This window comes from Paraburkholderia pallida, from assembly GCF_004524855.1.
Classification (GTDB): Bacteria; Pseudomonadota; Gammaproteobacteria; order Burkholderiales; family Burkholderiaceae; genus Paraburkholderia; species Paraburkholderia oxyphila.
The window spans coordinates 456,728-571,416 of record NZ_CP038148.1; the positions used below are offsets into that span (position 1 = coordinate 456,728).

A 114,689-nucleotide genomic window follows, 5' to 3' on the forward strand; every position below is an offset into this window, starting at 1 on the left:
TAGGCACAGTGACGCTCGCCAGCCTCCTGCCCGTGCACGGCCAGGCCGCGACGCCCTTCAACTGGCTCACCAACGTCGCCGTCGGGCTGCTGTTCTTCCTGCACGGCGCCAAGCTCTCGCGCGAGGCGATCGTGGCGGGCGCCACGCACTGGCGCCTGCATATCGTCGTGTTGGCAAGCACCTTCGTCCTTTTCCCGGTGCTCGGGCTCGTGCTCAAGCCGGTGCTCTCGCCGCTCGTCACGCCCGCGCTCTATATGGGCGTGCTGTTCCTGTGCACGCTGCCCTCGACCGTGCAGTCGTCCATCGCGTTCACTTCGATCGCGCGCGGCAACGTGCCCGCCGCCGTGTGCAGCGCATCGGCGTCGAGCCTGATCGGCATCTTCGTCACGCCCGCGCTCGTGAGCCTCATCGTGACGAATCAGGCCGCGGGCGGCACGTCGGCCTGGCATACGGTCTGGAATATCGTGCTGCAGTTGCTCGTGCCGTTCGTTGCGGGGCAATTGCTGCGGCCCGTGATCGGGCGCTGGATCGAGCGCAACCGCGGCGTGCTCAAGTTCGTCGATCAGGGCTCGATCCTGCTCGTGGTCTACGGGGCGTTCTCCGAGGCGATCAACGAAGGCCTCTGGCACCACACCCCGCTTGCGGCGCTTGGCGGCCTGGTCGTGGTCAGCGCGGTGCTGCTCGCGCTGGCGCTCGCCGCCACCATGTTCGCGAGCAAGAAGTTGGGTTTCTCGCGCGCCGACCAGATCACGATCATCTTCTGCGGCTCGAAGAAGAGTCTCGCGGCCGGCGTGCCGATGGCCAAGGTGATCTTCGCGTCGAGCGCCGTGGGCGCGGTGGTGCTGCCGCTCATGCTGTTCCATCAGATCCAGCTGATGGTGTGCGCGTCGCTCGCGCAGCGCTGGGGCGCCCGGGATATGAGCGCCGAGCGCGCGGAAGCCGGCGACGAGTCGCGCGCGGGCCGCAGCGAGCAGGCTGCAGCGGCTGGGCGGCAGTAAGTACGGCCAAACTTCAGACGAGAATGGCGCGGCAACGCCGCGCTAGACGAAGGCGCGCAGCTTTCGCTCGAATGCTTCGTCTGCGTCGAGGGAGGAAATCATGTCGTTGGCCGCGTTCATCAGCCGGCTGATATCTCGCGCCGGCATCTCCGCCGAGTTCTGAAATACCACCATCGACCGGAAATCCAGCTTCGCGGCATTGAGGTGCTGAAGGATGATGGTCGTCAGCATGGCCTTTTCTCTCGTCGCGACGCCGAAAAGGTACAAAGGCCTCGAGAAACCTGCCACGTAGAAGTCCACGGGATAGTTGGCCGCGTCTGCGAGATCCGGCACGAGATAGTGCTCGTGGATCGAGTCCGCATGGACGCAGGCGGCAAGCTTGCGCTTCAGGTCCTCGTAGAACGCGCTCTTCACTCGCACCTGATTCAGGAACGTCAGGTCGTGAACGCGCGTAATGGCCTGACCAAACCGGAAGATGCCCGCACCCAATTGGTCCGCCGGACTGTCCAGGTAGAACTCGCCGTCCTCCTCCTGAAGACCGATTTCCGCAACGATCTGACGAAAGACCCTGCCGCGCGTGCCTTCCTTCAATTTTGCGAGATCGTTGTCGTAGCTGAGGCGCATCAGCGTGCCACCCAGGTCGGTAATTCGGAATCCACCTGTCGGCAACGCATCAAGATAGATCGCATAGGCATCGCCATCGCCGAACGTGAAAGGCGTGCCGACGTAGAGCAAACCTCCCTCCTGCTGCACGACCCTGACGTCGGCGCATAGCGAAGCGCAGATGGCTTTTTGAATCGCTGCGACGTTCACGGTCATGGCTAGAGTGGCTCGCTATGAGGATCGTTGCCGGCACCGAATCCACGGATATTGCACATCTCGACCAAATGCGACAGCGCGCCAGCGAGATTGGCATAGGCACGCGTAGGCTCCGCAAAGCCCTCTTCACTTCGGTTAGCGCAGAGATAATGCGCTGTCGCGATATGAATGTGGCAACCGAAGCTGATTTTATCGCCCTCAAGTGCGTTGGTGTGCTCGTGGCTCGGGCCGTTGCAGCGCACGAGCATGACACTTTCGCGGCCTTGCCGCAGCCAGCGCAAACCCGCCGAATAACTCGCGCGAAGACGCGTACTTTGCCGAGTGAAGAGGGAGAATTCGTGGCTCCCCTCCACGCTGACGACGCGGTAATCAATGCGCAGATGACGCCCCTCGACGCGTTCACGTGCGCCCGGATTCGCAACGCGCTTCGCCATACCGATCAATTCGCTCAATCGCGCGTCGGTCAAATCTTCCTTTGCCATATTCAAGCCGATTCGAAGGGTTCGTAACTCGGCTGAACAGCCCTGCAAAACGTAGCCCGACCGCACTGCGAAGGACATCAGCCTTCGCCCGATTGTCAGCGAACAAACGCGCGTATGACGTGACGTATATCAGCGGCAGCCTCTTTGGCTTGCAAATACCGCATATGCCCCCTTCTGCCGGCCTCTCAGCTCAGCAAACATGACCTAAACCCGCCCGGTCAGCACGAGCCACAACATGACGATCAAGCCGGCGCACACGGTGCCGGACGGTCCGTAGCCCCATGTGCGGCTGTACGGCCACGCGGGCACGGAGGCGACCAAAAGCAAGTCCATAAAGAGCAGCAGAGAAATGCCGTGCAAGAGAACTCCGGGTCGAACAATGACCCGCGATGCCCCGCAATTGCCGTTCCCGGCCAGCTTGTTTAGTGATTTTTACTAAACATGTAAATTTATGTTTATTCGCGTCATTACGGGTATTTACGGGGGTTTTTAGACCCTGGTCAACGTTGTGTGGCGATATTTTTACTATACAATCGCCGCAAACCTGACCATATCGCGGCGCGCACCCTCTGCGCACGACCCGGGCATGCCCGCCGCGCGGCGTCAGCTAGCGCAGACAGGAACCATGGCGACCACCATTCGTGACGTCGCGCAGGCGGCCAACGTGTCGATCGGCACGGTCTCCCGCGCGCTGAAGAACCAGCCGGGCTTATCCGAGCTCACGCGCGCGCGCATCGTCGAAGTCGCGCGCTCGCTCGGCTACGACTGCGGTCAGCTGCGCCCGCGCATCCGCCGTCTCACCTTCCTGCTGCACCGCCAGCACAACAATTTCGCCGCGAGTCCGTTCTTTTCGCACGTCCTGCACGGCGTGGAAGACGCTTGCCGCGAGCACGGCATCGTGCCCGCGCTGCTTACCGTCGGCCCCGCCGACGACACCCTCCAGCAACTGCGCCTGCACGCGCCCGACGCCATCGCCGTGGCGGGCTTCGTCGAGCCGGAGACGCTCGCCGCGATGGTCGCGCTGCAGCGCCCGCTCGTGCTGATCGACCTGTGGGCGCAGGGCCTGCGCTCGGTGAACATCGACAACGCCGCGGGCGCCGCGCTCGCGATGCATCATCTGTTCAGCCTGGGGCGGCGGCGCGTGGCATTCATCGGTGGCTCGCTCGCGCACTACAGCATCGCGCAGCGCGCGCTCGGCTACCGGCGCGCGTTCTTCGAAGCGGGGCTGCTGTTCGATCCGTCGCTCGAGACCAGCATCGACGGCGGGCTCGATCCCGATACCGGCGCGGCGCTCGCCATGCAACGCCTGCTCGACGCCGCGCGCCGCTCTTCCGGCCCGTTGCCCGACGCCGTGTTCGCCTACAACGACGCCGCCGCGCTCGCCGCGATGCGCGTGTGCCAGGCCAGTGGCTTGCGCGTGCCGCAGGACATCGCGATCGTCGGCTTCGACGACATCCCCGGCGCCTCGCACGCCGCGCCCGCGCTCTCGACGATCGCTGTCGACAAAGAAGCGCTCGGCCGCCGCGGCGTCGAGTTGCTGCTCGAAGAAGCGCCCGAGACGAGTGAAATCGTGCTGCCCGTGCGGCTCGTCGAGCGTGCGAGCACGGTTGCAAGCGAGCGCATGCCGGCTGCTACATCGGTTAGCACACCGGTTGCGACATCGGTTGCCATGAGCGCGCCGTTGCGCACCGCGCCGACCGCCCGCGAAGCCCACGAAGCGCTGCTGAAGCCCCATCAAGCCTAGTCAGTCACGCCAACACGAGAACGCCATGACGAAGCCTTCAAACGCCGTCCCATCCCACAAGGCCCAACCGGCCAGCCAGGACCAGGCGGCCCACGCAAGCGTGCAAGCGGGTGCCGCGGCGCCCGCGGTCGCGAGCTTTCGCGACCGCGCGTTCCTGCTCGGCCATGTCGAGGACACGCTGCGCTTCTACGCGCCCAACGTGCTCGACCGCTCGGGCGGCTTCTTCCATTACTTCCGCGACGACGGCTCGATCTACAACGCCCACTCGCGCCACCTCGTGAGCAGTTGCCGCTTCGTCTTCAACTACGCGATGGCGTACCGCGAGTTCGGCGACCCGCTCCACCTCGAATACGCGCGCCACGGCCTGCAGTTCCTGCGCGAGGCGCACTGGGACCCGCATCACGAAGGCTACGACTGGGAGCTCGAGTGGCGCGACGGCAAGAAGCACACGCTCGACGCCACGCGCCACTGCTACGGCCTCGCGTTCGTGCTGCTCGCGTACTCGCACGCGGCGATGGCGGGCATCGAAGAGGCCCGGCCGATGATCGCCGCCGCCTTCGAGCTGATGGAGCATCGCTTCTGGGACGGCGCGGCGGGCCTCTACGCCGACGAAGCCAACGCGGACTGGCTCGTGTCGAGCTATCGCGGCCAGAACGCGAACATGCATACCACTGAGGCGTTGCTCGCCGCCTACGAGGCAACCGGGCACCTCGTCTATCTCGACCGGGCGGAGCGCGTCGCGTCGAACATCACGCTGCGCCAGGCAAAACTTTCGCAAGGCCTCGTGTGGGAGCACTTTCACGCCGACTGGTCGGTGGACTGGCACTACAACGAAGAGGACAGCTCGAACATCTTCCGTCCGTGGGGCTTCCAGCCGGGGCACCAGACCGAATGGGCGAAGCTGCTCCTGATCCTCGAGCGCCATCGCCCATTGCCGTGGCTGCTGCCGCGCGCGATCGAACTGTTCGACGCGGCCATGACGCACGCCTGGGACGACGATCACGGCGGCCTCTACTACGGCTTCGGCCCGGACGGCACGGTGTGCGACCACGACAAGTACTTCTGGGTGCAGGCCGAGACGTTCGCAACTGCCGCGCTGCTCGGCAAGCGCACCGGCAACGAGCGCTTCTGGGACTGGTACGACGAGCTCTGGCGCTATAGCTGGGCGCACTTCGTCGATCATCGCTACGGTGCGTGGTATCGCATCCTCACCTGCGACAACCGCAAGTACAGCGACGAGAAAAGCCCTGCGGGCAAGACCGATTACCACACCATGGGCGCTTGTTACGAAGTCCTGAACGCCTTGCCGGGCCGCGGCATGGCGCCCGCTATCGGACACGAGGCGGGACACGAGGCCGGACGCGAGACAGCCTTCGCGCAGGCGAACGGCACCGACGGCCGCGCATCGTAAGCGACTGAAAGCATCACGGCGCAAGATCGAAGCAACCTCGACGCAACGTCGAAACAAACTCGAAGCAACAGCGACGCAACAGGCGAAGGAACAAGCGATGAGCACCTGCAGCACTGGCCCCGACTTTTCTTCCGGCTTCCCGGCGTTCATTTCGGCGGGCGATATCCTCACCGATCTCGTGCGCGGCCCCGCGCCCGAAGGCACGGCGCACGCGTCGGCCGTGCCGGGCATGGACTCGCACTGGCGCGCGCATCCTGGCGGCGCGGGCTGGAACGTGGCGCGCGCGGTGGCGCGCCTCGGTCTGCCCACGGCGTGCGCGGGCGCGCTCGGCACCGACAACTTCTCCGACGAGCTCTGGAACGCGAGCGTCGCCGCCGGCCTCGACATGCGCTTCATGCAGCGCGTCGAGCGCGCGCCGCTGCTCGCGATCGTGCACCAGACGCATCCGCCCGCGTACTACTTCATCGGCGATAACAGCGCCGACCTCGCCTTCGATCCCGCGAAGCTGCCCGAAGGCTGGCGCGCGCATGCGAAGTGGGCGCACTTCGGCTGCATCAGCCTCGTGCGCCAGCCGCTCGGCGAAACGCTCGCGACGCTCGCGGCCGAGCTGCGCGCGTCGGGCGTGAAGATCAGCTTCGACCCGAACTACCGCAATCTGATGGCGCACGGCTACGAGCCGATCCTGCACCGCATGGCCGCGCTCGCCGATCTCATCAAGGTGTCCGACGAAGACCTGCGCATGCTGTTCGCCGATAAAAGCGAAGCGGAGGCTATTGCCGCCCTGCGCGAACTGAACCCGGCCGCCACGCTGCTCGTCACGCGCGGCGCGCAAGCGGCGACGCTCTACGCCGGCGATGCGGTGATCGAGGCGGCCCCGCCGCGCGTCGAAGTCGCCGACACGGTGGGGGCGGGCGACGCCTCCATCGGCGGGTTGCTCTTCAGCCTGATGAGCGCGCCCCAGCGCGACTGGCGTCAGCATCTGGCGTTCGCACTCGCGGCGGGCGCCGCCGCATGCCGGCGGCCCGGCGCGCATTCGCCCACGCTCGACGAAGTCGTCGCACTGCTCGCCGACTAACTAGCGGGCCCGCCCGCGCGGGCGGGCGCCTTGCAACAACGGCAACGCCTGGCCCGGCGCCGCGTCCGATGCGCGGTGCACGGCTGACATGAAAGCGCCGCGTCAGCGTCACATGCGTGCCCCGCAGCGGTCTGGTCAACGTGCTAGCATGGAATTTCCTTCCATGAGGAGCCCGCTATGGACGACGTCACCTACACCAAGGGGATCTACACGGCAGTCGCCACCGTGCGACCCATGAACGCCGGCCAGTACCAGGGCCTGGTCTCCCTGGCGCGCGACGACGGCGAGGATCTCGAGAACGCGGTCTACGAAGTGGACGGCGCCTCGGGAACGCCCGAAGAAGCTCTGGAAGAAGCCAAGGCGCTCGCGCACCGCCTCCTTGGCGAGCTCGAACTGTAAGGTGCAAGCGAGGGAAGCGCGAACCGCGCGGGGCGGCGATCCCGTCCTCGAAGGCCCGCTTCACGCGCGCCCCCGCAATGGGTCGGCGCTCGCGCGCGGACGGGTTTGACCCGGGGCCTGTTCATACCCGTAGCGGGCCCTGACCGGCTGCTGTGCATGGGACCAGAGAACGTGCTTTGCACCCGCTCTGGTCGACAGGAGATGAACATGGCCGAACAGCTCTTTCTCTATGGCGTCTACGCCATCCACGTGCATCCGCTCGAACTGCAGGGCGCGCGCTGGGACGCCGAATATCAGATCACGCATCGCGACAAGCCCGTGCAGCAGTGGGTCACGATAGGCGGCAACGAAGGTTTCGATGCGCCCGCCGTGGCCGTCGACGCCGCGCACCGCCAGGCCATCGCCGACATCGAACACGGCGCGGGCATTCCGAAGCCGCACGCGTTTCCGTGACCGGCGCGGGCGCAGCGCCCGCCTCCGAATGCTCGCTTGATCCCGCGCAGAGCCGCTGCGCGCGTGCACGCTTGTCCGGTTTCTCGGGGATTGCTACGCTTGGCTCCTCATTTCGCCCCCGGAAGAAGCGACCACCATGACACCCGAAATGCCGGAGCGCAACGCGTACGAGAATGCCAACGAGCCGGCGGCGCAGGACGCCGCCGCGGTGCACGCGCCGCCCGCCGGGGGCGCGGACAAGCAACCCGAAGAGACCTCGACAGACGCACTCTGCGCGTCGAGGCCTGCAGCGGCCACCCCCACTGCGGCGACATCCGCCGCGCCGGCGCCAGAGCCGGAACCCCATCACGGCATACCACGCAAGCTGCATTTCGGCTCGCGGAAGGTTCTCGTCTACGGCATGCCCGTGCAGACCTGGCGCGACTTCTATCACTTCGCGCTCACGATGCGCTGGCTCACGTTCTTCGCCTCGCTCGCCGGCCTCTTCATCCTGCTCAACGGCGTCTTCGCGTGCCTCTATCTGTTGGGCACGGCGCCCATTGCCAACCAGTACCCGCACGGCTTCCTCGGCGCGTTCTTCTTCAGCGTCGAGACGCTGGCCACGGTCGGCTACGGCGACATGCATCCGCAAACGATCTACGCCCACCTCGTCGCGACGCTCGAGATCTTCGTGGGCATGTCGAGCATCGCCTTGGCCACCGGGCTCATCTTCGCGCGCTTCTCGCGCCCGCGCGCGAAGATCCTGTTTGCGAACCAGGTGGTCGTGCATCCGATCGAAGGCCGCATGACGCTGATGGTGCGCGCCGCCAACGCGCGCCAGAACGTGATTGCCGAAGCGCAGGCGAAGCTGCGCCTGATCCGCGTCGAGACCTCCTCGGACGGCTACACCGCGCGGCGAATCTACGACCTCAAGCTCGTGCGCTCGGCGCATCCGCTCTTCACGCTCGGCTGGAACCTCATGCACATCATCGACGAATCGAGCCCGCTGTTCGGCGCCACGGCCGAATCGCTCGCGGGGCAGACCGCGGCGCTGCACGTCGTGATCGAAGGCTCGGACGAGTCCACCGCGCAGATCATGCAGGCGCGCCACATCTGGTCGGACTCGCAGATCCGCTGGCAGCACCGCTACGTCGATCTGATCACCGAGGTGGACGGGGTGAGCATCATGGACTACTCGCACTTTCACGAAGTCACGCCGTTCGACAGCGCCAAGCCGTACGGCCCGCACGTGATCTGACTCGCGGCCGCTCTCGCGGGCGCCCCAAGCCGGCTAGGGAGATCTTTCTCAAAATTAGCCCGCCACGGGCAGCCTGTCGCGCGAATCGCACCCGCGCCCGGTCAGTTAGCAAAATATTTCCGTCATTGGCGAGAAAAAATAGAGTCTTCTTCGCCGCCCTCCGTGGAGGGTGCACGACAGCAATAAATGGAGACTCCCCATGACCGCGCGCCCCGCGTTTGGCGACACGCCCGCCACCCCGCCCCTCGCTGATTACAAGCTCACCGACAACCTCACCGCCACGCGCGGCCGCATCTTCCTCACCGGCACTCAGGCGCTGATCCGCCTGCCGCTGATGCAGCGCGCGCTCGACCGCGTGCATGGGCTGAACACGGCGGGCTTCATCAGCGGCTATCGCGGCTCGCCGCTCGGCATGGTCGACCAGCAGGCATGGAAGGCCAAGAAGCTGCTCGAAGCCGCCGACGTGCGCTTTTTGCCCGCCATCAACGAGGAGCTGGGCGGCACGGCCGTGCTCGGCACGCAGCGTGTGGAAGCGGACCCGGAGCGCACCGTCGAAGGCGTGTTCGCGATGTGGTACGGCAAGGGCCCCGGCGTCGATCGCGCCGGCGACGCGCTCAAGCACGGCAACGCCTACGGCTCGTCGCCGCACGGCGGCGTGCTCGTGGTGGCGGGCGACGATCACGGCTGCGTGTCGTCGTCGATGCCGCATCAGAGCGACTTCGCCATGATGGCGTGGCACATGCCCATCGTGAATCCGTCGAACATCGCCGACATGCTCGAGTTCGGCCTGTACGGCTGGGCGCTCTCGCGCTACTCGGGTGCATGGGTGGGCTACAAGGCGATTTCGGAGACGGTGGAGTCGGGCTCGACCGTCGACCTCGATGCCATCAAGACCGACTGGCAAGCACCTGAAGGTTTTACCCCGCCGCCGGGCGGCCTGCACAACCGCTGGCCCGACTTGCCGAGCCTCGCGATCGAGCAGCGCCTCGCGGCCAAGCTCGACGCCGTGCGCGTCTTCGCGCGCGCGAACAGCATCGACAAGTGGATCGCGCCGAGCCCGCACGCGAACGTGGGCATCGTCACCTGCGGCAAGGCGCATCTGGACCTGATGGAAACGCTGCGCCGCCTCGATCTCACGGTCGAGGACCTCGACCGCGCGGGCGTGCGCATCTACAAAGTGGGACTCTCGTTCCCGCTGGAGATGTCGCGTATCGACGCCTTCGTCTCGGGCTTGACCGACGTGCTCGTGATCGAAGAGAAAGGCCCCGTGATCGAGCAGCAGATCAAGGACTACCTCTACAACCGCAAGGAAGGTGCGCGCCCGGCCATCGTCGGCAAGCACGCCGAGGACGGCACGCTGCTGCTCTCCGAGCTGGGCGAGCTGCGTCCTTCGCGCATCCTGCCCGTGTTCGCCGCGTGGCTCGCGAAGCACAAGCCGGCACTCGACCGCCGCGAGCGCGTGGTCGACCTCGTAGCGCCGCAGATTCTTTCGAACGTCGCGGATGCGGTCAAGCGCACGCCCTACTTCTGCTCGGGCTGCCCGCACAACACCTCGACGAAAGTACCCGAAGGCTCGATTGCGCAAGCCGGCATCGGCTGTCACTTCATGGCCTCGTGGATGGAGCGCGACACCACGGGCCTGATCCAGATGGGCGGCGAAGGCGTGGATTGGGCCGCGCACTCGATGTTCACGAAGATGCCGCACGTGTTTCAGAATCTCGGCGACGGCACCTACTTTCATTCAGGCATCCTTGCGATCCGCCAGGCCGTGGCCGCGAAGGCCAACATCACCTACAAGATCCTCTACAACGACGCCGTGGCGATGACGGGCGGCCAGCCCGTGGACGGCAGCATCTCCGTGCCGCAGATCGCGCGCCAGGTAGAGGCCGAAGGCGTCTCGCGCTTCGTGGTGGTGAGCGACGAGCCCGAGAAATACGACGGCCATCACGGCCTGTTCCCGAAGGGCACGACCTTCCATCATCGCAGCGAGCTCGACACCGTGCAGCGCGAGCTGCGCGAAACGCCGGGCGTGACCGTGCTGATCTACGACCAGACCTGCGCCGCCGAGAAGCGCCGCCGCCGCAAGAAAGGCGAATTCCCCGACCCGGACAAGCGCCTGTTCATCAACGAGGAAGTCTGCGAAGGCTGCGGCGATTGCGGCGTGCAGTCGAACTGCCTCTCGGTCGAGCCGGTGGAAACGGAGCTGGGCCGCAAGCGCCGCATCGACCAGTCGTCGTGCAACAAGGACTATTCGTGCGTGAACGGCTTCTGCCCGAGCTTCGTGACCATCGAAGGCGGCAAGCTCAAGAAGGCCGCGGGGGCCGCGTTCGATCCGCAGGCGCTCGCCGCGCGCGTGAATGCGCTGCCGCTCCCGGCCACGCATCTGGATAACGCGCCCTACGACATCCTCGTGACCGGCGTGGGCGGCACGGGCGTGGTGACGGTAGGCGCTCTCATCAGCATGGCCGCGCATCTGGAAGGCAAGAGCGCTTCCGTGCTCGATTTCATGGGCTTCGCGCAGAAGGGCGGCTCGGTGCTGTCGTTCGTGCGTTTTGCCGCGACCGATGCGCTGCTCAACCAGGTCCGCATCGACACGCAACAGGCCGATTTGCTGCTCGCCTGCGACATGGTGGTGGGCGCGAGCGCCGACGCACTGCAGACCGTGCGCCACGACCGCACGCGCATTGTCGTGAACACGCATGAGATTCCGAACGCGTCGTTCGTGCAGAACCCCGAAGCGAACCTGCACGCCGATGCGCTGCTTGCGAAGATGCGCCATGCGGCGACGGGCGGCGCCACGCTTGCGCAAGATCCGCTTGCGGCCTGCGATGCGCAAGCGCTCGCGCAACGTTTCCTCGGCGACACCATCGGCGCGAATATCGTGATGCTCGGCTTCGCGTGGCAGCTCGGCCTCGTGCCGGTTTCGCTCGCGGCGCTCACTCGGGCGATCGAGCTGAACAACGTCGCCGTGCAGGCGAATCTGCTCGCGTTCTCGATCGGACGCCTCGCCGCCGCCGATGCGGCTGCGCTCGAAGCGCTGGACACGCAACGCGCGGCGGCTGCAAAGGCGACGGTGCGCAAGCTCACGCAGACGCTCGACGAGCTGGTCGCGGATCGCGAGCAGCGTTTGCTCGCCTACGGCGGCGAGGGCTACGTGAAGCGTTATCGCGCGCTGGTCGACGCGGCACGCAGCGCCGATAAGTCCACTGATCAAGCGCTCGCGCGCGCCGTAGCGAACACGTTCTATCGGCTGCTCGCTGTGAAGGACGAATACGAAGTGGCGCGCCTGCACGCCGATCCGGCTTTCCGCGCCGCGCTCGAAGCGCAGTTCGAGGGCAAGGCCGGCAACGACTTCACGGTGAAGTTCAACCTCGCGCCGCCGCTCATCGCGCGTGAGAAGAACGGCCAGCATCCGCGCAAGATGCAGTTCGGGCAGTGGCTGTGGAGTGCGTTCGGGCTGCTTCAGAAAGGACGCGCGGTGCGCGGCACGTGGCTCGATCCGTTCGGCAAGACGCTCGAGCGCCGCATGGAACGCGCCCTCGCCGATGACTATGAAGCGACGCTGCGCGGTGCGCTCTCAGGTGTCACCGCAGAGCAAGCCGCCGATCTCGCGAAGTTCGCGAGCCTGTACCAGCGCGTGCGCGGCTATGGTCACGTGAAGCTCGCGAATCTCGCCTCGGTCAAGCGCAGCGAGCGCGAACTCGCCACACGCCTGAATATCGACGTGAAGACGAGCGCGGCGGTGAATGAGGCGCTCGCCTCGTTCAAGGGCGCGGGCGCATTGCGCGGCATTCCGGTGGTGGTTGCGAAATAAGCTGAGCTTTCAGTATCAGGCAAGCAAACGGCGCGAGTGCTTTACACTCGCGCCGTTTTTCGGCTTTGCGTTGCCGATGCTATATCCCATTGCTCGGAGCGTCATTCACGCCGAGAGTATCTCTGTTCATTCCTTCCACCACGCCGACCAGATCACTACCGACGAGTCATCGTGCTCAAAAGCGTCGAACGTTGCAGTCCATTCGAACACGCGTAATGCCGAATGGGTCCGCCAGACTGGTGACTTTTGAATCTTGCGTCGGAGATTCAATCTTGGGGAATATCAACAGTGAATGCGATTTTTATGCACATCGAATTCACGCCCTGAAAAATCGGACTTTACTGATTCTCCTGCCGCCAGGCCTCCACTGACGATATCCCGTTGCGCAGCTCGCGGGCGCCACTGCATCGCCGGTCACACAACCGGGCCGGTCGTTTTCGTCTACTTCGTGGAGGTATGAAAATGTCGGACAGGCAGGAATGTAAACACACCACCTACGCATTCGCTTCCGTTGGCTCACGCACCGAGCGCGGCGGATGGATCGACAAGGCAACGACAACACTGGCTTATCGCGGACTGACACTTGCGTGCATAGGTGACATCGTTCGATACGACGACAGTAGCGAAGCGACCATCATCGACGGCGCAGGTTTTGCGGCCGTTTGGAATGACAAGCCATTCGCACTTGTCGGTTCCCGCGTGAGCAATGGCGATCGCATTATCGAATCGCTACAGGACGCTCTCGGCATCAACGTTCATCCTGACATCCCAATCGCTGGCCTTTTTGATTCCGCCTACGTCTATCGAGAGGATGATCGAGACGGTGCGGAGCATGGGCATGCGTAAAGCGCTGGTGGTGCAAGGCAGTCCCACGACAACGGGGGGCGTTGTCATTGGCGGCTCGGCGACGCATATGACTGACCGCGGAAAACCGTTTGCGCTGTAAGGCGACGAAGCAACGTGCGGCAAATGCAAAGGGAAGTTCAGGATTATCGGCACAGCGGCGCAACGATGTTATGGCGGAAGAGCGGGAGTCGTCGAGGGCGATCTCGTTTTGTGCCCGTGCGGACAAAACCGCGTGATGGCGAGTCCCAATCCGGGATGCTTCTACGAAGACGGCGACGATGCGGGCGATGTTGCCGAACGGACAGCAGACGCTACAACAGCAGCGCCTGCCGTGTATGACGAACAGTATGTCCTGCGCAACGGTGCGACGGGGCAGCCGCTTGCGGGTGTGCCCTACGAAATTCGGACTGCGCTGGGACAGGTGATACGCGGTGTCACTGATGGCCGGGGGCGTACGCAGCGCATTTCGAGCAATTCATCGGAAACGCTACAACTGTCGGTAATCGCGGGAGACGGTAATGTCTGACAACGACTATGTGGTTGTTCATAGCTCGGCGGCAACAAACTCGACCGTGGGATCGCAGGTCCATGTTGACCTCAACGTGACCCCCATCTGTCCGAACATGACAAACACGCAGTTTGCGGCAATAGTCAAACGCGAGCGTGATGCGGGTGTCGAATTAATTAAAGACCGTATTGCGGAGGTTGCCCGATGGGATGCAAACGAACAGCTACGCGCTAAAACGTACTTTGGGCGTGCGGATGAAGAGATTCGAAGTACGCTAGCCGCCGGTCTTCCACGCTTGCTCACAGCTATGCAAGAGCTAGTGCCAGAGAAAATCGTGCGATGGGACAACGCTCTGAATAGAAATCTGACGTGTGCAATTGTACCTGACAACGGCAACAACCGCGCCGGCGTATGTAAGCCGGACTCGCAAAAGCGAATTATCGCAATTTACTCAAAATTCTGCAGCGATTCAAACGGAGAGTTATTTCACGCCGCAAAGGTAAAGATTTTGATCCACGAATGCACCCACTACATCGACACCTTTAATTCTGAGGATATAATTTACGGAGACACTGAGATCGGCATGAAAATATTTGCCCTGCAAAATCCAGATTGCGCCATCAGGAATGCAGACAGCATAACCGGTTATATCGCGACATTCGACAAGGTAGTTATCAAGTGATAGCGATAAAAAATTTCAGATTCCGTATCGTGGCAACTGCCCTTTTCATATCGGCGTGCATTTGTGCATCGGCCAGTGCCTGCACCATCGGCGAGGAGGCACGTGTTCAGTTGCCACTCAACACGATCACACTCTCCAACGCTGGCAGGCTCAGGATTGCTGACAGTGTGATTGAAGCAAAGAAATGGCCCGAGGTCCAAATTCAAGCGATTGTCATTGCCGGAGCATATGTAGGCGAGCGCAATATTGATCGTTTGAAGGCAGCCCGCGCCGAGAATGTAAAAGCATATTTGCAACAGCTTGGCATCAAGACCGAAAATATCTTGATCGACAGGAAAACATTTACGGATGAAATGGTGATGAGACGTTCCGATGGAACCCTCGATGTTCATCAGATCATCGTTGAGCTAACGCCTATTTGTAAGGGCAGTTGCGCATGGCTATGTGACGATCCACGAGTTACACCGCATAGTAGGGCTATCAAGTAATGCGGATTGCCTCGAAGAGAGTATCGTGAGGCCGTGAGAAATATTTTGCTTGCTGCCGCGCTACTTCTTTGTCTCACCATTCTTCAACAGGCGAATGCCTGCAACATATCCGAGGACATGCTCGAGAGTGTTCCGCTGAACTACACGGGCATACCTAATGCCTACCGTATCAAGATGGCAGATAGGGTAGCGAACGCACGACAATGGCCCGATGTTGAAATTCAAGCGCAAATTGTTGCAAGTTCGTATGTTGGAGAAAAGCACCCCGCGGAACTGGCGGAATCAAGGGGCAAGAAAATCAAGGAATATCTGATTCAACTCGGCATCAAGCCACAATATATTTATATCGATACACACATCACCCGTTCGCCCTACCCGACTGATAGCACAGGGCGAGGTGGATATATGCAAATCGGCGTCAGCCTTTTGCCGCTTTGCAAGGGAGGTTGCGAGCGCCTTTGCGACAGCCCGCGCGTCACGCCGAACACCAAGGCGATCAAGTAGGTGGCACACACGCCGATGCCGTGTGACATGATCTGCCTCGGCAGGGCACGTTCACCGGCAAGCGGAATGCGCCAGTCTGTGCGCTTGCTATCGATGGGCTATTACATGCGATCCCGAACGCTGGCGCGGAAACACAAACGCTCAAGCCACCTCCTCCGCCAGCCAGTCCACATCCCCACACAACACGCACAAACGATCACCCACCTGCACCGCCATCGAAAGCGTCACGCATGGCAGCGCCTCGTTAATCGACAAATACGGCGCGCTCACGTGCACGCGCCCCGGCGCCACCAGCGCCGCGCGAAAATACGGCCGACGCAGCCAGTTCGCGCCCTGAGCGTCATCCAGCGGCAAGAAACGCGCATCATGCTCGGCGCGGTCCACACGCAACACCACGTTGCGCCCCGCCTGCCTCCCGTTCGCGTCAAGCAAGAAGCAGCGCGCCGCATGATCGAGCGCGAGAAAATTCCAGCACACCTCTTCCAGCGACTCGCCCGCGCCAAGCCGCTCCGCCGCGCGCTCGAACGCGCGCACGTAGGGTGCGAGGCGGCTCGCCGTGCCGCGCTCGCGTGCTTCGGTCTGCTGACGAAATCGCTCCGTAGCCTCGCCAATCACAGCCTGCGCGTGCGCCGCATCCGTGAGCCCGGGCGCGGGCCGCGCGAAGAAAAAGCCCTGCACGAAGTCGGCGTTGCACGAGAGCGCGAGCTGCGCCTCCTGCTCCGTCTCCACGCCCTCGATCAGCACCAGCTTGCCGGCCTCATGCAGCAACGCGACGAGCGCGGGCAGCGTCGCGGCCATATCGGCGCGATGCGCGGCGTGCAACAGCATGATGCGGTCGAGCTTCACGATATCGGGATTCAACTGCCATACGCGGCCGATATCGACATGCCCCGCGCCGAAGTCGTCGAGCGCGATGAGAAATCCGCGCTCGCGGAACTCGGCCACCGCGTGCGCGAGCGCGTCGAGATCGGTCGCATCGGCTTCGAGCACCTCGAGCACGACACGCCGCGGCGGCAAATCGAGCCGCAGCAAGTTCGCCAGCAGCGCCGCCGCGTGATACGGCTCGATCAGCGTGCCCGGATGCACGTTCAGAAAAAGCCACTCGCGCTCCGCACCGAGCAAGGCGAAGTTTTCCAGGTGCAGCGCCTGCGCGAGCCGGTCCACCTGGAGCAGCTCGCCGACGCGCGCGGCTTCGCCGAACACGTCGATGGGCGAAATGGGCCTGTCGAGCGAGTCGTGCGCGCGCAAGAAACCCTCGTAGCCGATCGCGCGCATGTGCGAAAGACTGAAAACCGGCTGAAACACACTTGTGAGCGTGAGCTCGCCATGCTGCACGCTATAGCGCTCCAGCCCCGACGCGACGCTCAGATCGAAGCCGTGCGGCGCCGTCTTGTCCTGCTGTTCTGTGATCATGCTTTCCTCTTCGCGCAAGTTGATCGCCGCGGCTGGCGTGCCGGCGGTCCCTGCGTTGCGCCTCCGATGGCCATCAAGCAAGGTCCGTGCACACGCACGTCGCGACCCGGCCCGCATCGAAACTCGCGCCGCCGCCCACGCGCATGCGCGCTCAACGGGCATGCGACACTTCGGGGCGCACCAAAACCGTGCATTACGCTCGCTCGTTCCTGCATGACAAGGCGCGCATCGCCCGGGTACGCACCGCCCCTGCCCGCTTCGCGGCGTCCAGAGCCGTCCTCAAGCTACACTGTCCGCCAGCCGCCGCCTGCCTCGTGAGGCACCTCAGCATCCGTTCGCAACGCTTCCGCATTAAAGGGACGCACCACGTCCCCGTCTTACCGCATCGATGGAAACCCTTTTCACCGTTCTCATTCTGCTCCTTGCCGTGGCGCTTTCGGGCGTCATCGTGCGTCTTCTGCCCGTCAAGCTGCCGCTGCCGCTTTTGCAGATCGCCATCGGCGCGTTGCTGACGTTTCCGCGCATCAATCCGCACGTGACGTTCGACCCCGACATCTTCATGGCGCTGTTCATTCCGCCGCTGCTATTCGCCGACGGCTGGCGCATGCCCAAGCGCGAATTCTTCATGCAGCGCCGCTCGATCCTGATGCTCGCGCTCGGACTCGTGCTGTTCACCGTGGTGGCGGTGGGCTATTTCGTGCACTGGCTCGTGCCGCAGATCTCGCTGCCGGTGGCCTTCGCGCTCGCCGCCGTGCTCTCGCCGACCGACGCCGTGGCGCTCTCGGCCATCGCCGGCAAGGACAAGATTCCCGCGCAGCTCATGCACATCCTCGAAGGCGAAGCGCTGATGAACGATGCGTCGGGCCTCGTCGCGCTGAAGTTCGCCGTGGCCGCCGCGCTCACGGGCTACTTCTCGCTGCGCGAAGCCACGCTCAGCTTCTTCCTGATCGCGGCGGGCGGGCTTGCCGTGGGCGCGGCGATCGGCTGGCTCTTCAGCTTCGCGTCCGCGCGCTTTCTCAACGTGACGGCGGAAGGCGACCCCGCACCCGGCGTCGTGATGACCATGCTGATCCCGTTCGCGGCCTACCTCATCGCCGAGCATCTCGAAGTGTCGGGCGTGCTGGCCGCCGTGGCTGCGGGGATGATGATGAACTACACGAGCGTCGCGCTCACGGGCCCGGTTTCCTCCCGGGTGCGCGCGACCAGCACGTGGTCGATGATCGAATTCATCTTCAACGGCATGGTGTTCACGCTGCTCGGCCTGCAGTTCCCCGGGATCCTCGGCAAGGCGCTGCTCGACGCGCACCACACGAGCAACGTGCAGATGCTGCGCCTCATTGGCTATATCGCGGCTGTGCTGGTGGCGCTCTACGCGATGCGCTTCGGCTGGGTGTGGCTGCTGCGCTGGTTCGCGAGCCGCAGTGCCGCGCGTCACGGCGTGGCCAACGCGGTGCCGGGCCTGCGCACCGTGGCGATCACAACGGTGGCGGGCGTGCGCGGCGCGGTCACGCTCGCGGGCGTGCTCTCGCTGCCCGTGGCGCTCAACAACGGCGCGCCGCTGCCGGGACGCGACAGCGCCATTTTCATCGCCTCGGGGGTGATCCTCGCCTCGCTGCTGGTGGCGATCGTCGGGTTGCCGCTGCTGCTGCGCGGCGTGAAGCGCGGCGCGCATCCGGCACACGCCGCAGAGGAACGCGCGGCGCGCGCGCAAGCGGCGCAGGCCGCGATCCGCGCCGTGGATGCGCTGCACGAAAAGGCCACCGAGGACATGGACGAACAGCAGGCCGCCTACGCCGCCGACGTCACGGCACGCGTGATGGACACCTACCGGAGGCGCCTCGCGACTGTCGACGCCGACCGCGATCGCGCGCGGCACGCGCGCGAGGCGGAGGCGCTCGAAATGCAGATGCGCCTGGCGGCCATGCGCGCCGAACGCGCGACGCTGGTCGATCTGCGCAACCGGCAGACGATCAATGACGAGACGCTCGTGAAGCTGATGCGTGAGGTGGATCTTTCGGAAACCGCGATGACGACGCGCGGGCGGAATCGGGGGTAGGCGCGAGAGCACGCCGCGAGCGCGCTGCGCGGTCGGCGCGGTCGGCGCGGTCGGCGCGGTCAGCGCGGTCAGCGCGGTCAGCGCGGTCAGCGCGGTCAGCGCGGTCAGCGCGGTCAGCGCGGTCAGCGCGGTCAGCGCGGTCAGCGCGGTCAGCGCGGCGAGATCATAAAGCAGCGCACAAAAAACAAACGCGACGCCCTTTCGAAAAAGGCGTCGCGTTTTTCATTCACGCGATTCACGCGCGTTTGCGCATGGCACTCAACGCGCCTTTGGCGCCCGAAAGCGCCACCTTCAACCGCCCTTAAACCACCGCTCCCTGCGCCGGCTTCTTGCGCAGCAGCGCGTAGAGAATGATCGCGCCGAAGGTCGCAGTACCGATACCGCCGAGCCCGAAATTACCGAGCTTGAGCGAGAAGTCCCCCGCGCCGAGCACGAGCGTGACGGCGGCCACGATCAGGTTACGGTTATCCGAGAAGTCGACCTTGTTGACGACCCAGATACGCGCACCCGTCACGGCAATGAGGCCGAACACGACGATGGACACGCCGCCGAGCACCGGCCCCGGAATAGTCTGAATCACGGCGCCGAACTTCGGCGAGAAGCCGAGCACGAGCGCGATGAGCGCGGCGATCGCGAACACGAGCGTCGAGTAGATCCGCGTGACGGCCATCACGCCGATGTTCTCGCCGTAGGTCGTCACGCCCGTGCCGCCGAGGAAGCCCGAGACGATGGTGGCCAGACCGTCGCCGATGAACGCGCGGCCGATGTAGCGGTCGAGGTTCTGGCCCGTCATGGCGGAGACGGCCTTGATGTGGCCGAGGTTTTCCGCCACGAGGATCACGGCGATGGGCACGAGCATCGTCATCGCGTGCGGATCGAACACGGGCGAGGTGAACTTGGGCAGACCGAACCAGGCGGCGTTCGCGACGATCGCAAAGTCGATCGGCTTGCCGAGGCCCATGCCGTTGGTCACGATCGCATAGATCACATAGGCGATCACGAGGCCCACGAGAATCAGCAGGCGCTGCAGCATGCCGCGCGTGAAGACGGCCACGCCGCCCACGCAGAGGATGGTGACGAGCGCCATCGACGCATCGAACTCCGAGCCGTTCACGCCCTTCACAGCGGTGGGCGCGAGATTCAGGCCGATCACGGCGACGATCGCGCCGGTCACGACAGGCGGCATGAGCGTCTCGATCCACTTCGTGCCGATGACCGAAACGAGCAGGCCGATCAGCGCGTAGGCCACGCCGCACGCGATGATGCCGCCGAGCGCGACCGGGATATTGGTGTTCGGCCCGTGGCCGCCGTAGCCCGTGACCGCGATCACGAGGCCGATGAACGCGAAACTCGAGCCGAGGTAGCTCGGCACACGCCCGCCCACGAGAACGAAGAACAGCAGCGTGCCGATCCCCGACATGAATATGCACAGGTTCGGATCGAAGCCCATGAGCAGCGGCGCGAGCACCGTCGAGCCGAACATGGCGACGACGTGCTGCACGCCCATCGCGAACATCTGCGGCCAGGGCAGGCGCTCGTCGGGCGCGACGACGTTCTGCGCGGCGCTCGCTTGCACGCGCCAGCGGGGAAACCAGGAATCGGACATAGGGGGCTCCTCTTGTGCCATTGTTGACCGTGGTGCACCGGTGACTGCATCGGCTGCCGGCGTGGTCTGGTTTTGTCTTTTGTGGGGGAGAAATCACGCGCGAGTGTACGGAGCCGCAAACGACGTGGCAAGGCGGACGTGCGCCTGTGGGCCGGACGAAACAATGCGCCGCGCAGGGAAGGCAGGGCGCGCAAGGCCCCGCCGTACGGGAGTTTCGGACTTCTCCTATATCGACGGAGACACCCTGCACTTAGACTGAACTTACTGCGTGACCCCATGACAGTTCATGCAGAGGTTGTAAATGTAAACTCTCCGACTTCCCGCTCATGCCCGTGTGGCCTGAGCGGCTTTTTTTTGCCCGGGTATTTTTCGACGTCGTCTTTGCTGGAACCGGCGCGGCTCATCGTGACGCCGCGCCGCCTGGTTGCGGCCTCAAGCGAATGCGTCCCGGGCGAGCTCCCGCACGTAGTTGCGCACGTCCTCGGGCCAGTCCACGCTCCACGCCTCGAAGCGCGTGCGCTCGCCTGCATACAGCGCGCGCAGCGCTTCTTCATAGCCCGGCAGGTTGCCGGCCATCGCGGTCATGAAGCGATGCACCGCTTCACGCGATGCCCGCACGCGGTCCTTCGACTCGCTCGCATGACGCGCGCTCTCCACGAGCCGGCGCAGCACCACCGATGCGCCGCCCGGCTGCTCCGCCAGCCAGTCCCAATGCCGCGGCAGCAGCGTGACCTCGCGCGCAACCACACCTAGTTTGGGCCGTCCGCGGCCGCGCGGAGTCTCTGCGTCGGGCTCATCCGGCTGTGCCTGTGCGCTCTCTTCGGTCTGGGATTGCCACGCCGCGTCGGCGGCAAGGCGCGCGGCCACGTCTGCGGGCCTGCCGCGCAGATCGAATTCCACCGGCCTCGCGTCGCGGTCGTCGAACACCAGTACCGATGCGCTCTCGCCGCCCTCCAGTGCCGCCTTCACCGCCAGCGCCACGTCGAGCGGCGCGCCGCGCGCGATCAGCCGCGTGCCGGCAAACGCTGTAACGCCCGCGCCTTGTGGCATGGGCTCATTCGTCGATGTCATGTCTTGCTCCTGTGTCGAATCACGGAGCGAATATTACCCGGGTAAATTACATGACGCAATATCATCCGGGTAATATTTGATTGTGCTCAAGTTGCAGCCTCGACGGGCGTGAGCGCTTCATTCCTCACGCAAGCCGACGATCGCGCCCGTCTCGATCCACATGCGCCATTGGCTCGCGAAGTCGAACGCTTCGTCGATGGCGAACGCGCATTCGAGCGCTTCGTCGAGCGTCGCGCCACGCTGGAGCGCCAAGAACGCCTCGTGCGCGGCCTGTGTCTGAGCTAGCGCAGCGGGCCGCCAGCGCGGACGCACGACGAGCGTCCAACCCGGCGTATCGATGCGTTCGGGCCATGCGTTGCGGCTTTTGTCGTCGAGGCTTTGATCGTCAAGGCTTCCGTCCGCAGGCTGATGCGCGCGCCAGATCGCGAGCGCCGCGTACCGCGACGCAAGCGCGGCACACGCCGGATGCACGGCGAGCCGCGCCGACATGAGACGCTCCGCGCCGATCGCCTGCCACTGCGCCGGGCCAAGCGGCTCGGCATCGGCCGCAAAGGCTGCGACATGCAACGCCCATTCGAGACGCGCGACATCGCCGAAATACGCGTAGCGCGCGTCGGTCTCGTAGCGTTCGATGAAGGCCGGCAAGGCCGCGCCGAAGCGATTCAGATCGGCGTCGCGCGAAGGATGGGCTCTCGCATAGTCGCGCGAGAGCCCATCGAAGTAAGCATCGCCGACGAGCGCGAGGAGCACCGGATACGCACTCGCCAACGCGGCGCGCCGTGCCGCGCGCACGTTGCCGCGATAGAGGCCAAGACGCTCGTGCAAGTCAGCGTCTGGGGCGGCGGGCTGAAGATGGGCGGCGAGCGCGGCATCGGCGGCGGGATCGTCGAGCGCTGCGGCAAAGGCCATCTGCAGCGACGTCAGCGTTTCACTCGCGCTCATGTTTGCACCTGCACACTCGCTTGCGGATCGTGCGCGATCCGTGTCATGCGCTCGCGCGCGAGCTTCGCTTCGTCGATGAGCACATCGAGCGGCGGCACGGCGGTGTCCCATTCGATCAGCGTGGGCACCGGGCCGAAACGGCGCAGCGCGGCCTCATAGAGCATCCAGACTTCAGGCGCGACGCGCGAGCCGTGATCGTCGATCACCGCCGCCGCCGTCACTCGATGCCCCGCGAGATGCAGTTCGCCCACCGCCTCGCGCGGCAGCGCGGCCATTGCCTCAAGCGCGTCCTCGCCGTGATTGCATTGATTCACGTACAGATTGTTCACGTCGAGCAGCACGCCACAGCCCGTGCGGCACGCGAGTTCTTCGAGGAAGGCCGTCTCGCCGCAGGTATCGTCGCGAAACCGCACGTACGTGGAGACGTTTTCGATCAGCACGCGCCGGCGCAGCGTGTCCTGCATCTGCGCGACGCGCGTACAGAGATGATCGAGCGACGCCTGCGTGAGCGGCATCGGCAAGAGATCGTGAAGTGCGGCGTGAGGCGTCGCACCCCAGCACAGATGCTCGGAGACGAGTGCGGGTTCGATGCGCTCGACGAGTCGCTCGAGGCGCGCGAGATGCCCTTCGTCGAGCGGCGCGGCAGAGCCAAGCCCGAGGCCCACGCCGTGCAGACTCACCGGCAAATCGCGGCGCACCGTTTCGAGCACGTGCAGGTCGTAGCCGCCATCGCCGAAATAGTTTTCGCTATGGACCTCGACCCAGTCGACCGACGGTGGCCCCTGCATGAATGCGTCATAGTGCGCGTGACGCAAACCGATGCCAACGCCCTGTGCCGGAAGTGTGCGCGAAGGGGTTGGCATCATCGTGTGCATGTCTCGAGCAGGCTAGCGGCAGCGATCATGTTGGGGCTCGGATTGAGCCGTTCTGCGCCATGCATTTCGCTGCTCATTTCGCCGCTCTTGCCACGGCTTACTTTTCCGGCGTGCCGCCGAGCTTTTCGCAGGTGCCCTTCGGCATGGCCTTGAAGTCGCCCTTGTCGTGGTCGACCTTGGCCTCGCCCGCGCAGTCGTGCACGCCGGTCTTGCTCGCGCAATCGTTCTGGCCGGCCTTGGCGACGCCATAGCAGTTCACAGTTTCGTCGGCGTGCGCGATGCCTGCCGTCGCCAGACCCGCCAGCGCGGCGGCAATCACAGCCTGACGGCCGAGTGCGTTTTTCATGGAAATCTCCTCGAAGGTTGCCGGCATTGCATCAGCCGTGAGAACCGTGCCGCGCGCGGCCTCATGCGCACTATTTTGCCTCACCGCCAGGCAGACGACGCACGCGCGTGGCTGCGAGCTTCCGCCATTCGCTTTCAGCATCCGGTTCAGCGGCAATTATCTTCATTTTGGTAATGATGTTTGCCGTATCTCGATATTTATCTGCGAAGTGCGCTGCAATAAAGTTCCATCAACGAATCGAACAACTCGATTGTTACGGTTCAAATGATAAATTTTGGAGGTTAGTAACCATGAAGACCCTGATTGCTGCAGCGCTTGCCGCTACCGTTCTTGCCGCCCCGGCCCTGTCGTTCGCTCAAGAAAGCCAGCCGGTGACCCGTGCCCAGGTGAAGGCAGAACTCGTGCAACTCGAACAAGCCGGCTATCGCCCGGGCGTCTCGAGCCCGTACTACCCGGAAGACCTGCAAGCCGCACAAGCGAAGGTCGCGCAACAAAACGCAACGGCTGAAGCCACGGCCTACGGCGCCTCGACGAACGGCTCGACGCAAGCCGGCAGCCGCGTGACGACGAACGCCAAGTCGGTTTACTTCGGCCAGTAATCGCGGTCGAAGGCAGCGCCCCGTACGGCGGCGCGCTGAGTGAAGTACACCAGACGGGCCTGCTCTCGATGGAACTCGAGAGCAGGCCCGTCAGTCTTTGTGCTAACACGTTAGTTAACGTCGCCTCGCGCGCTGCGCGGAGCGCACCCACAGAAAACCTCCGCCGCCGGTGATCCGGCGGCTTGGACACCGGTGTCCGGGCCTTTTCCACTTTGCGTGGCTCTGGGGTGGCATTGATCGCCGTATCGGTTCGCGCCGTCTAGCACCGGCGCGCGAACCCGCCCTTCCCCGCTTCTCCCGCCCGCCCCGCCGATTATTCCGTGGAAACGGTATCGGCGCGCACGCCGCTTTGCGCAGGATCCGCGCGTTTGAGCCGTGCGAGGCGCGCGCTCGTCGCCTGAACCAGCATGGCGACGGCCGCCGCTTCGACGAACGCGAGCGTCGAAGCCTGATGTGCGAGCGTCAGCGACAGCACCAGACAAAACGCCGCGAACCCGAACCGCCCGAGCACCATCCCACGCAGCAACGCGATGACGAACGCCGCGCCGTGCGCGCGATGCGACGACACCGCCAGCACGCTGCTGAGCAGCGGAAACACCGCGAACAAGCCGCTCCACACGGGGCCGAGGCGCGTGGACATCGCCGTGACGGCCAGCGTGAGCGCGGCGCCCGCAAACATGCGCCCGGCGAGATCGGTGCGCATGAGCGGCGCGCCGGCGGCGACCACGGTGCTGCGCGGCAGGAAGGTCTGGCCGAAGAGCGTCGCGGCCAGCGCCACGCCGAGCGCCCACGGCCACGACACCGGCAGGCGCGACAGCACGCACGCGGCGGCGAACCATGCGGCCAGCCCCACCGCGAGCGCGAGCCACCAGGGCCGCGCGCGGCACGTCCAGGCGTAGGCGAAATTGAACGACTCAGAAGCGAGGATCGCGTAAAGCGAGAGCGTGGCGGCGCGCGCGCCGAACGCATCGCCGTGCTGCATCACGAGCAGCCAGAGAATGGGGCCCGCGATTACTGGCAACCCGGCGAGCCAGCCCGCGACCTTCGGCCCCCAGTGCTTGCCGGCCATCGACACGAACAGCAGGAAGAGCGGGACGAGCGTGAGCTTGAGGGCGAGCATCGGGGCTGAAGACGAAGATGAAAGACGAACGGGCGATGGTAGCAGCGCATTCGCCGATGCGCTGGCTGTCTTTCTGATTGTCCGGATCTGCGTTGGCCGCCGCCGGTGGGAGACGCGCGCCCGAACACCGATGCCTAGAAGCGGTGGCGGATACCCGTGGCGACCACGAGCTGGTTGCGTCCGCTCGCGGGATCGAACGCATTGATGACCGCGGGCGCGCCCGCGCTCGCGCGCTGGTAGACCGTTTCGGCGTAGACGTCGGTGCGCTTCGAAACCTGATAGACCGCCTGCACCGCGCCCTCGTGCCAATGCGCCGCCGATGCCTTCGTGTAGACGTACATGCCCGCGAGCGACACGGCCTGCGTGACCTGCCAGACGGCATTGAGCTCGTAGTTGCTGAAGCCGACGGAAGGCAGGCCCGCGCCGCTATCCGCATCGACGACGCCGGTCTGGATCGCGCGCGACCACGCGGCGCCGAGCGTCACGTCGCCGATGATGTAGTTCGCGCCCACGCCGATGGTGTCCTGCTTGCCGACGAATGTATCGATGACCGAGCCCGCCGCGTCTCCCGAGCCCGGCAGCGCGAACGGTTCATACGCGCCCGTGCCGTTCGCGCCGCGGCCATTGTTGTGCAGCCACGCGACGCCCGCGCTGAAGGCGCCGCCCGCGTAGTTCGCACCGAGGCTGTAGGCGCGGTTGTCGGCGAAGCGGCCCGCGCCGTTCGAGAACGCGTACATGCCGCCGAACGTGAAGCCGCCGAACTTCGGGCTCTCGTACTTGACGGCGTTCGCGGCGAGATACGTGTTGTTGGCGTTGTCGTTGTCGAAGGGATGCGCGAACGCGGTGCCGCCCGTGCCGCCCGTGAGCGTGAAGGGCGCGAAATAGTCGTGGACCGAGTCGTACTGGCGGCCGAGCGTGAGCGTGCCGAACGACTCCGATTCGAGGCCGACGTAGTACGGGTGATCGTTGCGCTCCTCGCCGTTGGCGGGCGCGAAGCCGCGCTCGAGACGGAACAGCGCCTTCATGCCGCCGCCGAGATCCTCGCTGCCTTGCAGGCCCCAGAAGCTGCCGTCGATGAGGCCCGAGGTGAGCTGGTATTGCGCGTGGCCGCCGACGTTGTTTGCGTAGGCGAGGCCGGCATCGATCTCGCCGTAGAGGGTGACGGCGGATTGGGCCTGTGTGGGAGCGCTCAGGCAGGCGAAAGTGGCGGCGCAGGCGGCGGCAAGCGCGGCCTTCTGGGGCGAAGGGCGGGTCATGAGTGGGTTGGACGGTGAGTAGTTGTGGCGGCGGCGGGATGGTGCTGCGGCGCTTTTTGGGCGCGTGCGCGGCCCGGGTGCCTTGCAGAAGGGTGAAATATTAGTAAGAAATGTAGGCTGTATGCAATGTTTGCTTTGCGGATCGGCGGGATTTCTGGGAAAGCGATGGGGATGCGCAACGGCGGGGTTGATGCAGCGCAGAGCTTGTGTTGCGGGGTTTGCGGCGGTGCGTTGGGGGCGGGCGTTCGAAGCGCGCGAGTTGACTCACGGCGCAGCGGGGATGCTGCGCCGCTTTTTTGTGGGCGTTGTGCTGGGGGTGCTGTTAGTTGCGGTTTGGGTGACTAGTAGCCGTGGGTCACGAGCGAGAGCACCGACAGGTCGGGATGCGTGCCCTCGATGATGCTCCGCCCCACATGCGCCGCCTCTTCTACCGCCTCCTGCTCGCTGCGGAAGGTTTCGTCGCCGTCCGCATGGTACGCGACCGAATGGCCCGGAAGCGCCGCGTTCGCGCCTGGGTGGCAGATGTAGGCGGTGTAGGTGTAGCGCTTGCCGCCTTCCTCTGCCGGCATGGCGCTGATGTGGATTTCGAAGCCTTCGTAATCAACCTTTTGAGTCTCGATCTGGGCGGCGGGCATGGCGGCCTCCGAGGGGCGATGGTCGGGCGGGTGGCCCGGGGGATAGGGGAAGTTTAGGCTACCCGGCCGCGTTGGTTTGCTGCGGTGCGAGGGGCGGGTGTGGGGTGGTTTGTTTGGCTGTTGACTAGAATCTTGGATGCCTGGTTGCTCTGCTGCCCTGCCCTTTTGCGCCTGGAGGATTGATAAGAGGTGGCTTCGAGAATTCAGACAGTTCGTTGAGTGGAAAAGCTGGGGCGTGAGTCGGCCATAATGGTCGGCAACAAGGAACCAGAAGATGACGAAACGAAACCGACGGACTCACTCACCGGCGTTCAAGGCAAAGGTGGCCCTGGCGGCGCTCAAGGGCGACAAGACGCTGGCAGAGTTGGCCCAGCAATTTGATGTCCATCCGAACCAGATCACGGACTGGAAGAAGCAACTGCAGGAGCGGGTTGCCGATGTGTTCGAAGTGGGCAGCGCGGCGCCGTCGGCGCCGCCAGTCGACGTGAAGGTGCTGCACGCGAAGATCGGGCAATTGACGTTGGAGAATGATTTTTAGAAAGCGCGCTCAGCAAGGCGGGACTGCTGGGCGTAAGGCGATGATCGATCGTGATCACGCTCTGCCGGTGACACAGCAGGCCAAGCTGGTAGGCATCAGCCGGTCGAGTGCCTATTACCAATCGCGCGGGGTCAGCGAAGCGGATCTGAAATTGATGCGCCGGATTGACGAGCTTCACCTCGAGCATCCATTTGCAGGGGCACGAATGCTGGTACGGCTGCTGCGTCGCGAAGGCATCAAGGTCGGGCGCAGACACGTCAGCACCTTGATGAAGCGCATGGGCGTCGAGGCGTTGTATCGCAAGCCAAACACGAGCCGCAAGCATGCAGCCCACAGGATCTGGCCGTACCTGCTGCGCCACCGGAAGATCGACCGGGCCAATCAGGTCTGGGCGCTCGATACGAGCTATATCCCGATGGCGCGCGGCTTCGTATATCTGACGGCCGTGGTGGACTGGGCGAGCCGTCGGGTGCTGGCACACCGGGTGGCGATCACGCTGGAGAGCTGCCATGCCGTCGAGGCGCTGGAGGAAGCGTTTGCGAAATACGGCCTGCCTGAGATCGTCAACACGGATCAAGGCAGCCAGTTCACCGCAACCGAATTCACCGACGCGGTGCTCAGCCGGAACGTTCTTCTGTCCATGGATGGCAAGGGCGCATGGCGTGACAACGTGTTTGTTGAACGGGTGTGGCGCAGCGTCAAATATGAAGAGGTCTATCTGAAAGCCTACGACTCGGTCAGCCACGCCCGCCGCTCAATCGGCAACTACCTGAACTGGTATAACCAGAATCGGCCTCATTCCAGGCTGGCCGATCAGACACCGGATGAAGCATACTTCGCCACGCTGCCAGCGATAAAATCGGCAGCTTGATTGCCTCAGCAATTCCACTTAAAAACTTGCTGATCCTGTCCGAACGAACGAGGCCACCTCTATATGCCTACGAGTACCGTTCGAATTCATCGGGTTTTCACCGCGCCACCTGAGCGGGTTTATCGCGCGTTTCTTGATGCTGGTGCGCTGGCGAAATGGCTGCCGCCGAATGGGTTTACTGGGACCGTGCATCAACTCGATGCGGTTGTTGGTGGGAAGTATCGGATGTCGTTTACGAATTTCACCAACGGGGCTAGTCACTCGTTTGGTGGGGAGTATCTGGAACTCGTGGCTAATGAACGGATTCGGTATACGGGGGTGTTTGAGGATCCGAATCTGCCCGGGGTGATGGAGACTACGGTTTCGCTGCGCGCTGTCTTCTGCGGGACTGAGGTGACTGTCGTGCAGGAAGGGATTCCGGAAGTTATTCCGGTTGAGGCTTGTTATCTTGGATGGCAGGAATCGGTGGCGTTGCTTAAGACGCTGGTGGAGGCGGAGATTCGGGAGCCCTAGAACGGCAAGCCCCGGCGGTTGGCCGGGGTGTTGTTTGTCGTTCTAATCAGTCTTGCGTGATCACAAGTCTGCCGTGCTGAACTTCGACTTTTACTCGCTGCCCGGCTTCGAAGCCTGCGAGTTCTAGCCAGCGGCCCGCGAGTTTGATCCAGGGGTACAGCGGTGGCGCCGTGCGGGTTCGCGCGTTGATGCGGCGATACTCGAAACGGAGATGCTGATGAAAGTGAGCGAACTGCTCGAACGTCTTAGAGACGCGCCGCAGGATAGCGTCGTAGTGTTTATCGACGGGTACGCAGACGCCGATGAAACTGACGAAATTCAGCAGGTCGATATCCGGACCGAGTCTTGGACGCACGAGACCGGTTGTTACAACGGCGAGAAGTATGAGTTCAGATATCCCGGACCGCCAGACCCGCGCTCGCAACCGGGCTACAGCGATATCGTTCATGGCATGGATTCAGTCGTCGTCCTGTCCAGCGGGCCCACGAACCTTCACTACCGTTGAGTGACCCGCAGCGGCGGTCCCCTCTGCTGATTGCGGGCTCCGGCAGCCACGGGGCTCGTTGGACCGCGCGTAGCTGGTTAGGTGTCCAATGACGTCAGCCATCCCATGCCGAAAACAGCTTCAAGCTTCGGCTCCTTGTGGTCGCGACAAGTCCCGAAACGACACGATGCGGCTGCCCAGGTGCGACGCGCCAGGGCGCGTCACGACTCGAGATGGAGCACCACCTTCCGCCGCGCCGGCCGTGGCGGGGATGCGGCCCCACCGGACTACGTCGCCCCGGGTTAATGTCGCGCTCCGCCCGCCCCGTCGCCACGGCGTAGCGAAATGCCTGACTGCAGTTTTGCTTTGCCCTATGCGCGGTCTCAACGACGCGGCTCTCAATTCTCTGCAGCACCGCCAGGAGTTCGGCGGGTTTGATATCTGCTATCGGCCGCTTGCCGAGCCAAGGAAAAACATCCCGCTCAAAGCGACGGATAATTTTCTCGGCGTGACTGCCGGCCCACACATTCTTTTGTTTTTCAAGCCATTCGCGTGTCACGACCTCAAAGCTATTCGCATTAGCGTCCGCCTTCGCGCTCTTCTGAGCTTTGCGATTGGCACTGGGGTCGCCCCCATCGGCAACTAGCTTTCGCGCCTCGTCTCGTCGCTCACGCGCCAATGCAAGACCAACGTCCGGATAGACACCCAGCGACAGACGCTTCTCCTTCCCGTCGATTCGATACTTGAACCGCCACCACTTGCCGCCAGTGGGATTTACCTCGAGATAAAGCCCGCGCTCGTCGGAAATCTTGTAAATTTTCTCTCGCGGCTTTGCCTGCTTAATTTTGACGTCTGTCAGCGGCATTTTGGGGGCAACTCCTTTGCGCATCTGCGTGTTGCCCTCAATGTTGCCCCCAGTTGCCCCAAGATGACAAGTAGCGATATGAGACATTCGGAGACAAAGAAAAAGCCGCGAACCCAATGAATTCGCGGCTTTTGAGATGCTCTGTGATGCTATGAGACTTTACGGTGGTGGAGCGGAGGAGGATCGAACTCCCGACCTTCGCATTGCGAACGCGACGCTCTCCCAGCTGAGCTACCGCCCCACTATCCAAACGATTCTAGCATAGCTATTTTCGTTTGTGCCAAGCGCCAAAATTGCGCGATCTCAAGCTTTCGAGCGCCACGAAAACGCTACTTGGAAGCCGGCGCCCCAGCCAACACCCAGGCCACGACATCGCGAACATCCGCAGCGCTCATAGCAGGATGCGAGGGCATCGGAATAGCCCCCCAAACCCCGGCCCCACCGTCCCTTACCTTCTTCTCGAGCTTGGCCTGCGCCCCGGCATCGCCCTTGTATTTAGCGGCAATATCCTTAAACGAAGGCCCAACAAGCTTGCGATCCACCGCATGACACCCCATGCAGGCATTGGACCGCGCGATAGCCACCCCATCGCTAGTAGCAGCCAAAGCCGAAGCAGACACCCCAAACCCACCAAGCATCGCCACGAGGAACCCACCCACCACACGACCACGCAAACTAGCCGAACACATCCCCATCACATCGTCGCCCCATTGCTACCCGGATGCGCGGGCGACGAATCCATCACCGGCGCAGGCGCTTGCTGATCGAGTGGCCGCGAGCTCACCCCCGAATCCGGCACAGCCCCCACCTGCGGCGCTTCAGCAGCACTAACCGGCGCCGGCGTCGGCGCATTCCCATTCGCCTGGCTATTCGCCGCCATCGCCTGCTGCGGCTGGATGTACTGATAGCACTTCACCACCTGCATCACCCCCGGCACCGTGCTCGCAGCATTAGCAGCAATATTGCCTTCGTCCACGGTCACGAGGCCCATCAAATAGACCACACCGCGCTCGCTCACCACCTTGAAGTTATTCGCCGAGATGTCCTTGTACATGACAAGCTCGCTCTTCACCCGCCCTTCAAGATACGAGTCATTAGCGCGAGTCGAAAACGAGCTAGCCGGCTGCACCGCCAGCTCATTCACAATCGACCCCACGTTCGCGATATTGCGCACGATGATCTCGGCCTTCTGCTTCGAAGCCTCGTCGGGCACCTCACCTGTCAGCAGCACGCGCTGGTTGAACACGGCCACATTCAAGTGCGAGCTATCGGGCAACCCGTTGGTCAGATCCTTGAGCGCCTTCACCTGGATCTCGCGGTCTTCGGTCTGCGCGCCCACCGTGCGCCGGTCGGTTGCCACCAGCGCGGTCCCGCCCGCCGCGGCGCCCGCAACGGCGAGGAAGCAGCCCTGCAGGCTCGCGCACAGCGAGGCAGCAAAGCCGATCGTCAGCGTGGTCCGGGCCAGCGCGCGCGTCATGCTGTTTCTGCTCATCAACTCCCTCTCCTTCGTCCTTCGGTGTCAGTCTTCGCCCAGCAGCATCGCGTCGATGCCGTCGCACAGGCAGTGGATCGTCAGCAGATGTACTTCCTGGATGCGCGCGGTCCGATCGGACGGCACGCACAGGTGGATGTCGGTGTCGGCGAGCGCTTCGGTCACCGTGCCGCCGCCCTTGCCGGTCAGCGCGATCACGATCATTTCGCGCTCGTGCGCTTCTTCGATGGCGGCCAGCACGTTCGCCGAGTTGCCCGAGGTCGTGATAGCGAGCAACACGTCGCCGGGCTGGCCGAGCGCGCGCACCTGTCTCGCGAACACCTGGTCGTAGGCGTAGTCGTTCGCCAGTGCCGTGAGCACGGAGGCGTCGGTCGTGAGCGCCAGCGCCGGCAGGCCCGGGCGGTCGCGCTCGAAGCGGCCGATCAGCTCGGCGGCAAAGTGCTGGGCGTCGGCGGCCGAGCCGCCGTTGCCGCATGCGAGAATTTTGTTGCTGTTCGCCAGCGCGGCGAACATCGTGTCGACCGCGGCGGCAATCGGCACGGCCAGGGCTTCCATCGCGGCGAGCTTGACGGCTGCGCTGTCGCGAAAGTGCTGTTGAATTCGTTCGACGGACATCGACTCTCTAATCTGTACTGCGTGTATCTTGAATATTCCGCGTGAATGCGGTGTGGCGCAAGTTTATCGCACTCAAGCGCGTTCTCTTCCGGCGTTCTTTTCCGTACGCGCTTTCGAGGCCGCTTTTTTCGCGCGCGTGTGTCTCATGCGAAGGCGCCTCTCGGCGCGCGGTCACATCTGCTTACACTCCGACCGCTCAGCGTCCGTCTTCGCGAAACGCGTCGCGCAGCCACGCGAGGCGTCCGCCCTCGAACGTCACCACGTCGAAGCGGCACGGCACCGCTCGCGCGTCCCGCGCATGCGAGCACGTCGCCAGGTAGTAGCGCGCCGCACGCAAGATCCGCTGCTGCTTGTGCCAGCCCACGCTCGCCGCCGCGCCGCCGTAGCCACGCCACGTACGTGCGCGCACTTCCACGAAGACGAGCGTGCCGTCGCGATCGCGCATCACAAGGTCGATCTCGCCAGCGCGGCAGTACACGTTGCGCGCGACCAGCACGAGGCGTTGCCGCTGCAAAAATACCAGTGCGTGCGATTCAAAGCGTGCACCCGCCTCGCGGCGTTCGGCATTGGACCGGCCTTGCGCGGAAAAGTTGTCGCGACGCGTACCTGCGCGCGCATCGTCGCCCACGCCTGCGCGCGAAACCCGTGCGCCTTCTTCGCGGCGTGTCGCGCCGTCCGCCGCCGCGGCCTCCCCCACATGGCACAATGTCGGCCTCTTTTCTTGCGTTCGCGCGTTCCGTGTCATGACGTCCCTCCTCGAACTCGCCCAGGCCCAGCAATACCCGGCCGCCACGCTGTACGTCGTGGCGACGCCCATCGGCAACACGGCCGACATCACCTTGCGCGCGCTGCACGTGCTCGGCCTCGTCGATCGCATCGCCGCCGAGGACACGCGCAACACGGGCCAATTGCTCGCGCGCTACGGCATTTCGAAGCCGCTCGTCGCCGTGCACGAGCACAACGAGCGCGAAGCGGCGCTGCGCGTGATCGAGCATCTGCGCGCGGGCGAGCGCGTGGCCTGCGTCTCGGACGCGGGCACGCCCGGCATCTCCGACCCGGGCGCGAAGCTCGTCGATGCCGTGCGCGCCGCCGGTTTCCAGGTCGTGCCGCTGCCGGGCGCGAGCGCGCTCGCCACCGCGCTTTCCGCGGCCGGCGACTGGGTCGCGACGTTCACGTTCCTCGGCTTTCTGCCGCCCAAGCCCAAGCAACGCGCGGCCGCGCTGCAGCCGCTCGCCGATCATGGGCACGCGATGGTGTTCTACGAGGCGCCGCATCGGATCGTCGAGACCGTGCAGGCGCTCGCCGATGCATTCGGTCCGGCGCGGCGTCTGTTGATCGCCCGCGAGTTGACGAAGCTACACGAGGCGCTCTGGTGCGGCACCCTGGCCGAAGGGCCAGCGTGGCTCGCGGCCGATGCGAACCGGCAGCGCGGCGAGTTCGTGCTGGTGGTGGAAGGCGCGAGCGCGCAGGCCTCGGGCGAGGCCGATCACGACGCGCTGCTGCGCGTGCTGCTGGAGGAAGTGCCGGTGAAGGGCGCGGCGAAAATCGCCGCGGCGCTCACGGGTGCGTCGCGCAACGCGCTCTATGCGCGCGCGCTCGAACTGAAGAATGAAGGCGGCGAGGAAGACGCGGACTGAGCCGCCAGAACGACAAAAGGCGATAAAAGTCGACAACAGGCACGCATCGGGCGATGCGGCCGCCGAAAGCGGCAGAAAGACTGAGGGGCCGCGTCGATGGGTTCGACGCGGCCCCTCGCGTATCCAACTCTTGAGTCATCCGGTGTGCGCCATCCGGCGCGCGTCACGCGCCAACACGGACGAAACACAGGGAATCCATCACGCGCTTCAAGCGCGCGGCGAATCTCAGTTGCTTGTCGAGTTCGCGGCCAGCATTTCTGCTTGCGCGGCCTTCGCTTCCTGGCGCGAGAGGCCTTCGATTTCCACCTTCGCGGTGCCCGCGTGCTGCAGGCCCAGCACCTTCGCCGCCGCGTACGACAGGTCGAGGACGCGGCCACGCACGTACGGTCCGCGGTCGTTGATCTTCACCACAACCGACTTCGAGCTGTTAGCCACGGTCACGCGCACGTACGAGCCCAGCGGCAGTGTGCGGTGTGCGGCGGTCAGCGCCTTCATGTTGAAGCGCTCGCCGCTCGCGGTCTTGCGGCCGTGGAACGGCCAGCCGTACCACGAAGCGCGGCCGGTCTGGTGGAACGAGCCCACGTCGGGCGCGTTGCCGTCGATCGGTTGCGCGTCGGCAAGCGAGTTGTCGTTGCCGGCGCCCGAGGCGGGCAGCGCCGCAAGCGCGGAGCCGTAGCTCTGCGGCGCGGCGAAGGCCGTGTGCGCGTCCTTGGTGCTGAGCGCGTCGCCCTGCGCCTGGTTCTGTTGAGCAGGCGGCATGGCACAACCGGCCAGCACGGACACGGCTGCAAGACTCCCGAGTCGTCGTCGAGATAGTCCGAGTTTCATAATTTAGCCATCACGTTTCGGAGCCGTCCCGCGCCTTTGGTTGCGCGTTCGTGGATAGCTCCGGCGGTCGCGGGCAAAAGAACACCCCACCCGCCGATCGATGAAAAAAGGCGAGCGAATGCCGATACCCGGATGCGGCCCCATATGCCGCTAACCGCTGGTTCGATTTCACGTCTGGCGCAACCTGTCCCCGGCAGCCTGACCAGACCCCACATGCCGCCATCGAACGTGATGTACACGTTCAGGCACGCCGGAGACACACGGCGTACAGGAACGGCGGCGTAGGCCCCACCCAGCGTCACGGCAGCAAGTCCGTGGCAGGCGCGTGGCGCCTGGCTGGGCAAGACGTGCGGTGCCGAACGGATCGGCACCTGATTTGCCGTCTTGTAAGGCAGCCTGTTTAGCCAGCCTTTCTTGACGGCACTGCTTGACGGCGATGTATTACGACCCCGTTTTAACTGCGGGTCACATCGCCCAGTGAATGCACGCGTAACGTGCTTGATGCATCGCATTATACCTAAAAGTAATTCTTGCCATCCGTACCTGGTAGAAAACTCCATGATTTTTCACTATTGATGTAACAAAGCCGTTTGTCTGGCCCGTCCGCGAGGCCCGCGCGCCTTGTCTGACAAGGCCGGCGGATGTGCGTCGGCGAGCGCGGGCGGCGTCTTGCGCGCCCCGGTACAATCGGGGCTTTGGCCTGCGAAGGCCCACGTCATCCACGAGCCGCGCGCATGAAAGTCACGTTGATTCCCGTCACGCCGTTCCAGCAAAACTGTTCGCTCCTCGTCTGCGAGGCAACGGGGCGCGCCGCCGTCGTCGACCCTGGCGGCGATCTCGATCACATCGAAGCCGAGATCGCGCGCCAGGGCGTGCAGCTCGAAAAAGTGCTGCTCACGCACGGTCACCTCGACCACTGCGCGGGCGCGAAGGAGCTCGCCGAAAAGTTCGGCGTGCCGATCATCGGGCCGCAAGAGGACGAGCGTTTCTGGATCGATCAGTTGCCGCAACAGAGCGTGCGCTTCGGCTTTGGTCATGCGCAGGCGTTCGAGCCGGACCGCTGGCTCGCGGACGGCGACACCGTGCAGGTTGGAGAAGAGGAGCTGGAGGTCTATCACTGTCCCGGACACACGCCTGGGCACGTCGTGTTCTTCAGCCGCAAGCATCAGCTCGCGCTGGTGGGCGACGTGCTGTTCGCGGGCTCGATCGGCCGCACCGACTTTCCGCGTGGCAATCACGCGGACTTGATCCGCTCGATCCGGGAAAAGCTCTGGCCGCTTGGCAACGATGTCACGTTCGTGCCGGGCCACGGCCCGGTTTCGACTTTCGGCGAGGAGCGCCGCACGAATCCTTACGTAGCAGACAGCGTGCCCGGCGTCTCCGGTGGCGCGAGCCAGGCGCCCTGGGGCTGAGCGCCGGGCCAGCCGAGCACCCGCTCACGCTCACCGGCACGCGTCAAACCGTCAACGAATCCCGCCCATGAATCCAGCGAATCAAGCCGCCATTGAAGAGATCTACGTCAGCACCGACGTCGAGGCCGATGGTCCTATCCCCGGCCCGCACTCGATGCTGAGCTTCGCGTCGGCGGCCTACACCGCCGACAAGCGTCTGATCGGCACGTTCTCGGCCAATCTCATGACGCTCGAAGGCGCGACGCCGCATCCCGTGCAGGCCGCCTGGTGGGAGACGCAGCCCGAGGCGTGGGCCGCCTGCCGCAAGGATCAGCAGGATCCCGCCGCGGCGCTCAATAAGTATGTAGAGTGGGTGGAGGCGCTGCCCGGCAAGCCCGTGTTCGTGGCCATGCCGGCGGGCTTCGATTTCACCTTCATGTTCTGGTACATGATGCGTTTTACGGGGCGCTGCCCGTTCTCGTGGTCGGCGCTCGACATCAAGACGCTCGCGTTCGCCATGACGGGCCTGCCGTACCGCAAGTGCATCAAACCGCGCTTTCCGAAGCACTGGTTCGACGATCACCCGCATACCCACGTCGCGCTCGACGACGCCATCGAGCAAGGCGCGCTGTTCTGCAACATGCTCGCCGACCTGCGCGCGCAGCAGGCGGGGCTCGCGGCGGCCGCCGCCTCCGATGATGGGGACGCCTCAGGGCAAAACGCCGTCACCTGATTGCCAAATTAGAAAATCTGCCTCGTCAGGTGCGGTTTGCATTGCGTTTCGTTTTTCCGGCCTCTAACATTCGGGAATACGGCGACGCACATGGAGGCGCATTTGACACTCGATACGTTCTCTCAGAAGATCCTGCGCCTGTTGCAGCTCGACGCGCGCCGCTCGGTGCAGGAAATCTCCGATCAAGTGGGGCTCTCCAGCACGCCATGCTGGCGCCGCATCAAGGACATGGAACAATCGGGCGTGATCCAGCGCTACACGGCGCTGCTCGATCGCGAGAAATTGGGCCTGCACGTCTGCGCGCTCGCGCATATCCATCTCACGCGGCACACCGAGGGCGGCGTCGAGGAATTCGAGCGCGAGATCGCCACCTGCCCCGAAGTCACCGAGTGCTACAGCACGACCGGCGAATCGGATTACATCCTCAAGATCGTCGCGCCGGACATCAAGGCCTACGACACCTTCCTGCACGAGCGCATCTTCCGCATTCCGGCCGTTGCGCAGGTGCGCACGAGCGTCGTGCTACGCGAAATCAAGTTCGATACGCAATTGCCGCTGTGAGGCGCGGCGCGACAGGCTAGCACCCCGCGCTCGCGCCGCCCGGCGCGGCGGCGCAACGCATCATTCGTGCACGCCGCCCGACGCGCTTGTCGATCCCGCATCCGCCGCCGACGTTGTTATCGATGTCGCGGCCTGCACCGCTTCCACCTTGCTCGCACCGAGCTTGCGCGCGAGCGCCTGCATGTCGACACCATCGAGGCGCCGCGCATCGCCCTGCGCCGAGAGAACGGCTTGAATTTCGAGGCCCGTGCTCAGGTAATGCAGCGTCACCGCCTCCACACGCACGCCATGCGCCGCCAGCGCCTCGCGCAGCGCATGCTCGACTTCGCCGCGCGGCGGCTGGTTCGCGACCGAGCGCACGTGCATGTCGTCCTCGGGATCGACGTGGATCAGCGCGTCGAGCACGCGCGGGTCGGTGAGCAGGCGCGCACGCGCCGTCTCCGCAATGTAGTGCCCTTCCGAAACCGAGATGAGCGGATCGACGAGGATATGCGCGTCCACGAGCGCGAGGTCGCCGGTCTTGCGCGTGCGCATTTCGTGCACGTCGAGCACGCCGGGCGTGCCGGTCAAGAGCGTGCGCAGGTCGCCAGTCGTGGCTTCATCGAGCGCGCGGTCCGAGAGGTCCTGCAGCGCGTCCCAGCCGAACACCCAGCCCATGCGCGCGACCATGAAGCCGACGATGGCCGCTGCGATCGGATCGAGCAACCGCACGCCCATGAGGCTGCCCACGATGCCGATGGCGACCACGAGCGACGAAGCCGCGTCCGAGCGCGCATGCCAGGCGTTGGCGATCAGCATGGCCGAGCGCACGCGCTGCGCCTCGCGCAGCATGTAGCGGAACAGCGACTCCTTGGAGACGAGCACGAGCACGGCCACGGCGAGCGCGCTCGCATGAACCGGCGGAATGTCGCCGAGATGGGCAATACGTGTGCCGGCGCGCGCGAGCATACCCACCCCCACGGCAATCAGAATGGCGCCAAGAAATAATGAAGCAACCGTTTCATAACGGCTGTGGCCGTAATTGTGATCGGCGTCTGGCTTTGCGCCGCTATGGCGGTTCGCAAGCAGCACGACGAAATCGGAAACGAGATCGGAGAGCGAATGAACGCCGTCGGCAATCAAGGCCTGCGAATGCGCAAACACGCCGACTGTGATTTGCAGCACGACCAGCACGGCATTGACGGCGACGCTGACAAGCGTGGTCTTGCGCGCGACGCGCTGTTTATCCGATGGGGATACGGAGGCGGTAGTGGACATACGATTCAATGCGCAAACGTGGAATAGCCGCGATTGTAATGGCCCTACCATGACGAATTCGAGATAACCCTGGAATCCTCTTTTAAATCAGGCGACTACGAGAACACTTCGTATTCGCGTTCACTCTTTGCGAGATTACTGAAAGGCAGCGGTAAGCAGATAACAAAAAAGCCGCGCAAGTCCCCGTGACGGCGCGGCTTTTTCGCTTGGCGGGCCGCAAGGCCCAATTCCAGCTGTAGCAGAGGCGATTTACTTCTGAATCAGGAATTTCTCGCGATCCTTGCCGGCGATCCAGCGCGGAGGCTTGCCACGGCCCGACCACGTGCTGCCGCTATCCGGGTCACGGTATTTCGGCGCAACGCTGGCGCGCGAGCGGCTGGCTGCCTTGGCGCCCTTGCCCGCTGCACGGCCGCCGCCGAGTTCGGCTAGCGTAATGCCGTAGTCGGCCATTTTCTGCTTGATCTCGTCGAGGACTTCGGCATATTCACGCGCCTTAGCCTCTTCAATCTGCTTCTCGAGCTTCTCTCGCTGTGCGAGGAGTTCCTTGTAGGAAGACATAGGTATCCTGGTGGTTTGTTAATTAATGGCTACTGATCTTGTGCCGGTATGCCGATTGACAGATGATTTGCCTCGGAAATTGCAGGCGAGATTAACACAGATTTGAATGTCGCGAAAAGCGCGGGCAATAAAAATAATTAAAGCGCTTTAGGCCCCGTTCAGCATCGCACCAAGGCCGCCAGAGCTTTCGTTTCGTGCAAATCGGTATTTTTACCCAATCGCCCTTTTTCCAGATAAATCCGGTTCTCATAATTCGCAGGGCGTGAAAATTAATTGAGAAAAAAACCGCAAACATTTCATCTCATGCGAACTTTCACCAGGCCCCGCTTATTATCTTGAAATCTCGCAATGCGTTATGAGTGGCGGCATACAGCGCTTGCCGCCTTGTCGTGCAAATAGTCAGGTCGCATGCCGCGCGAGGCAATCGGCTAGCACGGCATGCAAGGATTGCGTCTCACCCTGCGGCGCCTCGAAAACATAGCGTGTGCGCACGCCGTCGATTGAGAGATCGGCGCCGTAACGGTCCACGCCCAGCAGCGCGAGACCGTCGCGCCGCGCCGGGTGCGCCTCGAAGAAGCGGATTAGCGCTTCTTCCTCGTCGGCCGTGAGCGGCTCGAGCGGGTCGAGATCCGTGCCGTCGAGCCAGCCCATCGCGCCAAAGCCGCCGATATAGCGCAACCGCTCCACGCGCATCGTCCAGAACGTGAAGTCGCCGAGCGCGAGATAGCGCGCCGCGTCCGGGTGGTAGCGCAGGTAGCGGCGCGCGAGCGGCGCCTGTGGGTCGGTGCCGGCGCCGCCCTCGCTCGGCTCGAACCGGCCGAGCAGGGTCATGCGCGGCGCGTTCAGCACGTCCTCGCCGGTGAACTGCGCGACGAGAAAGCCGGCGCGCGGATCGTCTTGCAGATTGCGCGTGTGCTCGGCTAGCCGGCTCACGAGGATGACGGGACGATGCCGCGCATCGGGCGCGAAAGGCAGCAGCGTGGGATACGGGAAGCCCTGCGGCTCGCGCGTATGGGTCGCGAGCGTGCCGGTGGCGGCCTGATGCAGCAGATGCAGCGGAGCGTGAGCGGGGATCTTCAAGGTCATGTCCTCGATCGATGTGGGGTCGTTGGGCCTATTGGGTCTGACAGCGAGACGGAGCCCGTCGGCCCGCATTGAGCCGATTGCGCCATCCCACTATTAGAGCAGGCTGGGCCGCCGCAAGCAGCCCGCGCGCGCCTTCGCTAGAATTTCCGCTTGCCTTTCAAAAAGCTGATACGCCGGACTTTTCTGAGCCGATCGGCTTCGCCGTTGCCCAACACCAGGATTTCCCGTGTCCGACCGCTCCTCCGATGCCGCGCTCGCCGAGCCGCCCCATGCCGTCCACCGTGCGCTGCCCGCCGCCACGCGAGCGCGTGCGCGCGTCGCAACCATGGCGCTCTTTTTCATCGCCGGGATGATGTACGCGTCCTGGGGCGTGCATGTGCCCACGGTGCGCGACAAATTCCACCTGAGCGCGGCGTTGCTCTCGTACGCCCTCTTCGCGGTGGCGGGCGGCTCGATCGCGGCCATGACGACCATCGGCGGATGGATCGCGCGTGCGGGGACGCGCCGCGCCTGCCTCACGGGCGGCCTCACCATGTCGGCGTGCGGCGCGCTGATTCTGGTCGTGCCGTACTACTGGATGCTGCTCGTCGTGCTCGCGCTGTTCGGCGTCGGCATGGCCACGCTCGACGTCGCCATGAACGCGGAAGCGAGCGCCGTCGAGGAGGCGGTCGGCCGGCCGATCATGTCGGCGCTGCACGGCATGTTCAGCCTGGGCGGCATGGCCGGCGCGGCCGTCGGCGGCGCGCTGCTCGCGCACGGCATGGCGCCCGCGCTGCATCTCTTTCTCGCGTCGGCAGTGGCCGCTCTCGTCCTGTTCGTTTCGTGCCCTGCCGTGCTACCGCACGTGCCGCATGCGACCCACGGCGAGCACGCCAAAACCGGCAACCGCTGGCGCACACCGGCGCTGTGGGCGCTGGGCGGCATCGCGCTCATCGCGTTGATTGCCGAAGGCGCGATGTACGACTGGGCCACGGTCTATATGCGCGACGTCGTGCTCTCCACGCCCGCGCTGGCGAGCGCCGCCTACGCCGCGTTCTCGGGCGGCATGGCCGCCGCGCGCTTCGCGGGCGACGCCGTGCGCGCCCGCTTTGGAGCACCGCAGCTCGTGTTCGCGAGCGCCTCGCTCGCCTGCGCGGGCATGATCGGCGCGCTGCTGCTGCCGTTTTCGTTCACCGCGCTCACGGGCTTCACGTTGATGGGCCTCGGCCTCGCCAACATGATGCCGGTGCTGTTCGCCGCCGCCGCGCGCGTCAAGGGCATCCACGCCGCCGAAGGCCTCGCGCACGTGGCGGGCATCGCTTATTTCGGACTGCTGTTCGGGCCGGTGGTGATCGGCGGCATCACGCAGGTGACCAACCTCACCGTCGGGCTCGCGGTTGTTGCGCTGTGCGCGGCGCTGGTGGCGTTCGCGGGGCCGAAGGTGCTCAGGCGGCTGGGGATTTGAGGCCAACGGCAGCCGCCGAACGATTGAGCCATCCAAAACAAAAGCCCGTGAGTCCGAAGACCCACGGGCTTTTTCACATCGCATCACGCCGCGCACCGCACTAAGCGGTGCAAAGCGCAATTACATCTTCACCACGTCGAGCAGCGACTTCTTGCCCGCCTTGTAGTTGTACAGCGAGATCACGCCGTGCTTGAGGTCGCCCTTCGAATCGAAGGTCGTCTCGCCAATCACGCCCTTGTAGTCCGTAGCCGGCATGGCGGCCAGGATCTTCGCCGGATCGGTCGAGTTGGCGCGCTTCATCGCGTCGACGATGATGTACACCGCGTCATACGTGAACGGCGCGTAGATCTGGATCGGCTGGCCGAAGCGCTTCTCGAACTTCGCCTCGAACGCCTTGCCGCCCGGCATCTTTTCGAGCGCCATGCCCGCTTCCGAGCACACGATGTTGTCGGTCGCGTCGCCGGCGAGGTCGGCCAGCTTGTCGGTACAGACGCCGTCACCCGCGAGCACCTTCGCGCGCAGGCCAAGCTGCTTGGCTTGCTTGGCGAACGGGCCGCCGGTGGCGTCCATGCCGCCGTACATGATCGCGTCGGGGTTTTCGCCCTTGATCTTCGTGAGAATCGCGCGGAAGTCCACGGCCTTGTCGTTGGTCGCGTCATGCGAGAGCACGTTCATGCCGAGCGACTTGGCGGTCTTCTCGAATTCGTTCGCGAGACCCTGGCCGTAAGCGGTCGAATCGTCGACGATCGCCACGCTCTTGAGCTTCATGGTCTTCGCCGCGTAGTTCGCGAGCGCCGGGCCTTGCTGGGCGTCCGTCGCCACCACGCGATAGGTGGTCTTGAAGCCCTGCTGCGTGTAGGCCGGGTTGGTGGCCGACGGCGAGATCTGCACGATGCCCGCATCGCTGTAGATCTTCGAAGCCGGGATCGAGGTGCCCGAGTTCAGGTGGCCCACGACCGCGACGACCTTGTCGTCGACGAGCTTCTGCGCAACCTGGGTGGCCGTACGCGGGTCGGCTGCGTCGTCCTGTGCGTCGAGCACCAGCGTGATCTTCTGGCCGCCGATCGTCAGGCCCTTCGCGTTGATTTCCTCGACAGCAAGGCGTGCGCCATTTTCGTTGTCTTTGCCGAGGTGTGCGATTCCGCCCGTCAGCGGCGCAACGTGGCCAATCTTGACCACTTCATCGGCGCTCGATGCCGTTGCAAACGTCGCGAACAGAACGACTGCCGCGCTAATCGGCAACAGCTTGTGAAGCTTGATATTCATGTAAGTCTCCAGTTTCGAACCCAAAAGCAACGTAATCGCCCTGTGCTCCCGCGCCCCGAACGTGTCGCTCCCCGTGCGGACGACCACGCAGGATGCATCCTTGATGCACCTGGCCAGTATGGTGAAAAGCCCGTTCATGGCGAACCGCCCATCCATACTTGCGCGCAAGTGTAGGTGATCAAATTAATTTGGGGGATTTTTTTCAGATATCGGGGCGAGTACCAATAGGCTTTCACCCGAGTGCTTCGAAAGCCTGATCAATCGGCCTGCCAGCCTTGCGTTGCAAGGGCCTGAGAAGAAGTTTGCAATCATTTCGAAAGCATTTTCCAGGCTGCGCCCAAAGCTTTTTCGGGATTTTTGCGGGGTATGCGGGAGAGGCAAAACGCACTACGCGGGATACGGCAACGTTTGCTTTTCGAATTCTGCCGTTTGCCTCGAGATTAGCCGAAATTAAAGTCAGCCTTCGATTAATTCGCAGCGCACGAAATTCGTTGCGCGCGCCAGGGGTTTTCTCGCATCGGGCATGCGAGCGGCGCACGAAAATACGTCAGGCGATGGCCGTTGCAAAGCCGGCACGCGTGCGTTTGCCAACGCAAGCGTGCACGGCGCGCAACAGCGTGCAAGATTCAGGCGGGATGGAGCGCGTCGGTCGCGAATCGGCGCAGCGTCGCGCGCAATTCGGCGTCGAGCGCGTCGACGAGCTCGGCAGCGCCCAGGTTGGCTTCGCGCAGGCGCGCAAGCGGCGCGCCCTGCCCCGACCACAGCGAAAGATAATCGCCGTCGTTCGCGCGCGCCGCGCGCTGGCGCAATTCCTGAGTGAGCGCGTTCTGCACGGGATACGGCGCGACGTTCTCCGGCTGCGCCTCGAGTTGCTGCATCAGCGGATTGCGGATCCCGCGCGCGTGGCGGCCCGTGATCGCGCGCGTGACCGAGGTCGCCGTGTCGGACGCGTTGCGCAAGCGCGTCTTCCAGTCGGCGGAAATCGCGCTCTCCGCGCAGCCGAGAAACGCCGTGCCCATCTGCACGCCCTGCGCGCCCAGCGCGAGCGCGGCGGCAATGCCGCGCCCGTCCATGATGCCGCCCGCGGCGAGCACGGGCAGGCCAGTCGCGTCGGCGAGCTGCGGCACGAGCGCCAGCGTGCCGACCAGCGCATGCGGCGCCTCGCCGATGAAGGTGCCGCGATGCCCGCCCGCCTCCGCCCCTTGCGCGACGATTGCGTCGGCACCCACGTCGCGCCAGGCGAGGCCTTCGGCGACGTGCGTCGCCGTGCCGATCACGTAGCTGCCCGCCGCGTGCAGACGCGCGACATCCGCTGCCGCGAGCAGGCCGAAGGTGAAGCTCACGACCGGCAGGCGCAGTTCCACGAGCGTGTCGAGCTGCGCGCGAAAGTCGGGCGCGTAGCGGGCCAGCGGCTCGCCGGGCGGCAAGCCGTAGTGGGCGCGCAGCGGGTCGATCGATGCGAGCGCGCGGTGCACCGTGGCATCGTCGGGATGGGCGGCGTCGAGCACGAAGAGATTCACGCCGAAGGGCCGCTCGGTGAGCGCGCGGATGGCCGCCACTTCGCTCGCTATCTTCTCGGGCGCGAGCGCGGCCCCCGCGAGAAAGCCGAGCGCGCCGGCGTTGGAGACCGCCGCGACGAGCGCGGGCGTGGTCGGGCCGCCGGCCATTGGCCCCTGCACGAGCGGCAGGCGCAAGCCGAAGCGCCGGCTGAACGGCGTGGAAATGGCCGCGGCGGCGGCGCTCTGAGACGCGGAAACGAAAGTCATGTCGATACCCTGGCTGATGGAAACGCACCCCTACGCGCGCCGTGCTTGCCGTACTGGCGAGCTGCCCGGAAAGCGCAACGCGCACACGCGCGCTGGCTGGGCGCCAGCCTGACATTGCACGGGGCGCGACACCGTGCCGACTCTAGCGGAGCCCGCCACGCCCGAAAAATGAATAATCGAGATCGTTACGATCCGCTTGCGAGAACGAGGCGCGCTGCAGGCTCGGCGCTGCCGTGGCAAACTGGCTCCCCGTTTTGCTTCACCCCCCATTCGCGTAGAAGGAGAGCAACGTGAGCGTATCGACCAAGTGGATCGACATCCCCGCCGGCAAGGACAGCTTCGGCGCGTATCTCGCCCTGCCCAAGGGCGGCAAGGGCCCGGGCATCGTCATCATTCAGGAAATCTTCGGCGTGAACAGCCACATTCGCGATGTGGTCGAGCAATACGCGCTCGACGGCTACGTGGCCATCGCCCCCGACATCTTCTGGCGCACCGCGCCGCGCGTCGAGCTCGAGTACACGGGCGCGGACCGCGACCGCGGCATCGAGCTGATGAATAAAACCGGCCTGAACCTCGCCGTCGAAGACATCGCGGCAACGGCCGCGGCGCTGCGCAAGCTGCCCGAGTGCACCGGCAAGGTCGCCGCCGTCGGCTACTGCCTCGGCGGCCGCCTCGCGTATCTGGCCGCGGCGAGCGGCTCGGTCGACGCGGCGGTCTCGTACTACGGCGGCGGCATCCAGACGCAGCTCGATCTCGCCGACAAGATCAAGCAGCCGATCCTGTTCCACTACGGCGAGCTCGACCACGGCATTCCGCCCGACGCGGTGGGCCAGGTGAAGGAGCGCTTCGCCGGCCGCGACAACGCCGAATTCCATATCTACCCGGGCGCCGATCACGGCTTCAACTGCTCGGTGCGCGCGTCGTACAACCAGAATGCGTCGGCGCTCGCGCACGGCCGCACGCTGGCGTTCCTCGCCGAAAACCTCTAAGCCCTACGCGCCCGGCGCGCGCGGCATAAGCGCTAGCCAGGCATGGCAAGCGGCCATTGCGGCAGAATTGCTGCAATGGCCGCTTGCGTTTCACGGCGCCTGAAGCCTTCATCGGCCGATTGACTGATTGACCGATCAACTGATCGACTCATCGGCCCGCCGATTCCCACGACGCCCCAAGGAGTGCGCGCCTTGCAGTCCGACTATCTGGAATACGACGCCATCGGCCTTGCCGAACTCGTGCAGCGCGGCGAGGTGAGCGCGCGCGAACTGCTCGACACCGCGATCGCGCGCGCCGAGGCCGCCAATCCCGCGATCAATTCGATCGTGCTGAAGGACTACGAGGCCGCGCGCAAGCGGGCGCTGCGTATCGAGGCGGGCGGCAACGGCTTCGACACCCTCGCGCAGGGGCCGCTCGCGGGCGTGCCGTTTCTCGTCAAGGATCTGGGCGCGGCGGTCGCGGGCCTGCGCATGACGTTCGGCAGCCGCCATTATCGCCATTACGTGCCGACGGCGGACGCGCCCGTAATCGAGCGCTTTCGCGCCGCGGGCCTGAATCTGTTCGGCAAGACCAGCGCTTCGGAACTCGGGCAGATGCCGTACACGGAGCCCGAGCTATTTGGCCCGTGCCGCAACCCGTGGAATCTCGACCACACGCCGGGCGGCTCGAGCGGCGGCGCGGCCGCCTCGGTCGCGGCCGGCATCGTGCCGCTCGCGCACGCCTCGGACGGCGGCGGCTCGATCCGCATCCCCGCGTCGTGCTGCGGGCTCTTCGGCTTCAAGCCTTCGCGCGGCAACCAGCCGCCTTCGGACGAGCCGCCGTCGCCGGGTGGATTGGGCGTCGATCTCGCCGTGTCGCGCAGCGTGCGCGACAGCGCGCTGGTGCTCGACCTGCTCGCCGGCGACCCGGCTCTCGCGCCGGGCGCGCCGGGCACTTTTCTCGCGGCGGCGCGCGAGCCGCTCGACGGCGGCAAGCCGCTCGCGGTCGCCTTCATCACCGAGCCGCTGTTCGCCGACACGCTCGCGCCCGACGTACGCGAGGCGCTCGATGGCGCGGCCGCGCTGCTGTCCTCGCTCGGGCACAACGTGGAGCCGGTGAAGCTCGGCGTGGATTTCGCGGCGGCGCGCGAGGCGTTCCTGATGCTGTGGTCGGTCGTCGTCGAAAAATACGTGCTCGAGGCCGACTCGATCACCGGCAAGAAGCCGCGCCGCGAGGACTTCGAGATCTCCACGTGGGCGATGGCGCACGTCGGCCGCAAGCTCGGCGAGCGCGCCCTGCCCGCCGCGCTCGAGACGCAGCAGCGCATCACGGCGCAGATCGCCGACCTGATGACGCGTTTCGACGTGATCCTGTGCGCGACGATGGCCGCGGCGCCGGTGAAAATCGGCGAGCTCAAGCCCACGGCTTCGGAGCGCATCCAGATGCGCGCCGTCACCGCGATGCCGGTGGATGCGCTAATGAGAAAACTGCTGGCGGAAGCCGCGAACAAGGCCTTCGCGTGGGCGGGCTGCACCGAACTGTTCAATATGACGGGGCAGCCTTCGATGACGGTGCCGCTCGCGTGGAATGCGCGGGGACTGCCGATTGGCGTGCAATTTGCGGCGCGTGAAGGCAACGATGCCTTGCTGCTGCGCCTCGCGGCCCAGCTCGAAGCGGCGCGCCCGTGGTTCGGACGGCGACCGCCTCTGCTGATGGCGCGGGTCTAGGCGAGGCTGCGCGAAGCCGGTGCGCGCGCATCGATACGGCGCGCGCCCTGCTTCAAGCCTGCCTGACGATCAGGCGATCAAGCCTTCTTGTTGTAGGCGCTGCACCAGCCCTTGCCCGCGACCTGCTTGCCGGGGAACATCGGGCAGGCGGCGTAGGCGTCGGTGGCCTTGCCTTGATAGAACGTGCAGTTGCTGCAATCCTGGCCAGCGGCGTACTTGGCGAACTTGGCCTTGTCGACCTTGGTGGCGTCGGCCTTGTAGCCGAGTGCCTGCGCGGTGGGTTCGGATTCGCCAACCTTCGGTGCATCGGCGAAAGCCTGGCGCGACAGCGCAACGGTTGCGGCAACGCCAACGCTCGTGATCAGAAAGCTGCGGCGGGACGATTTCATGAGCAGTACTCCAATATTGTGGGCACACCGTTCTGCCGACGGCGTGGCGAGAAGAATAACAACGAAGCCGCCATGCGTGCGCCAGGAATTCCGGAGATAAGCGATTCGCATCGTGGAAACGATGCGCCCCCCGAGCGGGGATGCCGCCCGCGAGGCGGCGAAACACGCACGTGGTGCCGAGGGTACGGGGCCGGCGAAGAAACGACTGCCGATCCCTGGAAACGATGCGCCCCCGCGCAGGGATGCCGCCAACGAGGCGGCGGCGCACGTACGAGATGCCGAGGGTACGGGACCGGCAAGGAAACGACCGCCGATCCCTGGAAACGATGCGCCCCCCGAGCAGGGATGCCGCCCGCGAGGCGGCGGGGTACGTACGAGATGCCGAGGGTACGGGACCGGCAAGGAAACGACCGCCCATCGGGCCGATCAGACCAACAATCAGCCCAATCAGCCCCCTCAGGCGTGTCCGGAGACCTCGCAAACGCGCTGCGCGATGGCGAGCGACGCCGTGAGCCCCGGCGACTCGATGCCGAACAGGTTCACGAGCCCGCGCACGCCGTGCGCCGCGCCGCCCTGGATCACGAAGTCGGCGGCGGGCTCGCCCGGGCCCGAGAGCTTGGGCCGGATGCCCGCGTAGGCGGGCTGCAGCGCGCCGTCGGGCAAGCCTGGCCAGTAGCTGCGGATCTGCGCGTAGAAGGTTTCCGCGCGGCGCGGATCGACGTCGTAGTCGATCGCATCGATCCACTCCACGTCGGGACCGAAGCGCGCCTGCCCGCCGAGATCCAGCGTGAGATGCACGCCGAGCCCGGCTTCATTGGGCATCGGGTAGATGAGGCGCGAGAACGGCACCCGCCCCGAGACGCTGAAGTAATTGCCGCGCGCGAGATAGAGCGGCGGGATATGGCGCGGGTCGAGCCCGCGGATGCGCTTGGCGATCCGCGTGGCGTGCAGGCCCGCGCTGTTGATGAGGCAGGCCGCGCGAATCTCGGTGGGCGCATCCCCGCCCGTCTTGATCACGAAGCCGTTCGCGCACGCGTCGACCGACTCGACCGGCGACTTGAGCGCGACCACGGCGCCGTCGCGCTCGGCGTCGCCTTGAAGGGCCAGCATCAGCTGATGACTGTCGACGATGCCCGTCTGCGGCGAGAACACCGCCGCCACGCAATCGAGCGCAGGCTCGAGCGCGAGGGCCTCCGTCTTGTTGATGCGCGTGAGGTCGAACACGCCGTTTTCCTTGCCGCGCACGCGAATCGCCTCGAGCTGCGCGACCTGGGCGGGCGTGGTGGCCACGAGCAGCTTGCCGCAGCGCGTATGCGAAACATTGCGCGCCGCGCAGTACTCATAGAGCATCTCGCGCCCGCGCACGCATAGCGTCGCCTTGAGCGAGCCGCGCGGGTAGTAGAGCCCCGCATGGATCACCTCACTGTTGCGCGAGCTGGTGCTCGTACCAATGGCGTCGGCCGCCTCCAGCACGATCACTTCGCGCCTTCGCGCGGCCAACGCGCGCGCCACGGCCAGGCCGACCACACCCGCGCCGATCACCACACATTCGATCTGATCCATGTCCCTGCGTCCGCATCCGGCGAATGGGGCGGCGGCGCCTCGCCGGCGCCGCCATGAGAAAAATTGTACGCCTCGCGCACGGCGGGTTCGACTCGAATAGTCGCCGGATATGCGGTCAAATCCACGCATCGCGCATAGTCGCGGGTGTGAGCCCTGCCGGCGTCTGCCTTGGCTATCGATCGGCGGTTTCGATTACGTATCGCTTATCGTTGCGGTAAAAATAACAATCTCTTCTTTCACAGACCTCGAAATGCGCCGTTGTTGCCTCTATATTACAAATAGTCACGCGCGGCCCCGTTGAAGCGGCGCCGCGCTGTCCCCATTTGAAATGGATGTCTGCGGTCCGGCGTTTGCGAACCCGGTATAGGATCGAAGGTCATAAGGAACCCGCCCCGCCGTTGCGAGCCCGCAGCATCGACTCGCACGGCACGCGTGCATGGAGCCTGCCGATATGACGTTGTTAAAGAATTGCCTCGCCGCTGTGCTGTTCGCCTCCGCTGCCGCCGCAAGCGTGACCGCGAGCGCGCAGACGGAGACGCAGGGCGTGGTGCAGCCCGCGGTTCCCGCCCCACAACCCAAAGTGCACGCTGTTCCGGCCCCCTCCGCTGGGACCGCCGAGCAACCGGCAGCGCAGCCCGCTCAACAGCCAGCAGCCAAGCCGGCGCCACAGGCGGCACCGAAGCCGGCTCCCCACCCCGTGCACAAGCGCCCCCATAAGCCCGCGCACAAGCCTGCTTACGAACCCGCTTATGAGCCCGCTCCCCAGCAGAACGCGCAGCCCGCCGCACAGCCAGGCCCCACGGCGGAACCGCCTTTGCTGCCTGCTCCGGCACCACAAACGGGCGCGCAGACCGCACCGATGCCGCAGCCAGCCGTACCGTCCGCGCCCGCGCCACAACCCGCCGCGCAGTCCGCGCCCTCGCCGCAGCCAGCCGCGCAGCTCGCACCTGCGCCGCAGCCGGGCGTGCAGCCCGCGCCAGCGCCGCGGCCCGCCATGCAGAACGCGCCCCAGCCGTACACGCAGCCGGCAGCCGCACCGCAGCCGTATGCACAACCAGCCACGGCCCCCGCACCGGTAGGCGCACCACAGCGCACCGCACAGCCAGTGCCAGTCACTGCGCCGCAACCCGCCGCACAGCCAGCGCCCGCACCGCAGCCCGCTGTGCAATCCACTGAGCAACCCGTCGTCAACTGGACACTGCAGATACTGAGGGACGGCCAGCTGATCGATACATTCGACGGCACGACCACGGTCGGCCAGGCGCGCACCGATACCCATCACAAGGTCGTTTCACACGATGTCGGCTGCAAGGACCAGCCCGCGGGCAGCATCGACCTCCAGCGCACCATCACGGTCTCGCCGTTGCGGGCGAACCCGAGCGAGTCGATCCTGGCGATCGAAGCCCAGGAGACGCTCGAAGGCGACATCGCGCCGCAAACCCCGGAAGGCTGCAAGCTGCCGCCCACGCCGCGCCAGGTGCACGCGAGCCACCCGGGGCTCGTCGTGCCTGCCGGCCAGTGGGTCAACTGGCCCATCATCGACAAGAATCCCACGCTGCTCTACCGGGTGCGCGCAAGCCTCGCGCCGCCCTCCCAGCAGCCCTGACATACTGACCGGATGTGCCGCGTCGAAGCGCGATCCGCCATCCGCACGAAACTGTTCCAAGAACTCGTCGTAACAAGCGCATGCGAAATTTCGAACAACCCCTCATCGATGCGGTGCCGGCCAACACCCGGGACTTCGTTGCGGTGAGCTGGAACCTGCACAAGGGCCGCTCACCGCTTGGCTTTCAGGCCTGGCAGGCGATGCGGCGCTGGGTGCAGTCCACCCACGCCGACGCCTGGTTCCTGCAAGAAGCGATGGCGCGGCGTCTGCCGCAGCCGGTGCTCTCCTCGACCTTCGGCGCCGAGCTCGGCGACCCGCTCGAGGACGTCTGGCACTGCCAGGCCACCGAAATCGCCGACGCGCTCGAGTTGCAGATCGCACTCGGGCCGAACGTGTTCAAGCCTTCGTGGCGGCATGGCAATGCCATCCTCTCGCCGCATCCGCTCGATCTGGGCGGACGCTGGGACATCTCGGCGCACCGCTTCGAGCGGCGCGGCCTGCTCGTCGCGCGCGCCAGCGTGGCGGGCCAGTCGGTCACGCTGCTGTGCGCGCACCTCGCGCTCACGCGCAGCGCGCGCCTGCGTCAGATGAGCTGGATCGCGCACTGGATCGCCAAGGAGGCGCCGCAAGGGCCGCTCGTGCTCGCGGGCGACTTCAACGACTGGCGCAACGACTCGGTGCCGCTGTTCGCGGAGCACGGGTTGCAGGAAGTGGCGACGCTGCTCGGCGAGCCGGCGCGCACGTTTCCGGCGTTCTCGCCCGCGCTCGCGCTCGACAAGATGTTCGTGCGCGGGCTGCAGCCCGTCGAGCTGATCCAGCCCGCGCAAGAAACGGCCTGGCTCTCCGACCACCTGCCTTACATGGCGCGGCTGCGGATCGAATGACGTGCCGGGGCGCGCCGTGCAGCGCCCGCCAAACACCCACGAGACGCCAACGCAATCACGCTAATATGTCGCGTTGCGCGCCCTCGGGGTGCGTCCTTCCTGCCCGGCTCCCCCATGCATCTCTTCGCCACGCTGCTTCAGATCGCCATCGTCTATTTGCTCGCACTCGTGAGCCCCGGCCCGAACTTCTTCATGGTGACGCAGCTCTCGCTGGCCGGCAGGCGCGGTCTTGGCATCGCCTCGGCGTTCGGCGTGGGCACGGGCTCCACGCTCTGGGCCGCGCTCGCGATGCTCGGCTTCGCCGCGGTGCTCCAGCATATCGAGTGGCTCTATCACGGCGTGCGCGTCGCCGGCGCGCTTTATCTGCTCTGGTTCGGCATCAAGCTGCTGCGCTCGGGCGCGCGCCGGGACGCGATTACGGCCGATGAATCCCACGCCGCCCATGCCACTGAAGCGAGCCGCAGCGCCGAAAGCGCCCCCGTCGCCACGCTGCCGCCGCCCGACCGGCGCGCCTGGCTGCACACATGGCGCGCGGGCTTTCTCACCTGCCTCACAAACCCGAAGTCCTGCGTGTTCTGGACCAGCGTGTTCGCGGCGATCTTTCCGGCGCATCCGCCGCTGTGGTTCTACGGCGCGGCGCTCACACTCGTCGCGGCGATGTCGTTTGGCTATCACTCGAGCCTCGCGTTCCTGTTCGCCGACCATCGCACGCAACGCGGCTACAAGCGGCTGCGCCGCCCCATCGACGCGTTCTGCGGCGCGGCGCTGATCGGCCTCGCCGCGAAGCTCGCCGCCGACCGCTGACACCCGCGCGCCGACCGCCGCACCAGCGCGCCGATCGGCCATAAAACCGTGGCGATACACCGTCGCCACGCGCCGAATCTGCCCCCGCGAGCAGGGTCTCTGCTGCGGCCTGTCAGACCTTCCGGTATGATTTGGGCGAACATTCGAGCGGCATGCGTCGTATTCGAGCGCGTGCCGCCTGCGGCAAGCGCGCATGCCCTGACGGGCCAAACCGGCCCGTCCCAAGGGCGGTCGGACTCCCAGGCTTTTGCGCCTGCGCGCCGCATCCCGCCGAAGCCCGCTTTGTCGCGTCACGGCCCTTACGCATGGGCGGCGCAGGCGCCGACACAGCACCCTGCGACACCTCGCGTAGCGCAGGTCATCACGCTCGTTAGCCGCGGCGCAGCCCATGAGGCACGCTCGCGGTAAAATAACGGGCTGCGCCTCGTTCGCAATGGAACGGCTGGCAAGCTGGCAAAAAAGCGGGGCACGAAGCGGATGCAAAGCGCGGCGCGCGATAACGCAAGGCGCACGCATGGGCAACCGCCAAAACGCGCACGCCGCGCATCGTCAAACCGGGTCCGTCATGCAATGTCATGCGCGGCCGGAAGGAACGCCCCCGTCCGGCGGACCTTGTTTCGCATCATCAGGAACCATGAGCAAACACACCGAAGAAACCGTTCTGAGCGTCCACCACTGGACCGACACGCTTTTCAGCTTCACCTGCACGCGCGACCAGGCCCTGCGTTTCGACAACGGCCAGTTCACCATGGTCGGCCTCGAGGTCGAAGGCAAGCCGCTGATGCGCGCGTACTCGCTCGCGAGCGCAAACTATGAAGAGCATCTCGAGTTCCTGAGCATCAAGGTGCCGGACGGCCCGCTCACGTCGCGCCTGCAGCACCTGAAGGTGGGCGACAAGGTTCTGATCGGCAAGAAGCCCGTCGGCACGCTGGTGGCCGACAACCTGCTGCCCGGCAAGGTCCTGTGGCTGCTCTCGACCGGCACGGGCCTCGCGCCCTTCATGTCGATCATCAAGGACCCGGACATCTACGACCGTTACGAGAAGATCGTCCTCACGCACACCTGCCGTTTCGTCGACGAACTCGCGTACAAGGAATTCATTACCGAGGAGCTGCGCGAGCACGAGTACCTCGGCGAGATCGTGCGCGAGAAGCTCGTCTACTACCCGACCGTGACGCGCGAAGTGTTCGACAACCGCGGCCGCATCACCGAACTCATCGATACCGGCAAGCTGTTCGCCGACCTCGACCTGCCCGGGTTCTCGCCGGAGCGCGACCGCATCATGATGTGTGGCAGCACGCATATGCTGCGCGACACGGTCGCCCTGCTCGAAAAGGCCGGCCTCAAGGAAGGCAGCAACAATGAGCCGGGCCATTACGTCGTGGAAAAGGCCTTCGTTGGCTAAATCCATTGGCTAAGCCCATTGGCTGAATCCAGCGGCTCGATCCATCGGTCGAGCCGCTTTGGGGCATGCCCCTCGCCAGCATCGCCGGCTTGAACCACCGGCATGCCCTGCACACAAAACCGGAGCCTCGCGCTCCGGTTTTTTTATTTGCCGACCGCCCAACACGGCCGCGCGTCAAAATACCCCGCGCAACACCCATCTCGTGGTTACATTTTTCACAGACTTCGCGTAGCGTCCGTGTCAGCGTTTTTCCTACATAGACGCTCGCTGGGCAACTTCATACAGTTTCTTAGCTTTCGCCGCTAAGTATTGTCCCGACTGAAGTTTTTCTTTTTTTCAGATATTATCGCGGCGCAACATGGGCCACATCAGAGCACCTGACAAGGTCAGAGTCCGGCTGTTACTGAATGTAAATTTCGCTACGTTGCACCGTGCTCGGGATGACGCAAAAGCGTCGGTACGCAAGCAAGAGCAGAAAAGAACCGGTTCGTGGACGGGATAAAACGGGGGATGGATGGATACGTCGACTCGCGCCGCGTTTGATGCGCACGGGCCTCGTGCTGATGCGCCAGGCACGCGTGCCGCCTGCGCGGCCGCCGGCCTGCCCCTACTCGCCAACGCTGAAGGCGCACGTGTAGCGCTCGACGCCATCGCGCGCGTGCAGCGGCAGATTGTCGCATCCGGCGCCGCCCGTGTTCACGCCGACGAAGCCGCGCGCCACCGGCTCGCACAAGAGCTGCACGACAGTGTGGGCGCCGAACTGGCGGCCACGCGCTTCGCCCTGGCGAACGTCCACACCTGGCTGCCCGCCGACGCGCCGCCGCAATGCACCGAGGCGCTCGCGCTCGTCATGCACTCGCTGGATTGCGCCGGCGACGCCGTGCGCCGCGTGCTCGACGGGTTGTACGCGCCCGAGCTCGATGCGGGGCTCGCCGCTGCGCTCGCGAGCTGGACGCGCGGCTTTGCCTCGCGCACCGGGCTTGCAGCGCGCTTCACGCCCCGCTCGACAACCTCCTCAACGCCCCGTTCGACCGCCCGCTCGGCAGCCGCCCCCCGCACCAGCGGACTCTCCCGCGACGACGAGGCGCGCCTCGCGCGCCTGCCCGCCGAGGCGGCGCTCGCGCTCTTTCGCGTCGCGCAGGAAGCGCTGACTAACGTCGCCCGCCATGCGCAGGCCACGCGGGTCGAGGTGTGCCTGACGAGTACGCCGCGCGAGCTGATCGTGAGCGTGATCGACGACGGCGTGGGCCTCTCGCGCGAAGCCGCACGGCGCGCGAAGCGCCAGTGCGGACAAGCGGCGCAGAACGGTGAAAGCAACGGGAACGGCCGCAGCGCCTATGGCATCGCCGGCATGCGCGAGCGCTGCGCCGCCTTCGGCGGCACGCTGCGCACCGCGTCCGCTCGCGACGCACTGTCCGCCAGCCAGAGCACCCGTACCGGCGAGCCCGCTTGCGACACGCCCACCGAGCCCGCCGGCGACGCGCAAACCCGCCGCGCGGCCGCCGATCCGGCCCGCCCCGGCACGACCGTCGAAGCACGCTTCCTGTGGGAGACGCTGCTCGCGCGCCCGTGCGCCGAGCCGGCTCCGAACCTCGTGAAGGGCGTCCGCTCATGACCCTGCGCATCCTGCTCGTCGACGATCACGCCGTGGTGCGCCAGGGCGTGCGCCAGCTGCTGCTCGATCGTGGCGTCGCGAGCGAAGTGATCGAGGCGCAAAGCGGCGCGGAAGCGCTCGCCGCCATCGCGAAGCACGCCTGCGACGTGGCGCTGCTCGACATCTCGCTGCCCGACATGAGCGGGATCGAAGTGCTCAAGCGCGCGAAGAAAAAGGCGCCGCGCGTGCCGGTGCTGATGTTTTCGATGTATCGCGAGGACCAGTACGCGGTGCGCGCGCTGAAGGCCGGCGCATCGGGCTATCTCTCGAAGACGGTGGACGCCGCGCAGATGACAGCGGCGATCCAGCAGGTCGCGAGCGGCCGCAAGTACGTGAGCCCGGCGATGGCTGAAGCGCTCGCCGAGTACGTGCTCGTCGACGGCGAGCAGATGCCGCACGAAAAGCTCTCCGACCGCGAGTACCAGACGCTATGCATGCTCGCCTCGGGCAAGCGCCTCACCGATATCGCGCACACGCTCTCGCTTTCGGTGAAGACGGTGAGCGTCTACCGCACGCGCCTGCTCGAAAAGATGAAGCTCACCAACAACGCCGAGCTCACCTTCTACGTGATGAGCAACCGGCTCGTCGATCTCGCGCCCGCGCCCGGGCTCTGAGTCCGCGCATCGCTCGACCACGGCGCTTCCCGGCGACCGTCCAGGCGGCCGGGCCGCGAGCGGTCCGAGTGCAGTCCGACTACGGTCCACCGCGCCGCATGCACTGCGCAAAGAACGCGTCACTAAGGCGCCTTCTCGCCACAAGCCATTGATCCGGAGATGAATTGCGTCTTTTCGCGCGGGTTCGTGCAAGGATTGCACGCGCCCATGCCCCTTTGCGGCGGATTCGACTGCGGCGGCGCGCCGAATCCGCCTCGCGCCCAACCCGGCTGGAACGGCTGCGCCGCACCGATCCGCTAAAATTATGGGTTTCCCCGCCATACGGCACGAGAGGGCACGAGAGCGCGACTGCGTCCCTCACGTTTGCGTTGCCGCCCGCGCGTTTTACCAGGAGTCCCCCGCCAAATGTCCCTCTTTCGCAAGAAGAACGTCGAACACATGCTGCAGGCGAGCGCCCAGGGCGCCGGCCTGAAGAAGGCCCTCGGCGCACTGGACCTCACCTTTCTCGGCGTCGGCGCGATCATCGGCACCGGCATCTTCGTGCTGACCGGCACCGGCGCCGTGCAGGCCGGCCCCGCGCTGATGCTCTCGTTCCTCATCGCCGCCCTGGCCTGCTGCTTCGCCGCGCTCGCCTACGCCGAGTTCGCCTCGACCATTCCCGTGGCGGGCTCGATCTACACCTACTCGTACGCCACGCTCGGCGAGCTGGTCGCGTGGATCATCGGCTGGGACCTGATGCTCGAGTACGGGCTCGCCACCTCGGCCGTCTCGGTGGGCTGGTCGGGCTATCTGCAGTCGCTGCTCTCCGGCTTCGGCATCGCGCTGCCCACGGCCCTCACGGCCGCGCCCGGCGCCGTGCCCGGCGCGTTCACGCTCTTCAACCTGCCCGCCTTCCTCGTGATGATGGTCATCACGGCGCTGCTCTCCATCGGCGTACGCGAATCCACGCGCATCAACAACATCATGGTCGCGATCAAGGTCACGGTCGTGCTGCTCGTGATCGCCGTCGGCGCCTTCCACGTGACGCCCGCGAACTGGCATCCGTTCATGCCCCACGGCTGGAATGGCGTGTTCGGCGCCGCCGCCGTGATGTTCTTCGCGTTCATCGGCTTCGATTCGGTCTCCTCGGCGGCCGAAGAGGTCAAGGACCCCAAGCGCGACCTGCCCGTGGGCATCATCGCCTCGCTGATCGTCTGCGCGGTGCTGTATGTGGCCGTCGCGGCCGTCGTCACGGGCATCGTCCCCTGGCAGCAGTTCGCCGGCATCGCCCACCCCGTTTCGTACGCGCTGCAGGTGGCCGGTGAAAAGTGGGTCGCCGGTTTCATCGACCTTGGCGCCGTGCTCGGCATGCTCACCGTGATTCTCGTGATGAGCTACGGCCAGACCCGCATCATCTTCGCCATGTCGCGCGACGGCCTCTTGCCCGCGAAGCTCTCGAAGGTGCATCCGCGCTATGCCACGCCGTTCTTCACCACCTGGCTCGTCGGCATCTTCTTTGGCCTGATCGGCGCGCTCGTGCCGCTGAACGTGCTCGCCGAGCTCATCAACATCGGCACGCTCGCCGCGTTCTCGATGGTCTCGATCGCCGTGCTCGTCCTGCGCCGCACCCACCCCGATCTGCCGCGCGCGTTCCGCTGCCCGGGCGTGCCGGGCGTGCCCATCCTCGCGGTGGCCTCGTGCCTGTTCCTGATGCTCAACCTCGCGTGGATCACGTGGGTCGCGTTCTTGGCGTGGCTCGTGATCGGCCTGCTGATCTACTTCTTCTACTCACGCCATCATTCGCACCTCGGGCGGCATCCGCACGAGCACTGAAGCGTTCTCGAACAGCGCGCTCGCCGCGCGCTGTTCGGCACGATTCACCGCGCGCTTCGCGGCACGCTTCGCAACCCGCTTCCCGGCGAACTTCGCGGCACGCTTAACAGCGCCTTACGCTGCACTGCAACGGCCCGCCCCGGTCTCCGGCGCGGGCCGTTTCGTATGCTGCGCGGCCGTCGAAATACGGCTAAAAACCGCTTAAAAATCGGGGATAAGCCCGCGCAGCGCGAATCGGCAAAGTGTGCTTTACTGTTCGGGCATTGTTGTCGCGGTACGTCGCAATATCCAGGAAATACGCAGATTCGGGCATCGCTCAGGCAGCACCAGGTAACACTCGGGCAAAACCAGGCAACACCCAGGCATCACTGAACAAGCAAAGCACCAGCCGGACCCTCGTCCCCGTTTCCGTCCAGCCTGCCCGCCAGCGCGCGCGGCAGACGCATCGCGCCCGGCGCGCGGCGCACGCTGGGCGATAGACAGCAGGCGGCACAAGCGGGGCAATGGATGCATGCGGGCCCAGGCCGGTCCCTACCATCACTTTGCATGGGACCAGAGCACGACGCGCGACGCTCGAACTCTGGCCAAGAGGAGACAGTCAATGGCGATCAGTCTCAGCCTGACGGTCAACGGCAAGCCCGTGACCGCCGAAGTCGAACCCCACACGTTGCTAGTCCAGTTCCTGCGCGAGCAGTTGCGCCTCACCGGCACGCACGTCGGCTGCGACACCGCGCAGTGCGGCGCGTGCACGGTCCACCTCAACGGACGCGCGGTCAAGTCGTGCAACCAGCTCGCCGTGCAGTGCGAGGGCATGGACGTGACGACGATCGAAGGACTCGCGGCCGCTTATGGGAACACCAGCGGGAACGGCGCGCTACATCCCATGCAGGCGGCTTTCCGCGAATGCCATGGCCTGCAATGCGGCTTCTGCACGCCCGGCATGGTGATGAGCGCCACCGCGCTCGTCGCCGAAAAGCCTGGCCTCACCGAAGCCGACGTGCGCGCGGGCCTCGACGGCAATCTGTGCCGCTGTACGGGCTATCACAACATCGTGAAGGCCGTGCTCGCGGGCGCCGAAGGCATGGCTGCACCGGCCACGTCAGCCGCATCGGCAGCATAAGGGGAGACACGCCATGAACGCACCCGACTCCCAAACGCCCCGCATGATCGGCGCCTCGGTCAAGCGCAAGGAAGACTATCGCTTCCTCACCGGCGCGGGCCAATACACCGACGACGTCGTCCTGCCCGCCCAGACCTATGCCGTGTTCGTGCGCTCGCCGCATGCGCATGCGCGCATCAAGAGCATCGACATCAACGCGGCCAAGGCCGCGCCCGGCGTGGTGGCCGTCTTCACCGGCGCGGACCTCGCCGCCGAGAACGTGGGCGGCCTGCCGTGCGGCTGGCTCATCCACAGCATCGACGGCACGGCCATGCACGAGCCGCCGCATCCGGTGATCGCACACGAGAAGGCGCTTCACGTAGGTGACCAGGTCGCGCTCGTGATCGCCGAATCGCTGAAAGAAGCGAAGGACGCCGCCGAGCTGGTCGAAGTCGATTACGAAGAGCTGCCCGCCACCGTCGACACCGCGCAGGCCGCCGCCGCGGGCCAGGCGCTCGTGCACGACGGCGTGCCGAACAACACCTGCTACACGTGGGGCCACGGCGACAAGGCCGCCACCGACGCCGCCTTCGCCACCGCCGCGCACGTCACGACGCTCGACATCGTGAACAACCGGCTCATCCCGAACGCGATCGAGCCGCGCGCCGTGAACGCGAGCTACAGCCGCCACGACGACGGCTACACCGTCTATGTGTCGAACCAGAACCCGCACGTCGAGCGGCTACTCATGGCCGCATTCGTGCTCGGGCTGCCGGAGACGAAGCTGCGCATCGTCGCGCCCGACGTGGGCGGCGGCTTCGGCTCGAAGATCTTTCTGTATGCCGAAGACGTGGCGCTCACCTGGGCTGCAAAGAAGATTGGCCGCCCGGTGAAGTGGACGGCCGAGCGCAGCGAGTCGTTCGTCTCCGACGCCCATGGCCGCGACCACGTGACGAAGGCCGAGCTCGCGCTCGACAAGGACAGCAAGTTCCTCGCCATGCGCGTGCACACCACGGCGAACATGGGCGCGTATCTTTCGACCTTCGCTTCGAGCGTGCCCACCATCCTCTACGCGACGCTGCTCGCGGGCCAGTACACCACGCCCGCGATCTACGCCGAGGTGAAGGCCGTGTTCACGAACACGGTGCCCGTGGACGCGTATCGCGGCGCGGGCCGCCCCGAGGCGACCTACGTGGTCGAGCGGCTCGTGGAGACCGCCGCACGCGAGATGAACCTCGACCCGGCCGAAATCCGCCGGCGCAACTTCATCACGAGCTTCCCCTACGCGACGCCCGTGGGCCTCACCTACGACACCGGCGACTACGAAGCCTGCCTCTCTCGCGCGCTCGAGCTCGCCGACGTGCAGGGCTACGCGGCGCGGCGCGATGCATCGAAGGCCCAAGGGAAGCTGCGCGGCCTCGGCTACTCGTGCTACATCGAGGCATGCGGCCTCGCACCATCGAATATTGCCGGGGCGCTCGGCGCGCGCGCGGGCCTGTTCGAAGCGGGCGAGATCCGCGTGAATCCCACCGGCTCGGTCACCGTCTTCACGGGCTCGCATAGCCACGGCCAGGGCCATGAAACGACTTTCGCGCAGGTGGTGTCCGAGCGTCTGGGCGTGCCCATCGAGCAGATCGAGATCGTGCACGGCGACACCGCGCGCATTCCGTTCGGCATGGGCACCTATGGCTCACGCTCGATAGCGGTGGGCGGCTCGGCCATCATGAAGGCGCTCGACAAGATCGAGGCGAAGGCGAAGAAGATCGCCGCGCACATGCTCGAAGCGGGCGTGGAGGACATCGAGTTCGCCGACGGCGTGTTCCGCGTCGCGGGCACCGACCGCACCAAGACCTTCGCCGAAATCGCGCTCTCGGCCTACGTGCCGCACAACTATCCGCTCGAAACACTCGAGCCGGGCCTCGACGAAAGCGCGTTCTACGACCCCACCAATTTCACCTATCCGTCGGGCGCGTATATCTGCGAGCTCGAAGTCGATCCCGACACCGGCGAGACGCGCATCGACCGCTTCACGGCCGTGGACGACTTCGGCAACGTCATCAATCCGATGATCGTCGAAGGCCAGGTGCACGGCGGCCTCGGCCAGGGCATCGGCCAGGCGCTGCTCGAGCGGTGCGTCTACGACAACGAGAGCGGCCAGCTGCTCTCGGGCTCGTACATGGACTACGCGATGCCGCACGCCTCCGATGTGCCGTCGTTCACGGTGGAAACCGCGAAAGGCACGCCGTGCACGCACAATCCGCTCGGCGTGAAGGGCTGCGGCGAGGCGGGCGCGATCGGCTCGCCGCCCGCCGTCATCAACGCGATCATCGATGCGCTCGCACCACTCGGCGTGAAGGACCTGCAGATGCCGGCCACGCCGCATCGTGTCTGGCAGGCGATCCAGGCCGCGCAGTCGACGCAGGCATCACAACAACCTTGAGCGGAGGCGCACCATGTATGCATTCGACTACCAGCGCGCCAGTGACGCGCAAGGCGCAGTGAAGACGCTTGGCGCCGACCCAGATGCCAAATTTCTCGCGGGCGGCCAGAGCCTGCTCGCGGCGATGAAGCTGCGGCTCGCCCAGCCTTCGACGCTCGTGGACGTCACGCGCATTCCCGAGCTCAAGACCGTGCAGGTGGACGGCAAGGTGGTGAAGATCGGCGCCGCGGTCTGCCACGCCGACGTGGCGGCCAACGCGCAGATCCAGGCCACGCTGCCGGCGCTGGCGCAACTGGCCGCCGGCATCGGCGACCGCCAGGTGCGCGCGTTCGGCACACTGGGCGGCTCGCTCGCCAACGACGACCCCGCCGCCGACTACCCCGCTGCCGTGCTTGGACTGGGCGCCACGGTCGTGACGGACCGCCGGCGCATCGCCGCCGACGACTTCTTCCTTGGCATGTACGAAACCGCGCTCGAACCTGACGAGCTGATCGTCGCGGTCGAGTTTCCGGTGCCGCAGCGCGCCGCTTATGAGAAGTTCCACAACCCGGCCTCGCATTTCGCGTTGACGGGGGTGTTCGTCGCGCAGTTCGCGGATGGCTCCGCGGCGGGCGATCCCGTGCGCGTGGCGGTCACGGGCGCGGCGTCTTCGGTGTTCCGCGCCACCGCACTCGAAGACGCGCTCAAGGCGAGCTTCACGGCCGCCGCCGCGCGCGCGGTGAGCATCGCGCCGGACGAGCTCAACACCGACCTGCACGCGAGCGCGGCATACCGCGCGCACCTGATCCCGGTGCTGGCGGCGCGGGCAGTGACGAAGGCGCTCGGCTAGACTCGCGGTTCACGGCCGCTCGCGCCGCGCCCAGCATCACGCGCGGTGCGAGCGGCCGACTGCGTATTGCCGCCGTATTGCCGCCGCGCAGGCGCTTTTTGCCGGCGCCGTTTGGCTGCGGTACGCGCAGGTGTTTTTCGTCAGCGTTTTTCATCCGCCCTTCTTGCCAGCATTTCTAGCCCTACTTTCAGGCCCGCCATGCTCCCCGCCACGATCGACGACACGCTCTCGCAGCTCGAAGCGCAAGGCTATTTCGCGAGCCGCGAACTGGCCACGGCGTTGTTTCTCGCGCTCAAGATGGAGCGCCCGCTCTTCCTCGAAGGCGAGCCGGGCGTGGGCAAGACCGAGCTGGCGAAGGCGGCGGCGGCGCTCGCCGGCACCACCCTGCTGCGCCTGCAGTGCTACGAGGGGCTCGACACGGCCAGCGCGCTCTACGAGTGGGACTATCCGCGCCAGATCATGGCGCTGCGTCTGGCCGAAGCCGCGGGCGAGAAGCCGCGCGGCGACACGCTCTATCGCGACGAATTCCTGCTGAAGCGCCCACTGCTGCAGGCGTTGCAACCGGACCCGCATCATCCCGGCGCGCGCCGCGTGCTGCTGATCGACGAGATCGACCGCGCCGATGAGCCGTTCGAAGCCTTCCTGCTCGAGCTTCTTTCGGACTTCCAGGTGTCGATTCCCGAGTACGGCACGGTGCGCGCGAGCGTGCCGCCGCTCGTCGTGATCACCTCGAACCGCACGCGCGAGGTCCACGACGCGCTCAAGCGGCGCTGCCTCTATCAATGGCTCGGCTACCCCGAGCGCGCGCGGGAGCTTGCCATCGTCGCGGCGCGCGCGCCCGAGACCGGCGCCGAGCTGCAGCGCCGCGCCGTGGCCTTCGTGCATCAGCTGCGCACGATGGATCTGTTCAAGGCGCCCGGCATTGCCGAGACGATCGACTGGTGCCGCGCGCTCGCGGCGCTCTCGGTCACCGAGCTCGACCCGCAGTCGGTGCAGGACACGCTCGGCGTGCTGCTCAAGTATCAGGACGATCTCGCGCAGCTCGACCCGCAGCAAATCGCGCAAACGCTCGCGCTCGCGGAGTGACGCCGATGCCGCACGCGCCGAACCGCCCACACGAAACGCAGCGAGCGCAGGAAGCGCCGCCATCGCACGCCCGGTGCGACGCACTCGAAGCGCCCGTCCTGCCACCCATGTTCGCGCGCAACGTCGTGCATTTCGTGCGCGTGCTGCGCGGCGCCGGCTTGCCGATGTCGAGCGCGCGCGCCGTCGATGCGCTCGAAGCGCTGAGCTTCATCGACCTCACGCGCCGCGACGACGTCCGCGCCGCGCTGGCCGCCTTGCTCACCGCCGCGCCCGACGAGCGCGAGCTCTTTAACGCCGCGTTCGAGCTGTTCTGGCGCGATCCCGACTGGGAGGGCAAGCTGCGCGCGCTGCTGCTGCCGAAAGTCCAGGGCGCCCTGCCGCCGCCGCGCCGCAACAATCGCCTCGCCGATGCGCTCGCAGCACGCCAGGCCTCGCGCGCGGGCTCGCAGCCGCCGCCCGCGCACGAACAGCACGAGCTGCGCGCGCATGCAAGCTTCAGCGCCGAGGAGCGCCTGCGCCATCGCGACTTCGACACGCTTTCCGCCGACGAATGGCGCACGCTGCGCCACCTGATCCGCGCGCGGCGCCTGCCGCTCGCCACCGAGCGCACGCGACGCCTGAAGGCGTCGTCGCACGGCACGCATGCCGACTTGCGCGCGAGCGCGCGCCACGCCGTGCGCGCGGGCGGCGACTGGACCGTCTGGAAGTACCGCGCGTGCGTCGAACGCAAGGTGCCGCTCGTGCTGCTGCTCGACATTTCCGGGTCTATGAGCAGCTATTCGCGCGCCGTGCTCTACTTCTGTCATGCGCTGCTGCAATCGCGCGAACGGCTGCAAGTGTTCCTGTTCGGCACGCGCCTCACGCACGCCACGCGCGCGCTGCGCGAACGCGACCCCGATGTCGCGCTCGCCCAGCTCGCCACGCAGGTGGCGGACTGGTCGGGCGGCACGCGCATCGGCGAGACGCTCGCGCAGTTCAACCGGCGCTGGGCGCGCCGCGTGCTCGGCGGCCGGGCCACCGTGCTGATGGTCACCGATGGCCTCGATCACGACCCGGGTAGCGCGCTCGCCGAGGAAATGGCGCGCCTGCACCGCTTTGCGCATCGCGTGGTGTGGCTCAATCCGCTGTTGCGCTACCGCGGTTTCGAAGCGAAGGCACGCGGCGTGCAGGCGATGCTGCCGCACGTCGATGCGCATTACCCTGTTCACAACCTGGAGAGCCTGGAAGCATTCGGCCGCAGCCTGCAAGACGCATCGCCCGAGCGTTCGCGCCCGTATGCGTTGCTTGTGTCGACGCAAGCGGCCAAACCCTCTCCAACGACGCAGGAATCGAAGCAGCGACGAACGCTGGAACCAACGCAGGGACCAATCCAAGGAGCGACACGATGGAGCTGACCGAAAGCCACACGCTGCCGGTGCCGCAGCAGCGCGCGTGGGAAGCCCTCAACGACACGGCGATACTCAAGGCGTGCATTCCGGGCTGCGAGAGCATCGATGCCGACGGCGAGAACGCGTATGCTGTCGCCCTCACCGCCGCGGTCGGGCCCGTGAAGGCGCGCTTTAAGGGCCGCATGCAGCTCGCCGACATCGACGCGCCGCGCAGCTACACGATCCAGTTCGAGGGCCAGGGCGGCGCGGCGGGCTTCGGCAAGGGCGATGCGCGCGTGATGCTCGAACCCGCGGGCGAGGACGCCACCACGCTCAGCTACACGGCCAGCGCCCAGGTGGGCGGCAAGCTCGCGCAGATCGGCTCGCGGCTCGTGGACGGCGCGGCCCGCAAGATCGCCGCCGAGTTTTTCAAGCGCTTCACCGAGCAGCTCGGTGGCGGCGCCGATGAAGCAAGCGCGGAAGCGCAGCAAGAGACATCCGAAACACAAGCCGCCAGCGACGCCGAAGGCGCCGGCGGCGATGAACCGCAAAAGAGGAAACGATCATGGACAGCGTGGATCTCGAAGTCCTGAAATCCAGCGTTCGCTGGCTCGAGGAAGGCCATCGCGCCCTGCTGGTGACGGTGGTGAAGACGTGGGGCTCGTCGCCGCGTCCGGAGGGCGCGATGCTCGTTGTGCGCGACGACGGCCAGGTCGTGGGCTCGGTCTCGGGCGGCTGCATCGAAGACGACCTGATCGATCGCGTGCGCCGCGAAGGCATCGGCATCGTCAAGCCCGAGGCCGTGAAATACGGCATCACGGCGGAAGAGGCGCATCGCTTCGGGCTGCCCTGCGGCGGCACCATCCAGCTCGTGCTGGAGCCGCTCACCGAGGCTTCGGGCATTCCCGCGCTGCTCGAAGCGGTCGAGCGCGGCGAGCTGGTCGCGCGCACGCTCGACATCGCCAGCGGCAAGGCCACGCTCGGCCCCGCGAGGGCCACCGACGGCGTGGACTTCGACGACACGCGCCTGCTCACGATCCACGGCCCGCGCTACCGCATGCTCGTGATCGGCGCGGGGCAGCTCTCGCACTACCTGTGCCAGATCGCCGTGGGGCTCGACTACCAGGTGACGGTATGCGACCCGCGCGAGGAATACACCGATACGTGGGACGTGCCCGGCACCGCGCTCGTGCGCACCATGCCCGACGACACCGTGCTCGACATGAAGCTCGACGAGCGCTGCGCCGTGATCGCGCTCACGCACGACCCGAAGCTCGACGACCTCGCGCTCATGGAGGCGCTCAAGACGCGCGCGTTCTACGTGGGCGCGCTCGGCTCGCGGCGCAACAACGCGGCGCGGCGCGAGCGGCTCAAGGAGTTCGATCTGAGCGACGCGGAGCTCGCACGGCTGCACGGGCCGGTGGGCATCTATATCGGCAGCCGCACGCCGCCCGAGATCGCCGTATCGATCCTGGCCGAAGTCACGGCGGCGAAGAACGGCGTCTCGCTGCCCACCCTGCTTCAGGTCGAAGGCGCCAAGGCCGCGCGCGAACAGGCTGCGAGCGTCGGGTCGAGCTGCGACGTCTGAAGGTGCTGGACGGGGGTATCCGAGGGTACCGGGCGTTGCCGGCGACATCGGCGGCGCGGCGGGCGTGGCCGGTACGACACCGCGCGGCCGGCCGCGCCGTTGCGCCACTTCAGGCGCGGCGCGAACCCGCGTTGTGCCCGTCCCCGGCGTTCTCGTGTCTTTCTGCGCGTGCGCCGCGCGGCCTGAGCAGCCGCCCGAGCCGCGCCCCCACGAGCCGCATTGCGCGCGTCCATCCGGCGGGGCGCGGGTCCGCGAGCATGCTCAGCGCCCGCGCATAGTCGAGCGTCAAGCCGGGCGTCCAGGCCATCGTCTGACCGCGCTTGCGCACCTGCGCGGCCACCCATAGCTCCGGCGTCGCGAGCATGCGCACGAAGGCCAGCCAGCCGCCGCCCCACACGCGCGGCGTCGCGCCTTCGAGCGCCGCCTCCAGCGCGTGCGAGACCGTGCTCGAGCAGTTGCGGTGCGTGAGGTTGTAGGTCGTGTCGGCGCGATAGTGCTGCCAGAAGCGTGCGAGCCGCTGCGCGTCGTAGTTGCGGATGCGCACCTGGCGCGTGGACGGGCACCACGCCTTCGATTCGGTCGCGTAATCGGGCTGGAACAGGCCCGGCACGTCGTTCTCCGCGGTCGCGCGCAAGATACGCGAGAACTCGTCGGGCGAGCGGTCGATCTCCACCGCCGGATACAGGCTGATGTAGACGTGCTCGGGCGTTTCCAGCGCCGCGTGGCCCGTCGAGATCACGCCATCGCGGTCCACGGCCGCGATATAGCGGTCGATCACCGGCTGGCGCCGCGCCTCGGCCTTCGAGGTGCCCACCGGCGTCCACACGTGCACGGTGAGCGCGCGCTCGTGATCCTCGGGCGGCCCGTCGAACACGGTCTGCGCGAGCCGGGGCCCGACGCTGCCGGTCACGCCCACGGCACTCGCCGCGAGCGCCGCCGCGCCACCCTGCGCCGCCGCCGGATTCACGCCGAGCCGCCGCGCGCGCAACGCGAGCAGCAGCAGGTTCCAGCCGGTGAAGATCAGCACGAGGCCCAGGCAATACGGCACGGTGCCCTTGTAGTGCGTGGGATAGGGCTGATAGAGAAAGATCGCGATGGCGATCTCCAGCGCGCCGCCCGCCACCGCGAATTTCCAGCTCCGGTAGCGCACGACCCAGGCGGAGACGATCTGCAGGAGGCCATCGGCGAGAAAGAGCGTCGCGAACACCATCGAGAGGATGAACGGCGCCTGCCGCAAGCCCGAGAGGATGAGCGCGGCGGTCGTGCAGAACGCGAGCCCCTTCACGTAGCGCAGCGTGCGCTGGCCGCCCATGCCGGTCCAGGCGACGGCGAGCGTCGCGAGGCCTTCGACGAGCAGCAGCCAGGCGAACGGCGCGACGCGAAAAACCAGCACGCCGTCGAGCGCGTCGATGAAAAGCGCCGTGCCGAGCGCCGCGCTCGCCGCGCCCACGATCAGCACCCCGCGCCAACGCGCGCGCAAGTAGTCGACGCCCAGCAGGATCATCATGAGCCGCACCATCGTTCACTCCGCGCTGGCGGTTTTCACGAGAGTGATGCTACGCCGCATCGGCGCCGGCCTGTCACGAAGGTGCGCGGTGCGTGCAGGCGAACCGGATCATCGGTTGCGCGCGCAAGGAAGCGGGCTAGAGCAACCCAAACGCAAACGCCGCCGCCACCGAGCCCGCCACGAGCACCACGCCCGTGGTTCGGCGCCGGTTGAGCTCGGTCCACAGCAGCACGCCGGTCAGCGAAAGCAGGATGAGGCTGCCCGCGATGGTGTCCATGAGCAGCACCCAGCCGATGCCCATGCCCACGCCGCGATGGAGATTGTTCAGCGTCGCGAGGAATGGGCTCTGCGTGCGGCGCACGGCGACCGTGCTATTGCCCACCCAGTACTCCACGGCAACGCTCTGGCGCGGCCCCATCAACGCGAACTGCCAGGACTCGGGCTGCACGACGCTGCGCTCGCCCCACGCCACCGGATGCGCGCGCTCGCGGCGGATCTTGCCCGGCTTGCCGTCGAACGCCAGCTCGCGCTGGAGCCACTGCGCGAGCGCCTCGGGCGTGGCCGGACGCGCGGCGGGCAACGCGAGCTGCATCTGCGTGACCTGGGGCGTGCCCGTGGAGATCTGCAGCGGCCCCGCGCGATGATTGAGCAAGAAGCCCGTCACGCCGAACAGGAGCCCCAGCACCGCGCCCCACAGCCCCACCCAGCCATGCACCTTGCGCAGCCACTTGATGAAGGTCGCGCGGCGCGAGCGCTGGCGCCGCGCGGCGAGATCGACGGCCTCGAGGGACTGGCCGGTGCGGCGCGAGGGATCGAAGCGAACGCCATCGCCAGCTTCGGTGCTCGGGGATTCGATCAGGGGCTCGTCAAGGCGGGCGTTCAAGGCACGACTCCAGGCACGCGGCGCGCAAGCGTCCGCCGGCCCCTCCCGGGCCGCGCCGACACGCGCCAATTCGAACGGGGATGAGCGCCGCGCAGCCTGCGTCGGCCTCACCTTACAAATGAGAATAGTTATTATTACATATATGAAAGGCGGCGCGCAGCCGATTCGGCAGATTGGGCAACAGCACCGGGAAACCCCGTCCGAAGCCGCGCCGCAAGTGCCTGTCAAAAACCATGCGCGCCGCTATGTGGGGCACCCCCTTGACAAGGGAAAGGACTGACTTTTAAGTGAAGGATTGCGCCGATATTCCCAGCGAGAGCCGTCCCCAAAAACCGCAGCGCCGCCCACGGAACGCCGCCATGCGTCACGTCCTCGTTCTTTGCATCGCAATCCTCGGCACGGCCTTCGGCGCGCATGCGGCGGGGATGCCCGCGCCCATCGAGACCGCCGAGGTCGCAGCCGGCAACGCCGCCGACCAGGCGCCGTACACCAACGAATCGGAGACGCAGACGTTCACCGTCAATGCGGACGGCTCCTACACCAAACTCGACACGCTCACCTTGCGCGTCAACACCGAAGCGGGCATCGCGCGCGCGGGCCAGTACTACGTCTGGTTCAACCGCGGCATGGCGCACGTGGACGTTCTGGAAGCGTGGACCGAGGACGCCCAGGGCCGGCGCCACGACGTGCAGCCCGAGCAGATTCGCGACGTGCAGGAAGTGCGCTCCTTCGATGCCCCGATGTTCCAGGACGTGCAGGACAAGGTCATCGTGTTCCCGGCCGTCGAGCCCGGCGCGCGCGTGCATCTCACCTGGCGCAAGACTCAGCGCGTGCCGCTCGTGCCGGGCTGGTTCAGCGACTTCACGCCGCCCGACATGGCGCCGACGCACAATTTCCGCGCGATCTACGACCTGCCCGCAAAGGTCCCGCTCTACGCCGACGCGCGCGGTTTCACCGCGCTCAAGCCCGTGACGGCGAACGGCCGCACGCGCTATGAATACCGCTACGACAAGGCGAATTTCGCGCGCCTCGAATATGGTTCGGTTTCCTATGTAAGCTACGGAGACCGGCTGATGGTCTCGACCTTCCCGGACTACGCAGCATTCGCGAAGGTCTACCGCGAGGCGTCCGCCGACCCGAGCGCACGCGACGCGGCCATCGTTCAGCTCGCCCAGACGCTCACCGCTCACGACGCCACGCCGCGCGCGAAGGCGCAAACGCTTTACGACTGGGTACGCCGCAATATCCGCTACGTGGCGGTCAATGTCGGACGCGGCGAGATCGTGCCGCACCGCGTGACCGAGGTGCTCGCGAACCGCTACGGCGACTGCAAGGACCACGTCGCGCTCTATGGCGCGCTGCTCGACGCCGTGGGCGTGCGCAACGTGCCCGCGCTCGTGAACAGCGGCACGATCTACACGCTGCCTTCGGTGCCGGGCTTCGGCGTGATCAACCACGTCATCACCTGGCTGCCCGACTTGCAGCTCTTCGCGGACTCCACGGCGAACAATGTCGAGTTCGGCTATCTGCCCTCGACCGACATGGACCGCGACACCGTGCTCGCCGGCGATGGCACGCTCATGCGCACGCCCGCCACCGAAATGACCGCGCGCGACAGCGATCTCGACATCACCGTCGCCCCCGACGGCTCGGCGCACTTCATCTATCGTCTGCAGTCCGAAGGCTGGGCCGCGGAGCAGACGCGCAGCGTGCTGCGCCTGCAAACGCCGGCGCAACGCGAGGAATCGCTGCAATGGGAGCTGCGCAATGCGAACCTGCGCGGCAACGCCCTGCTCGCGTCGAGCCCGCTCGACGCCACCTCGGGGCCGCTCGTGGTGACGCTCACGGGCACGCTGGACGGCTTCGTCGACCCGGAGATGACGACGCCCGTGCCCACGCTCACGAGCCTCGTGGGCGGGCTCGATGCGAATCTGCGCTACTGGCTGGGCGAGCCGCGCCGCACGCAGCCGTTCGTCTGCCGCAACGTGGCCGTGACCGAGCGCACGCGTATCCAGTTGCCGCCGGGGCTGCGCGTGCTCGACATGCCTTCGCCGCAGCGCGCCGGGAATGCGCTGCTCGACTACAGCTCGCAGTACACGCTCGACACGGATGCAAACGTGCTGCGCGTGACGCGCACGGGCCGCACGCATTTTGCGAGCGACGTCTGCACGCCCGCCGACTTCACGCAGATGCGCCCCACCTTCGAGACCATGGCGCGCGACCTGCGCGCCCCGCTGATCGTCAAGCCCGTTGCGAAACCGGCACCAGGTGTGACGGAGCAACCGGGTAGCGCCCACGAGCTCGACGAACCGCTGGCATCGGCACCGCGCACGGCGCCTTGAGGTTTCCCGCGCAGTACGCCAACGGTGCGGCGTACGAATAACGCCGATCAAACGGGCCAGAGCGGCCCTTCCTGCATCGCGCCAATCTGCTCGCGTAATTCGAGGATGCGCTCTTCCCAATAGCGCTGCGTGTTGAACCACGGGAACGCCGCCGGGAACGCAGGATCGTTCCAGCGTCGCGCGAGCCACGCCGAGTAGTGAATGAGCCGCAGCGTGCGCAGCGCTTCGATCAAATGCAGCTCGCGCGGATCGAATTCGCAGAAGTCCTCATAGCCCGCGAGCAGATCGGCGAGCGCGCGCGAGGCGTCCGCGCGGTCGCCCGGCAGCAGCAGCCACAAATCCTGGATAGCGGGACCCATGCGACTGTCGTCGAAGTCGACGAAGTGCGGGCCTGCATCGGTCCAGAGCACGTTGCTCGGGTGGCAGTCGCCATGCAGGCGCAGCTTGCGCACGTCGCCGGCGCGCTCGAACGCCGCTTCCACGCCTTGCAGCGCGAGCGAGACGGCGGCTTGCCAGGCCTCGCGCACGTCGGCGGGCACGAAGCCGTGCTCGAGCAGATAGTCGCGCGGCTCGTAGCCATAGCTTTCGATGTCGATCGACGGGCGTGCCTGGTACGGCGCGGTTGCGCCCACCGCATGGATGCGGCCGATAAAGCGCCCGAGCCATTCGAGCGTGTCGCTACGGTCGAGCTCGGGCGCCCGGCCGCCGCGCCGCTCGAACAGCGCGAAGCGATAGCCTTCGTGCTCGTGCAGCGTGCGGCCTTCCAGGACGAGCGCGGGCACGGCGGGAATCTCGCGCGCAGCGAGCTCCGCCACGAACGCGTGCTCCTCGAGTATGGCCTCGTTGCTCCAGCGCTCGGGACGATAGAACTTCGCGACGAGGGGCGATTCGTCCTCTACGCCGATCTGGTAGACGCGGTTTTCGTAACTGTTGAGCGCGAGCATGCGGCCGTCGGTGCGGCGGCCTGTGGGCATCAGAACGCCGTCGACGGCGTCGAGCACGCATTCGGGCGTGAGGCGTGCGTAAGGCGCGCTCGGGCTGATGTCCGGCGGATCGCCGCTACCAGGCGTGGGCGCGGACGGCTCGCCCGATGCAAGTGTGGTTGGATCGTTCATCCCCGCATTGTGCATCGTGCGGGCCGCGGCGGCGAGTTCGAGGCGAACTCGCCACGAGTTCAGGCCAGATTCAGGGCGCGTTCAATGCAGGTTCGCGCCGGCGGGCAGGACATGCTCGCCCGTGTCTATCAGGTCGACCAGAAAAAAGGGTTCGGTGTTGAGTTGCCTGGACGCGCCAGGCTCGCCGACGTACCAGGTGACCATGGCCATGTCGCCGAGAATGCGCATCACGATACCGCGCGCGCCATGAGGCACGGCGATATGTACGGTGCGGACGATAGAACCGACTTGCATGATGTTTCCCCGTTCCCATTCCAGTGCCGGCTTCCCCGCAGGACAAAGCCAGTCAATGTGCTGACAAAAAACCGGTGCGCCTTCGATGTTGCGCACACATCCAACCTGCTCCGGCGAGTCGCTGCCTCGCTTCACTGCCGCTTCACAGCCTCTACTCCGATGCCCGCTGGCGCGCTTCGGACCCAACCGGTTTACGCATTGTTGCCACATTTCGCCGGCTTGCGCAAAGCAAAAAATAGGGGGGCATCTCTCATGCCCCCGTCAACCAGCGAAATCCTGACTGTAGCAGATGGTCAACACCCCCCTGCCGCGCGCTTGTGGAGCACCATCGGCAAAAGTACCCTGACTATTGCGTGCAGGCGCTATAGTCCAGCGGAACAAGGCAAGCGGCAGAAGCCCGAAACCCAGGCAGCACAAGCGAAGGAATCTTCCCGTTCATGTGGATCGTCCGGCTCGCACTCAAGCGCCCCTACACCTTCGTCGTGCTGGCGCTGCTGCTCCTGATCGTCGGCCCGCTGACGATTGTTCGCACGCCCACGGACATCTTCCCGAACATCGACATTCCCGTGCTCTCGGTCATCTGGACCTACACGGGCCTGCCCGCCGACGAGATGTCGCAACGCATCGCCATCAACTACGAACGCGGGCTTTCGGTGGCCGTCAACGACATCGAGCACACCGAGTCCACCTCGCTGAACGGCGTGACGGTCGTGAAGATCTTCTTCCAGCCGCATGCCAACGTGCAGGAGGCACTCGCTGAAGTCACGGCGCTCTCGCAAGCGCAACTGCGCTCGCTGCCGCCCGCCATCAACCCGCCGTTCATCCTGCGCTACAACGCCTCCACGGTGCCGATCCTGCGCCTGTCGCTGTCCTCGCCGCAGCTCACCGAGCAGGAGCTGTACGACTACGGCAACAACTTCCTCAAGACGCAGCTCGCCACGGTGCCGGGCGCCTCCGCGCCGCTGCCCTATGGGGGCAAGCAGCGGCAGGTCATGGTCGACATCGACCAGCGCGCGCTGCAGCAGCACAACCTCTCGCCGATGGACGTGGTGGACGCCATCGGCGCGCAGAACCTCATCCTGCCCTCGGGCACGGCGAAGATCGGCGCGGCCGAGTATTCGGTGCTGATGAATGCAAGTCCAAACACCATAGCCGGCTTGAACGACATTCCCGTGAAAACCACGGCGGCGGGCACGATCTATATCCGCGACGTGGCGCACGTGCGCGACGGCTTCATTCCGCAGACGAATATCGTGCGCGTGAACGGCCAGCGCGCCTCGCTCCTCACGATCAACAAGAGCGGCAACACCTCAACGCTCGAGATCGTCGACCGCATCAAGGAGATGATGCCGACGCTGCGCAATCTCGTGCCTTCGTCGATGAACATCGACCCGGTCGCGGACCAGTCGTTGTTCGTGCGCGCCGCCGTGCAGGGCGTGCTGCGCGAGGCGCTCATCGCCGCCGCGCTCACAGCCCTCATGATCCTGCTGTTTCTCGGCAACTGGCGCGCGACGCTCATCATCGCCATATCCATTCCGCTTTCGATGATCACGTCGATCATCGCGCTCGCAGCGCTCGGCGAGACCATCAACATCATGACGCTCGGCGGCCTCGCGCTCGCCGTCGGCATACTCGTTGATGACGCAACTGTCGCCATCGAGAACATCAGCCAGCAGCTCGAGCAGGGCAAGACGCTCGAGCAGGCGATTCTCGATGGCGCGCATCAGATCGCCATTCCCACGCTCGTCTCCACGCTCTCCATCTGCATCGTGTTCGTGCCGATGTTCCTGCTCACGGGCGTGGCGCACTACCTCTTCATTCCGCTCGCCGAAGCCGTGGTGTTCGCGATGCTCGCGTCGTACTTCTTCTCGCGCACGCTCGTGCCCACGCTCGCGAAGTATCTGCTGCGCCATCACCACAAGCCTGCCGACCTCCATCACATGCACGCGGGCACGCGCAATCCGTTCATGCGCATCCACCTCGCGTTCGAGCGCGGCTTCGAGCGCACGCGCGTGCGTTATCGCGCGTTTCTCGCGGCACGCGTCGCGCATCCGGTGTGGTTCGTGACGGCGTTTCTCGCCTGCTGCGTCGCCTCGCTGCTGTTGCTGCCGTTTCTCGGCCGCGACTTCTTTCCGCAAGTGGACGCGGGCACGATCGCGCTGCACCTGCGCGCGAAAACCGGCACGCGCGTGGAGGAGACCGCCGTCATCACCGACCGCATCGACAAGCGCATCCGCCAGCTGATTCCCGCGCGCGAGCTGCATTCGATCATCGACAACATCGGCCTGCCGGTGTCGGGCATCAACCTCTCGTACAGCAACACTGGCACGATCGGTACCTCGGACTCGGACGTGCTGATCTCGCTGAACGAGGACCACCATCCCACGGCCGACTATGTGCGCGTCTTGCGCCGCACGCTCAACGACGAATTCCCTGGCGTCCAGTTCGCCTTCCTGCCCGCCGACATCGTGAGCCAGACGCTGAACTTCGGCATGCCCGCGCCCATCGACGTGCAGATCGTGGGCCGCGACGTGGACGCCAACCGCGCCTTCGCGGCGCGCCTGCTCATGAAGCTGCGCGGCGTGCCGGGCCTTGCCGACGCGCGCATCCAGCAGCCCGCCGACCTGCCGCGCATCTTCATCGACGTGGACCGCACGCGCGCGCAGCAGGCGGGCTTCACGCAGAAGGACGTGGCGAGCGATCTGCTCATCACGCTCTCGGGCAGCCAGCAGACCACACCCGCGTTCTGGCTCAATCCGATGAACGGCGTGAGCTACAACGTGATCACCGAAGCGCCGCAATACACGATCGATTCGCTGCAGTCGCTCGCCAACATTCCGCTCACCGCGAACGGGCGCAGCAATATTCTCGGCTCGCTCGCGAGCATGCGGCGCGTGGCCGGCGACGCGGTCGTCACGCACTACAACGCGCAAACCACCATCGACATCTACGCCAGCGCGGACGGCCGCGACCTCGGCGCGGTCTCCGACGATGTCGAGAAGATCATTAGCGAGGCAAAGGACGATTTGCCCAAAAGCTCGACGATCCGCCTGCGCGGCCAGGTCGACACGATGAACAATTCGTTCTCCGGATTGTTGGGCGGCCTCGTGTTCGCGATCGTGCTCGTGTACCTCCTGATCGTCGTGAACTTCCAGTCGTGGCTCGACCCGTTCATCATCATCACGGCGCTGCCCGGCGCGCTCGCGGGCATCGTCTGGATGCTGTTCCTCACGCACACCACGCTCTCGATTCCCGCGCTCACGGGCGCCATCATGTGCATCGGCATTGCCACGGCGAACTCGATCCTCGTGATCAGCTTCGCGCGCGAGCAGTTGCGCGAGCACGGCGACGCCGCGCGCGCCGCGATCGAGGCGGGCTTCACGCGCTTTCGCCCGGTGTTGATGACGGCGCTCGCGATGGTGATCGGCATGGTGCCGATGGCCATCGGCCTCGGCGAAGGCGGCGAGCAGAACGCGCCGCTCGGGCGTGCCGTGATCGGCGGGCTCGCGGTGGGCACGCTCGCGACGCTCATCTTCGTGCCCGTGGTGTTCTCGCTCGTCTATCGGAAGCTCGGCGAGCACCGCCAGCGCGCCATCGAAAACGTAGTGCCCAAATCATGACAACGATTCTCTTCTCTCCTTCGATGCGGAGCCGCCATGCAGCCTGGCCACGCTGACGCGCCGCCGCCTCCACAGTCGCGGCCGCCCGGTGATCCACACGATGGGCGCAAGAAGCGCCGCTGGCCGCTCGTGCTCGCGGCGCTCGTGGTGATCGCGCTCGCCGCGCAGGGCATCTGGTCGCGTCACAACGCGCACGCCGCGCTCGAGCGTGAAGCTGCGCGCGCGAGCACGCTGAGCGTGCAGGTCGTCACGCCGCAACGCTCGACGCGCGCGCTCGACCTCGTGCTGCCCGGCAACGTGCAGGCGTTTCTCGACACGCCCATCTACGCGCGCACCAACGGCTATCTGCGCAAGTGGTACGCCGATATCGGCGCGCATGTGAAGGCGGGCCAGCTGCTCGCCGAAATCGACACGCCCGAAGTCGACGACCAGCTGCGCGCCGCACGCGCCGATCTCGCGAACGCTGAAGCGAACTACGCGCTCGCGAAAACGACCGCCGACCGCTGGACGCAGATGCTGCAGACCCGCTCCGTGGCGAAGCAGGACGCCGACGAGAAAGTGGGCGACATGCTCGCGAAGAAGGCGACGCTCGACGCGGCGCGCTTCAACGTCTCGCGGCTCTCGCAGTTGCAGTCGTACGAGAAGGTGATGGCGCCGTTCGACGGCATCGTCACGGCGCGCAACGTCGACGTGGGCGCGTTGATCGACGCGGGCAGCTCGGGCGGGCAGCAAAAGGAGCTGTTCCATGTCGCGCAGGCCGACCGCCTGCGCGTCTACGCGAACGTGCCGCAGGCGTACGCGCAGCAGATCCGTCCCAACCAGCACGCGTATCTCACGCTCAACGAGACGCAAGGCAAGCGCTACCCGGGCGTGGTCGCGCGCACGGCGGGTGCGGTCGATCCGCAGCAGCGCACGATGCTCGTGGAAGTGGACGTCGATAACCCCAACGGCGATCTGCTGCCCGGCGCCTATGCGCAGGTGCACTTCGCGCTGGACGGCAGCGCCACGCCGCTCACGCTGCCGGGCAACGCGTTCCTGTTCCGTCCCGATGGCGTGAAGGTCGCGACCGTCGGCGCGGATGAGCGCGTGAGGCTCGTCGAGGTCACGCTCGGCACCGACTTCGGCACGCGCGTGGCGGTGGCCGCGGGTCTCAATGGCAACGAACGCGTGATCGTGAACCCGCAGGATTCGATCGTCGATGGGACGCCGGTGCGTATCGTCGGAAAACCGGCGGGCGCGCACGATGCGGCGGGGTCCGCGGCTAATGCGGCCGCGCCAGCCCCAGCGGCCTCGCACGATGCTGCGGGCTCCGCTGCCACGCCGGCATCGGCGGCGGCGGAGCCCGCTGTCGCGCCAGGCCCGGCGGCTGCGGCCTCGGCCGCGGCGGCGCGCGGCGCGTCGTCTGACGCTACGGCGTCGTGAGGCGCCTCGCCATGAAGCGCGCCATCGCCTCGAACAGATTTGCGCGGCACAGCATGCTGCGCCGCGTGGCGCTCTGCGTCGCCGTGAGCGCCGCGCTCGCGGGCTGCAAGGTCGGCCCCGACTACGTGCGCCCGCAGATCGGCATCGCCGCCACGTACAAGGAGTTCGACGGCACCGGCTGGACGCCCGCCCAGCCCGCCGACACCGCACCGCGCGGCGCCTGGTGGTCGATCTACGGCGACGCGCAACTGGACGCGCTCGAAGCGCAGGTCGAGCACGCGAACCAGAACGTGCAGGCCGCGCAGGCGCACTTTCGCGCCGCGCGCGCGAACGTCGCGCAACAGCGCTCGAGCTTCTTCCCCACAGTGACGGCGGGCGGCGACTATTCGCGCGCGCGCACCTCGAAGAACATCGAGTTCAAGTCAACGGCTGGCTTCACGCTCAACGACTACCTCGTGGGCATCGACGCCACCTGGGAACCCGACGTCTGGGGGCGCGTGTCGCGCAGCGTCGAAAGCGCGAAGGCCAGTGCCCAGGCGAGCGCCGCCGACATGCAGGCCGTGCTGCTCTCGATGCAGGCCGAGCTTGCGACCGACTACTTCGAGTTGCGCGGCATCGACCGCGAGCGCCAGCTCCTCGACGACACGCTCGCCGCCTACCGCGAATCGCTCGCGCTCACGCAGCACCGCTACGACGTCGGCATCGCCACCGACGCCGACGTCGGCCAGGCGCAGACGCAATTGCAGACCACAGAAGCGCAGGCGATCGATCTGGGCGTGCAGCGCGCGCAACTCGAACACGCGATCGCGATCCTCACGGGGCAATCGCCGTCCACCTTCGCGCTGCCCGTGCTGCCCGGCGCGCCGCTTGCCGCAGAGGCGCTCGTCGCACCGCCCGGCGTGCCCTCGACGCTGCTGGAGCGCCGCCCGGACATCGCCGCCGCCGAGCGCCGCGTGGCCGCCGCGAATGCGCAAGTGGGCGTGGCGCAGGCGGCATTCTTCCCGACTCTCATGCTCGCGGTCACGGGCGGGCTGGAGGCGACCAATTACAGCCAATGGCTCGTCGCGCCCGCGCGCTTCTGGTCGCTCGGCCCCGCGCTCGCCGGCACGCTGCTCGACTTCGGCGGCCGCGCCGCCGTGCGCGACGAGGCGCGCGCGCAATACGACGAGAGCGTGGCCGAGTATCGCGAAACCGTGCTCGACGCGTTCGGCCAGGTCGAGGACAACCTCGCGGCCTTGCGCGTGCTCGAACAGGAGGCCGTCGCGCAAGACCGCGCGGTGGACGCCGCGCAGCGCACGCTCGCGATCATCGAGAACCGCTACAAGAGCGGCGCGATCACGTACCTCGACGTGGTGGTCGCGCAAACCACGGCGCTCACCAACGAGCGCCAGGCCGTGAGCATCGCGCGCCGGCGCCTCGCGGCGAGCGTCGCGCTCGTGAAGGCGCTGGGCGGCGGCTGGAGCACGGCCGCGCTGCCCACCGACGACGCCCTCGTGCATCCGCCCCCTTCCGAGAACGGCGGCGCAACACCCTGAGCGGAGGGAGACGGCACGGCACGGATCGTGCGAAAGGCGTATCGTTGCGCCTTTGCTTTTTTCCGCGAGGAATTTCAGTCGTGACTGCATCACCGGGCGCCGGGCGCAACACCGCGGCGCCCAGCGCCTCATCCTCCGCCACCTCATCGGCCGTTCCCTATATCGAGCGCGGCACGCCCGCCTTCTGGCACGCGAGCCTCGCGCTGCTGTTCGCGGGCTATGCCACGTTCTCGCTGCTCTATTGCGTGCAGCCGCTCTTGCCCGCGTTTTCTCAAACCTTCGGCGTGAGCCCCGCGCAGAGCAGCCTCTCGCTCTCGTTCACCACGGCTGCGCTCGCCTGCGCGATCTTCGTGGCGGGCTTCGTCTCCGAAGGCTGGAGCCGGCGCGCCATGATGACCGTCTCGCTCACCGTCTCGTCGCTGCTCACGCTCGCGGTGGCGTTCGTGCCCCACTGGCACACGCTGCTCGTGCTGCGCACACTCGAAGGCATCGCGCTCGGCGGCGTGCCCGCGGTGGCCATGGCCTGGCTCGCCGAAGAGATGCACCCCGAGGGCCTCGGCCTCTCGATGGGCCTCTACGTGGGCGGCACGGCCATCGGCGGCATGGCGGGGCGCGTGATCACGGGCATCTGCACCGATCTGCTCGGCTGGCGCGTGGCCGTGGCCGTGATCGGCGTGCTCGGGCTCGCCGCGATGTTCGCGTTCCGCGCGCTGCTGCCGCCCTCGCGCCATTTCTCGCCCAAGAGCGGCCTAGGCTTCGCGCATCACCGCGCGGCGCTCATGCGCCATTTCGCGCGGCCGGGCCTGCCCGTGCTGTTCGCGCTCGGCTTCGTGCTGATGGGCAGCTTCGTCACGCTCTACAACTACATCGGCTACCGGCTGATCGCGCCGCCCTACAACATGAGCCAGGCCGCCATCGGCGCGATCTTTCTCGTCTATCTGACCGGCGTGGTCGCCTCGCCGTGGTCGGGCCGCATGGCCGACAAGTTCGGCCGCTCGCCCGTGCTGATCGCCGCGATCGTGCTGATGCTCGCGGGTGTCGTGCTCACGATGTTCGCTTCGCTCGGCATGATCGCGACCGGCATCGGCTGCCTCACCATCGGCTTCTTCGCGGGGCACGCGGTGGCGAGCGGCTGGGTCGGGCGCCTCGCGCGCGAAGCGAAAGGCCAGGCCGCGGCGCTCTATCTGCTCGCGTACTACCTGGGCTCGAGCATCATGGGGTCGATCGGCGGGCACTTTTGGGCCAGCTGGGGCTGGAGCGGCGTGGCCGGGCTCGTGGCGGCGCTGCTCGTGGCTGGGCTGGCCGGGGCGTGGATGCTGCGCGCGCGGGAGCGGGCCGGGGCGGCGTGAGGCACGCCGTCAAGAGAAAGGCACTCGTAATATTGGCGCAAAACGAATGTGTTGCGCAGCGCATCAGCCGTAGTTCCGCAAAGCCCCGCCAGACGGGGCGCTGCGCGCCGCAGCACACACGTCACGCCCGCGCGCCGGCCCGCTTTATTCGTGAGCCTCTCCTATACTCAAATCAGGCCCGAAGCCGCAGCGGCACGCAGCACGCGATAACGACATGTTCCACGCGCCGTGTCTTCGGAGGCCGAAATGACAGCCTCGAATGGACCAGAGTCAGTGCTTAAGCCCTTACTCAGGTCAACAAAGGAGACGAGCATGGAAGGTTATTTCACGATCGGCGATTTCGTGATGATCATCCCGATGGCCCTCGCCGGCGCGCTCTTCCTCGGCGCGGTGCCGTGCGCGACCGAATTCAAGCACAACACGCTGCGGGTGATCGGCGCGCTGATCGGGGCGATGTGTGCCGTCGCGCTAGTGGAAACGCTGCCCGCGCTGATGTAGCGACATACGCCTCTATCCGCTATTCGTCCCCGTTCGTAGCCGCTCGTGCGTTATGCGTCGGGCGGCGTTCTCGCGCATCGGTGCCGTTCGCGCGCGTCTCAATGCACGCTTGAATGGACCCCGACACCCGGCTGCAATCCCTTGAACTGCCGCAGCGCCGCATGCCAATAGGGCGTGCGCGCGTGCCCGGACGAGACCTCGTCAGCGCGCGCGAGCGCGGGCAGCGCCACCCACGGCAGCGTGGGATGCAGATGATGTTGCCGATGAAGATGATGATTCATGAGCATCACGCCCAGCCCGCCCGGCACGCGAAAGTCGCGCGCGCGGCCCGGTTCGTCGAGGGCCACGCCGTAATGCGGCAGGTTGTCGGCGAGCGAGAGCCACAGCCCGCGCAGATACATCACGGCAACCAGTACCGGCCACGCCTTCCCATAGAGCACAAAAGCGAGCCCATATAGCGCGAGCGTGCAGAGCCCGTCGCGTCGTGCGCGGCTGCGTCTCACGGGATCGGCGGCGTGGTTTGCGAATAGCCGCTGCACATGCTGCCCCTCGCCGCCATGCGCGCCCACGCCGCGCTCGACCAGCGCCTTCGCCATGCGCGCCGGCACGAACGCCAGCAGCGGCACCAGCAACTCGGCCACGTAAAGCCCGCCCATCAGCCGCACGTACCAGGCGATCCGGCGTCGCCAGCGCGGGCCACGTGCATCGTCGACGTCGGGGCGATCGAACGCCTCGCGCGTGAAGCGGTGATGCATCAGGTGTCCGAAACGCACGGCGTCGAACGGTATTGCCAGGCCGATCGCGAGCATGCGCGCAACAGCTTCGTTGGCGCGCCGCGAAGGGAGCAACTGCCCGTGTATGCCCTCGTGGATCAAGCCCCAATGGATCGGCGTGGCCAAGACGACCGGCACGAGCGACGCGAGCAGTGCAAACGACGGCCCACCCGCCGCGCGCAGGAGCAACGGCAATCCGAACAGTTGATACAGGAGCGCCAAACCGGCAACAGCGATGAGCGCAACGTTCGCGCCCACGTGGGGGGCGCGCTGCAACGCCTGCGCAACGGACTGCGGCGCGGCTTCAGCAGGCCCGGCAGCAATGGGACGAACAGCGCTCGTGGACTCCATCGACATTCCTCGCGGCATAGACTGCCGCGACGTTAGCAGCGCCGCGTGACAGGCCGAAGACGCGCGAAAGCGGTGTCAAAGACGTTCCGAACGGGCCGCCACAGACGTGAAGCAACGTGAAGCGTCGCCGCCGCCGGCAAGCCAGGCCACGGCGGCCGGCGCACACCACTACGCAAACGCAAAAGGCATCGCCGAAAACAAAACCGCCTCGCATGAAGCGAGGCGGTTCCTGAAGCGGCTGCTGGCAGAACCTGGCAGGCGCACCTGCGTCGTCGGGTCAGATATGCTGATCCGTCGACGGCTTCTCCCAAAGGTTCACGCTGCCCTCGGTCGCGTAGCGGTCGATCTCCGCAAGCTCTTCCGTCGAAAATTCGAGGTTCTTCAGCGCGGCGACGTTCTCGCGCACCTGCTCCGCCCGGCTCGCGCCGATCAGCGCCGAGGTCACGCGGCCGCCGCGCAGCGTCCACGCGATCGCCATCTGCGCGAGGCTCTGGCCGCGGCGCTGCGCGAGCTCGTTGAGCTTGCGCACGTGCTCGATGTTCTGCGCGCTCAGGTGCTCGTTCTTGAGCGAACCGCCGCCCGGACGGTTCACGCGCGCATCTTCCGGCACGCCGTTCAGGTACTTGTTCGTGAGCAGCCCCTGCGCGAGCGGCGTGAAGGCGATGCTGCCCGTGCCAAGATCCTCGAGCGTGTCGAGCAACTCGTGCTCGATCCAGCGGTTGAGCATGTTGTACGAGGGCTGGTGGATCAGCAGCGGCACCTTGTACTCGGAGAGCAGCTTCGCCATCTCGCGCGTCTTCGCGGCCGAATACGACGAGATGCCCACATAGAGCGCCTTGCCTTGCTGCACGGCGGTGGCGAGCGCGCCCGCGGTCTCTTCCAGCGGCGTCTCCACGTCGAAGCGGTGCGAGTAGAAGATATCGACGTAATCGAGACCCAGGCGCTTCAGGCTCTGGTCGAGGCTCGCGAGCACATACTTGCGCGAGCCGCCGCCCTGGCCATAAGGACCCGGCCACATGTCCCAGCCGGCTTTCGACGAGATCAGCAGCTCGTCGCGGTAAGGGCGGAAATCGTCCCTGAAAATGCGGCCGAAATTGGTTTCGGCGCTGCCGTAGGGCGGGCCGTAATTGTTCGCGAGATCGAAGTGCGTGATGCCGAGATCGAACGCCGTGCGCAGGATTTCGCGCTGCGTCGAAATCGGCGTGGTATCGCCAAAGTTGTGCCAGAGCCCGAGCGACAGCGCCGGCAGCTTGAGTCCCGACTTGCCGCAAAAGCGGTATTGCATCTCCGAATAGCGTTCAGCAGCTGCTTCGTAGGCCATCTTTGAATCCTCGACGAAATGACGGAATAACAGGGTCCGGCGACCTGCACATGCGGCGCGGGCTGTCATGGTAGCCAATCCACGCGACGCCTGCAGATGCCCACCATGTGGGATGCGCGGATGGACGCCGCGGCGACGCTCGCCTACACTGCGGCGTTCGTCATACCCCGGGAGGTCTTCATGGTCAAAGTGATTTCGTTCGCGCTGATCGCCTGCGGCGTCGTGCTGCTCTACTTCGGCGGCCAGTCGTTTCACTCGTTCTCGAATGACGTCTCGCGCCTCGTCACCGGCGCGCCCACCGACCGCACGATGACGCTGATCGCGGCCGGCGTGGCCGCGACCATCGCCGGCATCTCCGGCCTCGCGTTTTCGGGGCGCCGGCGCTAGACGTGCGGCACCCCGGTGCGTGCGGGCATACCGCCCCGCCGCGCACTCACACCAGCTTCACTTCGGGCAGCGAGGCCGAACGCGTGCCCGGCAACGGCACGTTGCTGGCGCCGTGGTAGGTGAACACGAGCGAGAACTTCACGTCGCCGCTGCGGTTCTGGCCCGCCGAATGCAGCGTATTGCAATGGAAGAACACGACATCGCCCGCGTTGAGCGTGGGCGATGTCGCACGATCGATCCACGCCTGGTTCTCGGGCAGATCGGCGCGGAAGAATTTCGCGGCGTCGAAGCGCTCCGAGGTGAACGGCTCCGTATGCGAGCCCGGCACGAGCCACAGGCCGCCGTTCTCGACCGTCTCGGGCCCGAGCGCGAGCCACACCGACACCAGATCGTCGCGCTCGAACGACCAGTAGCGCGAGTCGCGATGCCAGCCCGTGAGGCTGCCGTACATCGGGTGCTTCGTCATCATGCAGTTGTGATGGGCGCGCGAGAGCACCGGCTCTTCGCCGAAATACAGCTCCATCCAGCCTGCGATTTCGGGCGAGGTCGCCCACTCGCGAAAACGCTCATGGCGCGAGTGCGCGTCGAGCAAGCGGCGCACCGTATGGCCGCCCGGCGCCGCTTTCGACTCCGGCGCGCCGGGGTAGCGCAGATCGGCTTCGAATTCGAGCGGCGCGGCGGCCGCCTGCAATTGCTCCTGCGCCACGCGTTTGAGTTCGTCACACCGCTCGGGTGAGACGAGCCCCGGCACGACCACGAAACCGCGCTCGCGCAGCACCTGCACCTGTTCCTTTTTTGACTGGATCGACATGAGACTTCCGTTGTTCGAGGCCTGCGAGGTCCGCAGCCGCGAACGGCTGCAGCAACGGCGGCGCTTCTCGCGCGCGCCAATCGCTCGATTGTAAGACGTGCGCGCACGCGCGGAAGGGGGGACCGCGCACAACCGTGATGCAAACGCACCGCGATGGCGCCCAAGGCGGGCGATGGGGCCGCAACACCTGCCTCAAATTTGAGCAGGCGCGGGTATTAACCGACTTTCGGGCGTCACGATTCGCGTGTAGTCTGCGCGCATGCAGTTTCTTCACCCAGAACATCCATCGAGCGCACGGGGCGCCGTCGAAGCCTTGTCCAGCAAGGCCGCCGCTATCCGCAGTGATCCCGCAGTCCGCAATTGCGCGCCGTCACTTGCCTCGCGCACGCCGCGCGATCCATCCCGTGATATCCGCTATCGTGACCGTCCTGAAGACGGGCACGTTTGCTGCTCGAATCGATGTGCCGCGCGAAGCCTCGCGCAAGGCGCACTCCGAACCTGACACCGCACACGCCATGCATACCCTTTTCAGTACCCGCCGCATGACCCATGCCGCCCTGAAAGCGGCGCGTCCCGCCCGCCGTCACGTCGTGCGCGCGCTGCGCCACCACGCCGCTCGCACGCGCGCGCTCGGGCAGCAGGTGCGCGACACCCGCGCCGTGGACAGCATGCGCAGCTGGTTCCATTCGTTCTTCTCGGTGCTGCGCCTGCGCGCGGGCACGCGCCACTTCTCGCTGCGCACGCTGCTATACCGTCCCAATGCGACGCTGCGCGCGCTCGCGGCCCCCGTTACCGTGCACGTGGCGCGCAACCCCCGCCGTCCGCGCCGCATGGGCGCTAGCAGCACGGGCTGGTTCGGCTTCGCCATGCGCTGATCAAACCACCGCGCCAGATACGAAAACCCCGCCAGGGCGCCTGCCCTGGCGGGGTTTTTGTTCATACGTGCAGACAAGGCCGGCGAGCGCGCCGGCCTTCGTGCGCGTTGCTTACGCGAGCGCGCCCACCGGCTCCGTGCCGGCCGCTTCGGCCAGCGCGAGTGCGCGGTCGGTGGCTTCCCACGAGAATTCCGGCTCTTCGCGGCCGAAGTGGCCGTAGGCCGCGGTCTTCTCGTAGACCGGACGCAGCAGGTCGAGCATCTGGATGATGCCCTTCGGACGCAGGTCGAAGTGCTCGCGCACGAGCTTCGTGATGGTGGCGTCCGAGACCTTGCCCGTGCCGAACGTGTTGACCATGACCGAGGTGGGCTGCGCCACGCCGATCGCGTACGAGACCTGGATCAGGCAGCGCGAGGCGAGGCCGGCGGCCACGATGTTCTTCGCCACATAGCGGCCCGCGTAGGCGGCCGAGCGGTCGACCTTCGACGGGTCCTTGCCCGAGAACGCACCGCCGCCGTGCGGGGCTGCGCCACCGTACGTGTCGACGATGATCTTGCGGCCCGTGAGACCGCAATCGCCCTGCGGGCCGCCGATCACGAAGCGACCGGTCGGGTTCACGAGGAACTTGATGTCGCCCTTGATCAGCTCCGACGGGAGCACCGGCTTGATGATCTCTTCGATCACGGCTTCGCGCAGCGTGCCGAGGTCGATGTCCGGCGAGTGCTGCGTCGAGAGCACGACCGTGTCGATCGCGTGCGGCTTGCCGTCGACGTAGCGCACGGTGACCTGCGACTTCGCATCCGGACGCAGCCAGGGCAGGCGGCCGTCGCGGCGCAGGTTCGACTGGCGCTCGACCAGACGGTGCGAAAGGTGGATCGGCAGCGGCATCAGCTCGGGCGTTTCGTCGCACGCATAGCCGAACATCAGGCCCTGGTCGCCGGCGCCCTGGTCGAGATTGTTGTCGTGCGCGCGGTCCACGCCCTGGGCGATGTCCGGCGACTGCTTGTCGTAGGCGACGAGCACCGCGCAGCCGCGGTAGTCGATGCCGTAGTCGGTGTTGTCGTAACCGATGCGCTTGATGGTGTCGCGCGCGACCTGGATGTAGTCGACGTTGGCCGTGGTGGTGATTTCGCCAGCGAGCACGACGAGACCCGTGTTGCACAGCGTTTCAGCCGCAACGCGCGAGTACTTGTCTTGCGTGAGGATGGCGTCGAGAATCGCGTCCGAGATCTGGTCGGCGACCTTGTCCGGATGGCCCTCGGAGACGGATTCAGAGGTGAAGAAATAGTCGTTTGCCACGTGTCAGGCTCCTTATAGCTGGTGACGGTTGAGTTCACGTAGCCAGCTTCGGGAGCTTTGAAGCGGCGACGCTTTAGCGGATTACCTGCCCAGTTGGCGCCTGCATCGTTGACGGATGGTCACGATCGGCTGCCTGCCGGCTTCGCCCCGCAAGTTGTCTATTAACTCGGCGAAGCCCGTATTATAGCGGTTTCCCTAATTTGTCGCAGAGTCACGCCGCGTGCCGTCCATCGCCCTCTTCGCTGTATCCACGCCTGCCAAGGGAGCCGCACATGCTCGGTAAGCTCGGCTCCCGCTTCGCCATTGGCTTGCTCAAGCTGTTCGCGATCCTGCCCTATGGCCTTGTCGCCCGTTTCGGCGACGGGCTCGGGTGGCTCCTCTACCAGATCCCGAGCCGCCGCAAGCGCGTCGTCCACACCAACCTGCGCCTGTGCTTTCCCGAATGGAGCGACGAGAAGCGCGAGGAAGTCGCCGGCCTGCACTTTCGCCATGCGATCCGCAGCTACGTGGAGCGCAGCGTCCAGTGGTTCGGCTCGGCGAAGAAGCTCGCGAAGATCACCGAGCTCGACAGCGAAATCGACCTCTCCGACCCCAACATGCCGCCCACGCTCTTGCTCGGGCTGCACTTCGTGGGCATCGAAGCCGGCTCGATGTTCATCAATTACGCGCTGGACCGCCCATGCGGTTCGCTGTATCAGCCGTTCTCGAACCCCGAATTCGAAGCCGCCGCCAAGGCGGGCCGCAGCCGCTTCGGCGCCGAGCTGGCGAGCCGCGCGGACAGCGCGCGTGTCGTACTGCGCTGGCTGCGCGACAAGAAGCCCGTGATGCTCGGCGCGGACATGGACTACGGCATGCGCAATTCCACCTTCGTGCCTTTCTTCGGCGTGCCCGCTTGCACGCTGACTGCGGTGGGACGCCTCGCGAAGGTGGGCCATGCGCAGGTCGTGCCGTTCATCGGCGAGGTGCTGCCCAACTACAAGGGGTATCGGCTGAAGGTGTTCAAACCTTGGGACAACTACCCCAGCGGCGACGACGAACAGGATGCGCGCCGCATGAACGCCTTCCTCGAAGAGCAGATTCCGCGCATTCCCGAGCAGTACTACTGGGTTCACAAGCGCTTCAAGACGCGTCCGCCCGGCGAGCCGAGCGTCTATTCATAAACGCGGATACCGGCCGATACCCGCCGATAACGGCGGACAGCGCGCGGGCGTTCGTCCGCGCGTCGCTTACAATAGCGGGATGAAACTCAAGTTCACCAAGATGCACGGCGCGGGCAACGACTTCGTCGTGCTCGACGGCTTCAGCCAGCCCATCGCGCTCACGCCCGAGCGCGTGCGCGCGCTCGCCAACCGCCACTTCGGCATTGGCGCGGACCAGTTGCTGCTGGTCGAGAAGCCCACCGTCGATGGCGTCGACTTCCGCTACCGCATCTTCAATTGCGACGGCGGCGAGGTCGAGCATTGCGGCAACGGCGCGCGCTGCTTCGTGAAATTCGTGCGCGACCGCAAGCTCACCGACGCGAAGCGCGTGCGCGTGCAGGTCCAGAAAGGCGTGATCACGCTCGTCATGCAGGAAAACGGCGAGGTCGTGGTCGACATGGGCAGCCCGGTGTTCGAGCCCTCGCAAGTGCCGTTCGACGCGAACGGGCTCGACGGCCGCCGCGAAGGCAACGACACGCTCTGGCCGCTCGAGGTGAACGGCCAGACGCGCTGGATCTCGGCCGTTTCGATGGGCAATCCGCACGCGGTGCAGGTGGTCGAGGACGCCGAGGCGTTCGCCGTGCTCGCCGACGGCCCCGTGATCGAGAAGCACCCGCGCTTTCCGAACAAGGTGAACGCAGGCTTCATGCAGATCGTCTCGCGCAACGAGGTGCGGCTGCGCGTCTACGAGCGCGGCGCGGGCGAGACGCTCGCGTGCGGCACGGGCGCGTGCGCGGCGGTGGCGGCGGGCATTCGCCGCGGCCTGCTCGATTCGCCCGTGAAGGTGCACACGCACGGCGGCATGCTGACGATCGCCTGGGACGGCGCGCGCGACGAATCGGCCGCGCTGACGATGGCCGGCCCCGCCGCGACCGTCTTCGAAGGCGAGATCGAAATCGCCGACGATCTGCTGAACTGAGCTTTGCCGGTTTCCCCCGTATCCCGCATGGCGCGCCCGCGCGCCGCTTCTTCATCGAACGCGCCACCAACATGAACGATCGCGAAGTCGCCGACTATCTGCTCGCCAATCCCGATTTCTTCGTTGAGCACGCCGAACTGCTGGCCACGATCAAGCTCGGCAATCCACACGGCAAGGCGGCCGTGTCGCTGCAGGAACGCCAGATGGAGATGCTGCGCGAGAAGAACAAGCATCTGGAGCTGCGCCTTTCCGAGCTGCTGCGCTACGGCCACGAGAACGACAGCATCGCCGCGAAAACGGTGCAGTGGGTGTCGCACGTGCTCGCCGAGCGCGACCCGCATGCCCTGCCGCGCCTGATCGCCGAGCAGCTGCGCCACGAATTCGACGTGCCGCAGGCCGTGCTGCGCCTGTGGGACGTGGCCGATGCCTATGCGCAGGCAAGCTTCGCGAAGCACACGGGCGAAGAAGTCCGGCTCTACGCCAACAGCCTCGAAGTGCCGTATTGCGGCGCGAACACCGGCTTCGAAGCCGCACAGTGGCTCGAAGGCGGCGAACAGACGCCGCAGTCGGTGGCGATCGTCGCGCTGCGCAAACGCATGAGCGCCGAAGAGCGCGATCCGAGCGGCGAAGCGTTCGGCCTGCTCGTGCTGGGCTCGCCCGATCCGCGCCGCTTTCACGATGGCATGGCCACCGACCTGCTGCGCAAGATCGGCACGCTCGCGAGCGCCGGGCTCACGCGGCTCCTGCCGCATTGAAGCGCGCAGCACGCGCCTCGCAGCCGCACTGAAGCCACGCACAAGTCCCCACCGTGAATCCGACCGACCCGATCGCCGCGTATCTCGATGAGCTCGAGCACGTGCGCCGGCTTTCGGCGCACACGCTGCGCGGCTATGCGCACGAGCTCGATGAACTGAAAAAGCTCCAGAACGGCCGGCCGCTCGAGAAAATCACACCCGCCGACGTACGCGGCGCCGTGGCGCGCGCCCATGCGGGCGGCCTCTCGGCGCGCTCGATCGCGCACCGCCTCTCGGCCTGGCGCGCGTTCTACCGCTGGCTCGCGGGCCGCATCGAGCTCGACGCGAATCCGGTGACCGCGGTGCGCGCGCCCAAACGCGACAAGACGCTGCCAAAGGCGCTCTCCGTCGACGATGCCGTGAAGCTCATGGAGGCGCCCGCCTCGGCCACGCATCCGACCGGCGAAGGCGCCGCGGATAGCGTCGAGGCGCTGCGCGATCACGCGATGCTCGAGCTCTTCTACTCGTCGGGGCTGCGCCTTGCCGAGCTCGTGGGCCTCGACGTGCACTACGTGAAGCGCGACGGCTACGAATCGGCGGGCTGGCTCAAGCGCGACGCCGCCGAAGTGGAAGTGCACGGCAAGGGCGACCGCCACCGCCTCGTGCCCGTCGGCAAGAAGGCGCTGGAAGCCCTCGACGCCTGGCTCGCCGTGCGCGGCGCCTGGGTCAAGCACGACGACGCCCCGCTCTTCTTGTCCGTGCGCGGCAACCGCATGGCACCCGGCGTCGTGCGCGAGCGCGTGAAGCGCGCGGCGCTGGTCGCCGGCATCCCGGCGAACGTCCATCCGCACGTGCTACGGCACTCGTTCGCGACGCATCTGCTGCAGTCGAGCGGCGATTTGCGCGCCGTGCAGGAGCTGCTCGGCCACGCGAGCATCTCGGCCACGCAGGTCTACACTTCGCTCGATTTCCAGCATCTCGCGAAGGTTTACGACAACGCGCATCCACGCGCCAAGAAGCGCGACTGATTCACCCCCGGTTCAAAGAACTCACACGATTCACACGATTCACCCGTCATTCACGCGCGCGGCGCCTCTCACTGCGGCTCGCCACGACGCCAGGCATCAAATCCATCATGAATATCGTCACTCTCAAGCCGTCGAAAGAAAAATCTCTGCTGCGCCGCCATCCGTGGGTCTATGCCAACGCGATCGAGCGCGTCGAGGGCAAGCCCGCGCCCGGCGCGACCGTTCTCGTGCGCGCGCATGACGGCCGCTTCCTCGCGCGCGCTGCGTACAGCCCGCATTCGCAGATCCGCGCGCGCGTCTGGAGCTTCGACGAGAACGAGCCCATCGACCACGCGTTCTTCAAGCGCCGCGTGCAGCGCGCGGTCGCGCATCGCCAGGCGATGGTGAACGGCACGGGCGCGGTGCGCCTGATCTTCGGCGAGGCGGACGGCCTGCCCGGGGTGATCGTCGATTACTACAAGGAAGACGTTGCGGAGAACGCGCGCGGCCAGCTCGTCTGCCAGTTCATGGCGGCGGGCGTCGAGGCATGGAAGGAAGCAATCGTCGCGGCGCTCACGGCGGCAACGGGCTGCCCGAACGTCTACGAGCGCTCGGATGTCTCGATCCGCGAAAAGGAAGGGCTCGAGCAGATCACGGGCCTCATGGCAGGCGACGAGCCGCCCGAGACCATCGTGACCAATGAGAACGGCGTGCGCTATCACGTGGACGTGCGCAACGGTCACAAGACCGGCTTCTACGTCGATCAGCGCGACAACCGCGCGCTCGTGCAGACCTTCGCTCAAGGGCGCGACGTGCTCAACTGCTTCTGCTACACGGGCGGCTTCTCGCTCGCGGCGATGAAGGGCGGCGCCACGCGCGTGGTGTCGATCGACTCGTCGGGCGAGGCGCTCGCCACCGCGCAGAAGAACGTGGAGGCGAACGGCTTCGACGCGGCCCGCGCGACCTGGCTCGACGCCGACGCCTTCAAGACGCTGCGCCGCCTGCACGAAGAAGGCGAGCGCTTCGACCTCGTGGTGCTCGATCCGCCCAAGTTCGCGGCCTCGCGCGAGCACGTGGACCGCGCCGCGCGCGCCTACAAGGACATCAACCTCACGGGCCTGAAGCTGCTGCGCCCGGGCGGCCTGCTCTTCACGTACTCGTGCTCGGGCGCGATCGACGCGGAGCTGTTCCAGAAGATCGTCGCAGGCGCGGCTGCCGATGCGAAGGTCGATGCGCGCATCCTCAAGCGCCTCGGCGCGGGCGTCGATCATCCGCTGCTCGCGTCTTTCCCGGAAGGCGAGTATCTGAAGGGACTGTTGTTGCAGGTTCTCTAACCGCGCGCATAAAAAAAACAGGGTCTACGCCCGGAAGGCCGTAGACCCTGTGTCAAACGCCAGGCTTGCCAGCCTTGCGGCAGGCTCGCGCTAGCGAGGCATTACCACTGGTAGCCCGCGCCGACCACGACGCCGGTGTTGCCCTGCGTGCTCGTGTTCGCGGCCACCTTGCCGACCCACTTGTTATTCTCAGTCACGTACGAGAAGCCCAGCGCGCCACCCGTCTGGCCGCCATAACGGCCACCCGACATCGCGACCATCATCTTGCCCGGCTGCGTCGGCTGCGGCAGGCCCGCGACGGCCATCGCCGCCGCCGTGCCGGCGTAGGCCTTGCGCTGCACGTCGCCGATCGAATCCTGCAGCGACGAGAGGCCCTGCGTCATCTGCGACATCTTCGAGTCGGCGTAGTTTTGCGCCCGCTGCTGCGCCGCCACGAGCTGGTTCACGTTCACCGCGTCCGTGCCCTCGGTGCCGGCGGCCACGTTGGTCACCTGACGCTCGTTGCCCGCGGAGCCCACCGAAACCGTGTTGGCGCGGTCGGCCACCGAGTTCGCGCCGAGCGCAACCGAGTTGTTTGCGCTAGCCACGGCATTCGCGCCGAATGCGGCCGAGCTGGCGCCGCTGGCGTTGGCGTTCGCGCCCAATGCCGCCGAATACACGCCGCTCGCCACCGCAGCTTCCGTGCTGCGGTTGCCGTAGGCGGCGACAAACGGGTTGTAGGCGTTATCGGCCGCGTTCTGCGCCGCGCTTGCTACATTGCTGATCGTGTCGTTCAGGTCGCTGACCGCCGTGTTGAGCTGGCCGACGTTGACCGCATCCATGTCGGCCGTGCCGGCCGCCACGTTGTGGATCGCCGTGCCGCCCGCCACGCCGTTGCCGAGCGTGAGGTTGCTGTAGTCGCTCGTACCGTCGGCGTTCTTGTCGTACGTCACGGCCACGTTCGCCGAACCGTCGTCAGCGATCAGACCCGAGTTCTTCATCTGGGTGTTGATCTGCGAGCCGATCTGCGAGTTCATCTGCGCAACGTTCACGGCGTCGGTGTCGGCCGTGCCGGCCGCGACGTTCGTGATCTGACGCTCGCTGCCTGCCGCGCCCACCGAGACGCTGTTCGCGCGGTCAGCCACCGAACCCGCACCCAGCGCCACCGAGTTGGCTGCGCTAGCCGACGCATTCACGCCGAACGCAAGCGAACGGTTGCCGAGCGCCGAAGCGAGCGTGCCGATGGCGATTGAATCGTCGCTCGCGGCGTTTGCGCCAGCGCCAAAGGCAATCGAACTCAAGCCAGCTGCCGACGCGTTCCAGCCGAGTGCCATCGCGGCCAGCCCGGAGGCGCTAGCTTGCGAGCCCAGCGCGACCGACTGGTCACCTTCGGCGCTCGCGCCGGTACCCTGCGCCACTGCGTTCTCGCCGAGCGCGGCTGCGTTCGAGCCAAGCGCAATCGCACCGTTCATGGAAGCCGAGGCGTTCGAACCCAGAGCGATCGACTCGTCACCTTGTGCGCTCGCGCCGTTGCCCGATGCCAATGCGTTCTCGCCGAGCGCGGCTGCGTTCGAGCCGAGTGCGACGGCGCCGTTCGCGGCGGCCGAGGCGTTCGAACCCAGTGCGATCGACTCGTCACCTTGTGCGCTCGCGCCGTTACCCGATGCCAGTGCGTTCTCGCCGAGCGCGGCTGCGTTCGCGCCGAATGCCACTGCGCCGTTCGCGCCGGCCGTGGCGAGCGAACCCAGTGCGACCGACTCGTCACCCTCGGCGCTCGCGCCGTTACCGGTTGCCACTGCGTTTTCGCCAAGCGCCGACGTATTCGCGCCAAGCGCGATGGCGCCGTTCGCCGAAGCCGTGGCCAGCGTGCCCAGCGCGATCGAATCGTCGCCTGCCGCATTGGCGGCGATGCCCGATGCGAACGAGCCCTGGCCCGCCGCTACCGAGTTGATGCCGAACGCCACTGCGCCCGCGCCGCTCGCAATCGCACCCCAGCCCGTCGCGACAGTACCGAAGCCATTCGCTTGCGAACCGCAGCCCATGGCGGTCGAATTCAGGCCGAACGCCTGGGTCGCCGCAACGCCGTTGCCGGTTTCCGTCACGTAGCCAGCGGTCATCGACGAGAAAGCCCTCAACCCTTTCTGGCCCGCGCCAGCGTTGTACATGTCGTCATAGCTGAGTGCCGAATTCTGCACGCCGAAGCCGTAGATGCCGCCCTTATAGCTATTGGCCACACCGTCGCCGTAGACGGACTTCGAGTTGACGTTCGTGAGCAGGTTACAGTCGCCGTCACCGACGATCGCGATCGAGTTGGCCGACGCCGAGGCGCCGTTGCCACCAGCGCTGCCACCCATGGAGGCCGGACCCGACTGGACCGTCTTCATGCCGTTGTCCGAAATCGCGACGGATGCCTGAGCCAGATCGGACATCGCGCCCGCCGATGCCAGCAGCACACCCGCCACGAGCACGACGCCCGACTTCGCGCGCGCCGGCTTGCCGCGCGCAGCGGTCAGTTCCGATGCCGCCACCCACGTACCCAACACTTTGTTGTAGACGCTGCGATAAACCTTGTTCATATAATCCTCAAAATAATTCGCTATAAACGCGCAATTCATCCGGCTTCTCATTAATCGAGATTCCCGGCAATTCAAGCAATTCAGCATTAGCCGGCCGACTAATGAGACAGACAGCCGATTAACGCCGGCCCGACCCTCGACACACGCGAGCAATCGGGCTGGCTACTGGACAAACGACGGGCGCCGCAAGCACCACCGGCGTCAGTCTGAACTCCGGCACGGCGTGCGATCAACACTGCAGCGGCCCTTCAGGAATGCAGCAGAGGGATTCCCCGCCAGGACTACGCCCCGATGACCGTCACACCGACTGAGTCCGAAGGGAATCCCGTCGGAAATTGCTGTCGGTGATTGAATTAAAACCCGCCTTGGCCATGCAACGCTTTAGGACGATTTCTAAACTCTTATTTGTGTTGCAGGAATACACATTAATGAGATCCCTCATTAATTCGAGATAATGCGAATGCATCGAGCAAGTAATGAACACCCGTATGCGGCAAGTCCGGCGCCTGGTAATTGCCTGGGTGTCCGTATTGAGTTGGGCAGGCGCGGCAGCCGGCTTTCGGCACTCGCCAAACGGGCGGCGCGAGCGCGCACGGCCCAGATATGTTTCAATAGTTAGTTATGTTGTAACGTTCGGCTCCCGCGCCGTATCCCACCCCGATTCGAGGCACTCAAGGCAAACAGCATGATTCCCGTCACTATCCTCACCGGCTTTCTCGGCAGCGGCAAAACCACTTTGCTCAAGCGCATCCTGAACGAACCGCACGGCATGAAGATTGCCGTGATCGAGAACGAATTCGGCGAAGAGAACATCGACAACGAAATCCTCGTGCAGGATAGCCAGGAGCAGATCATCCAGATGAGCAATGGCTGCATCTGCTGCACGATCCGCGGCGACCTCGCGCGCGTGCTCGGCGACCTCGCGCAGCAAAAGCGCGACGGCAAGCTCGATTTCGACCGCGTGGTGATCGAAACCACGGGCCTCGCGAATCCGGGCCCGGTCGCGCAGACGTTCTTCATGGATAACGAGATCGCCGACGAATTCCTGCTCGACGCCATCATCACGCTCGTGGACGCCAAGCACGGCAACCATCAGCTCGACGAGCACGAAGTGGTGCAGCGCCAGGTCGGTTTCGCCGACCGCCTGTTCATCACGAAGGCCGATCTCGTCGACGAGAAGGAGCTCGACGACCTGCGCCATCGCCTCGTGCACATGAACCCGCGCGCGCAGATCCGCCAGGTGAATTTCGGCGAGGCGGACATCAAGGAAGTTTTCGACCTGCGCGGCTTCAACCTGAACGCCAAGCTCGAGATCGACCCCGACTTCCTCGCCGAAGACGATCACGCCCACGCGCACCACGGCCACGATCATGATCACGCGCACGATCACGGCGACTGCGACCACGATCACGGCCAGTGCAACCACGAAGGCCACGATCACGGCCACCACCATCATCACGCGCACCACGACGACAAGATCAAGTCGTTCGTGTACCGCAGCGACCGCGCGTTCGATCCGAACCGTCTGGAGGACTTCCTCGGCGGCATCCTGCAGATCTACGGCGAGCGCCTCCTGCGCTACAAGGGCGTGCTCTACATGAAGGGCGTGGATCGCAAGGTCGTGTTCCAGGGCGTGCATCAGATGATGGGCAGCGACCTCGCCGCCAAGTGGCTGCCGATCGAGAAGAAGGGCAGCAAGATGGTGTTCATCGGCATCGAGCTGCCGCAGGACCTCATCACCGACGGCCTCGACGCCTGCCTCGCCTGACGTCGGGCGCGGCGCCGTCGCTGCGCCGCGCCATACCGACTCGCAACGCCCGGGCCACCGCCGGGCGTTGTCGTTGGCTGCGCACGGGCGGCTGACCGCCGTTTGGCGATGCGCCATGGGCGCGCCACCTGGGCCACCCTGTTATGCGAAGCGGCTACACGCCCCCCTCGGGTGCCCGTGCAAAATCGCGTTTCTCCGCTACACATGTCAAATAACGTACCCGACCATCGCTTTTTCACGATGGGCGCGTTATATTTTCTGGATATCGAACGTTGACGGAAGCCGCCAATTGAGGGATTTCCTACTTGCGGCGCGAGTTTGCGGTTCGGTTACAATACGGCCCCACTGGAAAGAGAGGCGCCCCGGAACTTCCATTTATGCGGGTTTCGGCAAGAAAATCGCCTCCCCGGCCGCGCATCGCGTCGCAGCGCGCAGCCGGTACGAAATATGCCTCAAGAGCATCTGAATAGCGGTTTCCAGAGGAGTTCGGCCCCGCAGCGGCGCTTAGGCGTCACGACAGCTCAACGTTCGTGCCCGCCGACGCGCACCTTGGCGCGATTAAGCGCGCGGTAAAGTGGGAGAGGCCACTGCGGGCAACACAAAAGTGCAGGCAAGATATGCCAGTTTTGCCTCACTCATTGAAGAAGCAAGCCAGATGACGACGAAACGACTCTTGACCGAAGCCGAAATCCTGAAGATGAGCGACAAGGATTACATGAACGAGGATCAGCTCGCCTTCTTCAAAAACCGGCTCGAACAGCTGCAGGCGGAAATTCTCCGCAATGCAGGCCAGACCACCGAGAATCTGCGCGAGACGGTAATCGTGCCGGATCCGGCCGACCGCGCGACGATCGAAGAAGAGCATGCGCTCGAGCTGCGCACGCGCGACCGCGAGCGCAAGCTGCTGAAGAAGGTGCAGCAATCGCTCGCACGCATCGAAGCGGGCGACTACGGCTGGTGCGAGGAAACCGGTGAGCCGATCGGCGTTCCGCGTCTGCTCGCACGCCCCACCGCCACGCTCTCGCTCGAGGCGCAAGAGCGCCGCGAGCTGCGCCAGAAGCTGTTCGGCGACTGATTGGCTGCCGGCGCCGCCGCGCGGCGCGTGCCGGATTTTTCTGCCTTCCTTGTCGAAGCGCACGGAGTCCCGTGCGCTTTTTTGTTTGCGCTCGCCCGCGCTTATCCCGAAATCTGCGCCGCGAGCCCTTGAACTGCCCGCTGCCGCCCTAAACTTCTACCGACACGCCCGCTCGCGCGCCCCGCGCCGCGAGCGGCGCGTACCGAATCCGACACTGCGGCGCGGCTGCACAAACCGCGTCGTTCCAGTCTCTACCTGGCATCAACGGTAAAAAGGAACGCACATGGAGCAATTTCACGGCACGACGATCGTTTCCGTGCGGCGCGGCGACAAGGTCGCGCTCGGCGGCGACGGCCAGGTCACGCTCGGCAACATCGTCATGAAGGGTGGCGCGAAGAAGGTCCGGCGCATTTATGGCGGCAAGGTGATGGTGGGCTTCGCGGGCGGCACGGCCGATGCGTTCTCGCTGCTCGACCGCTTCGAAGCCAAGCTCGAAAAGCATCAGGGCAATCTCACGCGCGCGGCCGTCGAGCTCGCGAAGGACTGGCGCACCGACCGCATGCTGCGCCGCCTCGAAGCCATGCTGATCGCCGCCGACGCCAGCACCACGCTCGTCATCACCGGTAACGGCGACGTGCTCGACCCCGAAGAAGGCATCTGCGCGATTGGCTCGGGCGGTGCGTATGCGCAGGCCGCGGCACGCGCGCTGCTCGAGAATACCGGGCTCTCGCCGCGCGAGATCGTCGAAAAGTCGCTCGAGATCGCGGGCGACATGTGCATTTACACGAATCACAACCGCGTGATCGAAACCATCGAGTAACCCGCCGCACAGACGAGAAGGAATCAGGATGAGCACCATGACCCCCGCCGAGATCGTCTCGGAACTCGACAAGCACATCATCGGCCAGGCCAACGCGAAAAAAGCCGTGGCCGTCGCGCTGCGCAACCGCTGGCGCCGCCAGCAGGTGGCCGATCCGCTGCGCCAGGAAATCACGCCGAAGAACATCCTCATGATCGGGCCGACGGGCGTCGGCAAGACCGAAATCGCGCGGCGTCTCGCGAAGCTCGCGGACGCGCCCTTCATCAAGATCGAAGCGACCAAGTTCACCGAAGTGGGCTACGTGGGCCGCGACGTGGACAGCATCGTGCGCGACCTCATCGAAATCTCGGTGAAGCAGACGCGCGAAACGGAAATGCGAAAGGTGCGCAGCAAGGCCACCGATCAGGCCGAAGACCGCATCCTCGACATCCTGCTGCCGAGCGCGCGGCCGGTGGGCTTCGGCTCTTCCGCGTCCGATGCGAGCCAGGGCGAAGGTGACAACGCCACGCGCCAGACCTTCCGCAAGCGCCTGCGCGAAGGCCAGCTCGACGACAAGGAAATCGAGCTCGACGTCGAGCAGCCGCAAGTGGGCATGGACATCATGGGGCCGCCGGGCATGGAAGACATGACCGAGCAGATCCGCTCGATGTTCGCCAATCTCGGCGGTGGCAAGAAGATGCGCCGCAAGCTCAAGGTGAAGGAAGCCCTCAAGGTCCTCACCGACGAAGAAGCGGCCAAGATGCTCAACGACGAAGAGGTCAAGGCCAAGGCCGTGCAGAACGTCGAGCAGAACGGCATCGTGTTCCTCGACGAAATCGACAAGATCGCCTCGCGCAACAACGAAGGCAGCGGCGGCGAAGTCTCGCGCCAGGGCGTGCAGCGCGATCTGCTGCCGCTCGTGGAAGGCACAACCATCAACACGAAGTACGGGATGGTGAAGACCGATCACGTGCTGTTCATCGCGAGCGGTGCGTTCCATCTCTCGAAGCCGAGCGATCTGATCCCCGAGCTGCAGGGGCGTTTTCCGATCCGCGTGGAACTCGACTCGCTCTCCGTCAAGGACTTCGAAGCCATCCTGGTCGCCACCGACGCGAGCCTCGTCAAGCAGTACCAGGCGCTGCTCGCCACGGAAGACGTGCAGCTCGATTTCGCGGAAGACGGCATTCGCCGGCTCGCGGAAATTGCCTTCTCCGTGAACGAGAAGACCGAGAATATCGGCGCGCGCCGTCTCTATACGGTCATCGAAAAGCTGCTGGAAGACGTGTCGTTCGCGGCCGGCAACCATGCGGGCCAGAGCGTGACGATCGACGCCGCCTATGTCGACAAGGCGCTCGGCGAAGTCGCACAGGACGAAGACCTGTCGCGGTACGTGCTGTAACGGTACGAACCCGACGCGCTAGTCGCGCGAACTGAAGCCTGCCGCGTGCAGGCGAGCATGAAAAAAGGGGCTCCGCGCCAACGCGGAGCCCCTTTTCTTTTGTGCGCCGCTTGTGCGCGCCTGGCGTGCCCTTATGCGCTCACTGGCGCACCGGCCGCTTCGCGAGCTTGCGCTGCAGCGTGCGCCGGTGCATGTTGAGCGCGCGCGCCGTGGCCGAGATGTTGCCGCCGTGCTCGGCCAGCACGCGCTGGATGTGCTCCCATTCGAGGCGCGCAACCGAAAGCGGCGCGGGATGCTCGATGGCCTCCTCGGCCTGCAGCGCGCTCGCATCGCCCTGCAATGCGGTGAGGATCATCTCCACGTTCGCCGGCTTGGCGAGATAGTTGTCCGCGCCATCCTTCACGGCCTGCACCGCCGTGGCGATGCTCGCGTAGCCCGTGAGCACGAGCATGCGCGCGTCGGACTGCAGGTTGCGCAACGGCGCGATCAGCGAGAGTCCCGAGTCGTTGCCGAGATGCAGGTCGACGGTGATCTGCGCGAACTTCTGCTGATTCGCGAAACGGATCGCTTCTTCGGCGTTGTGCGCCTGCTGCACCTGGTAGCCGCGCCGTGTGAGGCCGCGCGTGAGGATGTCGGAAAACACTTCGTCGTCGTCGATCACCAGGAAATTCATATCGCTCATACTGCTTCTCCGTGTTATCAGCCGGCGTCGGGCCGGCCTGGCCCTTCGCCTCGTCCAATGTCCGAACTCTGGGCCGCGGCGCCGCCGCGCGCCGCCCCGCTCGACTGAGCCGCCGGGATCGCTCCGCCCACCCGAGCCTCGGCCTCCGTCTTCACCGGCACGTGCAGCACCGCACGCGTGCCGCGCGACTTGCGTGCGCGCGCGCCGGAGGTTGCTGCACCCGTGACTGGGGGCTCCCGCGTGCCTGCGTAGGACGCCCCAGCGCCAGACGCCATGGCGCCACCGGAGGTGGCAACGTCCCCGGCAGCAGCGCCCGGCGCAGCGGCTCCCGGCGCGCCGGCGCTCACCGCAGCGGCGCCCGATGCAGAAGCACCCGACCCAGCGGCGCCCGACCCGGCGGCGCCCGACGAAATATCGGCGAGATCGATCGAGCCGCCCAGCCGCGCCGCAGACGAAAACGCGAGATACAAGCCCACCCCGTGACCGCCCTGCGTGCTTTCCACGGGTGCCGCGCCCAGCGACGCGCGTAGCGACGCCGGGATACCCGGCCCCGCATCGCAGACTTCGAAATCGATATAGCCCGCGCGCGAGGCCGGATACGCACGCAGCGTCACGAAATCGCGGCTCGCGCGCGCGGCGTTGTCGAGCAGGATCGTGAGGATCTGGCCGACCGCCACGGCATCCTCGATGTACAGGTCCGAAGGCGCATTGCCAGGCAGTTCGAACTTCACGTGCGGATGGCGCAAGCGCCATTGCTCGACGAATGGCCCGAGCCATTCGCTCACGGCCTGGAGGCTGCCTGTGGACGACGCGCGGCTGCGCAGCCGCGCGAGCGCCGACGTGCACAGCGTGATCTGCTGGTCGAGCAGTTCGAGGTCGGCGCCATACGGCGCGAGGCCTTTGTCGGTGCGCGCGATGTCACGCAACTCCTCGGTGAGCATGGCGATGCTCGAGAGCGGCGTGCCGATCTCGTGCGCGACGGTGGCCGCCTGCACCCCGAGCGCGACCGCGCGCTCGTCGCGCAGGAGGCGCTGCTGCGCGTCGGCGAGCGCGGCTTCGCGCTGGCGCAGCGCGCGCGACATGCGCGCGACGAACCACACGATGAGCGCCACGCTCACCATGAAGTTCACCCACATGCCCGCACGGTAGTAATCGAAGAGATTCGCGGGATTGTCGAGATTGAGCGGGAAGTTGTCGAAGCCGAGCAGTACGTAACAAGCGACGGCAAACGACGCGAGCCACGCGGTGAGATACCACGGCAGCACCGCGGCCGCGATGGCGAGCGACGGCAGATAAAGCGAGACGAACGGATTGGTCGTGCCGCCCGAGAGGAACAGCAGCGCGGAGAGCGCGCCGAGGTCGACCCAGATCTGGCCGAACAATTCGAGATTGGATTCGGGACGGTCTTGCGTGACGCGCAGCCAGGTGACGCCGTTGAACGCCACTTCCATGGCGATCACGAACAACATGGCAGGCAGCGGCAACTGCACGCCGAAAAAGAATTGCACGAAGGCGATCGTGCAGAGCTGGCCAATAATGGCGAGACTGCGCAGCCAGAACAAATGGCTGAGATTGACGCGAGCACTGACGGTTATGCGATGCATGGTGTCAGTTTACCTGTTCGGACTCGTCTGATTCATTATCTTGAAAAGGTTTGCTTCAATCTAAGTCATCCACCTTCTACATGAGAAACAGCGTATTCCGGCAAGGCAGAAGACACGATGCAGACTCCGCTTTCTGACACGCTTGCGCGTACGCGTGAGCTATTCCTCGATTTCGTCGACGCCGCAACGAGTGACGCAACCGGCACCAGCGATGCGGCAGCCCACGAGCTGCTCGCCAGGACACGCGCCTCGCTGCGAGGCTTGCACGACGATGCACTCATGCTCATCGCAGCACGCGCTCAAGATCCTGGACTGGCCAGCGAGGCCATACGCCTGAGCGCCGCGATCGCGAGACTCGAGCCGCAGCGCGCCGCTGCATGGTTCGCCGCGGGTCTCGCACTGCAGTTCGCCAATCGCCACGCCGACGCGATAGAACCTTACCGCCGCGCACTCGCAATCGAGCGAACGTTTCCAAATCTGCGTAACAATCTTGCCGGCGCATTGATACAGATCAAATCAGATAGCAGTGAAGTCCTCGCGCTGCTCGAAGAGACGGTCGCGATGGAGCCCAACAATGCCAATGCCTGGATCAACCTCGGCCGGGTGCTGCCCACCGACACCAACGTGATGCGCCCGCTCGAGGCGAGTCGCCGCGCGCTCGCACTCGCTCCGCATAGCGCGCTGGCCGCGAACAACTACGCGATGGCGTGCAGGGAAGCCCAGCAATGGGACGAAGCCGAGCGGGCCGCTCGCAGCGCATGCCAGTATGCGCCGAACGACGCATCGATACGCTTGAACCTGTCGATGATCCAGCTCATGCGCGGCAACTTCGCCGAAGGCTGGCGCGGACACGAAGCGCGCTGGCAGGGGGCAAGCGAGCTGGCCGCGGGCCGCCCGGTCTTTCCCAGGCCCGAATGGCGAGGCGAGCCGCTGGCCGGCCGCACGCTGCTCGTGTGGGGCGAACAAGGCAAGGGCGACCTGCTGCAGTTCTGCCGCTATGTGCCGATGCTCGCCGAGCGCGTACATCGCGAAGGCGGCCGGCTCGTCTGGAATTCGTTCCCGCAAATGGGCGCGCTGCTCTCGCGCAGCCTCGGCAACCATTGCGATCTGTACTGCGCGGGCGGCGGCGTCGAGGCGTTGCCGGCCTACGACTGCGAAGTGTCGCTGCTGAGCCTGCCACTGATCTTTGGCACGCGCGAGGAGACGATCCCCGGCCCGGTGCGCTATCTCGCGCCGGAGCCCGCTGCGGCGGCGCGCTGGCGCGAGCGGCTCGCGGGCGAGCGGCGCCTGAAGGTCGGGCTCGCCTGGACGGGCAGCCTCACCCACAAGCGCAATCCGTTCCGGCGCGTCGGGCTCGAGCGCTTTGCGGCGCACTTCGCGGCGCATTTCGCTGGTATCGCCGACGTGGCGTTCTATTCACTGCAACCGGATGCGCAGGCCGACGTCGAGGCCGCGCGCGCGGCCGGCTTCGAGATCGCGGACTTCAGCGCCGAATGGCACACCTTCGACGACACCGCCGCGTTCGTCGACGCGCTCGATCTCGTGATCTCGGTCTGCACGTCGAGCGCGCATCTGGCGGGCGCGCTCGGCCAGCGCACGTGGGTGCTGCTGGACGTGAATCCGCATTGGGTCTGGGAACTGGAGCGGCGCGACAGCCCCTGGTATCCGCATACGACGCTGTATAGGCAGAAACGGTTCCGGGAGTGGGCGCCGGTGCTCGACGACGTGAGCGCCGACCTGCGCAAGCTCGCCGCCGAACATCGGGCGGCGCGGGCGGCGCAATAACTCAGCTCAGCGGCTCTCGCCGGTGTTGTGCGGCGCAGCACCCGCGGCGACGGCGGCGGCAAGGCACTCGGGGCACAGGCAGCGCCCGCGCGGGTCGAGCTGGCTCGCCGGCACGGCGGGCAGCGACTTGCACCAGCATTCGAACGGCTCGGTGTGCCTGCCGCAGTCGAAGGCATTGCCACAACGCGGGCAACGTGCGCGCTTGATGGCGTGGGCGGGGCTTGCGGGGGCGGTCATGGCGGCGCGCTCCTGGCGAGGCCGGATTCAGCGATGGGAAAATAATGCCACAGGACGGCGCAGGCGCCCGCAGTTCACCGGCCGTTCGCCCGCAGTTCGCCCGCAGTTCGCCCATCGTTCACCCGGCGCTCACCCAGCGGAGGGTTTGAGCGGAAATAGCGCATGATCGCCTGGAATTCGCCTCCATTGTGCACAGCGACGCGCTCGGGCAACACCCCGTTGCGCGCTCGCCCACCCACCCTCTCGAAAACCCTGCTGCACCGCGCCAGTCCTGTACAATTCGGCCTGTTTCAGCCGCGCTTTCGCGAGCGCGCCTGGTTCCGCCGTTTTTCATCCTGTTCTCCTGTCCAGTCCCGCCGCCATGTCCGAGCCCATCGACCTCTCGCAGATCGCGCCCACCCTGAAAGCCGAAATCCTGGCCGAAGCGCTGCCCTATATCCGCCAGTACCACGGCAAGACCGTCGTCATCAAGTACGGCGGCAACGCCATGACCGAAGAGCGGCTCAAGCAGGGCTTCGCTCGCGACGTCATCCTGCTCAAGCTCGTGGGCATCAATCCGGTCATCGTGCACGGCGGCGGCCCGCAGATCGACACGGCGCTCAAGAAGATCGGCAAGCAAGGCACGTTCATCCAGGGCATGCGCGTCACGGATGAAGAGACCATGGAAGTCGTCGAGTGGGTGCTCGGCGGCGAGGTACAGCAGGACATCGTCACGCTCATCAATCACTTCGGCGGCCACGCGGTCGGCCTGACCGGCAAGGACGGCGGCCTGATCCACGCGCGCAAGCTGATGATGCCGGACCGCGACAACCCGGGTCAGTACATCGACATCGGCCAAGTGGGCGAAGTCGAGGCGATCAACCCGGCCGTCGTGAAGGCGCTCCAGGACGACGCGTTCATTCCGGTGATCTCGCCGATCGGCTTCGGCGAAGACGGTCTCTCGTACAACATCAACGCGGACCTCGTCGCGGGCAAGCTCGCGGTCGTGCTCAACGCCGAGAAGCTCGTGATGATGACGAACATCCCCGGCGTGATGGACAAGGCGGGCAACCTGCTCACCGACCTTTCCGCACGCGAGATCGACGCCCTCTTCGAGGACGGCACGATCTCGGGCGGCATGCTGCCGAAGATCGCGTCGGCGCTCGACGCGGCCAAGAGCGGCGTGCGCTCCGTGCACATCATCGACGGCCGCATCGAGCACTCGGTGCTGCTCGAAATCCTGACCGAGCAGCCGTTCGGCACGATGATCCGCTCGCACTAAAATCCAGACTGGGTGCGCCTGCCCGCCGGTGGCCCGCGCGGCCACCCGGGCCTCGCCTGCGGCGTGCAGGCTCGCGCTTCGCCTGCTTTTCGCATGATGAACGTCTCACGCCCGCCTCGCCGCCGGCCGCAACACGCCCGGCGCACCTTGCTAGCCGCGCCGGCGCCGCGTCCCGCGCGTGGGACGGGCTATGACAGCCCCGGCGATTTCGGCTTGGGCTACGGCGGCCCCACCGATCGCGGCCCGAGCTATGGCGCCCCCAGCGATCGTGCCCCGGGCTACGGCGCCCCCACCTCACGCGGCCCCGTCTGGCTCTTCGACCTCGACAACACGTTGCACGGCGCCTCGCGCGCGATCTTCCCGGCCATCAACCGCGGCATGACGCAGTACATCGTCGACGCGCTCGGCGTGAGCCTCGACGTCGCGAACCATCTGCGCACGAGCTACACGCACCGCTACGGCGCGGCGCTGCTGGGCCTCACGCGCCATCACCGGATCGACGCGCACGATTTCCTCAAGGTCGTGCACACCTTCGACGACCTGCACGCGATGCTGCACGCCGAGCGCGGCCTCGCGCGCACGCTCGCGGCGCTGCCCGGCCGCAAGATCGTGCTGACCAACGGCCCCACGGACTACGCGCACGCGGTGCTCGCGGCGCTCGGCATCGAGCGGCAGTTCGAGCGCGTCGTGGCCATCGAGCACATGCGCACGCGCGAGCGCTGGCGCGCCAAGCCCGATTCCGCGATGCTGCGCAAGACGCTGCGCGATGTGGGCGTCGCGTTCGCCGACGCGATCCTCGTCGAGGACACGCGCGGGCATCTGAAGCGCTACCGGCGCCTCGGCATCCGCACGGTCTGGATCACGGGGCATCTGCCTACGCGCATGGCGCGCAATGGGCGCCCTCACTATGTCGATCATTGCGTTCGTTCGCTAAAATCGCTGACGCGCGGCCTGCGAAGCGGCGCATTGCGCAGCCGATCACGCGCTTGAGCGTCTGCGCGCATAAAAGCAACGAGAAAACCGCAAAGCAACAGCGAATCCGGAGCCGCAGCACCTCCGGAGCGACAATAAACGGCAAGACTCAAGCGGCCGGGCGGGATTGCAGCCCGCCAGCCGGACTCAGGGGGCGACATTCATGCAGCCGACCGAAACGCGTGACCCAGTCGTAGCAACCGCAGCAGCCGAATCGCCAGACGCCGCACCGCGCCGCAGCAGCCGTCCGAAGCCGGGCGAGCGCCGCGTGCACATCCTCCAGACGCTCGCTTCGATGCTCGAAACGCCGCGTGGGGAAAAAATCACCACGGCCGCGCTGGCCGCGCGCCTGGGCGTCTCCGAGGCCGCGCTCTATCGCCATTTCGCGAGCAAGGCGCAGATGTATGAAGGCCTCATCGACTTCATCGAGCAGACGCTTTTCCAGCTCATCAACCAGATCGTCGCGAAGGAGCCGAGCGGCGCGTTGCAGGCCCGCGCGATCGCCTTGATGCTGATTCAGTTCTCGGCGAAAAACGCCGGCATGACGCGCGTGCTGACCTGCGAAGCGCTGGTGGGCGAGCACGAGCGCCTCGCCGAGCGCGTGAACCAGATGCTCGACCGCATCGAGGCCACCTTGCGCCAGTGCCTGCGCGTGAGCCTTGCCGAGCAGGCGCAGGCCGAGGGCGGCACGGCCGGCGGCCGTTTATCGAAAAACGGTTACGATCCCGCTGTCCGCGCCAATTTGCTCGTGCGCTATGTGATCGGCTGCTGGCACCGCTACGCCCAAAGCGGGTTCAAGCGCTCGCCCAGCGAGCACGCCGACGAGCAGATTCGCGTGATTCTTCAATAGCGCGGCCGCGCCAAAAGCGCCTGGGTCGCGCGTCTCGCCCCCTACGCAGGCTACGGTGGGCGCCGCGTTAAGTCGCGGCGCTGCCGACACCCTCGCATGGGCACGCACCCGGGCGTTAAAGCGCCACGTGCGGTCAAAAGGAGAAACTACGCATGAGCCGTCCCATTGCCCCCGCAGCCCTGCCGATTCTCGCCGGCCTCTCCGCCCATTGGGGGTGGCTGCTCGCGCGCGGCGTCGCCGCCATCGTGTTCGGCGTGCTCGCCTATGCCTTGCCCGGCCTCACCGTGCTCACGCTCGCCATCGTCTGGGGCGCCTACGCGATCGTCGACGGCGCCTTCGCGCTGCTCTACGGCGCGCGCGGCGGCAGCACGCGGCGCTGGTCGTATGTCGTCGTCGGGTTGATCGGCGTCTTTGCGGGGCTCGTGGCGTTCTTCTGGCCCGGCGAGACGGCCATCGTCCTCGTGATGATCATCGGCTTCTGGGCGCTTGCCATCGGCGTCTTCGAGATCATCTATGCGATCCAGTACCGGCACGCCATCGCGCATCCGTGGGCGGTCGGCCTCTCGGGGCTGCTCTCCGCCGCGGTGGGCTTTTTCATCGTCATGTTCCCGGGCGCGGGCGCGCTCTCGCTCATCTGGGTGATCGCCACCTACGCGGTGCTGTACGGCATCTTGATGATCGTCGCGGCATTCCAGTTGCGGCGCTGGCGCAACGCGCATGCACTCGGCGCCTGAGCCGCGCCCGGCGCACATGGGCGGGCCGGCGCCGCAGCGCCGGTTCGTCCGCCGCATTGCGCACGGCGTTTTCCGTTATACTTTGCGTTCGTTGTGCATCACCCACGCGCCGATTTGCTGACTCGATTGCGGGCGCGTGAACTCTTGGCCTGTCACTGACTACGCCCGGAGTTCGATATAAATGCGGCTAAAGAGGTCGTCAGCTGCGCCACTCCTTTCGCACTCCGCGCCCGCCGACACCGTTTAGCCGCCCAAAAAACCCAGGCGGAACGAATGGAATCGATCGGCATCGTCGCCCCTCAAACACTGCATTTCGACGAACCCCTGCAACTGCAGAACGGCACGGCGCTCGCCGGGTACGACCTCGTGGTCGAGACCTACGGCACGCTCAACGCCGCGCGCAGCAACGCGGTGCTCGTCTGTCATGCGCTCAACGCGTCGCATCACGTCGCGGGCATCTACGCGGACAACCCGAAAGACGTCGGCTGGTGGGACAACATGGTCGGCCCGGGCAAGCCGCTCGACACCAACCGCTTCTTCGTGATCGGCGTGAACAATCTGGGCTCGTGCTTCGGCTCGACCGGCCCGATGAGCATCGACCCCGCCACGGGCAAGCCATGGGGCGCGCGCTTTCCGGTGGTGACGGTGGAAGACTGGGTGGACGCCCAGGCGCGCGTGGCCGACCGCTTCGGCATCGAGAAGTTTGCCGCCGTGATGGGCGGCAGCCTCGGCGGCATGCAGGCGCTCGCATGGAGCCTGCGCTATCCCGACCGGCTCGGCCATTGCATCGTGGTGGCCTCCACGCCCAAGCTCTCGGCGCAAAACATTGCGTTCAACGAAGTAGCGCGCTCGTCGATCCTCTCGGACCCCGACTTCCACGGCGGCGACTACTACGCGCACAACGTGAAGCCCAAGCGCGGGCTGCGCGTGGCGCGCATGATCGGCCACATCACCTATCTCTCCGATGACGACATGGCCGAAAAATTCGGCCGCGCGCTGCGCCGCGCCGAGGGCGCCGTGAACGAGTACAACTTCAACTTCGACGTGGAGTTCGAAGTGGAGTCGTATCTGCGCTATCAGGGCGACAAGTTCGCCGATTACTTCGACGCCAATACCTATCTGCTCATCACGCGCGCGCTCGACTACTTCGATCCCGCGAAGGACTACGACGGCGATCTCACGCGCGCGCTCGCGCATACGAAGGCGAAGTACCTCGTGGCGAGCTTCAGCACCGACTGGCGTTTCGCGCCGGCGCGCTCGCGCGAGCTGGTGAAGGCGCTGCTCGACCACAAGCGTCAGGTGACCTACGCCGAGATCGACGCGCCGCACGGCCACGACGCCTTCCTGCTCGACGACGCGCGCTATCACAACGTCATGCGCGCCTATTACGAACGCATTGCCAACGAGGTGGGCGCATGAACCAGAGCGCTTTCGACAGTCTTTCCGCCCGTCCCGACTTTCGCACCATCGCGCGCTGGGTCGAGCCGCGCGCCACCGTGCTCGACCTCGGCTGCGGCGACGGCGCCTTGCTCTCGCTGCTCTCCGAAGAGCTCGAATGCACGGGCTACGGCATCGAGCTCAACGACGCGGGCGTGCTCGCCTCGGTGGGCAACGGCATCAACGTGATCCAGCAGAATCTCGAGGACGGCCTGCGCCTCTTCGAAGACGGCAGCTTCGACTTCGCGATCCTCTCGCAGACGCTGCAGACCATCCACCAGACCGCCGCGATCCTGCGCGAGACGGCGCGCGTGGGCAAGCAGTGCATTGTCTCGTTTCCGAACTTCGGCTACTGGCCGCACCGCCTTTCGGTGCTGCGCGGCCGCATGCCGGTTTCGAAGTCGCTGCCTTACCAGTGGCACAACACGCCGAACGTGCGCGTGCTCACGGTGAAGGACTTCGAGGCGCTCGCGCCCGAGGTCGGCATCGAAATTCTCGACCGCGCCGTGCTGCACGGGGGCCAGACGGTTCGATGGGGCGTGAACTGGCGTGGTAGTCTTGCGGTCTATCGCGTGAAGAAACGGTGACGCCGGCAGCGGCGTCGCGCATCTTTCACAGATTACAGACCTGGAAACCACGCGGGTCACCGCGCCGCCGCCCTCCGCCGACACACCGGACGACATGCAGAATCCGCCCCAAGAGGCCACGACTCAACCCTCCCAGGCGTCCACAGCATCCGAGACGCCGCTAGCGTCTCATAACCTGGACGCACACGAAGAACACCCCGGCTGGCGCGCGTATCTGAACACGCACATGCTGATCTGCGTGTTTCTCGGCTTCACCTCGGGGCTGCCGCTCTTCACGCTCGTCTATCTCGTGCAGGCGTGGCTGCGCTCCGAAGGCGTCAATCTCAAGGAAATCGGCCTCTTCGCGCTGATCCAGTTTCCCTATACGTGGAAGTTCGTCTGGGCGCCGCTCATGGACCGCTACGTGCCGCGCCTGCCGGGCTGGCGCCCCGGGCGCAGGCGCGGCTGGATGCTCGTCACGCAGATTCTCGTGGCGGGCGCGATCGCCACGCTCGGCTTCGTCTCGCCCAAGGATTCGATCTGGACCGTGGCCGCGCTCACCGCGCTCGTGGCGTTCTTCGGCGCGAGCCAGGACATCTCCATCGATGCCTACCGGCGCGAGTTGCTCAAGGACACCGAGCAGGGCCTCGGCAACGCGGTGCACGTGAACGCGTACAAGATCGCGGCGCTCGTGCCGGGCTCGCTCGCGCTGATTCTCTCCGACCATCTGCCGTGGAGCACCGTGTTCGTCGTGACGGCGGCCTTCATGATGCCCGGCATGATCATGTCGCTCGTGGTGCGCGAGCCCGAAGTGCACGGCGCGCCGCCGAAGAACCTGGGCCAAGCCATCGTGCAGCCCTTCGCCGAATTCGTGAAGCGCGACGGTCTCGGCGCGGCGCTCTTCGTGCTTGCCTTCATCTTCCTGTACAAGCTCGGCGACACGATGGCCACGACGCTTTCGACGTCGTTCTTCCTCGATATCGGCTACTCGCGCACGGAGATCGGCGTGATCGCCAAGATGACCGCGTTCGGCGCGAGCCTGGCCGGCGGCATCATCGGCGGCGTGGCGCTCGTGAAGATCGGCATCGGGCGCGGCCTGTGGATCTTCGGCTTCCTGCAGATGGTCTCGACGCTCGGCTTCGCCTGGCTCGCGCAGCTCGGTCCCGGCTCGCCCTCGCTCGCGCTCATCTATGACGCCGTCGTGGCGGTGAGCCATGGCGTCGCGCACCTTGCCGGCGCGGTCGGCCTGAACGCGCAGCTAGCGCTGGATCCGCGCGCCGCCGCGCTCGCGCTCGTCTACGGCCTCGAGACCTTCGCGACCGGCCTCACGCTCGCCGCATTCACCGCGTATATCGCCAGCACGACCGATCCGCGCTATACCGCCACTCAATTCGCGCTGTTCACGAGCCTCGCCTCGGTGCCGCGCACGCTCGCGTCCGCGGCAAGCGGCTATGTGGTCGCGAAAATCGGCTGGTTCGATTACTTCGTCGTCTGCACGGTGCTCGCCGTACCGGGTATGCTCCTGCTCATTCGAATCGCCCCGTGGAGAATCCGGTCGTGAAGTCCCCCCAGCATGCCGTGCCCGTCCACCGCCCGACGCCTGGCCGTCCGGGACGCAGGGACGCGCGCCGAACGGCGGATCAGGGACGGGGCGACGCACGGGCGGAAGCGGGCGGCAACGCACGGGCAAAAGCAGCTGGCAACGCGCGCGGCGCGCGGTCGTCGGCGCTACGGATGCGGACGGCTTGGCGCACGCTCGCGCTGGCGCTCGCCGCGGCGCTACCCGTCTGGGGCTCGCTCCATGCCGATTTCGTGGGCGCCGCCGAGAATGGCGCCGCTAATGCTCCCAACAGCGCTCCCACCAACGCCCCGACTAGCGCGCCCACCGGCGCGGCCGGCAGCACAACGGCCAACCCGGCCCCCGCGCCTGCCCCACTCGCCAGCGCAGCGGAAACGGCTGCTGCAGCCGCCGCCGCTTCGGGCGCCAACGCGCAAAGCGCGCCGGGCAGCAACGCCTCCGCCGCCAGCGGCCCGAACACGGGCCGCGTCGTGCGTTTCGGCAACATCGTCGCGTTTCGCAACCTGATTCCCTCGCCGATGCTCGAGGCGCAGGCCGCCGCCGAGTACAACGAGATCGTGCGCGGCGCGGCGCACTCGAAACTGCTCTACCCCGATTCCGATCCGCACGTGCAGCGCGTGCGCCAGTTCGTCGACCGGCTCGCGCCCTACGCGCTCAAGTGGGGCGACCGCGTGAAGCTCTGGAAGTGGGAAGTGGCGGTGATCCGCTCGCCGGACATCCGCATGTATTGCCTGCCGGGCGGCAAGATCGTGGTGTACGGCGGCCTGCTCGATCGCGTGAAGCTCAACGACAACGAGCTCGGCATGCTGCTTGGCCATGAGATCGCGCATGCGGTGCGCGAGCATGTGCGTGAGCGGCTGGGCGAGCAGCAAGCCGCGCAGATCGAGGCGGGCGTGGTGCCGCAGCTGTTCGGGCTCGCCGATCTCGGCATGTTCCCGCTCGGCATTGGCTCGCGCCTCGTGGAGATGCACTATGGCCGCGACGACGAAACCGAGGCCGACGTGATCGGCAGCGACATCGCCGCGCGCGCGGGCTTCGATCCGCGCGCGGCGCTCACGCTCTGGGACAAGCTCGCGGTGGCCACACGCGCCGACCGCGACCAGGGCTTCATCTACGTGCACCCGTACACGCCCGCACGGCGCGCGGACATCGCCAAGCGCCTCGCCGACATGATGCCGCTCTACGCCAAGGCGATCGGCAAGCCGCTGGCCAGTTTGCCCGACTATCAGGGCATTCCGGCCATTCAAAAGCGCAAGGTGGTGCTGGCGCCCTAACGTGCCTGGGTGCCTGGGCGCGCTCAGCGCTTCTTGATCTTGTAGTCGTAGTCGATGGTCAGCGGCGCGTGGTCGCTGAACTTGATGTCCTTGAAGATGGACGTGTTCTTGGCCGTGGCCGCGATGCCGGGCGTCGCGATCTCGTAGTCGATGCGCCACCCCACGTTCTTCGCGTAGGCCTGGCCGCGGTTGCTCCACCACGTGTACTGCTCGGGGCGCTGATCGAGCTTGCGAAACACGTCCACATAGCCCACATCGTCGAAGAGCTTCGTGAGCCACGCGCGCTCTTCGGGCAGGCAGCCGGAGTTCTTCTGGTTGCCCTTCCAGTTCTTGATGTCGATTTCCTTGTGGACGATGTTGACGTCGCCGCAGAGGATCACTTCGCGCTCGCGCTTGAGTTCCTCCAGATGCGGCAGGAACGCGTCCATGAAGCGGTACTTCGCCTCCTGGCGCTCCTCGCCGCTCGAGCCCGAGGGCACGTACACCGAGATCACCGAGAGCTTGCCGAAGCGCGTCTCGACGTAACGGCCTTCCGCGTCGAACTCCTCGCTGCCAAAGCCGATGATCACGTCGTCGGGCTCGTGGCGCGTGTAGACGCCCGCGCCGCTATAGCCCTTCTTCACGGCGTGCTGGAAATAGCCCTTGAAATCGTGCGGCGCCATGAATTCGGGCGTCATGTCGTCCTGCGAGCACTTGATTTCCTGCACGCAGAGCACGTCGGCGTTTTGCTCGCCGAACCATTCGAAGAAGCCCTTCTTCGCCGCGGAGCGGATGCCATTGAGGTTCGCGGTGATCACACGCAGCATGTCTTCATTCCTTTTGATTTGCGCGGGTTGGGGGTAGCGCGCGAGGCGCGCCTGACTCGAACTTCAGTCGATCTTGACGCCATTGAGCTCGGGCTTGGCGGGCGGATATTCGAGCTTGAGTCCTTCCATCAGGCGCAGCAGCAGCTCGGCCACCATCACGTTGCGATGCGTCTTCGAGTCGGCGGGGACCACGAACCAGGGCGCAACCTCCGTGGAAGTGGCCGCGAGCGCGTCGCGATACGCCGCCTGGTAGGCGTCCCAGTGCTTGCGCGCCTCGAGGTCGGAAAGATCGAATTTCCAGTGCTTGGTGGGGTCGTCGATGCGCGACTGGAGGCGGCGGCGCTGCTCGTCTTTCGAGATGTGCAGCCAGCACTTGATGATGGTTGTGCCGTTCTCGGCGAGCATCGACTCGAAGTCGCGAATCTGCCGGTAGCGGCGCTCGCACTCCGCCTTGTCGATCTGCTCCGTGACGCGCGGCACCAGCACGTCTTCGTAGTGGCTGCGGTTGAAAATGGCCAGCTCGCCGGCGCCCGGCACCTGCATATGCACGCGCCAGAGGAAATCGTGCGCCGCCTCGATGGGCGTGGGCGCGCGAAACGGCACGATGCGCA

103 protein-coding genes, 1 tRNA gene and 1 pseudogene (2 of these 105 running past the window's edge) are annotated in these 114,689 nt (G+C 66.1%); 64 read left to right on the top strand and 41 right to left on the bottom strand.

Annotation, left to right across the window (positions count from 1 at the left end; genetic code table 11):
* Positions 1 to 998, top strand: partial view of a bile acid:sodium symporter family protein gene (locus E1956_RS01980; RefSeq protein ID WP_134746957.1) — the 3' portion only. 46 nt of this gene lie to the left of the window's left edge; the window shows 998 of its 1,044 coding nt (coding positions 47-1,044); its start codon lies beyond the left edge, outside the window; it ends in the stop codon at positions 996 to 998.
* Positions 999 to 1,040: 42 nt separating this feature from the next.
* Here E1956_RS01980 and E1956_RS01985 read toward each other — a convergent pair whose 3' ends face one another.
* The 3 genes from E1956_RS01985 to E1956_RS01995 all read right to left on the bottom strand — a co-directional run bounded on the left by E1956_RS01985 (position 1,041) and on the right by E1956_RS01995 (position 2,659).
* Positions 1,041 to 1,817 carry a DUF1828 domain-containing protein gene (locus tag E1956_RS01985; protein ID WP_134746959.1) on the bottom strand — a complete coding sequence of 259 codons (777 nt, stop codon included), beginning with the start codon at positions 1,815 to 1,817 and terminating at the stop codon, positions 1,041 to 1,043.
* 2 nt (positions 1,818 to 1,819) lie between these two features.
* Positions 1,820 to 2,377, bottom strand: a complete 558-nt coding sequence (locus tag E1956_RS01990; protein ID WP_134746961.1) for a DUF6978 family protein — start codon at positions 2,375 to 2,377, stop codon at positions 1,820 to 1,822.
* Positions 2,378 to 2,503: 126 nt separating this feature from the next.
* Entirely contained in the window at positions 2,504 to 2,659 is a 156-nt protein-coding gene (locus tag E1956_RS01995) for a DUF3309 family protein (protein ID WP_232071214.1), read from the bottom strand.
* Between the two features lie 136 nt (positions 2,660 to 2,795).
* Between E1956_RS01995 and E1956_RS02000 the strand changes: the two are divergent.
* From E1956_RS02000 to E1956_RS02055, 12 genes and pseudogenes are all read left to right on the top strand, one after another.
* Positions 2,796 to 3,962, top strand: a pseudogene (locus E1956_RS02000) (LacI family DNA-binding transcriptional regulator); the annotation flags it as partial.
* Positions 3,963 to 4,068: 106 nt separating this feature from the next.
* Entirely contained in the window at positions 4,069 to 5,454 is a 1,386-nt protein-coding gene (locus E1956_RS02005; protein WP_232071216.1) for an AGE family epimerase/isomerase, read from the top strand.
* 97 nt (positions 5,455 to 5,551) lie between these two features.
* Positions 5,552 to 6,529 (top strand): carbohydrate kinase family protein, encoded by a 978-nt coding sequence (locus tag E1956_RS02010; RefSeq protein ID WP_134746965.1) that lies wholly within the window; start codon positions 5,552 to 5,554, stop codon positions 6,527 to 6,529.
* 177 nt (positions 6,530 to 6,706) lie between these two features.
* Positions 6,707 to 6,928, top strand: a complete 222-nt coding sequence (locus E1956_RS02015; RefSeq protein ID WP_134746967.1) for a hypothetical protein — start codon at positions 6,707 to 6,709, stop codon at positions 6,926 to 6,928.
* A gap of 207 nt (positions 6,929 to 7,135) precedes the next feature.
* Positions 7,136 to 7,381, top strand: coding sequence for a hypothetical protein (locus E1956_RS02020; RefSeq protein WP_028217187.1), 246 nt, complete (start codon positions 7,136 to 7,138; stop codon positions 7,379 to 7,381).
* A 400-nt stretch (positions 7,382 to 7,781) separates the two neighbouring features.
* Positions 7,782 to 8,618, top strand: coding sequence for an ion channel (locus E1956_RS02025; RefSeq protein ID WP_232071336.1), 837 nt, complete (start codon positions 7,782 to 7,784; stop codon positions 8,616 to 8,618).
* Between the two features lie 199 nt (positions 8,619 to 8,817).
* The gene (locus tag E1956_RS02030; RefSeq protein WP_134746969.1) at positions 8,818 to 12,432 is read left to right on the top strand and encodes an indolepyruvate ferredoxin oxidoreductase family protein; all 3,615 of its coding nucleotides are present in this window, start codon (positions 8,818 to 8,820) and stop codon (positions 12,430 to 12,432) included.
* 462 nt (positions 12,433 to 12,894) lie between these two features.
* The gene (locus E1956_RS02035) at positions 12,895 to 13,278 is read left to right on the top strand and encodes a PAAR domain-containing protein (protein ID WP_197732804.1); all 384 of its coding nucleotides are present in this window, start codon (positions 12,895 to 12,897) and stop codon (positions 13,276 to 13,278) included.
* Between the two features lie 235 nt (positions 13,279 to 13,513).
* A complete protein-coding gene (locus tag E1956_RS02040) occupies positions 13,514 to 13,804 on the top strand; it encodes a hypothetical protein (protein ID WP_134746971.1) in 291 nt (96 codons plus the stop codon).
* On the top strand, positions 13,797 to 14,468 hold the full coding sequence (locus tag E1956_RS02045; protein ID WP_134746973.1) for a M35 family metalloendopeptidase: 672 nt from the start codon (positions 13,797 to 13,799) through the stop codon (positions 14,466 to 14,468). The genes E1956_RS02040 and E1956_RS02045 overlap by 8 nt, the downstream gene beginning before the upstream one ends.
* Positions 14,469 to 14,497: 29 nt before the next feature.
* Positions 14,498 to 14,956 carry an OmpA family protein gene (locus E1956_RS02050; protein ID WP_232071218.1) on the top strand — a complete coding sequence of 153 codons (459 nt, stop codon included), beginning with the start codon at positions 14,498 to 14,500 and terminating at the stop codon, positions 14,954 to 14,956.
* 33 nt (positions 14,957 to 14,989) lie between these two features.
* Complete coding sequence (locus tag E1956_RS02055; RefSeq protein WP_134746975.1) at positions 14,990 to 15,460, top strand: OmpA family protein; 471 nt, start codon at positions 14,990 to 14,992, stop codon at positions 15,458 to 15,460.
* A 141-nt stretch (positions 15,461 to 15,601) separates the two neighbouring features.
* Here the strand turns inward: E1956_RS02055 and E1956_RS02060 are convergent, their stop codons facing one another.
* Entirely contained in the window at positions 15,602 to 16,873 is a 1,272-nt protein-coding gene (locus E1956_RS02060) for a sensor domain-containing phosphodiesterase (protein ID WP_134746977.1), read from the bottom strand.
* Between the two features lie 388 nt (positions 16,874 to 17,261).
* Between E1956_RS02060 and E1956_RS02065 the strand changes: the two genes are divergently transcribed.
* Entirely contained in the window at positions 17,262 to 18,929 is a 1,668-nt protein-coding gene (locus tag E1956_RS02065; RefSeq protein ID WP_134746979.1) for a Na+/H+ antiporter, read from the top strand.
* A 301-nt stretch (positions 18,930 to 19,230) separates the two neighbouring features.
* On the opposite strand, the gene E1956_RS02075 is transcribed toward E1956_RS02065, so the two are convergent.
* The 5 genes from E1956_RS02075 to E1956_RS02095 all read right to left on the bottom strand — a co-directional run bounded on the left by E1956_RS02075 (position 19,231) and on the right by E1956_RS02095 (position 23,769).
* Complete coding sequence (locus E1956_RS02075; RefSeq protein WP_134746981.1) at positions 19,231 to 20,535, bottom strand: solute carrier family 23 protein; 1,305 nt, start codon at positions 20,533 to 20,535, stop codon at positions 19,231 to 19,233.
* A 432-nt stretch (positions 20,536 to 20,967) separates the two neighbouring features.
* A complete protein-coding gene (locus tag E1956_RS02080) occupies positions 20,968 to 21,606 on the bottom strand; it encodes a DUF2239 family protein (RefSeq protein ID WP_232071220.1) in 639 nt (212 codons plus the stop codon).
* A 117-nt stretch (positions 21,607 to 21,723) separates the two neighbouring features.
* Positions 21,724 to 22,548 (bottom strand): HvfC/BufC N-terminal domain-containing protein, encoded by an 825-nt coding sequence (locus E1956_RS02085; protein WP_232071222.1) that lies wholly within the window; start codon positions 22,546 to 22,548, stop codon positions 21,724 to 21,726.
* Positions 22,545 to 23,414, bottom strand: a complete 870-nt coding sequence (gene bufB / locus E1956_RS02090) for an MNIO family bufferin maturase (RefSeq protein ID WP_134746983.1) — start codon at positions 23,412 to 23,414, stop codon at positions 22,545 to 22,547. Before bufB ends, E1956_RS02085 begins: the two co-directional genes overlap by 4 nt.
* A gap of 106 nt (positions 23,415 to 23,520) precedes the next feature.
* Positions 23,521 to 23,769, bottom strand: a complete 249-nt coding sequence (locus E1956_RS02095; RefSeq protein ID WP_028217193.1) for a BufA1 family periplasmic bufferin-type metallophore — start codon at positions 23,767 to 23,769, stop codon at positions 23,521 to 23,523.
* A 290-nt stretch (positions 23,770 to 24,059) separates the two neighbouring features.
* Here E1956_RS02095 and E1956_RS02100 point away from each other — a divergent pair, with 290 nt between their 5' ends.
* Complete coding sequence (locus E1956_RS02100; RefSeq protein WP_134746985.1) at positions 24,060 to 24,368, top strand: DUF4148 domain-containing protein; 309 nt, start codon at positions 24,060 to 24,062, stop codon at positions 24,366 to 24,368.
* A gap of 313 nt (positions 24,369 to 24,681) precedes the next feature.
* Here the strand turns inward: E1956_RS02100 and E1956_RS02105 are convergent, their stop codons facing one another.
* The 3 genes from E1956_RS02105 to E1956_RS02115 all read right to left on the bottom strand — a co-directional run bounded on the left by E1956_RS02105 (position 24,682) and on the right by E1956_RS02115 (position 27,379).
* Positions 24,682 to 25,488, bottom strand: coding sequence for a hypothetical protein (locus E1956_RS02105; protein ID WP_134746987.1), 807 nt, complete (start codon positions 25,486 to 25,488; stop codon positions 24,682 to 24,684).
* A gap of 134 nt (positions 25,489 to 25,622) precedes the next feature.
* Entirely contained in the window at positions 25,623 to 26,744 is a 1,122-nt protein-coding gene (locus E1956_RS02110; protein ID WP_134746990.1) for a porin, read from the bottom strand.
* 341 nt (positions 26,745 to 27,085) lie between these two features.
* Positions 27,086 to 27,379: a hypothetical protein gene (locus E1956_RS02115; RefSeq protein WP_134746992.1), complete on the bottom strand. Its 294-nt coding sequence runs from the start codon at positions 27,377 to 27,379 to the stop codon at positions 27,086 to 27,088.
* A 274-nt stretch (positions 27,380 to 27,653) separates the two neighbouring features.
* Here E1956_RS02115 and E1956_RS02120 point away from each other — a divergent pair.
* Together E1956_RS02120 and E1956_RS02125 are read left to right on the top strand one after the other, a co-directional pair.
* Positions 27,654 to 28,788 (top strand): IS3 family transposase gene (locus E1956_RS02120; RefSeq protein WP_134746994.1). Its coding sequence is split into 2 segments (ribosomal slippage): positions 27,654 to 27,913 and positions 27,912 to 28,788, totalling 1,137 coding nucleotides; the frame shifts between segments, so codons are not numbered across the junction.
* A gap of 63 nt (positions 28,789 to 28,851) precedes the next feature.
* Positions 28,852 to 29,301 (top strand): SRPBCC family protein, encoded by a 450-nt coding sequence (locus tag E1956_RS02125; RefSeq protein WP_134746996.1) that lies wholly within the window; start codon positions 28,852 to 28,854, stop codon positions 29,299 to 29,301.
* A 46-nt stretch (positions 29,302 to 29,347) separates the two neighbouring features.
* Here E1956_RS02125 and E1956_RS47515 read toward each other — a convergent pair whose 3' ends face one another.
* The 7 genes from E1956_RS47515 to E1956_RS02160 form a co-directional block, all read right to left on the bottom strand.
* Positions 29,348 to 29,749 (bottom strand): SymE family type I addiction module toxin, encoded by a 402-nt coding sequence (locus E1956_RS47515; protein ID WP_134746998.1) that lies wholly within the window; start codon positions 29,747 to 29,749, stop codon positions 29,348 to 29,350.
* A gap of 151 nt (positions 29,750 to 29,900) precedes the next feature.
* The gene (locus E1956_RS02135; RefSeq protein ID WP_232071224.1) at positions 29,901 to 30,650 is read right to left on the bottom strand and encodes a tyrosine-type recombinase/integrase; all 750 of its coding nucleotides are present in this window, start codon (positions 30,648 to 30,650) and stop codon (positions 29,901 to 29,903) included.
* A gap of 165 nt (positions 30,651 to 30,815) precedes the next feature.
* A tRNA-Ala gene (locus tag E1956_RS02140) sits at positions 30,816 to 30,891 on the bottom strand.
* Positions 30,892 to 30,979: 88 nt separating this feature from the next.
* Entirely contained in the window at positions 30,980 to 31,288 is a 309-nt protein-coding gene (locus tag E1956_RS02145) for a c-type cytochrome (RefSeq protein WP_232071338.1), read from the bottom strand.
* 56 nt (positions 31,289 to 31,344) lie between these two features.
* Complete coding sequence (locus tag E1956_RS02150; protein ID WP_134747000.1) at positions 31,345 to 32,142, bottom strand: BON domain-containing protein; 798 nt, start codon at positions 32,140 to 32,142, stop codon at positions 31,345 to 31,347.
* 27 nt (positions 32,143 to 32,169) lie between these two features.
* Entirely contained in the window at positions 32,170 to 32,757 is a 588-nt protein-coding gene (locus E1956_RS02155) for a phosphoheptose isomerase (RefSeq protein WP_134747002.1), read from the bottom strand.
* Between the two features lie 196 nt (positions 32,758 to 32,953).
* The gene (locus tag E1956_RS02160) at positions 32,954 to 33,502 is read right to left on the bottom strand and encodes a YraN family protein (protein WP_134747004.1); all 549 of its coding nucleotides are present in this window, start codon (positions 33,500 to 33,502) and stop codon (positions 32,954 to 32,956) included.
* Between E1956_RS02160 and rsmI the strand changes: the two genes are divergently transcribed.
* Positions 33,501 to 34,394, top strand: coding sequence for a 16S rRNA (cytidine(1402)-2'-O)-methyltransferase (gene rsmI / locus E1956_RS02165; RefSeq protein ID WP_134747006.1), 894 nt, complete (start codon positions 33,501 to 33,503; stop codon positions 34,392 to 34,394). The two genes, E1956_RS02160 and rsmI, sit on opposite strands and share 2 nt — an antisense overlap.
* Positions 34,395 to 34,619: 225 nt before the next feature.
* Here the strand turns inward: rsmI and E1956_RS02170 are convergent, their stop codons facing one another.
* Positions 34,620 to 35,222, bottom strand: coding sequence for a septal ring lytic transglycosylase RlpA family protein (locus E1956_RS02170; protein ID WP_134747008.1), 603 nt, complete (start codon positions 35,220 to 35,222; stop codon positions 34,620 to 34,622).
* Positions 35,223 to 35,956: 734 nt separating this feature from the next.
* Between E1956_RS02170 and E1956_RS02175 the strand changes: the two genes are divergently transcribed.
* The 3 genes from E1956_RS02175 (at position 35,957) to E1956_RS02185 (ending at position 37,907) form a co-directional block, all read left to right on the top strand.
* Positions 35,957 to 36,634 carry an MBL fold metallo-hydrolase gene (locus E1956_RS02175; RefSeq protein ID WP_134747010.1) on the top strand — a complete coding sequence of 226 codons (678 nt, stop codon included), beginning with the start codon at positions 35,957 to 35,959 and terminating at the stop codon, positions 36,632 to 36,634.
* 67 nt (positions 36,635 to 36,701) lie between these two features.
* Positions 36,702 to 37,346, top strand: a complete 645-nt coding sequence (locus tag E1956_RS02180) for a 3'-5' exonuclease family protein (protein ID WP_134747012.1) — start codon at positions 36,702 to 36,704, stop codon at positions 37,344 to 37,346.
* 90 nt (positions 37,347 to 37,436) lie between these two features.
* Positions 37,437 to 37,907, top strand: coding sequence for an Lrp/AsnC family transcriptional regulator (locus E1956_RS02185; protein ID WP_174490587.1), 471 nt, complete (start codon positions 37,437 to 37,439; stop codon positions 37,905 to 37,907).
* 60 nt (positions 37,908 to 37,967) lie between these two features.
* Here E1956_RS02185 and E1956_RS02190 read toward each other — a convergent pair whose 3' ends face one another.
* From E1956_RS02190 to E1956_RS02200, 3 genes are all read right to left on the bottom strand, one after another.
* Entirely contained in the window at positions 37,968 to 39,164 is a 1,197-nt protein-coding gene (locus tag E1956_RS02190) for a cation diffusion facilitator family transporter (RefSeq protein ID WP_134747014.1), read from the bottom strand.
* Positions 39,165 to 39,413: 249 nt separating this feature from the next.
* Positions 39,414 to 39,722: an H-NS histone family protein gene (locus E1956_RS02195; RefSeq protein ID WP_133194984.1), complete on the bottom strand. Its 309-nt coding sequence runs from the start codon at positions 39,720 to 39,722 to the stop codon at positions 39,414 to 39,416.
* 399 nt (positions 39,723 to 40,121) lie between these two features.
* On the bottom strand, positions 40,122 to 40,802 hold the full coding sequence (locus E1956_RS02200; RefSeq protein WP_134750279.1) for a HugZ family pyridoxamine 5'-phosphate oxidase: 681 nt from the start codon (positions 40,800 to 40,802) through the stop codon (positions 40,122 to 40,124).
* A gap of 232 nt (positions 40,803 to 41,034) precedes the next feature.
* Between E1956_RS02200 and E1956_RS02205 the strand changes: the two genes are divergently transcribed.
* The gene (locus tag E1956_RS02205) at positions 41,035 to 42,252 is read left to right on the top strand and encodes an MFS transporter (protein WP_134747017.1); all 1,218 of its coding nucleotides are present in this window, start codon (positions 41,035 to 41,037) and stop codon (positions 42,250 to 42,252) included.
* Positions 42,253 to 42,372: 120 nt separating this feature from the next.
* On the opposite strand, the gene E1956_RS02210 is transcribed toward E1956_RS02205, so the two are convergent.
* Complete coding sequence (locus E1956_RS02210) at positions 42,373 to 43,518, bottom strand: branched-chain amino acid ABC transporter substrate-binding protein (RefSeq protein ID WP_028217210.1); 1,146 nt, start codon at positions 43,516 to 43,518, stop codon at positions 42,373 to 42,375.
* A gap of 626 nt (positions 43,519 to 44,144) precedes the next feature.
* Positions 44,145 to 45,284, bottom strand: coding sequence for an NAD(P)H-dependent flavin oxidoreductase (locus tag E1956_RS02215; RefSeq protein WP_134747019.1), 1,140 nt, complete (start codon positions 45,282 to 45,284; stop codon positions 44,145 to 44,147).
* Between the two features lie 290 nt (positions 45,285 to 45,574).
* Between E1956_RS02215 and E1956_RS02220 the strand changes: the two genes are divergently transcribed.
* Positions 45,575 to 46,273 carry a dienelactone hydrolase family protein gene (locus E1956_RS02220; protein ID WP_134747021.1) on the top strand — a complete coding sequence of 233 codons (699 nt, stop codon included), beginning with the start codon at positions 45,575 to 45,577 and terminating at the stop codon, positions 46,271 to 46,273.
* Positions 46,274 to 46,465: 192 nt separating this feature from the next.
* Positions 46,466 to 47,980, top strand: a complete 1,515-nt coding sequence (locus E1956_RS02225; RefSeq protein ID WP_197732805.1) for an amidase — start codon at positions 46,466 to 46,468, stop codon at positions 47,978 to 47,980.
* 77 nt (positions 47,981 to 48,057) lie between these two features.
* On the opposite strand, the gene E1956_RS02230 is transcribed toward E1956_RS02225, so the two are convergent.
* Both E1956_RS02230 and E1956_RS02235 read right to left on the bottom strand, forming a co-directional pair.
* Complete coding sequence (locus E1956_RS02230; protein ID WP_133194978.1) at positions 48,058 to 48,369, bottom strand: high-potential iron-sulfur protein; 312 nt, start codon at positions 48,367 to 48,369, stop codon at positions 48,058 to 48,060.
* Between the two features lie 456 nt (positions 48,370 to 48,825).
* Positions 48,826 to 49,932 (bottom strand): NAD(P)/FAD-dependent oxidoreductase, encoded by a 1,107-nt coding sequence (locus E1956_RS02235; protein ID WP_134747027.1) that lies wholly within the window; start codon positions 49,930 to 49,932, stop codon positions 48,826 to 48,828.
* A 1,162-nt stretch (positions 49,933 to 51,094) separates the two neighbouring features.
* Here E1956_RS02235 and E1956_RS02240 point away from each other — a divergent pair.
* From E1956_RS02240 to E1956_RS02305, 14 genes are all read left to right on the top strand, one after another.
* Positions 51,095 to 51,538 (top strand): hypothetical protein, encoded by a 444-nt coding sequence (locus tag E1956_RS02240; protein WP_232071342.1) that lies wholly within the window; start codon positions 51,095 to 51,097, stop codon positions 51,536 to 51,538.
* A gap of 80 nt (positions 51,539 to 51,618) precedes the next feature.
* A complete protein-coding gene (locus E1956_RS02245) occupies positions 51,619 to 52,422 on the top strand; it encodes an endonuclease/exonuclease/phosphatase family protein (protein WP_134747029.1) in 804 nt (267 codons plus the stop codon).
* A 114-nt stretch (positions 52,423 to 52,536) separates the two neighbouring features.
* Complete coding sequence (locus E1956_RS02250; RefSeq protein ID WP_134747031.1) at positions 52,537 to 53,226, top strand: LysE family translocator; 690 nt, start codon at positions 52,537 to 52,539, stop codon at positions 53,224 to 53,226.
* Positions 53,227 to 53,860: 634 nt separating this feature from the next.
* Complete coding sequence (locus tag E1956_RS02255) at positions 53,861 to 54,631, top strand: ferredoxin--NADP reductase (RefSeq protein WP_133194974.1); 771 nt, start codon at positions 53,861 to 53,863, stop codon at positions 54,629 to 54,631.
* A gap of 514 nt (positions 54,632 to 55,145) precedes the next feature.
* Entirely contained in the window at positions 55,146 to 56,246 is a 1,101-nt protein-coding gene (locus E1956_RS02260; RefSeq protein ID WP_134747033.1) for a sensor histidine kinase, read from the top strand.
* Positions 56,243 to 56,899, top strand: coding sequence for a response regulator transcription factor RqpR (gene rqpR, locus E1956_RS02265; RefSeq protein ID WP_134747035.1), 657 nt, complete (start codon positions 56,243 to 56,245; stop codon positions 56,897 to 56,899). The genes E1956_RS02260 and rqpR overlap by 4 nt, the downstream gene beginning before the upstream one ends.
* A 405-nt stretch (positions 56,900 to 57,304) precedes the next feature.
* Complete coding sequence (locus E1956_RS02270; RefSeq protein WP_134747037.1) at positions 57,305 to 58,711, top strand: amino acid permease; 1,407 nt, start codon at positions 57,305 to 57,307, stop codon at positions 58,709 to 58,711.
* A 601-nt stretch (positions 58,712 to 59,312) separates the two neighbouring features.
* Positions 59,313 to 59,831 (top strand): (2Fe-2S)-binding protein, encoded by a 519-nt coding sequence (locus E1956_RS02275; protein ID WP_134747040.1) that lies wholly within the window; start codon positions 59,313 to 59,315, stop codon positions 59,829 to 59,831.
* 13 nt (positions 59,832 to 59,844) lie between these two features.
* Positions 59,845 to 62,250, top strand: a complete 2,406-nt coding sequence (locus E1956_RS02280) for a xanthine dehydrogenase family protein molybdopterin-binding subunit (RefSeq protein ID WP_134747042.1) — start codon at positions 59,845 to 59,847, stop codon at positions 62,248 to 62,250.
* Between the two features lie 13 nt (positions 62,251 to 62,263).
* Positions 62,264 to 63,079 (top strand): FAD binding domain-containing protein, encoded by an 816-nt coding sequence (locus E1956_RS02285; protein ID WP_134747043.1) that lies wholly within the window; start codon positions 62,264 to 62,266, stop codon positions 63,077 to 63,079.
* A gap of 198 nt (positions 63,080 to 63,277) precedes the next feature.
* Positions 63,278 to 64,165 (top strand): AAA family ATPase, encoded by an 888-nt coding sequence (locus tag E1956_RS02290; protein WP_134747046.1) that lies wholly within the window; start codon positions 63,278 to 63,280, stop codon positions 64,163 to 64,165.
* Between the two features lie 107 nt (positions 64,166 to 64,272).
* On the top strand, positions 64,273 to 65,559 hold the full coding sequence (locus E1956_RS02295; protein WP_232071344.1) for a vWA domain-containing protein: 1,287 nt from the start codon (positions 64,273 to 64,275) through the stop codon (positions 65,557 to 65,559).
* Positions 65,550 to 66,125: a CoxG family protein gene (locus E1956_RS02300; RefSeq protein WP_134747050.1), complete on the top strand. Its 576-nt coding sequence runs from the start codon at positions 65,550 to 65,552 to the stop codon at positions 66,123 to 66,125. Before E1956_RS02295 ends, E1956_RS02300 begins: the two co-directional genes overlap by 10 nt.
* The gene (locus tag E1956_RS02305) at positions 66,098 to 67,120 is read left to right on the top strand and encodes an XdhC family protein (protein ID WP_134747052.1); all 1,023 of its coding nucleotides are present in this window, start codon (positions 66,098 to 66,100) and stop codon (positions 67,118 to 67,120) included. The genes E1956_RS02300 and E1956_RS02305 overlap by 28 nt, the downstream gene beginning before the upstream one ends.
* A gap of 109 nt (positions 67,121 to 67,229) precedes the next feature.
* Here the strand turns inward: E1956_RS02305 and E1956_RS02310 are convergent, their stop codons facing one another.
* Positions 67,230 to 68,639 (bottom strand): HdeD family acid-resistance protein, encoded by a 1,410-nt coding sequence (locus tag E1956_RS02310; protein WP_134747054.1) that lies wholly within the window; start codon positions 68,637 to 68,639, stop codon positions 67,230 to 67,232.
* Positions 68,640 to 68,763: 124 nt separating this feature from the next.
* Positions 68,764 to 69,510 carry a PepSY-associated TM helix domain-containing protein gene (locus E1956_RS02315; protein WP_232071226.1) on the bottom strand — a complete coding sequence of 249 codons (747 nt, stop codon included), beginning with the start codon at positions 69,508 to 69,510 and terminating at the stop codon, positions 68,764 to 68,766.
* A 359-nt stretch (positions 69,511 to 69,869) separates the two neighbouring features.
* Between E1956_RS02315 and E1956_RS02320 the strand changes: the two genes are divergently transcribed.
* A complete protein-coding gene (locus E1956_RS02320) occupies positions 69,870 to 71,852 on the top strand; it encodes a DUF3857 domain-containing transglutaminase family protein (protein WP_134747056.1) in 1,983 nt (660 codons plus the stop codon).
* Between the two features lie 47 nt (positions 71,853 to 71,899).
* Here the strand turns inward: E1956_RS02320 and E1956_RS02325 are convergent, their stop codons facing one another.
* Together E1956_RS02325 and E1956_RS02330 are read right to left on the bottom strand one after the other, a co-directional pair.
* On the bottom strand, positions 71,900 to 72,967 hold the full coding sequence (locus E1956_RS02325) for a serine/threonine protein kinase (protein WP_134747058.1): 1,068 nt from the start codon (positions 72,965 to 72,967) through the stop codon (positions 71,900 to 71,902).
* Between the two features lie 81 nt (positions 72,968 to 73,048).
* Positions 73,049 to 73,261 carry a hypothetical protein gene (locus tag E1956_RS02330; RefSeq protein WP_028217228.1) on the bottom strand — a complete coding sequence of 71 codons (213 nt, stop codon included), beginning with the start codon at positions 73,259 to 73,261 and terminating at the stop codon, positions 73,049 to 73,051.
* A 437-nt stretch (positions 73,262 to 73,698) separates the two neighbouring features.
* On the opposite strand from E1956_RS02330, the gene E1956_RS02335 reads away from it, so the two are divergent.
* The 5 genes from E1956_RS02335 (at position 73,699) to E1956_RS02355 (ending at position 81,685) form a co-directional block, all read left to right on the top strand.
* Entirely contained in the window at positions 73,699 to 76,881 is a 3,183-nt protein-coding gene (locus E1956_RS02335; RefSeq protein ID WP_134747060.1) for an efflux RND transporter permease subunit, read from the top strand.
* Between the two features lie 36 nt (positions 76,882 to 76,917).
* Entirely contained in the window at positions 76,918 to 78,303 is a 1,386-nt protein-coding gene (locus E1956_RS02340; protein ID WP_134747062.1) for an efflux RND transporter periplasmic adaptor subunit, read from the top strand.
* An 11-nt stretch (positions 78,304 to 78,314) separates the two neighbouring features.
* Complete coding sequence (locus E1956_RS02345) at positions 78,315 to 79,838, top strand: efflux transporter outer membrane subunit (protein WP_134747064.1); 1,524 nt, start codon at positions 78,315 to 78,317, stop codon at positions 79,836 to 79,838.
* Positions 79,839 to 79,918: 80 nt separating this feature from the next.
* A complete protein-coding gene (locus tag E1956_RS02350; protein WP_134747066.1) occupies positions 79,919 to 81,187 on the top strand; it encodes an MFS transporter in 1,269 nt (422 codons plus the stop codon).
* Positions 81,188 to 81,499: 312 nt separating this feature from the next.
* Positions 81,500 to 81,685, top strand: a complete 186-nt coding sequence (locus E1956_RS02355) for a hypothetical protein (protein ID WP_028217232.1) — start codon at positions 81,500 to 81,502, stop codon at positions 81,683 to 81,685.
* Positions 81,686 to 81,783: 98 nt separating this feature from the next.
* Here E1956_RS02355 and E1956_RS02360 read toward each other — a convergent pair whose 3' ends face one another.
* Together E1956_RS02360 and mgrA are read right to left on the bottom strand one after the other, a co-directional pair.
* Complete coding sequence (locus E1956_RS02360) at positions 81,784 to 82,809, bottom strand: fatty acid desaturase (RefSeq protein WP_134747068.1); 1,026 nt, start codon at positions 82,807 to 82,809, stop codon at positions 81,784 to 81,786.
* Positions 82,810 to 83,086: 277 nt separating this feature from the next.
* A complete protein-coding gene (gene mgrA / locus E1956_RS02365; protein WP_134747070.1) occupies positions 83,087 to 84,130 on the bottom strand; it encodes an L-glyceraldehyde 3-phosphate reductase in 1,044 nt (347 codons plus the stop codon).
* Positions 84,131 to 84,310: 180 nt separating this feature from the next.
* Here mgrA and E1956_RS02370 point away from each other — a divergent pair, with 180 nt between their 5' ends.
* Positions 84,311 to 84,517: a DUF3185 family protein gene (locus E1956_RS02370; protein ID WP_028217234.1), complete on the top strand. Its 207-nt coding sequence runs from the start codon at positions 84,311 to 84,313 to the stop codon at positions 84,515 to 84,517.
* A gap of 46 nt (positions 84,518 to 84,563) precedes the next feature.
* Here the strand turns inward: E1956_RS02370 and E1956_RS02375 are convergent, their stop codons facing one another.
* Complete coding sequence (locus tag E1956_RS02375) at positions 84,564 to 85,328, bottom strand: phytanoyl-CoA dioxygenase family protein (RefSeq protein ID WP_134747072.1); 765 nt, start codon at positions 85,326 to 85,328, stop codon at positions 84,564 to 84,566.
* Positions 85,329 to 85,843: 515 nt separating this feature from the next.
* Between E1956_RS02375 and E1956_RS02380 the strand changes: the two genes are divergently transcribed.
* On the top strand, positions 85,844 to 86,203 hold the full coding sequence (locus tag E1956_RS02380) for a hypothetical protein (RefSeq protein WP_134747074.1): 360 nt from the start codon (positions 85,844 to 85,846) through the stop codon (positions 86,201 to 86,203).
* A 111-nt stretch (positions 86,204 to 86,314) separates the two neighbouring features.
* Here the strand turns inward: E1956_RS02380 and metK are convergent, their stop codons facing one another.
* Positions 86,315 to 87,502 carry a methionine adenosyltransferase gene (metK, locus tag E1956_RS02385; protein WP_134747076.1) on the bottom strand — a complete coding sequence of 396 codons (1,188 nt, stop codon included), beginning with the start codon at positions 87,500 to 87,502 and terminating at the stop codon, positions 86,315 to 86,317.
* Positions 87,503 to 87,774: 272 nt separating this feature from the next.
* On the opposite strand from metK, the gene E1956_RS02390 reads away from it, so the two are divergent.
* The 5 genes from E1956_RS02390 to E1956_RS02410 all read left to right on the top strand — a co-directional run bounded on the left by E1956_RS02390 (position 87,775) and on the right by E1956_RS02410 (position 92,695).
* Positions 87,775 to 88,662, top strand: coding sequence for a lipid A biosynthesis lauroyl acyltransferase (locus E1956_RS02390; protein WP_134747078.1), 888 nt, complete (start codon positions 87,775 to 87,777; stop codon positions 88,660 to 88,662).
* Between the two features lie 79 nt (positions 88,663 to 88,741).
* Entirely contained in the window at positions 88,742 to 89,620 is an 879-nt protein-coding gene (gene dapF, locus E1956_RS02395) for a diaminopimelate epimerase (protein ID WP_134747079.1), read from the top strand.
* A gap of 71 nt (positions 89,621 to 89,691) precedes the next feature.
* The gene (locus E1956_RS02400) at positions 89,692 to 90,375 is read left to right on the top strand and encodes a DUF484 family protein (RefSeq protein ID WP_134747081.1); all 684 of its coding nucleotides are present in this window, start codon (positions 89,692 to 89,694) and stop codon (positions 90,373 to 90,375) included.
* 53 nt (positions 90,376 to 90,428) lie between these two features.
* Entirely contained in the window at positions 90,429 to 91,382 is a 954-nt protein-coding gene (gene xerC, locus E1956_RS02405) for a tyrosine recombinase XerC (protein WP_134747083.1), read from the top strand.
* Between the two features lie 107 nt (positions 91,383 to 91,489).
* Entirely contained in the window at positions 91,490 to 92,695 is a 1,206-nt protein-coding gene (locus tag E1956_RS02410; RefSeq protein ID WP_134747085.1) for a class I SAM-dependent rRNA methyltransferase, read from the top strand.
* Between the two features lie 101 nt (positions 92,696 to 92,796).
* Here E1956_RS02410 and E1956_RS02415 read toward each other — a convergent pair whose 3' ends face one another.
* Positions 92,797 to 95,250 carry an ESPR-type extended signal peptide-containing protein gene (locus E1956_RS02415; RefSeq protein WP_167759959.1) on the bottom strand — a complete coding sequence of 818 codons (2,454 nt, stop codon included), beginning with the start codon at positions 95,248 to 95,250 and terminating at the stop codon, positions 92,797 to 92,799.
* Positions 95,251 to 95,935: 685 nt separating this feature from the next.
* Between E1956_RS02415 and E1956_RS02420 the strand changes: the two genes are divergently transcribed.
* The 4 genes from E1956_RS02420 (at position 95,936) to hslU (ending at position 100,291) form a co-directional block, all read left to right on the top strand.
* The gene (locus E1956_RS02420; protein WP_134747089.1) at positions 95,936 to 97,018 is read left to right on the top strand and encodes a CobW family GTP-binding protein; all 1,083 of its coding nucleotides are present in this window, start codon (positions 95,936 to 95,938) and stop codon (positions 97,016 to 97,018) included.
* A gap of 655 nt (positions 97,019 to 97,673) precedes the next feature.
* On the top strand, positions 97,674 to 98,093 hold the full coding sequence (gene dksA / locus E1956_RS02425) for an RNA polymerase-binding protein DksA (RefSeq protein ID WP_102645627.1): 420 nt from the start codon (positions 97,674 to 97,676) through the stop codon (positions 98,091 to 98,093).
* A 283-nt stretch (positions 98,094 to 98,376) separates the two neighbouring features.
* Entirely contained in the window at positions 98,377 to 98,913 is a 537-nt protein-coding gene (gene hslV, locus E1956_RS02430) for an ATP-dependent protease subunit HslV (RefSeq protein WP_134747091.1), read from the top strand.
* 28 nt (positions 98,914 to 98,941) lie between these two features.
* Complete coding sequence (hslU, locus tag E1956_RS02435; RefSeq protein ID WP_134747093.1) at positions 98,942 to 100,291, top strand: ATP-dependent protease ATPase subunit HslU; 1,350 nt, start codon at positions 98,942 to 98,944, stop codon at positions 100,289 to 100,291.
* A 139-nt stretch (positions 100,292 to 100,430) separates the two neighbouring features.
* On the opposite strand, the gene E1956_RS02440 is transcribed toward hslU, so the two are convergent.
* Together E1956_RS02440 and E1956_RS02445 are read right to left on the bottom strand one after the other, a co-directional pair.
* Positions 100,431 to 100,973: a response regulator transcription factor gene (locus E1956_RS02440; protein WP_134747095.1), complete on the bottom strand. Its 543-nt coding sequence runs from the start codon at positions 100,971 to 100,973 to the stop codon at positions 100,431 to 100,433.
* A gap of 17 nt (positions 100,974 to 100,990) precedes the next feature.
* Complete coding sequence (locus E1956_RS02445; protein ID WP_232071228.1) at positions 100,991 to 102,577, bottom strand: ATP-binding protein; 1,587 nt, start codon at positions 102,575 to 102,577, stop codon at positions 100,991 to 100,993.
* Between the two features lie 117 nt (positions 102,578 to 102,694).
* On the opposite strand from E1956_RS02445, the gene E1956_RS02450 reads away from it, so the two are divergent.
* Entirely contained in the window at positions 102,695 to 104,362 is a 1,668-nt protein-coding gene (locus E1956_RS02450) for a tetratricopeptide repeat protein (protein WP_134747097.1), read from the top strand.
* 6 nt (positions 104,363 to 104,368) lie between these two features.
* Here E1956_RS02450 and E1956_RS02455 read toward each other — a convergent pair whose 3' ends face one another.
* The gene (locus E1956_RS02455) at positions 104,369 to 104,599 is read right to left on the bottom strand and encodes a cysteine-rich CWC family protein (protein ID WP_134747099.1); all 231 of its coding nucleotides are present in this window, start codon (positions 104,597 to 104,599) and stop codon (positions 104,369 to 104,371) included.
* Positions 104,600 to 104,960: 361 nt separating this feature from the next.
* On the opposite strand from E1956_RS02455, the gene argB reads away from it, so the two are divergent.
* The 8 genes from argB (at position 104,961) to E1956_RS02495 (ending at position 113,272) form a co-directional block, all read left to right on the top strand.
* Positions 104,961 to 105,860: an acetylglutamate kinase gene (gene argB / locus E1956_RS02460; protein ID WP_134747101.1), complete on the top strand. Its 900-nt coding sequence runs from the start codon at positions 104,961 to 104,963 to the stop codon at positions 105,858 to 105,860.
* A gap of 93 nt (positions 105,861 to 105,953) precedes the next feature.
* Complete coding sequence (locus E1956_RS02465; protein WP_232071230.1) at positions 105,954 to 106,850, top strand: pyrimidine 5'-nucleotidase; 897 nt, start codon at positions 105,954 to 105,956, stop codon at positions 106,848 to 106,850.
* A gap of 145 nt (positions 106,851 to 106,995) precedes the next feature.
* Entirely contained in the window at positions 106,996 to 107,682 is a 687-nt protein-coding gene (slmA, locus tag E1956_RS02470; RefSeq protein WP_028217251.1) for a nucleoid occlusion factor SlmA, read from the top strand.
* Positions 107,683 to 107,834: 152 nt separating this feature from the next.
* Positions 107,835 to 108,416, top strand: coding sequence for an HdeD family acid-resistance protein (locus tag E1956_RS02475; RefSeq protein ID WP_134747103.1), 582 nt, complete (start codon positions 107,835 to 107,837; stop codon positions 108,414 to 108,416).
* 273 nt (positions 108,417 to 108,689) lie between these two features.
* Entirely contained in the window at positions 108,690 to 109,835 is a 1,146-nt protein-coding gene (gene metX / locus E1956_RS02480; RefSeq protein WP_134747105.1) for a homoserine O-succinyltransferase MetX, read from the top strand.
* Positions 109,832 to 110,440, top strand: coding sequence for a methionine biosynthesis protein MetW (metW, locus tag E1956_RS02485; RefSeq protein ID WP_134747107.1), 609 nt, complete (start codon positions 109,832 to 109,834; stop codon positions 110,438 to 110,440). The genes metX and metW overlap by 4 nt, the downstream gene beginning before the upstream one ends.
* A 94-nt stretch (positions 110,441 to 110,534) precedes the next feature.
* Positions 110,535 to 111,980, top strand: coding sequence for an AmpG family muropeptide MFS transporter (locus E1956_RS02490; RefSeq protein WP_134747109.1), 1,446 nt, complete (start codon positions 110,535 to 110,537; stop codon positions 111,978 to 111,980).
* A 173-nt stretch (positions 111,981 to 112,153) separates the two neighbouring features.
* Positions 112,154 to 113,272: a M48 family metallopeptidase gene (locus E1956_RS02495; RefSeq protein ID WP_134747111.1), complete on the top strand. Its 1,119-nt coding sequence runs from the start codon at positions 112,154 to 112,156 to the stop codon at positions 113,270 to 113,272.
* A 23-nt stretch (positions 113,273 to 113,295) separates the two neighbouring features.
* Here the strand turns inward: E1956_RS02495 and E1956_RS02500 are convergent, their stop codons facing one another.
* A complete protein-coding gene (locus E1956_RS02500; protein ID WP_134747113.1) occupies positions 113,296 to 114,078 on the bottom strand; it encodes an exodeoxyribonuclease III in 783 nt (260 codons plus the stop codon).
* A 63-nt stretch (positions 114,079 to 114,141) separates the two neighbouring features.
* Positions 114,142 to 114,689: the 3' portion of a PPK2 family polyphosphate kinase gene (locus E1956_RS02505; protein WP_134747115.1), read on the bottom strand. 289 nt of this gene lie beyond the right edge of the window; 548 of the gene's 837 nt are visible here — the last part of the coding sequence; its start codon lies beyond the right edge, outside the window — the gene reads right to left on this strand; its stop codon occupies positions 114,142 to 114,144.

Coding starts and splice junctions, on each gene's coding strand:
- E1956_RS01985 (WP_134746959.1), bottom strand. CDS start 1,817: ATGACCGTGAACGTCGCAGCGATTCAAAAAGCCATCTGCGCTTCGCTA.
- E1956_RS01990 (WP_134746961.1), bottom strand. CDS start 2,377: ATGTCCTTCGCAGTGCGGTCGGGCTACGTTTTGCAGGGCTGTTCAGCC.
- E1956_RS02005 (WP_232071216.1), top strand. CDS start 4,069: ATGACGAAGCCTTCAAACGCCGTCCCATCCCACAAGGCCCAACCGGCC.
- E1956_RS02010 (WP_134746965.1), top strand. CDS start 5,552: ATGAGCACCTGCAGCACTGGCCCCGACTTTTCTTCCGGCTTCCCGGCG.
- E1956_RS02015 (WP_134746967.1), top strand. CDS start 6,707: ATGGACGACGTCACCTACACCAAGGGGATCTACACGGCAGTCGCCACC.
- E1956_RS02020 (WP_028217187.1), top strand. CDS start 7,136: ATGGCCGAACAGCTCTTTCTCTATGGCGTCTACGCCATCCACGTGCAT.
- E1956_RS02025 (WP_232071336.1), top strand. CDS start 7,782: ATGCCCGTGCAGACCTGGCGCGACTTCTATCACTTCGCGCTCACGATG.
- E1956_RS02030 (WP_134746969.1), top strand. CDS start 8,818: ATGACCGCGCGCCCCGCGTTTGGCGACACGCCCGCCACCCCGCCCCTC.
- E1956_RS02035 (WP_197732804.1), top strand. CDS start 12,895: ATGTCGGACAGGCAGGAATGTAAACACACCACCTACGCATTCGCTTCC.
- E1956_RS02040 (WP_134746971.1), top strand. CDS start 13,514: ATGGCGAGTCCCAATCCGGGATGCTTCTACGAAGACGGCGACGATGCG.
- E1956_RS02045 (WP_134746973.1), top strand. CDS start 13,797: ATGTCTGACAACGACTATGTGGTTGTTCATAGCTCGGCGGCAACAAAC.
- E1956_RS02060 (WP_134746977.1), bottom strand. CDS start 16,873: ATGATCACAGAACAGCAGGACAAGACGGCGCCGCACGGCTTCGATCTG.
- E1956_RS02065 (WP_134746979.1), top strand. CDS start 17,262: ATGGAAACCCTTTTCACCGTTCTCATTCTGCTCCTTGCCGTGGCGCTT.
- E1956_RS02075 (WP_134746981.1), bottom strand. CDS start 20,535: ATGTCCGATTCCTGGTTTCCCCGCTGGCGCGTGCAAGCGAGCGCCGCG.
- E1956_RS02080 (WP_232071220.1), bottom strand. CDS start 21,606: ATGACATCGACGAATGAGCCCATGCCACAAGGCGCGGGCGTTACAGCG.
- E1956_RS02085 (WP_232071222.1), bottom strand. CDS start 22,548: ATGAGCGCGAGTGAAACGCTGACGTCGCTGCAGATGGCCTTTGCCGCA.
- bufB (WP_134746983.1), bottom strand. CDS start 23,414: ATGATGCCAACCCCTTCGCGCACACTTCCGGCACAGGGCGTTGGCATC.
- E1956_RS02095 (WP_028217193.1), bottom strand. CDS start 23,769: ATGAAAAACGCACTCGGCCGTCAGGCTGTGATTGCCGCCGCGCTGGCG.
- E1956_RS02100 (WP_134746985.1), top strand. CDS start 24,060: ATGAAGACCCTGATTGCTGCAGCGCTTGCCGCTACCGTTCTTGCCGCC.
- E1956_RS02105 (WP_134746987.1), bottom strand. CDS start 25,488: ATGCTCGCCCTCAAGCTCACGCTCGTCCCGCTCTTCCTGCTGTTCGTG.
- E1956_RS02110 (WP_134746990.1), bottom strand. CDS start 26,744: ATGACCCGCCCTTCGCCCCAGAAGGCCGCGCTTGCCGCCGCCTGCGCC.
- E1956_RS02115 (WP_134746992.1), bottom strand. CDS start 27,379: ATGCCCGCCGCCCAGATCGAGACTCAAAAGGTTGATTACGAAGGCTTC.
- E1956_RS02125 (WP_134746996.1), top strand. CDS start 28,852: ATGCCTACGAGTACCGTTCGAATTCATCGGGTTTTCACCGCGCCACCT.
- E1956_RS47515 (WP_134746998.1), bottom strand. CDS start 29,749: ATGAACGATATCGCTGTAGCCCGGTTGCGAGCGCGGGTCTGGCGGTCC.
- E1956_RS02135 (WP_232071224.1), bottom strand. CDS start 30,650: ATGCCGCTGACAGACGTCAAAATTAAGCAGGCAAAGCCGCGAGAGAAA.
- E1956_RS02145 (WP_232071338.1), bottom strand. CDS start 31,288: ATGCTTGGTGGGTTTGGGGTGTCTGCTTCGGCTTTGGCTGCTACTAGC.
- E1956_RS02150 (WP_134747000.1), bottom strand. CDS start 32,142: ATGAGCAGAAACAGCATGACGCGCGCGCTGGCCCGGACCACGCTGACG.
- E1956_RS02155 (WP_134747002.1), bottom strand. CDS start 32,757: ATGTCCGTCGAACGAATTCAACAGCACTTTCGCGACAGCGCAGCCGTC.
- rsmI (WP_134747006.1), top strand. CDS start 33,501: ATGACGTCCCTCCTCGAACTCGCCCAGGCCCAGCAATACCCGGCCGCC.
- E1956_RS02160 (WP_134747004.1), bottom strand. CDS start 33,502: ATGACACGGAACGCGCGAACGCAAGAAAAGAGGCCGACATTGTGCCAT.
- E1956_RS02170 (WP_134747008.1), bottom strand. CDS start 35,222: ATGAAACTCGGACTATCTCGACGACGACTCGGGAGTCTTGCAGCCGTG.
- E1956_RS02175 (WP_134747010.1), top strand. CDS start 35,957: ATGAAAGTCACGTTGATTCCCGTCACGCCGTTCCAGCAAAACTGTTCG.
- E1956_RS02180 (WP_134747012.1), top strand. CDS start 36,702: ATGAATCCAGCGAATCAAGCCGCCATTGAAGAGATCTACGTCAGCACC.
- E1956_RS02185 (WP_174490587.1), top strand. CDS start 37,437: ATGGAGGCGCATTTGACACTCGATACGTTCTCTCAGAAGATCCTGCGC.
- E1956_RS02190 (WP_134747014.1), bottom strand. CDS start 39,164: ATGTCCACTACCGCCTCCGTATCCCCATCGGATAAACAGCGCGTCGCG.
- E1956_RS02195 (WP_133194984.1), bottom strand. CDS start 39,722: ATGTCTTCCTACAAGGAACTCCTCGCACAGCGAGAGAAGCTCGAGAAG.
- E1956_RS02210 (WP_028217210.1), bottom strand. CDS start 43,518: ATGAATATCAAGCTTCACAAGCTGTTGCCGATTAGCGCGGCAGTCGTT.
- E1956_RS02215 (WP_134747019.1), bottom strand. CDS start 45,284: ATGACTTTCGTTTCCGCGTCTCAGAGCGCCGCCGCCGCGGCCATTTCC.
- E1956_RS02230 (WP_133194978.1), bottom strand. CDS start 48,369: ATGAAATCGTCCCGCCGCAGCTTTCTGATCACGAGCGTTGGCGTTGCC.
- E1956_RS02235 (WP_134747027.1), bottom strand. CDS start 49,932: ATGGATCAGATCGAATGTGTGGTGATCGGCGCGGGTGTGGTCGGCCTG.
- E1956_RS02245 (WP_134747029.1), top strand. CDS start 51,619: ATGCGAAATTTCGAACAACCCCTCATCGATGCGGTGCCGGCCAACACC.
- E1956_RS02250 (WP_134747031.1), top strand. CDS start 52,537: ATGCATCTCTTCGCCACGCTGCTTCAGATCGCCATCGTCTATTTGCTC.
- E1956_RS02255 (WP_133194974.1), top strand. CDS start 53,861: ATGAGCAAACACACCGAAGAAACCGTTCTGAGCGTCCACCACTGGACC.
- E1956_RS02260 (WP_134747033.1), top strand. CDS start 55,146: ATGGATACGTCGACTCGCGCCGCGTTTGATGCGCACGGGCCTCGTGCT.
- rqpR (WP_134747035.1), top strand. CDS start 56,243: ATGACCCTGCGCATCCTGCTCGTCGACGATCACGCCGTGGTGCGCCAG.
- E1956_RS02270 (WP_134747037.1), top strand. CDS start 57,305: ATGTCCCTCTTTCGCAAGAAGAACGTCGAACACATGCTGCAGGCGAGC.
- E1956_RS02275 (WP_134747040.1), top strand. CDS start 59,313: ATGGCGATCAGTCTCAGCCTGACGGTCAACGGCAAGCCCGTGACCGCC.
- E1956_RS02280 (WP_134747042.1), top strand. CDS start 59,845: ATGAACGCACCCGACTCCCAAACGCCCCGCATGATCGGCGCCTCGGTC.
- E1956_RS02285 (WP_134747043.1), top strand. CDS start 62,264: ATGTATGCATTCGACTACCAGCGCGCCAGTGACGCGCAAGGCGCAGTG.
- E1956_RS02290 (WP_134747046.1), top strand. CDS start 63,278: ATGCTCCCCGCCACGATCGACGACACGCTCTCGCAGCTCGAAGCGCAA.
- E1956_RS02295 (WP_232071344.1), top strand. CDS start 64,273: ATGTTCGCGCGCAACGTCGTGCATTTCGTGCGCGTGCTGCGCGGCGCC.
- E1956_RS02300 (WP_134747050.1), top strand. CDS start 65,550: ATGGAGCTGACCGAAAGCCACACGCTGCCGGTGCCGCAGCAGCGCGCG.
- E1956_RS02305 (WP_134747052.1), top strand. CDS start 66,098: ATGGACAGCGTGGATCTCGAAGTCCTGAAATCCAGCGTTCGCTGGCTC.
- E1956_RS02310 (WP_134747054.1), bottom strand. CDS start 68,639: ATGGTGCGGCTCATGATGATCCTGCTGGGCGTCGACTACTTGCGCGCG.
- E1956_RS02320 (WP_134747056.1), top strand. CDS start 69,870: ATGCGTCACGTCCTCGTTCTTTGCATCGCAATCCTCGGCACGGCCTTC.
- E1956_RS02325 (WP_134747058.1), bottom strand. CDS start 72,967: ATGAACGATCCAACCACACTTGCATCGGGCGAGCCGTCCGCGCCCACG.
- E1956_RS02330 (WP_028217228.1), bottom strand. CDS start 73,261: ATGCAAGTCGGTTCTATCGTCCGCACCGTACATATCGCCGTGCCTCAT.
- E1956_RS02335 (WP_134747060.1), top strand. CDS start 73,699: ATGTGGATCGTCCGGCTCGCACTCAAGCGCCCCTACACCTTCGTCGTG.
- E1956_RS02340 (WP_134747062.1), top strand. CDS start 76,918: ATGCAGCCTGGCCACGCTGACGCGCCGCCGCCTCCACAGTCGCGGCCG.
- E1956_RS02345 (WP_134747064.1), top strand. CDS start 78,315: ATGAAGCGCGCCATCGCCTCGAACAGATTTGCGCGGCACAGCATGCTG.
- E1956_RS02355 (WP_028217232.1), top strand. CDS start 81,500: ATGGAAGGTTATTTCACGATCGGCGATTTCGTGATGATCATCCCGATG.
- E1956_RS02360 (WP_134747068.1), bottom strand. CDS start 82,809: ATGGAGTCCACGAGCGCTGTTCGTCCCATTGCTGCCGGGCCTGCTGAA.
- mgrA (WP_134747070.1), bottom strand. CDS start 84,130: ATGGCCTACGAAGCAGCTGCTGAACGCTATTCGGAGATGCAATACCGC.
- E1956_RS02370 (WP_028217234.1), top strand. CDS start 84,311: ATGGTCAAAGTGATTTCGTTCGCGCTGATCGCCTGCGGCGTCGTGCTG.
- E1956_RS02375 (WP_134747072.1), bottom strand. CDS start 85,328: ATGTCGATCCAGTCAAAAAAGGAACAGGTGCAGGTGCTGCGCGAGCGC.
- E1956_RS02380 (WP_134747074.1), top strand. CDS start 85,844: ATGCATACCCTTTTCAGTACCCGCCGCATGACCCATGCCGCCCTGAAA.
- E1956_RS02390 (WP_134747078.1), top strand. CDS start 87,775: ATGCTCGGTAAGCTCGGCTCCCGCTTCGCCATTGGCTTGCTCAAGCTG.
- dapF (WP_134747079.1), top strand. CDS start 88,742: ATGAAACTCAAGTTCACCAAGATGCACGGCGCGGGCAACGACTTCGTC.
- E1956_RS02400 (WP_134747081.1), top strand. CDS start 89,692: ATGAACGATCGCGAAGTCGCCGACTATCTGCTCGCCAATCCCGATTTC.
- E1956_RS02410 (WP_134747085.1), top strand. CDS start 91,490: ATGAATATCGTCACTCTCAAGCCGTCGAAAGAAAAATCTCTGCTGCGC.
- E1956_RS02415 (WP_167759959.1), bottom strand. CDS start 95,250: ATGAACAAGGTTTATCGCAGCGTCTACAACAAAGTGTTGGGTACGTGG.
- E1956_RS02420 (WP_134747089.1), top strand. CDS start 95,936: ATGATTCCCGTCACTATCCTCACCGGCTTTCTCGGCAGCGGCAAAACC.
- dksA (WP_102645627.1), top strand. CDS start 97,674: ATGACGACGAAACGACTCTTGACCGAAGCCGAAATCCTGAAGATGAGC.
- hslV (WP_134747091.1), top strand. CDS start 98,377: ATGGAGCAATTTCACGGCACGACGATCGTTTCCGTGCGGCGCGGCGAC.
- hslU (WP_134747093.1), top strand. CDS start 98,942: ATGAGCACCATGACCCCCGCCGAGATCGTCTCGGAACTCGACAAGCAC.
- E1956_RS02440 (WP_134747095.1), bottom strand. CDS start 100,973: ATGAGCGATATGAATTTCCTGGTGATCGACGACGACGAAGTGTTTTCC.
- E1956_RS02445 (WP_232071228.1), bottom strand. CDS start 102,577: ATGCATCGCATAACCGTCAGTGCTCGCGTCAATCTCAGCCATTTGTTC.
- E1956_RS02450 (WP_134747097.1), top strand. CDS start 102,695: ATGCAGACTCCGCTTTCTGACACGCTTGCGCGTACGCGTGAGCTATTC.
- E1956_RS02455 (WP_134747099.1), bottom strand. CDS start 104,599: ATGACCGCCCCCGCAAGCCCCGCCCACGCCATCAAGCGCGCACGTTGC.
- argB (WP_134747101.1), top strand. CDS start 104,961: ATGTCCGAGCCCATCGACCTCTCGCAGATCGCGCCCACCCTGAAAGCC.
- E1956_RS02465 (WP_232071230.1), top strand. CDS start 105,954: ATGATGAACGTCTCACGCCCGCCTCGCCGCCGGCCGCAACACGCCCGG.
- slmA (WP_028217251.1), top strand. CDS start 106,996: ATGCAGCCGACCGAAACGCGTGACCCAGTCGTAGCAACCGCAGCAGCC.
- E1956_RS02475 (WP_134747103.1), top strand. CDS start 107,835: ATGAGCCGTCCCATTGCCCCCGCAGCCCTGCCGATTCTCGCCGGCCTC.
- metX (WP_134747105.1), top strand. CDS start 108,690: ATGGAATCGATCGGCATCGTCGCCCCTCAAACACTGCATTTCGACGAA.
- metW (WP_134747107.1), top strand. CDS start 109,832: ATGAACCAGAGCGCTTTCGACAGTCTTTCCGCCCGTCCCGACTTTCGC.
- E1956_RS02490 (WP_134747109.1), top strand. CDS start 110,535: ATGCAGAATCCGCCCCAAGAGGCCACGACTCAACCCTCCCAGGCGTCC.
- E1956_RS02495 (WP_134747111.1), top strand. CDS start 112,154: ATGCGGACGGCTTGGCGCACGCTCGCGCTGGCGCTCGCCGCGGCGCTA.
- E1956_RS02500 (WP_134747113.1), bottom strand. CDS start 114,078: ATGCTGCGTGTGATCACCGCGAACCTCAATGGCATCCGCTCCGCGGCG.